114 protein-coding genes, 4 tRNA genes, 1 pseudogene and 1 riboswitch (2 of these 120 cut by a window edge) are annotated in these 112,277 nt (G+C 67.8%); of the genes and pseudogenes, 60 read left to right on the forward strand and 59 right to left on the reverse strand.

Going from position 1 to position 112,277, the window contains the following annotated elements:
* Window positions 1-909, forward strand: partial view of a phosphotransferase family protein gene (locus NTM_RS11160; RefSeq protein WP_179963919.1) — the 3' portion only. It extends 159 nt beyond the left edge of the window; 909 of the gene's 1,068 nt are visible here — the last part of the coding sequence; the start codon falls outside the window, past its left edge; its stop codon occupies window positions 907-909.
* Between the two features lies 1 nt (window position 910).
* A complete protein-coding gene (locus tag NTM_RS11165) occupies window positions 911-1,315 on the forward strand; it encodes a hypothetical protein (RefSeq protein WP_104862391.1) in 405 nt (134 codons plus the stop codon).
* 26 nt (window positions 1,316-1,341) lie between these two features.
* Here the strand turns inward: NTM_RS11165 and NTM_RS11170 are convergent, their stop codons facing one another.
* The gene (locus tag NTM_RS11170; RefSeq protein WP_435405085.1) at window positions 1,342-2,538 is read right to left on the reverse strand and encodes a TetR/AcrR family transcriptional regulator; all 1,197 of its coding nucleotides are present in this window, start codon (window positions 2,536-2,538) and stop codon (window positions 1,342-1,344) included.
* Window positions 2,539-2,870: 332 nt separating this feature from the next.
* Here NTM_RS11170 and NTM_RS11175 point away from each other — a divergent pair, with 332 nt between their 5' ends.
* Window positions 2,871-4,718 (forward strand): acyl-CoA dehydrogenase, encoded by a 1,848-nt coding sequence (locus tag NTM_RS11175; protein ID WP_104862389.1) that lies wholly within the window; start codon window positions 2,871-2,873, stop codon window positions 4,716-4,718.
* A 79-nt stretch (window positions 4,719-4,797) separates the two neighbouring features.
* On the opposite strand, the gene NTM_RS11180 is transcribed toward NTM_RS11175, so the two are convergent.
* Window positions 4,798-6,882, reverse strand: coding sequence for an acetate--CoA ligase family protein (locus tag NTM_RS11180; RefSeq protein ID WP_163766321.1), 2,085 nt, complete (start codon window positions 6,880-6,882; stop codon window positions 4,798-4,800).
* A 162-nt stretch (window positions 6,883-7,044) separates the two neighbouring features.
* Here NTM_RS11180 and NTM_RS11185 point away from each other — a divergent pair, with 162 nt between their 5' ends.
* Together NTM_RS11185 and NTM_RS11190 are read left to right on the forward strand one after the other, a co-directional pair.
* Window positions 7,045-7,941 carry an alpha/beta hydrolase gene (locus NTM_RS11185; protein WP_163766322.1) on the forward strand — a complete coding sequence of 299 codons (897 nt, stop codon included), beginning with the start codon at window positions 7,045-7,047 and terminating at the stop codon, window positions 7,939-7,941.
* Between the two features lie 215 nt (window positions 7,942-8,156).
* Window positions 8,157-9,458: a histidine phosphatase family protein gene (locus tag NTM_RS11190; RefSeq protein WP_163766323.1), complete on the forward strand. Its 1,302-nt coding sequence runs from the start codon at window positions 8,157-8,159 to the stop codon at window positions 9,456-9,458.
* A gap of 77 nt (window positions 9,459-9,535) precedes the next feature.
* Here the strand turns inward: NTM_RS11190 and NTM_RS11195 are convergent, their stop codons facing one another.
* Window positions 9,536-10,735, reverse strand: coding sequence for an acyl-CoA dehydrogenase family protein (locus tag NTM_RS11195; RefSeq protein WP_163766324.1), 1,200 nt, complete (start codon window positions 10,733-10,735; stop codon window positions 9,536-9,538).
* A gap of 157 nt (window positions 10,736-10,892) precedes the next feature.
* Here NTM_RS11195 and NTM_RS11200 point away from each other — a divergent pair, with 157 nt between their 5' ends.
* Window positions 10,893-12,440, forward strand: coding sequence for an acyl-CoA synthetase (locus tag NTM_RS11200; RefSeq protein ID WP_163766325.1), 1,548 nt, complete (start codon window positions 10,893-10,895; stop codon window positions 12,438-12,440).
* Between the two features lie 58 nt (window positions 12,441-12,498).
* Here NTM_RS11200 and NTM_RS11205 read toward each other — a convergent pair whose 3' ends face one another.
* The 6 genes from NTM_RS11205 to NTM_RS11230 all read right to left on the reverse strand — a co-directional run bounded on the left by NTM_RS11205 (window position 12,499) and on the right by NTM_RS11230 (window position 20,531).
* Complete coding sequence (locus tag NTM_RS11205; protein WP_163766326.1) at window positions 12,499-14,664, reverse strand: 3-hydroxyacyl-CoA dehydrogenase NAD-binding domain-containing protein; 2,166 nt, start codon at window positions 14,662-14,664, stop codon at window positions 12,499-12,501.
* Window positions 14,665-14,689: 25 nt separating this feature from the next.
* The gene (locus NTM_RS11210; protein WP_104862382.1) at window positions 14,690-15,901 is read right to left on the reverse strand and encodes an acetyl-CoA C-acetyltransferase; all 1,212 of its coding nucleotides are present in this window, start codon (window positions 15,899-15,901) and stop codon (window positions 14,690-14,692) included.
* On the reverse strand, window positions 15,894-17,822 hold the full coding sequence (locus NTM_RS11215; RefSeq protein ID WP_163766327.1) for a flavin-containing monooxygenase: 1,929 nt from the start codon (window positions 17,820-17,822) through the stop codon (window positions 15,894-15,896). Before NTM_RS11215 ends, NTM_RS11210 begins: the two co-directional genes overlap by 8 nt.
* A complete protein-coding gene (locus NTM_RS11220; protein WP_232079686.1) occupies window positions 17,819-18,052 on the reverse strand; it encodes a hypothetical protein in 234 nt (77 codons plus the stop codon). The genes NTM_RS11215 and NTM_RS11220 overlap by 4 nt, the downstream gene beginning before the upstream one ends.
* A 228-nt stretch (window positions 18,053-18,280) precedes the next feature.
* Entirely contained in the window at window positions 18,281-19,285 is a 1,005-nt protein-coding gene (locus tag NTM_RS11225; protein WP_104862816.1) for a PDR/VanB family oxidoreductase, read from the reverse strand.
* 28 nt (window positions 19,286-19,313) lie between these two features.
* Entirely contained in the window at window positions 19,314-20,531 is a 1,218-nt protein-coding gene (locus tag NTM_RS11230) for a cytochrome P450 (protein WP_104862380.1), read from the reverse strand.
* A gap of 821 nt (window positions 20,532-21,352) precedes the next feature.
* Here NTM_RS11230 and NTM_RS11235 point away from each other — a divergent pair.
* From NTM_RS11235 to NTM_RS11290, 12 genes are read left to right on the forward strand one after another with little or no spacing between them, the layout of a single operon-like run.
* Entirely contained in the window at window positions 21,353-22,138 is a 786-nt protein-coding gene (locus NTM_RS11235) for an MlaE family ABC transporter permease (RefSeq protein WP_163766328.1), read from the forward strand.
* Between the two features lie 41 nt (window positions 22,139-22,179).
* Window positions 22,180-22,989: an ABC transporter permease gene (locus tag NTM_RS11240; protein WP_232079687.1), complete on the forward strand. Its 810-nt coding sequence runs from the start codon at window positions 22,180-22,182 to the stop codon at window positions 22,987-22,989.
* A gap of 4 nt (window positions 22,990-22,993) precedes the next feature.
* Complete coding sequence (locus NTM_RS11245) at window positions 22,994-24,418, forward strand: MCE family protein (RefSeq protein ID WP_104862377.1); 1,425 nt, start codon at window positions 22,994-22,996, stop codon at window positions 24,416-24,418.
* A 19-nt stretch (window positions 24,419-24,437) separates the two neighbouring features.
* A complete protein-coding gene (locus tag NTM_RS11250) occupies window positions 24,438-25,466 on the forward strand; it encodes an MCE family protein (protein WP_104862376.1) in 1,029 nt (342 codons plus the stop codon).
* The gene (locus tag NTM_RS11255; RefSeq protein ID WP_104862375.1) at window positions 25,463-26,758 is read left to right on the forward strand and encodes an MCE family protein; all 1,296 of its coding nucleotides are present in this window, start codon (window positions 25,463-25,465) and stop codon (window positions 26,756-26,758) included. The genes NTM_RS11250 and NTM_RS11255 overlap by 4 nt, the downstream gene beginning before the upstream one ends.
* A complete protein-coding gene (locus tag NTM_RS11260) occupies window positions 26,758-28,023 on the forward strand; it encodes an MCE family protein (RefSeq protein ID WP_163766329.1) in 1,266 nt (421 codons plus the stop codon). The genes NTM_RS11255 and NTM_RS11260 overlap by 1 nt, the downstream gene beginning before the upstream one ends.
* Window positions 28,024-28,082: 59 nt before the next feature.
* Window positions 28,083-29,168, forward strand: coding sequence for an MCE family protein (locus NTM_RS11265; protein WP_179963920.1), 1,086 nt, complete (start codon window positions 28,083-28,085; stop codon window positions 29,166-29,168).
* Window position 29,169: 1 nt separating this feature from the next.
* A complete protein-coding gene (locus tag NTM_RS11270; RefSeq protein WP_163766330.1) occupies window positions 29,170-30,603 on the forward strand; it encodes an MCE family protein in 1,434 nt (477 codons plus the stop codon).
* Entirely contained in the window at window positions 30,567-31,109 is a 543-nt protein-coding gene (locus NTM_RS11275) for an Rv1363c family protein (RefSeq protein ID WP_232079688.1), read from the forward strand. Before NTM_RS11270 ends, NTM_RS11275 begins: the two co-directional genes overlap by 37 nt.
* A 32-nt stretch (window positions 31,110-31,141) precedes the next feature.
* Window positions 31,142-31,696 carry an Rv1363c family protein gene (locus tag NTM_RS11280; protein WP_232079689.1) on the forward strand — a complete coding sequence of 185 codons (555 nt, stop codon included), beginning with the start codon at window positions 31,142-31,144 and terminating at the stop codon, window positions 31,694-31,696.
* Between the two features lie 38 nt (window positions 31,697-31,734).
* A complete protein-coding gene (locus tag NTM_RS11285; protein WP_232079690.1) occupies window positions 31,735-32,061 on the forward strand; it encodes a DUF732 domain-containing protein in 327 nt (108 codons plus the stop codon).
* Window positions 32,062-32,077: 16 nt separating this feature from the next.
* Window positions 32,078-32,563, forward strand: coding sequence for a CAP domain-containing protein (locus NTM_RS11290; protein ID WP_435405086.1), 486 nt, complete (start codon window positions 32,078-32,080; stop codon window positions 32,561-32,563).
* Window positions 32,564-32,586: 23 nt separating this feature from the next.
* On the opposite strand, the gene NTM_RS11295 is transcribed toward NTM_RS11290, so the two are convergent.
* Window positions 32,587-33,414 (reverse strand): SDR family NAD(P)-dependent oxidoreductase, encoded by an 828-nt coding sequence (locus NTM_RS11295; RefSeq protein WP_104862368.1) that lies wholly within the window; start codon window positions 33,412-33,414, stop codon window positions 32,587-32,589.
* Window positions 33,415-33,634: 220 nt separating this feature from the next.
* Between NTM_RS11295 and NTM_RS11300 the strand changes: the two genes are divergently transcribed.
* Together NTM_RS11300 and NTM_RS11305 are read left to right on the forward strand one after the other, a co-directional pair.
* Entirely contained in the window at window positions 33,635-34,570 is a 936-nt protein-coding gene (locus tag NTM_RS11300; protein WP_104862367.1) for an alpha/beta hydrolase, read from the forward strand.
* Window positions 34,571-34,688: 118 nt separating this feature from the next.
* Window positions 34,689-35,180, forward strand: coding sequence for a flavin reductase family protein (locus NTM_RS11305; RefSeq protein WP_104862366.1), 492 nt, complete (start codon window positions 34,689-34,691; stop codon window positions 35,178-35,180).
* 43 nt (window positions 35,181-35,223) lie between these two features.
* On the opposite strand, the gene NTM_RS11310 is transcribed toward NTM_RS11305, so the two are convergent.
* The 14 genes from NTM_RS11310 to lmeA form a co-directional block, all read right to left on the reverse strand.
* A complete protein-coding gene (locus NTM_RS11310) occupies window positions 35,224-36,405 on the reverse strand; it encodes a TetR/AcrR family transcriptional regulator (RefSeq protein ID WP_104862365.1) in 1,182 nt (393 codons plus the stop codon).
* Window positions 36,406-36,518: 113 nt separating this feature from the next.
* Complete coding sequence (locus NTM_RS11315; RefSeq protein ID WP_163766331.1) at window positions 36,519-36,935, reverse strand: MaoC/PaaZ C-terminal domain-containing protein; 417 nt, start codon at window positions 36,933-36,935, stop codon at window positions 36,519-36,521.
* Entirely contained in the window at window positions 36,932-37,381 is a 450-nt protein-coding gene (locus NTM_RS11320; RefSeq protein WP_163766332.1) for a MaoC family dehydratase N-terminal domain-containing protein, read from the reverse strand. Before NTM_RS11320 ends, NTM_RS11315 begins: the two co-directional genes overlap by 4 nt.
* The gene (locus NTM_RS11325; RefSeq protein ID WP_163766333.1) at window positions 37,378-38,568 is read right to left on the reverse strand and encodes a lipid-transfer protein; all 1,191 of its coding nucleotides are present in this window, start codon (window positions 38,566-38,568) and stop codon (window positions 37,378-37,380) included. The genes NTM_RS11320 and NTM_RS11325 overlap by 4 nt, the downstream gene beginning before the upstream one ends.
* Window positions 38,569-38,754: 186 nt before the next feature.
* Window positions 38,755-39,540, reverse strand: coding sequence for an SDR family NAD(P)-dependent oxidoreductase (locus NTM_RS11330; RefSeq protein WP_163766334.1), 786 nt, complete (start codon window positions 39,538-39,540; stop codon window positions 38,755-38,757).
* 139 nt (window positions 39,541-39,679) lie between these two features.
* A complete protein-coding gene (locus NTM_RS11335; RefSeq protein ID WP_163766335.1) occupies window positions 39,680-39,946 on the reverse strand; it encodes a hypothetical protein in 267 nt (88 codons plus the stop codon).
* Complete coding sequence (locus NTM_RS11340) at window positions 39,946-40,575, reverse strand: heme-binding beta-barrel domain-containing protein (protein WP_104862360.1); 630 nt, start codon at window positions 40,573-40,575, stop codon at window positions 39,946-39,948. The genes NTM_RS11335 and NTM_RS11340 overlap by 1 nt, the downstream gene beginning before the upstream one ends.
* 190 nt (window positions 40,576-40,765) lie before the next feature.
* A complete protein-coding gene (locus tag NTM_RS11345; protein ID WP_163766336.1) occupies window positions 40,766-41,086 on the reverse strand; it encodes a DUF732 domain-containing protein in 321 nt (106 codons plus the stop codon).
* Between the two features lie 296 nt (window positions 41,087-41,382).
* Window positions 41,383-41,685 carry a DUF1416 domain-containing protein gene (locus NTM_RS11350; protein WP_104862358.1) on the reverse strand — a complete coding sequence of 101 codons (303 nt, stop codon included), beginning with the start codon at window positions 41,683-41,685 and terminating at the stop codon, window positions 41,383-41,385.
* A 1-nt stretch (window position 41,686) separates the two neighbouring features.
* The gene (locus NTM_RS11355) at window positions 41,687-42,520 is read right to left on the reverse strand and encodes a sulfurtransferase (RefSeq protein ID WP_104862357.1); all 834 of its coding nucleotides are present in this window, start codon (window positions 42,518-42,520) and stop codon (window positions 41,687-41,689) included.
* Between the two features lie 20 nt (window positions 42,521-42,540).
* Window positions 42,541-43,002 carry a DUF4395 domain-containing protein gene (locus NTM_RS11360; protein WP_163766337.1) on the reverse strand — a complete coding sequence of 154 codons (462 nt, stop codon included), beginning with the start codon at window positions 43,000-43,002 and terminating at the stop codon, window positions 42,541-42,543.
* 86 nt (window positions 43,003-43,088) lie between these two features.
* Window positions 43,089-43,181, reverse strand: coding sequence for an Ms5788A family Cys-rich leader peptide (locus NTM_RS29080; RefSeq protein ID WP_353961526.1), 93 nt, complete (start codon window positions 43,179-43,181; stop codon window positions 43,089-43,091).
* A 29-nt stretch (window positions 43,182-43,210) separates the two neighbouring features.
* The gene (locus tag NTM_RS11365; protein ID WP_163766338.1) at window positions 43,211-43,642 is read right to left on the reverse strand and encodes a TlpA family protein disulfide reductase; all 432 of its coding nucleotides are present in this window, start codon (window positions 43,640-43,642) and stop codon (window positions 43,211-43,213) included.
* On the reverse strand, window positions 43,639-44,436 hold the full coding sequence (lmeA, locus tag NTM_RS11370) for a mannan chain length control protein LmeA (RefSeq protein WP_163769450.1): 798 nt from the start codon (window positions 44,434-44,436) through the stop codon (window positions 43,639-43,641). The genes NTM_RS11365 and lmeA overlap by 4 nt, the downstream gene beginning before the upstream one ends.
* A gap of 173 nt (window positions 44,437-44,609) precedes the next feature.
* On the opposite strand from lmeA, the gene NTM_RS11375 reads away from it, so the two are divergent.
* The 6 genes from NTM_RS11375 to pstB all read left to right on the forward strand — a co-directional run bounded on the left by NTM_RS11375 (window position 44,610) and on the right by pstB (window position 50,366).
* Entirely contained in the window at window positions 44,610-45,392 is a 783-nt protein-coding gene (locus NTM_RS11375; protein WP_104862353.1) for a winged helix-turn-helix transcriptional regulator, read from the forward strand.
* The gene (gene mshD, locus NTM_RS11380; protein WP_163766339.1) at window positions 45,389-46,318 is read left to right on the forward strand and encodes a mycothiol synthase; all 930 of its coding nucleotides are present in this window, start codon (window positions 45,389-45,391) and stop codon (window positions 46,316-46,318) included. Before NTM_RS11375 ends, mshD begins: the two co-directional genes overlap by 4 nt.
* Window positions 46,319-46,423: 105 nt before the next feature.
* Complete coding sequence (gene pstS / locus NTM_RS11385) at window positions 46,424-47,557, forward strand: phosphate ABC transporter substrate-binding protein PstS (protein ID WP_163766340.1); 1,134 nt, start codon at window positions 46,424-46,426, stop codon at window positions 47,555-47,557.
* Between the two features lie 48 nt (window positions 47,558-47,605).
* Window positions 47,606-48,664: a phosphate ABC transporter permease subunit PstC gene (gene pstC, locus NTM_RS11390; RefSeq protein WP_163766341.1), complete on the forward strand. Its 1,059-nt coding sequence runs from the start codon at window positions 47,606-47,608 to the stop codon at window positions 48,662-48,664.
* The gene (gene pstA, locus NTM_RS11395; protein WP_104862349.1) at window positions 48,661-49,578 is read left to right on the forward strand and encodes a phosphate ABC transporter permease PstA; all 918 of its coding nucleotides are present in this window, start codon (window positions 48,661-48,663) and stop codon (window positions 49,576-49,578) included. The genes pstC and pstA overlap by 4 nt, the downstream gene beginning before the upstream one ends.
* An 11-nt stretch (window positions 49,579-49,589) precedes the next feature.
* Window positions 49,590-50,366, forward strand: coding sequence for a phosphate ABC transporter ATP-binding protein PstB (pstB, locus tag NTM_RS11400; protein WP_104862348.1), 777 nt, complete (start codon window positions 49,590-49,592; stop codon window positions 50,364-50,366).
* Between the two features lie 83 nt (window positions 50,367-50,449).
* On the opposite strand, the gene phoU is transcribed toward pstB, so the two are convergent.
* The 5 genes from phoU to NTM_RS11425 form a co-directional block, all read right to left on the reverse strand.
* Complete coding sequence (gene phoU, locus NTM_RS11405; protein ID WP_104862347.1) at window positions 50,450-51,118, reverse strand: phosphate signaling complex protein PhoU; 669 nt, start codon at window positions 51,116-51,118, stop codon at window positions 50,450-50,452.
* An 84-nt stretch (window positions 51,119-51,202) separates the two neighbouring features.
* Window positions 51,203-53,251, reverse strand: coding sequence for an LCP family protein (locus NTM_RS11410; RefSeq protein WP_163766342.1), 2,049 nt, complete (start codon window positions 53,249-53,251; stop codon window positions 51,203-51,205).
* A 264-nt stretch (window positions 53,252-53,515) separates the two neighbouring features.
* Window positions 53,516-54,649: a tRNA dihydrouridine synthase DusB gene (dusB, locus tag NTM_RS11415; RefSeq protein ID WP_163769451.1), complete on the reverse strand. Its 1,134-nt coding sequence runs from the start codon at window positions 54,647-54,649 to the stop codon at window positions 53,516-53,518.
* 26 nt (window positions 54,650-54,675) lie between these two features.
* Window positions 54,676-55,683, reverse strand: a complete 1,008-nt coding sequence (locus NTM_RS11420; protein WP_104862344.1) for an acyl-ACP desaturase — start codon at window positions 55,681-55,683, stop codon at window positions 54,676-54,678.
* 107 nt (window positions 55,684-55,790) lie between these two features.
* Complete coding sequence (locus NTM_RS11425) at window positions 55,791-56,372, reverse strand: TetR/AcrR family transcriptional regulator (RefSeq protein WP_083141745.1); 582 nt, start codon at window positions 56,370-56,372, stop codon at window positions 55,791-55,793.
* Window positions 56,373-56,444: 72 nt separating this feature from the next.
* Here NTM_RS11425 and NTM_RS11430 point away from each other — a divergent pair, with 72 nt between their 5' ends.
* Entirely contained in the window at window positions 56,445-57,464 is a 1,020-nt protein-coding gene (locus NTM_RS11430; protein WP_163766343.1) for an oxygenase MpaB family protein, read from the forward strand.
* A 1-nt stretch (window position 57,465) separates the two neighbouring features.
* On the opposite strand, the gene NTM_RS11435 is transcribed toward NTM_RS11430, so the two are convergent.
* A complete protein-coding gene (locus tag NTM_RS11435) occupies window positions 57,466-57,822 on the reverse strand; it encodes a DUF2510 domain-containing protein (protein WP_104862342.1) in 357 nt (118 codons plus the stop codon).
* 102 nt (window positions 57,823-57,924) lie between these two features.
* Here NTM_RS11435 and NTM_RS11440 point away from each other — a divergent pair, with 102 nt between their 5' ends.
* A complete protein-coding gene (locus NTM_RS11440) occupies window positions 57,925-58,821 on the forward strand; it encodes a serine/threonine-protein kinase (protein ID WP_163766344.1) in 897 nt (298 codons plus the stop codon).
* Between the two features lie 133 nt (window positions 58,822-58,954).
* Entirely contained in the window at window positions 58,955-59,641 is a 687-nt protein-coding gene (locus NTM_RS11445; protein ID WP_232079691.1) for a VldE C-terminal domain-containing protein, read from the forward strand.
* A 138-nt stretch (window positions 59,642-59,779) separates the two neighbouring features.
* Here NTM_RS11445 and NTM_RS11450 read toward each other — a convergent pair.
* Window positions 59,780-59,855 (reverse strand) — tRNA-Lys (locus NTM_RS11450).
* A 130-nt stretch (window positions 59,856-59,985) separates the two neighbouring features.
* Between NTM_RS11450 and NTM_RS11455 the strand changes: the two genes are divergently transcribed.
* The 5 genes from NTM_RS11455 (at window position 59,986) to NTM_RS11475 (ending at window position 61,461) form a co-directional block, all read left to right on the forward strand.
* A tRNA-Glu gene (locus tag NTM_RS11455) sits at window positions 59,986-60,058 on the forward strand.
* Between the two features lie 39 nt (window positions 60,059-60,097).
* Window positions 60,098-60,174: transfer RNA gene (locus NTM_RS11460), tRNA-Asp, on the forward strand.
* A gap of 41 nt (window positions 60,175-60,215) precedes the next feature.
* Window positions 60,216-60,292: transfer RNA gene (locus NTM_RS11465), tRNA-Phe, on the forward strand.
* 13 nt (window positions 60,293-60,305) lie between these two features.
* On the forward strand, window positions 60,306-60,875 hold the full coding sequence (locus NTM_RS11470; RefSeq protein ID WP_104862340.1) for a chorismate mutase: 570 nt from the start codon (window positions 60,306-60,308) through the stop codon (window positions 60,873-60,875).
* A gap of 7 nt (window positions 60,876-60,882) precedes the next feature.
* A complete protein-coding gene (locus NTM_RS11475; RefSeq protein ID WP_104862339.1) occupies window positions 60,883-61,461 on the forward strand; it encodes a TetR/AcrR family transcriptional regulator in 579 nt (192 codons plus the stop codon).
* A 25-nt stretch (window positions 61,462-61,486) separates the two neighbouring features.
* On the opposite strand, the gene NTM_RS11480 is transcribed toward NTM_RS11475, so the two are convergent.
* Entirely contained in the window at window positions 61,487-62,278 is a 792-nt protein-coding gene (locus tag NTM_RS11480) for an MBL fold metallo-hydrolase (protein WP_163766345.1), read from the reverse strand.
* A 91-nt stretch (window positions 62,279-62,369) separates the two neighbouring features.
* Between NTM_RS11480 and NTM_RS11485 the strand changes: the two genes are divergently transcribed.
* Both NTM_RS11485 and NTM_RS11490 read left to right on the forward strand, forming a co-directional pair.
* Window positions 62,370-62,975, forward strand: a complete 606-nt coding sequence (locus tag NTM_RS11485) for a TetR/AcrR family transcriptional regulator (protein ID WP_104862337.1) — start codon at window positions 62,370-62,372, stop codon at window positions 62,973-62,975.
* Between the two features lie 117 nt (window positions 62,976-63,092).
* Entirely contained in the window at window positions 63,093-64,655 is a 1,563-nt protein-coding gene (locus NTM_RS11490) for a phytoene desaturase family protein (RefSeq protein WP_163766346.1), read from the forward strand.
* A 7-nt stretch (window positions 64,656-64,662) separates the two neighbouring features.
* On the opposite strand, the gene NTM_RS28540 is transcribed toward NTM_RS11490, so the two are convergent.
* Window positions 64,663-64,815: a hypothetical protein gene (locus NTM_RS28540; protein WP_170311975.1), complete on the reverse strand. Its 153-nt coding sequence runs from the start codon at window positions 64,813-64,815 to the stop codon at window positions 64,663-64,665.
* Window positions 64,816-64,844: 29 nt separating this feature from the next.
* Window positions 64,845-65,210: a UBP-type zinc finger domain-containing protein gene (locus NTM_RS11495; protein ID WP_163766347.1), complete on the reverse strand. Its 366-nt coding sequence runs from the start codon at window positions 65,208-65,210 to the stop codon at window positions 64,845-64,847.
* A 73-nt stretch (window positions 65,211-65,283) separates the two neighbouring features.
* On the opposite strand from NTM_RS11495, the gene NTM_RS11500 reads away from it, so the two are divergent.
* The 3 genes from NTM_RS11500 (at window position 65,284) to NTM_RS11510 (ending at window position 67,220) form a co-directional block, all read left to right on the forward strand.
* Window positions 65,284-65,724: an SRPBCC family protein gene (locus NTM_RS11500; RefSeq protein WP_163766348.1), complete on the forward strand. Its 441-nt coding sequence runs from the start codon at window positions 65,284-65,286 to the stop codon at window positions 65,722-65,724.
* Between the two features lie 72 nt (window positions 65,725-65,796).
* On the forward strand, window positions 65,797-66,237 hold the full coding sequence (locus NTM_RS11505; RefSeq protein WP_104862334.1) for an SRPBCC family protein: 441 nt from the start codon (window positions 65,797-65,799) through the stop codon (window positions 66,235-66,237).
* Between the two features lie 71 nt (window positions 66,238-66,308).
* Complete coding sequence (locus NTM_RS11510) at window positions 66,309-67,220, forward strand: LLM class F420-dependent oxidoreductase (RefSeq protein WP_163766349.1); 912 nt, start codon at window positions 66,309-66,311, stop codon at window positions 67,218-67,220.
* Here the strand turns inward: NTM_RS11510 and NTM_RS11515 are convergent.
* Genes NTM_RS11515 through urtA form a run of 8 tightly spaced genes read right to left on the reverse strand, consistent with a single transcriptional unit; the run spans window position 67,203 to window position 74,751 of the window.
* Window positions 67,203-68,378: a pyridoxal phosphate-dependent aminotransferase gene (locus NTM_RS11515; RefSeq protein ID WP_163766350.1), complete on the reverse strand. Its 1,176-nt coding sequence runs from the start codon at window positions 68,376-68,378 to the stop codon at window positions 67,203-67,205. The two genes, NTM_RS11510 and NTM_RS11515, sit on opposite strands and share 18 nt — an antisense overlap.
* A 48-nt stretch (window positions 68,379-68,426) precedes the next feature.
* Window positions 68,427-69,152: an urease accessory protein UreF gene (locus NTM_RS11520; RefSeq protein WP_163766351.1), complete on the reverse strand. Its 726-nt coding sequence runs from the start codon at window positions 69,150-69,152 to the stop codon at window positions 68,427-68,429.
* Window positions 69,133-69,624, reverse strand: coding sequence for an urease accessory protein UreE (locus NTM_RS11525; protein WP_104862330.1), 492 nt, complete (start codon window positions 69,622-69,624; stop codon window positions 69,133-69,135). The genes NTM_RS11520 and NTM_RS11525 overlap by 20 nt, the downstream gene beginning before the upstream one ends.
* Window positions 69,621-70,439, reverse strand: a complete 819-nt coding sequence (locus NTM_RS11530) for an urease accessory protein UreD (RefSeq protein WP_163766352.1) — start codon at window positions 70,437-70,439, stop codon at window positions 69,621-69,623. Before NTM_RS11530 ends, NTM_RS11525 begins: the two co-directional genes overlap by 4 nt.
* A complete protein-coding gene (gene ureG / locus NTM_RS11535; protein ID WP_104862328.1) occupies window positions 70,436-71,056 on the reverse strand; it encodes an urease accessory protein UreG in 621 nt (206 codons plus the stop codon). Before ureG ends, NTM_RS11530 begins: the two co-directional genes overlap by 4 nt.
* A 12-nt stretch (window positions 71,057-71,068) precedes the next feature.
* Window positions 71,069-72,784, reverse strand: coding sequence for an urease subunit alpha (ureC, locus tag NTM_RS11540; protein WP_163766353.1), 1,716 nt, complete (start codon window positions 72,782-72,784; stop codon window positions 71,069-71,071).
* 1 nt (window position 72,785) lies between these two features.
* On the reverse strand, window positions 72,786-73,505 hold the full coding sequence (locus NTM_RS11545; RefSeq protein WP_163766354.1) for an urease subunit beta: 720 nt from the start codon (window positions 73,503-73,505) through the stop codon (window positions 72,786-72,788).
* A gap of 4 nt (window positions 73,506-73,509) precedes the next feature.
* Window positions 73,510-74,751 carry an urea ABC transporter substrate-binding protein gene (gene urtA, locus NTM_RS11550; protein ID WP_163766355.1) on the reverse strand — a complete coding sequence of 414 codons (1,242 nt, stop codon included), beginning with the start codon at window positions 74,749-74,751 and terminating at the stop codon, window positions 73,510-73,512.
* Between the two features lie 229 nt (window positions 74,752-74,980).
* Between urtA and NTM_RS11555 the strand changes: the two genes are divergently transcribed.
* Entirely contained in the window at window positions 74,981-75,994 is a 1,014-nt protein-coding gene (locus tag NTM_RS11555) for a helix-turn-helix transcriptional regulator (protein ID WP_163766356.1), read from the forward strand.
* A gap of 9 nt (window positions 75,995-76,003) precedes the next feature.
* On the opposite strand, the gene NTM_RS11560 is transcribed toward NTM_RS11555, so the two are convergent.
* Complete coding sequence (locus tag NTM_RS11560) at window positions 76,004-76,471, reverse strand: MarR family winged helix-turn-helix transcriptional regulator (RefSeq protein ID WP_104862324.1); 468 nt, start codon at window positions 76,469-76,471, stop codon at window positions 76,004-76,006.
* A gap of 62 nt (window positions 76,472-76,533) precedes the next feature.
* Between NTM_RS11560 and NTM_RS11565 the strand changes: the two genes are divergently transcribed.
* The 5 genes from NTM_RS11565 to NTM_RS11585 all read left to right on the forward strand — a co-directional run bounded on the left by NTM_RS11565 (window position 76,534) and on the right by NTM_RS11585 (window position 81,908).
* Window positions 76,534-76,968: a RidA family protein gene (locus NTM_RS11565; protein ID WP_104862323.1), complete on the forward strand. Its 435-nt coding sequence runs from the start codon at window positions 76,534-76,536 to the stop codon at window positions 76,966-76,968.
* A gap of 37 nt (window positions 76,969-77,005) precedes the next feature.
* Window positions 77,006-78,112 (forward strand): alkene reductase, encoded by a 1,107-nt coding sequence (locus NTM_RS11570; RefSeq protein WP_104862322.1) that lies wholly within the window; start codon window positions 77,006-77,008, stop codon window positions 78,110-78,112.
* Window positions 78,113-78,148: 36 nt separating this feature from the next.
* Window positions 78,149-78,337: a hypothetical protein gene (locus tag NTM_RS11575; RefSeq protein ID WP_104862321.1), complete on the forward strand. Its 189-nt coding sequence runs from the start codon at window positions 78,149-78,151 to the stop codon at window positions 78,335-78,337.
* A gap of 196 nt (window positions 78,338-78,533) precedes the next feature.
* Entirely contained in the window at window positions 78,534-79,745 is a 1,212-nt protein-coding gene (locus NTM_RS11580; protein WP_104862320.1) for an acetyl-CoA C-acetyltransferase, read from the forward strand.
* A 15-nt stretch (window positions 79,746-79,760) separates the two neighbouring features.
* Window positions 79,761-81,908 (forward strand): 3-hydroxyacyl-CoA dehydrogenase NAD-binding domain-containing protein, encoded by a 2,148-nt coding sequence (locus NTM_RS11585; RefSeq protein WP_163766357.1) that lies wholly within the window; start codon window positions 79,761-79,763, stop codon window positions 81,906-81,908.
* A 100-nt stretch (window positions 81,909-82,008) separates the two neighbouring features.
* On the opposite strand, the gene NTM_RS11590 is transcribed toward NTM_RS11585, so the two are convergent.
* Window positions 82,009-82,179: a hypothetical protein gene (locus NTM_RS11590; RefSeq protein WP_161499457.1), complete on the reverse strand. Its 171-nt coding sequence runs from the start codon at window positions 82,177-82,179 to the stop codon at window positions 82,009-82,011.
* A gap of 71 nt (window positions 82,180-82,250) precedes the next feature.
* On the opposite strand from NTM_RS11590, the gene NTM_RS11595 reads away from it, so the two are divergent.
* Both NTM_RS11595 and NTM_RS11600 read left to right on the forward strand, forming a co-directional pair.
* Entirely contained in the window at window positions 82,251-83,216 is a 966-nt protein-coding gene (locus NTM_RS11595; RefSeq protein WP_163766358.1) for a helix-turn-helix domain-containing protein, read from the forward strand.
* Window positions 83,217-83,249: 33 nt separating this feature from the next.
* Complete coding sequence (locus NTM_RS11600) at window positions 83,250-84,731, forward strand: class I adenylate-forming enzyme family protein (RefSeq protein WP_232079692.1); 1,482 nt, start codon at window positions 83,250-83,252, stop codon at window positions 84,729-84,731.
* Between the two features lie 4 nt (window positions 84,732-84,735).
* Here the strand turns inward: NTM_RS11600 and NTM_RS11605 are convergent, their stop codons facing one another.
* Window positions 84,736-85,161 carry a pyridoxamine 5'-phosphate oxidase family protein gene (locus NTM_RS11605; RefSeq protein ID WP_104862316.1) on the reverse strand — a complete coding sequence of 142 codons (426 nt, stop codon included), beginning with the start codon at window positions 85,159-85,161 and terminating at the stop codon, window positions 84,736-84,738.
* Window positions 85,162-85,238: 77 nt separating this feature from the next.
* On the opposite strand from NTM_RS11605, the gene NTM_RS11610 reads away from it, so the two are divergent.
* Window positions 85,239-86,231 carry an LLM class F420-dependent oxidoreductase gene (locus NTM_RS11610; RefSeq protein ID WP_163766359.1) on the forward strand — a complete coding sequence of 331 codons (993 nt, stop codon included), beginning with the start codon at window positions 85,239-85,241 and terminating at the stop codon, window positions 86,229-86,231.
* A gap of 562 nt (window positions 86,232-86,793) precedes the next feature.
* Here the strand turns inward: NTM_RS11610 and NTM_RS11615 are convergent.
* Window positions 86,794-88,443, reverse strand: a complete 1,650-nt coding sequence (locus tag NTM_RS11615; RefSeq protein WP_104862812.1) for a DNA repair helicase XPB — start codon at window positions 88,441-88,443, stop codon at window positions 86,794-86,796.
* 353 nt (window positions 88,444-88,796) lie between these two features.
* Between NTM_RS11615 and NTM_RS11620 the strand changes: the two genes are divergently transcribed.
* Window positions 88,797-91,880, forward strand: a complete 3,084-nt coding sequence (locus tag NTM_RS11620) for a hypothetical protein (protein ID WP_163766360.1) — start codon at window positions 88,797-88,799, stop codon at window positions 91,878-91,880.
* 6 nt (window positions 91,881-91,886) lie between these two features.
* Here the strand turns inward: NTM_RS11620 and NTM_RS11625 are convergent, their stop codons facing one another.
* Window positions 91,887-94,154 (reverse strand): helicase-associated domain-containing protein, encoded by a 2,268-nt coding sequence (locus NTM_RS11625; protein ID WP_104862313.1) that lies wholly within the window; start codon window positions 94,152-94,154, stop codon window positions 91,887-91,889.
* Window positions 94,155-94,219: 65 nt separating this feature from the next.
* On the opposite strand from NTM_RS11625, the gene NTM_RS11630 reads away from it, so the two are divergent.
* Genes NTM_RS11630 through NTM_RS11645 form a run of 4 tightly spaced genes read left to right on the forward strand, consistent with a single transcriptional unit; the run spans window position 94,220 to window position 95,791 of the window.
* Window positions 94,220-94,405: a hypothetical protein gene (locus NTM_RS11630; RefSeq protein ID WP_083141705.1), complete on the forward strand. Its 186-nt coding sequence runs from the start codon at window positions 94,220-94,222 to the stop codon at window positions 94,403-94,405.
* Between the two features lie 47 nt (window positions 94,406-94,452).
* Window positions 94,453-94,890, forward strand: a complete 438-nt coding sequence (gene moaC, locus NTM_RS11635; protein ID WP_232079919.1) for a cyclic pyranopterin monophosphate synthase MoaC — start codon at window positions 94,453-94,455, stop codon at window positions 94,888-94,890.
* Window positions 94,878-95,369, forward strand: a complete 492-nt coding sequence (locus tag NTM_RS11640; protein WP_179963922.1) for a MogA/MoaB family molybdenum cofactor biosynthesis protein — start codon at window positions 94,878-94,880, stop codon at window positions 95,367-95,369. Before moaC ends, NTM_RS11640 begins: the two co-directional genes overlap by 13 nt.
* Window positions 95,366-95,791 carry a molybdenum cofactor biosynthesis protein MoaE gene (locus NTM_RS11645; protein WP_163766362.1) on the forward strand — a complete coding sequence of 142 codons (426 nt, stop codon included), beginning with the start codon at window positions 95,366-95,368 and terminating at the stop codon, window positions 95,789-95,791. The genes NTM_RS11640 and NTM_RS11645 overlap by 4 nt, the downstream gene beginning before the upstream one ends.
* Window positions 95,792-95,890: 99 nt before the next feature.
* On the opposite strand, the gene NTM_RS11650 is transcribed toward NTM_RS11645, so the two are convergent.
* The 4 genes from NTM_RS11650 to NTM_RS11665 form a co-directional block, all read right to left on the reverse strand.
* Window positions 95,891-97,408, reverse strand: coding sequence for a transglycosylase family protein (locus NTM_RS11650; protein WP_163766363.1), 1,518 nt, complete (start codon window positions 97,406-97,408; stop codon window positions 95,891-95,893).
* A gap of 8 nt (window positions 97,409-97,416) precedes the next feature.
* A riboswitch (cyclic di-AMP (ydaO/yuaA leader) is annotated at window positions 97,417-97,580 on the reverse strand.
* Between the two features lie 289 nt (window positions 97,581-97,869).
* Window positions 97,870-98,136, reverse strand: coding sequence for a MoaD/ThiS family protein (locus NTM_RS11655; RefSeq protein WP_104862309.1), 267 nt, complete (start codon window positions 98,134-98,136; stop codon window positions 97,870-97,872).
* 1 nt (window position 98,137) lies between these two features.
* A complete protein-coding gene (gene moaA / locus NTM_RS11660) occupies window positions 98,138-99,199 on the reverse strand; it encodes a GTP 3',8-cyclase MoaA (protein WP_163766364.1) in 1,062 nt (353 codons plus the stop codon).
* A complete protein-coding gene (locus tag NTM_RS11665) occupies window positions 99,196-99,603 on the reverse strand; it encodes a YccF domain-containing protein (protein WP_104862307.1) in 408 nt (135 codons plus the stop codon). Before NTM_RS11665 ends, moaA begins: the two co-directional genes overlap by 4 nt.
* A gap of 169 nt (window positions 99,604-99,772) precedes the next feature.
* On the opposite strand from NTM_RS11665, the gene NTM_RS11670 reads away from it, so the two are divergent.
* On the forward strand, window positions 99,773-100,183 hold the full coding sequence (locus tag NTM_RS11670; RefSeq protein WP_083144542.1) for a cold-shock protein: 411 nt from the start codon (window positions 99,773-99,775) through the stop codon (window positions 100,181-100,183).
* A 51-nt stretch (window positions 100,184-100,234) separates the two neighbouring features.
* Here NTM_RS11670 and NTM_RS11675 read toward each other — a convergent pair whose 3' ends face one another.
* Window positions 100,235-101,110: an endonuclease domain-containing protein gene (locus tag NTM_RS11675; protein WP_104862306.1), complete on the reverse strand. Its 876-nt coding sequence runs from the start codon at window positions 101,108-101,110 to the stop codon at window positions 100,235-100,237.
* Between the two features lie 127 nt (window positions 101,111-101,237).
* On the opposite strand from NTM_RS11675, the gene NTM_RS11680 reads away from it, so the two are divergent.
* Window positions 101,238-102,254, forward strand: coding sequence for a glutathione S-transferase family protein (locus tag NTM_RS11680; RefSeq protein ID WP_163766365.1), 1,017 nt, complete (start codon window positions 101,238-101,240; stop codon window positions 102,252-102,254).
* 119 nt (window positions 102,255-102,373) lie between these two features.
* On the opposite strand, the gene NTM_RS11685 is transcribed toward NTM_RS11680, so the two are convergent.
* Both NTM_RS11685 and NTM_RS11690 read right to left on the reverse strand, forming a co-directional pair.
* On the reverse strand, window positions 102,374-102,889 hold the full coding sequence (locus tag NTM_RS11685; RefSeq protein ID WP_163766366.1) for a DUF2771 domain-containing protein: 516 nt from the start codon (window positions 102,887-102,889) through the stop codon (window positions 102,374-102,376).
* Window positions 102,886-104,574 (reverse strand): MFS transporter, encoded by a 1,689-nt coding sequence (locus NTM_RS11690; protein ID WP_435405087.1) that lies wholly within the window; start codon window positions 104,572-104,574, stop codon window positions 102,886-102,888. Before NTM_RS11690 ends, NTM_RS11685 begins: the two co-directional genes overlap by 4 nt.
* Before the next feature lie 88 nt (window positions 104,575-104,662).
* Between NTM_RS11690 and NTM_RS11695 the strand changes: the two genes are divergently transcribed.
* Entirely contained in the window at window positions 104,663-105,556 is an 894-nt protein-coding gene (locus tag NTM_RS11695; RefSeq protein ID WP_179963923.1) for a DUF3027 domain-containing protein, read from the forward strand.
* Here NTM_RS11695 and NTM_RS11700 read toward each other — a convergent pair.
* The 3 genes and pseudogenes from NTM_RS11700 to NTM_RS11710 form a co-directional block, all read right to left on the reverse strand.
* Window positions 105,553-106,637 (reverse strand): annotated as a pseudogene (locus NTM_RS11700) (IS630 family transposase). The gene NTM_RS11695 and the pseudogene NTM_RS11700 overlap by 4 nt on opposite strands.
* Window positions 106,638-106,679: 42 nt before the next feature.
* Entirely contained in the window at window positions 106,680-107,132 is a 453-nt protein-coding gene (locus NTM_RS11705) for an SRPBCC family protein (RefSeq protein WP_163766367.1), read from the reverse strand.
* A gap of 19 nt (window positions 107,133-107,151) precedes the next feature.
* Entirely contained in the window at window positions 107,152-107,397 is a 246-nt protein-coding gene (locus NTM_RS11710; RefSeq protein ID WP_104862302.1) for a DUF2530 domain-containing protein, read from the reverse strand.
* An 83-nt stretch (window positions 107,398-107,480) separates the two neighbouring features.
* Here NTM_RS11710 and NTM_RS11715 point away from each other — a divergent pair, with 83 nt between their 5' ends.
* Both NTM_RS11715 and NTM_RS11720 read left to right on the forward strand, forming a co-directional pair.
* Window positions 107,481-108,293 carry a TrmH family RNA methyltransferase gene (locus tag NTM_RS11715; RefSeq protein ID WP_179963924.1) on the forward strand — a complete coding sequence of 271 codons (813 nt, stop codon included), beginning with the start codon at window positions 107,481-107,483 and terminating at the stop codon, window positions 108,291-108,293.
* Window positions 108,290-108,565, forward strand: a complete 276-nt coding sequence (locus NTM_RS11720; protein WP_163766368.1) for a DUF2537 domain-containing protein — start codon at window positions 108,290-108,292, stop codon at window positions 108,563-108,565. Before NTM_RS11715 ends, NTM_RS11720 begins: the two co-directional genes overlap by 4 nt.
* Before the next feature lies 1 nt (window position 108,566).
* On the opposite strand, the gene sepH is transcribed toward NTM_RS11720, so the two are convergent.
* Window positions 108,567-109,382, reverse strand: coding sequence for a septation protein SepH (gene sepH, locus NTM_RS11725; protein ID WP_163766369.1), 816 nt, complete (start codon window positions 109,380-109,382; stop codon window positions 108,567-108,569).
* Between the two features lie 103 nt (window positions 109,383-109,485).
* A complete protein-coding gene (serC, locus tag NTM_RS11730; protein ID WP_163766370.1) occupies window positions 109,486-110,601 on the reverse strand; it encodes a phosphoserine transaminase in 1,116 nt (371 codons plus the stop codon).
* A 204-nt stretch (window positions 110,602-110,805) separates the two neighbouring features.
* On the opposite strand from serC, the gene NTM_RS11735 reads away from it, so the two are divergent.
* A complete protein-coding gene (locus tag NTM_RS11735; protein ID WP_163766371.1) occupies window positions 110,806-111,858 on the forward strand; it encodes an AurF N-oxygenase family protein in 1,053 nt (350 codons plus the stop codon).
* Window positions 111,859-111,867: 9 nt separating this feature from the next.
* A protein-coding gene (locus NTM_RS11740) for an FAD-dependent oxidoreductase (protein WP_163766372.1) crosses the window boundary here: on the forward strand, window positions 111,868-112,277 show its 5' portion. It continues 1,276 nt past the right edge of the window; the window shows 410 of its 1,686 coding nt (coding positions 1-410); it begins with the start codon at window positions 111,868-111,870; its stop codon lies off the right edge, out of view.

Here is a 112,277-nt window from a genome sequence, read left to right on the forward strand (position 1 = left end):
CTGGTCACCGCGGCGTGGGGCGACCAGACCGCATCCCTGGCCGTCAAACGTGAACCGCTGAGCGGGATCGTGGGCAGTTACGACGTGGCGCGCGAAGTTGCGCTGCTGCGCGCGGCGCACGGACTCGGACTGCCGGTTCCCGGCGTCGTCGCGTACCGGGTCGGTGAGCCGGGCAACCGCGGGTTCTTCGTGATGGAGCGCCTTCTCGGCGTCGTTCCGATGCCGCACAGCGTGACCCGGATGATTCCCGATCCCGGCCACCGGGCTGCACTGGGACGGCGGGTGGCCCGCGAGATGGCAACCCTGCATGCCGCGGCTCCGGACGCCCTGACGTTGCCCGAGCTGGGTCCGCCGCCGGCGGCGGCTGACACCGGGCGCGTCGAGAACGGGCTGTGGCGGCGGACCTACGAAGAGGTCGCCACGGTACGCATTCCGATCCTGGATCTGGCGCTGGCCTGGCTGGACCACAGAGCCGATCACGTCTCGGGTCGGGTGTCGCTGGTGCACAACGACTTCCGGGTGGGAAACCTCGTGGTGGCACCGGACGACGGCAGTCTGGTCGGGATCCTCGACTGGGAGACAGCACATTTCAGCGATCCCGTCGCGGATCTCGCTTGGTTCTTCCAGCGCACCTCCAGGGGCCGCTCGCCGCTGGCGTGCAAGGTTCTGGCGGTCGACGACTTCCTCGACGAGTACGCCGAGGCGGCGGGCTGGCGCCCGGCGCCGCAGGCCGTGACGTGGTGGGCGGTACAGTCGCTGGCCAAGAGCGCCATCGGATGCCTGCAGGCAGTGGCGATCTACGAGCGGGGCGACCGTCCCGAACTGCGTTACGCGAATATGGCCCACAGCGTGTACTACAGCCTGGGATGGCTCGACCAGATGCTGCGCGACGGAGAATGGGGAGCGTGAAATGACGGTGTACACACTGGATCTGGACAAGGTGCACCAGACGATCAGGGCGGCCCTGGTCGAGCAGGTGCTGCCGGCGGTCGCCACCGAATCCGCGCGTGGTGAGCTGCACGCGGTGATCGAGATGCTCGACAACCTCAGCCCGCGACTGTCCTGGGACGGCGCCGGTGTGTCGGAATCGGTGTCGCGCACCCGGGATCTCGCCGCAGCCGTCGGCGCGGAGTCGACGGCGGCCGGCGACGGCATCGACGCGCTTGCTGCTGATCGTCGCGCCATCGCCGAGAAGCTCGCGGGGGCCTACGCCGAGGGCGCCGACCCGTCCCTCGTCAGCGCGGTCGCGCAGTTCAGCGCAGCCGACATCCGTGTCGAGATCTCCCGGGGTCTGCTACCCGGACTGCCGGGCTGACCGCCGCGTTCAGACGGCCTGCGCGGTCAAGCGGGCTTGAGGCCGGGTGGCAGGACCATGGCGCGCACCAAAGCGGTGAGTTCCTCGGCAAGTTGGGGACGCTGACGCAGCTGCGGGTCCTGGGTGACGTCAGTGACGACGCCGATGGCGGCCTGGGTGAGTGCGCGGGCGTCGGCCTTGGAGAATCCGCCGGACAGTTCCTCGATCGCCTCCACCCATTCGGCCATGTACTCGCGTTGCGCACCGCGTAGCGCCTGCTGCTCCTCCTCGGGCAGGTACAGCAGGTCGGCGGCAAGGATCTGCATGATGCGGCCGTAGGGTCCTACCGCCTGCCGGATGTAGGTCTCGATCAGGGCGTCGAGGGTCTGTTGCGGAGTGGTCGCGTAGGCCAGCGCATCCGCGGTGACATAGAGCAGCCCTTCGGCGCCCCGTTCGAGGACGGCGCGCAGCACCTCGGTCTTGCCCGTCACATGCTGGTACAGCGTGGCCGTCGACATCCCTGACTCGCGGGCGATGTCGTCGATGTGCACGTTGTAGAAGCCCTGCTCGTTGAACAGGCGCGCCGCGGCGTCGATGATGCGCTCCCGCCGTCCCGCGGGTTGACGATGCACCGAAGTCGCCGGTGCGGTGGCCTCGGGATCGGTCTCGGGCAGCTCGCACTCGATGAGGGCCCACGCCACCGCGGTCTGGATCTCCTGCAGCCTGTCGGCGGCCAGGGTGCCCCGGATGTCGGGGGTGTTGGAAAACATCGCCAGCACGGCGAAGCCGAGGAGGTCAGCCCGCCGGCGGCCGAGTTCGGGCTTGACGGCCAGGATCCGCACCGCGATGCGTTCGTAGGTGTTGGCGAAATGGCCGCGGAACACGTCGCGTTCCGAGGGCTCCAGGTGCCGCTGCTCGCGTCGCCACAGGGTCGCTTCGTTGCCGTTGACCGTGAGTTCCCCGAACCCGGCGAGCAGCAGTTGCAGGTGCTCTTCGGGCGTGGTTCCCTCGTCGGCGACGACGGTGCTCAGCTCTTCGACGAGGCGGACCTGACTCATCAACGCATGCACCAAGATCTCGTGCTTGCCCTTGAAGTGCCGGTACACCGCCGGGCCTGTCAGTCCGACGGCTGCACCGATGCGATCGATGCTGACGTTCTGATATCCGAACTCCTGGAACAGGTCTGCTGCGGCGCGGGCGACCTGCTCGGTGCGATGGTTGCCGCGCGCCGACTTGCGAAGCACAGCCCGCACTGTCTCCACACGCGCTGCTGTCGGTTGCGGCATCTCGTTTCTTCCCACCGGTCGGGCCATGCATTCAGTCTCGCATCCGCGCGGCGGGCGGATCGCCGCTCCGACACAACGGCGGACGGCCGCGCTCCCCCGTGCGCGATGTGCATATTACCTATTCACTATCACCATCATCGATGCAGCTTATAGTGTGTTGACCGGTAACACATGCTGGAGTTATGGTTCACTGATCCCGCTGTTCAGCGTCCCCCGGCCCGAGTCGGGGGATCGTTCAGCGATCGTTTCCGGCCGCAACCGGGTCGACCACACGCGTGAGGGACGTCGCCATGAGCCATTACAAGAGCAATCTTCGTGACATCGAGTTCAACCTGTTCGAGCTCCTCGGACGCGACCGCGTTCTCGGGGAAGCGCCGTACACCGAACTGGATCTCGACACCGCGAAGTTCATTCTGCGCGAGGTGGAGCGGTTGTCCCGCGAGGACCTTGCGGAGTCCTTCGAGGAGGCGGATCGCAACCCTCCGGTGTACGACGCGTCGGCGAAGACCGTCACGGTGACGCCTGCGTTCGCCGCGGCGTACAAGACCTGGATGGACGCCGAGTGGTGGCTGCTGCGGGTTCTTCCGGAACTGGGGGGAAGCAGCACGCCGAGTTCCCTGAACTGGGCACTGGCGGAGTTCGTCCAGGGCGCCAACCCCGCGTTGTGGACCTATGTCGGCATCCCGACGGCGGCCCGGGTGATCTACCGGCACGGCACCGAGCGTGACAAGCGGATCGCCCAGATCGCCGTCGACAACCGCTGGGGTGCCACGATGCTCCTGACGGAACCGGATGCGGGTTCGGATGTCGGTGCGGGACGGACGCGCGCTGTGGCCAATCCCGACGGCACCTGGAACATCCACGGCGTCAAGCGGTTCATCACCGCGGGCGAACACGACCTGGCCGACAACATCCTGCATCTCGTGCTGGCCCGCCCGGTGGGCGTGGACGGCGTCGGGGGACCCGGGACCAAGGGATTGAGTCTCTTCCTGGTGCCGAAGAACCACTTCGACCTCGAGACCGGTGCGCTCACCGGCGAGCGAAACGGCGTGTATGCCACCAACATCGAGAAGAAGATGGGCATGAACGTCTCGACCACGTGCGAGATGGCCCTCGGCGAGGAGACCCCCGCGCGCGGCTGGCTGCTGGGCGAGGTGCACGATGGTATCGCCCAGATGTTCGATGTCATCGAGGATGCCCGGATGATGGTGGGCTCCAAGGCCATCGCGACACTGTCGAGCGGTTACCTCAACGCGCTGGAGTACGCCAAGCAGCGCGTACAGGGTGCGGACCTGGCACGTTCGGCGGACAAGTCGGCGCCGCGCGTGACGATCACCCATCACCCGGACGTCCGCCGGTCGCTGCTCACGCAGAAGGCGTACGCCGAGGGGATGCGTTCACTGATCCTCTACACCGCGGCATGGCAGGACGAGATCGCGATCGCGATGACGGCCGGACAGGACGCGAGCCTGGCCGAATCGGTGAACGATCTACTCCTCCCGATCGTGAAGGGCTACGGGTCGGAACGGTCCTGGGTGATCCTGGGGACCGAATCGCTGCAGACCCTGGGTGGCTCGGGCTATCTGCGTGACTATCCCATCGAGCAGTACGTCCGCGACGCCAAGATCGACACCGTCTACGAGGGCACCACCGCCATCCAGGCGCAGGACCTGTTCTTCCGCAAGGTGGTTCGGGACAAGGGCCGCGCACTCACCCACGTGCTCGGCGAGATCGCCGCTTTCGCCGGCTCGCCGGATCCGGCCGGGGACGTCGCCGCCGAACGTGCGCTGCTCGCCGGCGCCGTCTCGGATGTCGAACAGATCGTCGCGAAGATGACCGGCGATCTCGCCGCCACCAAGGACGACGCCACCGCGGTGTACCGGGTGGGTCTGAACGCCACACGGTTGCTATACGTCCTCGGGGACGTGGTGGTGGCTTGGCTGCTGTTGCGCAGCGCTCGTATCGCCGAAACCGCGTTGGCGCAGAATCCGAGCGCTGCCGATGTCGCGTTCTATCGCGGAAAGATCACCGCGGCAAGGTTCTTCGCCCGTGAGGTGCTGCCGGGTGTCGCTGCCCAGCGTGCGGCGGCGCTGACGGTGGACAACTTCGTCATGGACCTCGACGAAGGCGCGTTCTGAGCTGTCACGAGCCACACGACGAGAACGCCGCAGCCGGTGATACCGGCTGCGGCGTTCTCGTTTCGATGATGTTCGGGGACTAGGCGCCGTCCCTGACGATGCAGAGGGCGTCGACGGCCACCAGTCCGTCGGCGGTCACCAGAAGCGGGTTCACGTCCAGCGACTCGATCCAGTCATGGCCGGCCGCAGCGAGATTGCCGAAGCCGACCAGCGTCTCGGCGAGTTGCTCGAGATGCCACGGCTCCGACCCGCGGAATCCGTGCAACAGGTGCAGGTCGCGGAACTCCTCGATGAGGGACTCGGCGTCGGCCTTGCTCAGCGGTGCGGGCCGGCCGCCGATGCGCTGCAGGACTTCGACGAAGATTCCGCCGAGCCCGAGCATCACCATCGGGCCGAGTTCGCTGCGACCGTCGATGCCGATCAGCAGCTCGCCGCGGGATGCGGTCATCGGTTGCACCGCCACGGTGGGGGAGACGCCGTGCTCGGAGGCGATGGCGCGCATCCGGGCCACCGCATCGGTCAGCTCGGAGGTGCTGACGTTCAGTGCCACCGCGCCCAATTCGGTTCGGTGCGCGACATCGGCGAGCTTGACCGCATACGGCGCGGCGAAGGACGGAGCGTCGACGGCGTCGTCCCCGCCGATGATGGCATAGGAAGCGATGGGAATACCGAAGTCCTGCAGCAGCGCCATGATGTCGCGGAACGGCAGGAACCTGCTGCCGTTGCCCGTGTCGGTGATCGGAGTCGCCGGGCACGCCACCGGGGCCGGTGCTTCGACCGCGTCACGAGCTGCCTGACGGGCCCGGACGAACGTTCCCAGCGTGTGCAGGCCACGCAGGGTACCGCGGATCCCATAGCCGAGGGCGGCGACCCCGTCGTCTCCGATCACCTCGGTGGCGAAGTCTCCCACCGCGCCTGCGCCGGCGGCGATCGCGACCGGTTTCCGGTACCGCCGTGCCGCGGCCGCGACATCGTCGATCAGCCGCCGGTACAGCGCAGAGTCGCTCCACATGTTCACGAACATCACAGCGTCGAGCTCGTCGGATCCGACATACCGGTCGACGATCCCGGTCCAGAATGTTGCCCCGAAACCGGTGGTGTCCAACGGATTCGGTACCGTGATGCCAGGAATGGTCGCGGTGACCCAATCGGTGAGGCTGTCCAGCGGGGGCAACGTCAGACCCTCGGCTTCTGCGACGTCGAACGCCAGGGACGCGAAGCCGCCGGTGCCTGCCACAACACCGATGCGCTGCAGCGGATTCCACAGCTCGGGGTCGAGCTGGCTCACCAATGCGAGCCGGTCGACCAGTTCCTCCAGGTCGTAGGCAAGCTGAATGCCGGCGTGCTCGAAGGAGACGTCGTAGGCCCACGCGCTTCCGGCCAGGGCGCCGGTGTGTGAAGCCGCCATCTGCTGGGTGCGGGCATTCCGGGCCAGTTTCACCGCGACGATCGGCTTGCCCGCGTCGAGGCAGCGGCGGGCGGCCTCGAAGAATTCCTTCGGACGCCGGATGCCCTCGACGACGAGTCCGATGGCGGAGGTATCCGGATCCGTGGCAAGGAAATCCAGAAAATCGGCAATGTCGGTGGTGGCCTCGTTGCCTGCCGAGATGAGCCGCGAGATCCCGACCCCGGTGCGCTGGCGGGCGGCGATCGCGATGCCGCCGATCATTGCGCCGCTGTGGGACACGATGGAAATGCCACCGGGTGCGGGGTGGTAGTCGGCCGACGCGGTCAGGTGCAGACTGCGGGGCATGCTGATGTAACCCAGGCTGTTGGGGCCGATGACCGCCATGCCGCCGCGCGCCGCGGCGTCGACCAGGCGCCGCTGGTACTCGGCACCCTCGGCGCCGAGTTCGGAGAAGCCCGCCGCGTAGACGACCAGCCCGCCGCAATCGAGGTCCGCGCACTCCTCGGCCAGTGCCACCGTCCGCTCCGCCGACATCACCGAGAGCACCGCGTCGATCGGGCCCGCGATGTCGCCGATCGACCGGTGGGGCTTGACCCCCAGGACCGTCTCGGCGGTGGGATGGACGAAGTGCACTTCGGCGTCACTGTGCAGCGTCGGAGCGATGAACTCGGCCACCGGTGACTTGTCGCTCAACCCCACGACAGCGATCGTCTTGGGATTCAGGAGCCGGTCGAGAGCGCTGGCGGCGAGGGTCATGGGTCTGTCCTTCAATTACGATCTGTGAACACTGATTATGTTAGTTCATCCGTGAAACTAGCGGAATAACCAGCAAAAGCTATTTAAAGTTAGCAGCGACTATGTAGCATCCTTTGAACCGGCGAGATCGGGTGCCGGACGGCGAGCAACTTCGGAGGATCAATGGCGAGAACCGAGGCGTTGGCGAAGGTCGAGGACATGTACGTCAACGGGTTCCCCGACCCGGCGACGGCGACCGTGGAGCAACTGCGGGCGGCCTACGACGACCTGCTGCTCCAGTTCGCGCTTCCCGCCGACGTCGAACCCGTCGAGGGAGTCGCCGGTGGGGTTCCCGTTCTGTTCGTGACGGCTGCCGGGGCGACCCGGGACAAGGTGCTCGTCTGGTTCCACGGCGGGGGATACGTGCTCGGCAGTGCCCGGGGGTTCCAGGAACTCGGTCACGCACTCTCCCGCACGTCCGGTGTGACGGTCGTCCTGCCGGATTACCGGCGCGCACCGGAGAACATGTTTCCCGCCGCCGTCGACGACGGTGTCGCGGCACTCGAGGACCTGGTGTCGACCTACGGTGCCGCCGACGTCGCGGTCGGCGGTGACTCCGCGGGCGGCGGCCTGACCCTGGCGGCGCTGACGGTCCTGCGCGATAAAGGTGTGCCGCTTCCGACATCGGCGGTCCTCATCTCACCTCTGCTGGATTTCACCGCCAGCGGCGGAAGCGTCGACCTCTACGACGGCAAGGACGTGGCGGTGTCCCGCGGTTCGATCGCCAATCTCAAAGAGGCGTACCTGCAGGGCCATGACCCGCGTGACCCCCTCGCGTCACCGGTCTTCGCCGATCTCGGCGGTCTTCCGCCGTCATTGTTCCTCGTCGGATCCGCCGAGGTACTGCTCGACGACTCCCGCCGTGCGGCACAGTCGATGTCGGCCGCCGGCGGCGCCGCGGCGGTCTCTCTGTACGACGACATGGTCCACGTGTGGCCGCTGTTCTCGTCGATCCTGCCCGAGGGGCTTCAGGCCGCGGACGAGATCGGCCTGTTCGTCCGTAAGCCTCTCGGCCTGTAAGCCACCACCGTCCGGGCAGCGCTGTCACGGGTCAGCGCCGGCCTGACCTTGCCCTGGTTGCCTGCGGGCAGCCACCGGGTCGATTCGTGCTGCCCGAATACGGATGCCCCCGAACCTCCTCCTGTTCAACGACGAAAGGAAAAGATGGAATGAGAGCAACACTGTCGGATCGGAGACCGGGACACAGATCCCGGCTGTGGCGCTATCTGGCTTCGATGCTGACGGCCTGTGCGCTGCTGGCAGGAACTGCGGTTCCTGCGGCGGCGGCCGAGCTGATGCGGGTGACGTTCGTGCGTCATGGTCAGTCGCTCGGAAACGCCTCGGGCAGTATCGATTCGTCGACACCGGGACCGGTGCTCAGCGAGCTCGGCTATCAGCAGGCCGAAGCCGTCGCCGGCCGGCTCGGTGACAAGAATTTCGACGGCGTCTATGCGTCGTCGATGGTCCGGACCCAGCTGACGGCGGCGCCGATGTCGCGGTATCTGGGGCTGCCCATCGTCGTGCTGCCGGGTCTGCAGGAGATCGAGGCCGGCATCTACGAGGGGACGCCCGAGAGCGAGGCGTCCAGCGGATACATGCTGGCGCCGCTCGCGTGGGGGCTGCAGGGCAACCTCGACGCGCGCATCCCGGGCTCGATCGACGGCCACGAGTTCGACGCCAGGATGAAGGGGGCGTTGAAGGAGATCTACGACAGCGGAGACCGCAATGCCGTCGTGTTCTCCCATGGCGCCGCCATGATGTTCTGGACGTTCATGAACGTCGAGAACCTGACCGCGGCCCAGAAGATGGAACTGCTGAGGGCTTCGCTGCGTAACACCGCGGACGTCGTGATCGAGGGGAATGCCGAGGACGGCTGGACGCTGATCAGTTGGGACGGGCGCGAGTTCAGTCAGCAGCGCACCTTCGGCGCGGAGATCAAACTGCACCAGCGGACGTTGCGGCAGCAGCTCAAAGCGGTGTCGCAGTCGATCCGTGCCGCGTTCGCCTCGAAAGATCCGGCGACCATTGCCACCGCGCTGAACCAGGGCATCAGCGAGGCGAAGTTCTCGATGATCAAGTACCAGCGCGCCGTGCGTGCGGAGCTCATCGAGCGCATCGGCAAGGCCCGCCCGACGGCCACGTCCCAGACTGCGGTCACCGCAACGACATCGACGGCCGGAGTTCAGCCCGCCGGTGCGACAGCGGCGGCCCCGGTCACCGACAACGAGGAACCCGTCGCCGACAAGGCGTCGCGCAAGCGCGATTCGTCGGCCAGAGACGACCAGCGCCGGCCGACGGTCTCAGACGATTCGTCGTCCGAGATCGAGGACGTCGTGGACAGCGCTGCTGCCGACGACCGCGATGAGTCGTCGCGCGAAGCCGACGAGGCCGCCGAAACCGAAGCCGAGAGCGACATCTCAGCCGAAGAGTCCGGTACCGAGTCGAACGAGAAGTACGGTACCGAGTCGGACGAGAAGTCGGACACCGCAGAGTCAGCTGCGGACTCCGCCCGGGACACGGTCTCCAGCGACAGCTGAGCCGTAACCGCGGCTGAATGACGAAGGCGCCCAATCACCTCGGTGATTGGGCGCCTTTCAGTCTTCAGGAACCGGGATCAGGCTCCGGCTGCAGCGTAGATCGGGAGCAGGTCGGTCGCGGCGTCGGCCAGGAACTTCGGATCCACCAGGAGATGCTGGGTGGCCACCTGCATGTCGCGCACGTAGCGACCCAAGGTGCTTGTGCGGCTGATGCTCTGGCTACCGCTCCACCGGTGAGCGAAGCCGACGATGCTGTCCATGGCCTCGTGGCTCCAGGCCAGCTGCTGACGCATCCGGGCCATCTGTTCGGCGGTGCGGGTGTGACCTTCCTCGACGGTGGCTTCCGCGGATTCGACCAGGTCGTAGAACGCGAGCCGGACGGCGTGCAGCAGCGCCTCCATCCGGGCGAACTCGATCTTGAAGATGTCCGCCTCGCCGATCGGGCCTCCGTAGTTGGGCCGGAACTTCTTGACGGCCACTGCGGCAAGCAGTTCCAGGGCGCGGGTGGCGATTCCGAGGACCACGGGCACGTGGGGCAGCGGGCCGACGAACTCGTTGGACAGCTTGTAGATCGTCTCCGAGCGGTACGGCGTGCCGCCGAAGGTGACGATGGTGTGCTCGTCGGGCGCGAACTTCTTGTCGACCCGGTAGTCGTGGCTGCCGGTGGCGCCGAGACCCCAGACATCCCAGTTCTGCTTCAGATCGACCTCGGACTTGGGGAACATGGCCACCCGGGGCTGCGGCTGGCCGTCCTCGCCGAGGATCGCGTTGCCGTCCTCGTCGGCGACGAACACCCCGGCACCGATCCAGGTGGCGTGGTCGGATCCGCTGGCGAAGTTGAAGTTGCCCTCGACGATCAGCCCGCCCTCGACCTGTGTGGCCGGGTAGCGGGGGAGCAGCTGCCCGGCGACGCGGAAGTCCTCGTCCCGGCTCATGAGGTCCTTGGCCACCTCAGGCTTGATGTACCCGAGCACCTCGGCGGTCGACCAGGAGGTCGCCATGAACGCCCATGCGGTCGACGCGTCGGCCTTGGCCATCTCCTCGTAGACCCGCAGGCCCTCGCTGGGCAACAGGCCGCCGCCACCCAGTTCGGTCGGCACCAGCATGCGGTGCAGATCCTGCTCGGTGAGCGCATCGCGGACGGCGTCGCTCAGCGTCTGTGCCCGCTCCATGCCCTCGGCCTCGGCCCGGATCAACGGGGTGATGGCGCGAACCCGTTGCAGGTAGTCGCTCAACCGGGTGCCGGTATCGGGCTCGCGGGTCAGCATTTCCGTCATGTCCAGGCCTTTCTACAGGGGTTCGACCACTACTCACGTCCATCCTCAAACCTGAGGCTATGTGACTAAGGTAACGAAATTAATGCTAATGTCAAGTCTAAAGCTAGCAGGCCAGAACCGTATTAGCAGGTCACCAAGACTGAAATGAGAACTAACGATGTATCTGACGCAGGCACTGCACCGGGCGGTGCAGCAGACACCCGACCTGCCCGCCACCGTGTTCGGTGAACGTGTCCGCACATGGGCGCAGAGTGCCGACCGCGCCGCCCGTCTGGCTGCCGCGTTCCACGGCCTCGGCGTGCGGGGCGGCGACCGGGTCGCGATCCTCGCCCAGAACTGCGACGACTACCACGATTTCCTGTTCGCGGCGCCGTGGGCGGATGCGGTCGCGGTACCGGTCAACACCCGCTGGAGCGCACAGGAGATCGCGTTCTCCCTGCAGGACTGCGGAGCCGTCGTGCTGGTCATCGACGACGCCTTCCTGCACATGGTCGACGATCTCAAGGAGTTGGCCCCCGGCGTACGGGCCTACATCCATTCGGGACAGCGACAGCGGCCCGCCGATGTCCACGGTTTCGAGGACCTCATCGCGACGCACGCGCCTGTCGAGGACGCGCGCCGCGGCGGGGATTCGCTGGCCGCCATCTACTACACCGGCGGGACGACCGGCACCCCGAAGGGCGTGATGCTCAGTCACGCCAACCTCATGGCGGCGGCGCTGGGCGCACTGGCGACGGGGCAGTTCCTGGCGCCGCGTGGACGGCTGCTGCACAGTGCGCCGATGTTCCACCTGGCCGACGGTTCCGGCTGGCTGGCCCGCAATGTGGTCGGCGGCAGCCACGTCATCCTGCCGGGCTTCACTCCGGAATCCGTCGCGGACGCCGTGGAGCGCTACCAGATCACCGATATGTTTTTGGCCCCGACCATGATTCAGATGCTGGTCGATTCTCCGGCGGCGGCCCAGCGGGACCTGTCCAGCCTCAAGCACCTGATTTACGGGGCCTCACCGATCTCGCAGGCGGTGCTGGAGCGGGCGATGCGACTGCTGCCGCAGGCGAAACTGTTGCAGGCCTACGGCATGACGGAGTTGTCGCCGACCACAACGGTATTGACCGCCGAGGACCATCTCGATCCGGAGTTGCTGAGATCGGCGGGCCGGGCCGTGCCGATCGCGGAGGTCAAGGTGGTCGACGAGGACGACAACGAGGTGCCGCCGGGCACTGTCGGTGAGGTCGCGGCGCGCGGACCACACGTGATGCTCGGCTACTGGAACCGGCCCGAGGAGACCACCCAGGCACTGCGTGGCGGCTGGATGCACACCGGAGACGGCGGCTACCTCGACGAGCACGGCTATCTGTTCATCGTCGACCGGCTCAAGGACATGATCGTCTCCGGTGGCGAGAATGTGTACTCGGCCGAGGTCGAGAACGCGCTGGCGCAGCACCCCGGCGTGGCGACCTGCGCGGTGATCGGGGTGCCGGACGCGGACTGGGGCGAGCGGGTGCACGCCGTCGTCGTGCTGCAGGACGGCGCATCCGCCACCGCCGAGGAACTGAGGGAGCACTGCGGCGCGCTGATTGCGCGCTACAAGGCTCCGCGCAGCGTGGAATTCGTCGACGCCCTGCCGTTGACCCCGGCCGTCAAGATCGACAAGCGTGCGCTGCGTGCGCGCTACTGGGACAGCGAGTCGCGCTCGGTGAACTGATCAGCGTGCGCAACGCAAAAGCCCCCGCCGTGTGGCGGGGGCTTTTGTCGTTGTGCAGCTAGCTCTCCAGCGAGGCCGGCGGCGTGAAGCGCTCGCCGTAGCGGGCGGCAAGTTCCTTGGCACGGGCCACGAACGCGGCCTTACCGACGCCCAGCGGGCCCTCGTAGCCGACGATGTACTGCGCCGAGCCGCCGGTCCAGGCCGGGTACCCGATGCCCAGGATCGACCCGACGTTGGCGTCGGCGCTGGTCTTCAGCACGCCCTCGTCGAAGCACTTCTGGGTTTCCAGGGCTTCGGAGAACAGCAGGCGGTCGATCATGTCCTGCAGCGGGATCTCGGTCGATCCCGAGTTGAACGTCTCCTTCAGACCCGGCCACAGACCGGCCCGCTTGCCGTCGACGTACTCGTAGAACCCGGCGCCCTTGAGGCGCGACGGGCGACCGAGCTCGATCATCTTCTCGACGACGAGTTCACCCGGATGCTGGACGTAGGTCGTGCCCTCGGCTGCCGCTGCGGCCGCCGATGCGATCGAGATCTTCTGCAGCAACTCCAGATTCAGCTCGTCGAGCAACTGCAGCGGAGGTGCCGGGTAGCCGGCCTGACCGCCTGCCTGTTCGATGCTGGTGGGAGCGATGCCCTCGCCCAGCAGCGCCATGGCCTCGTTGACGAACGTCCGGATCACCCGGGAGGTGAAGAAGCCGCGGCTGTCGTTGACCACAATCGGGGTCTTCTTGATCGCCAACGTGTAGTCGAACACCCGGGCCAGCGCCTCGTCAGAGGTCTTCTCGCCCTTGATGATCTCCACCAGCGGCATCTTGTCGACGGGGCTGAAGAAGTGGATCCCGATGAAGTCCGCCTGACGCTTCACGCCGGTCGCCAGACCGGTGATCGGCAGAGTGGAGGTGTTGGAACCCAGCAGCGCGTTCGGCTCGACGATGTCCTCGATCTCGCCGAACACCTTGTGCTTGAGGGCTTCGTCCTCAAAGACGGCCTCGATCACGAAGTCGACACCCTTGAGGTCGGCGGCGTCCGCGGTCGGGGTGATCTTGGCGAGCAACGCGGCGGACTTCTCTTCGGTCGTCTGTCCGCGGCCGACCGCCTTGGCCTCGATCTTCTCCGAGTAGGCCTTGCCCTTCTCGGCGGCCTCGATGGTGACGTCCTTGAGCACGACGTCGTAGCCGGCCTTGGCCGACACGTAGGCGATACCGGCGCCCATCATGCCCGCGCCCAGCACGCCGATCTTGGTGATCGGGGTCGTGCCGATGCCGTCGGGGCGCGAGGCACCACCGCTGATGGACTGCTGATCGAGGAAGAACGCCTGAATCATGTTCTTCGCGGTCTGACCGGTCACCAGCTGCACGAAGTAGCGGCTCTCGATGCGCGACGCGGTGTCGAAGTCAACCTGCGCACCCTCGACCGCGGCATTTAGGATGGCCCGCGGCGCGGGCACCGGGGCACCCTTGAGCTGCTTCTTCAACGTCGCCGGGAAGGACGGCAGGATGGCCGCCAGGCCGGGGCTGCTCGGCGTGCCGCCGGGCATCTTGTAGCCCTTGGCGTCCCACGGCTGCACCGCAGCGGTCTCCGGATTGCCCTTGAGCTCTTCTCTTATCCATGCCTTGGCGGCGGGCACCAAATCCTCCACGCTGCCGACCAATTCGTCGACCAGACCGATGGCCTTGGCCTTGGCCGGGCTGAACCGGGCGCCGGTCGACAGGATCTCGGTGAAGGCCTTCTGCACACCGAACATGCGCACGGTGCGGGCCACGCCGCCGCCGCCGGGCAGCAGGCCCAGGGTCACCTCGGGCAGGCCGATCACCACGCCGCGCACGTCGGCGGCGATGCGGTGGTGGGTGGCCAGCGCGATCTCCAGGCCGCCACCGAGGGCGGCGCCGTTGATGGCCGCCACCACCGGCACGCCGAGGGTTTCCAGCCGGCGCAGATCACGCTTGGTGGACTCGGCCAGCTCGAACGCCGCGGCGGCATCCCCGGGGCCGAGCTTGATCAGACCCTTGAGGTCACCACCGGCGAAGAAGGTCTTCTTCGCGCTGGTGAGTACCACGCCGGTGACCGATTCCTTTTCGGCCTCCAGGCGATTCACCGCGTTGTGCATCGACTCGCGGTAGTGGTCGTTCATCACGTTGGCCGACCCGGTCGGGTCATCAAGCGTCAGGGTGACGATGCCGTCGGCATCCTTGTCCCACTTGATGGTGTTCTCTACTGTCATTTTCTTTTCGACCTTCTGCTCTTATCTAGACGCGCTCGATGATGGTGGCCACGCCCATGCCGCCGCCGATGCACAGCGTGATCAGGGCACGCTTGGCGCCGCGGCGCTCGAGCTCGTCGACCATGGTTCCGGTGATCATGGCGCCGGTGGCGCCCAGCGGGTGGCCCATCGCGATGGCACCACCGTTGACGTTCAATTTCTCGTCGGGGATGTTCAGGTCCTTCTGGAACTTCAGCACCACCGACGCGAACGCCTCGTTCAGTTCGAACAGGTCGATGTCATCGACGGTCAGCCCGGCGCGGTCGAGCACCTTGCGGGTCGCCGGGGTGGGGCCGGTCAGCATGATGGTGCCGTCAGCGCCGCTGGTGGCGGTGGCCACGATGCGGGCCCGCGGGGTGAGGTTTTGAGCCTTTCCTGCGTTTTCTGAACCGATCAGCAGCAGTGCGGCGCCGTCGACGATGCCCGAGCTGTTGCCGCCGTGGTGGACGTGGTTGATCTTTTCGACCGTGTGGTACTTCTGCAGCGCAACCTCGTTGAAGCCACCCATCGCGCCGATATCGGTGAAGGCGGGCTTGATCTTGGCCAGGCTCTCCAGGGTCGTGTTCGGACGCATGTGCTCGTCGCGATCGAGGATGACCAGACCGTTCTGATCCTTGACCGGCACAATCGATTTGGCGAAGTAGCCGCCCGACCAGGCTGCGGCCGCACGCTGCTGGCTGCGCACCGCGTAGGCGTCGACGTCCTCGCGGGAGAAGCCCTCCATGGTGGCGATCAGATCCGCGCCGATGCCCTGCGGCACAAAGGAAACCGCGTAATTGGTCTCCGGGTCGTTGGCCCAGGCGCCGCCGTCGGAGCCCATCGGGACCCGACTCATCGACTCCACGCCACCGGCGAGCACCAGGTCGTCCCAGCCCGACCGCACCTTCTGCGCGGCGGTGTTGACGGCTTCCAGGCCGGATCCGCAGAACCGGTTCATCTGCACACCGCCGGTGGTGTCGGGCAGCTTGGCGGCCAGCACGGCGGTGCGGGCCAGCACGGCACCCTGATCGCCCAGCGGGGACACCACGCCCAGGATCAGATCGGAGATCATCGTCTCGTCCAGATCAGGGAACCGGATTCGCATTTCATTGACCAGACCGACGACCAAGCTGATCGGCTTGACCTCGTTGAGGGCGCCGCCGCGTTGCTTACCGCGCGGGGTACGGATCGCCTCGTAGATGAACGCTTCTTCAGACATGTGTGCTTCCTCGGGTGATGGTGTAGTCCGCCAGGTTCGGCTGGGACGTGCGGACAAAGTAATCGGGAACCGCCCACGGCGAATTGGTGACGACGCGGCCCTTGCTGTTGCGGTAGTAGTTCTGTACACCGTCCATGGCGTAGACCATGGCGTCGTTGAGGTTGTCGAGGTCGCGGTTGTAGTCCTCGAACGGTTCGGGCCGGCATTCGACGGCCGCGACGCCGTCGCGCACCATCTGGGTCAGCATCTCCACGACGTAGCGCACCTGGGCCTCGGCGATCGTCAGCCAGCTCCCACCCGGGGGATTGGTGTTCGGACCGTAGAGGAAGAACAGGTTCGGGTATCCCGGCGCGGTGATGCCGAGGTATGCCCGGGCGTTGTCGTCGCTCCAGGACTCCCGGAGTTCGACGCCGTCGCGCCCGCGCAGTTCCATCGGGTACAGGTAGCGCTGCTGCTGGAACCCGGTGCACAGGATCAGCATGTCGACCTCGTGCTCCTCACCGGACGCGGTCACCAGGGTGCGTTCGGTCAGGTGATCGATGCCCTCGGCGACCAGGGTCACGTTGGGGCGGCGCAGGGTGGCGAACCAGCCGTTGTCCATCAGCAGGCGCTTGCCGAACGGGGGGTACGCCGGGGTGCACTTCTCGATGAGATCCTCGCGGCCCTCGAGCTGCTCGCTCAGGTACGCGATGAAGCTCCGCCGGTAGGCGTCGTTGAGCGAGCTGACCAGCTTGCCCTTCTCCGCCGCCTTCGGGTCCACCCGCAGCGCGGGGTAGTTGCGCTCGGTGTAGATCCAGTAGAGCCGAAACCGTGACCACGCCCGGTAGTACGGCACGTGGCGGTACAGCCAGTGGCGGCTGGCCGGTTGTTTGCGGAAGTACTGCTCGTTGGGGGTGATCCAGTGCGGTTCGGGTTGGACGACGACCATGTGCTCGACGTCCTCGGCGATCTTGCACACCACCTGCATGGCGCTGGCGCCCGCACCGACCACCGCGACCTTCTTCCCGCGGTACTCGGCCTCCGGAGTCCAGCGTGCCGAATGCACCACCTCGCCGGCGAAGTCCGAAAGTCCCTGGAACTGCGGGATGTTGGGGGTGTTGTGCAGCCCGGCAGCGGTGATCAGTGCCTTGGCGCGGATGGTCTCGGCACCCCCGGCGTGGCTGGTCTGGACCACCCATTCCTGGGTGTCCGCATCCCACTGGGCCCCCTCGACGGTGACACCCGTCTCGATATGGGTTGCGAGGCCGAAATGCGCGACGACGTCGTCGATGTACTGCCGGATCTCGTCGGGTTGGGCGAAGTTCTGGCTCCATTCCCGGTGGAAGAACGAGTAGGAGTAGAGGTCGTTCGGGACGTCGACGCGGGCGCCGGGATAGTTCGCCTCATACCAGGTACCGCCGACGTGGTCGTTGCGCTCGAGCACCCGGAACGGGATGCCGGCCTGCTTGAGGTGAACCGCCGCCGCCAGACCGGAGAAACCGGCGCCGACGACGATCACGGAGAAGGCGGCCTGCGCACAGGCTTCGGTGACATCCGGCGCGACGAACGGGGTGAACCCGAGCTGTTCGGCCGCCAGCGGGGCGTGCTTCTCGGTGATCGGCTCACCCATGACCGCGGTCATCAGTGTCGCCAGCTCGGAGCCTGTGGGCGCCGGATGGGCGATCGGTGTTCCCGACGACCAGTTCATGATCGCCGTGTAGGCCGCGTCGCGAACCTCGGCCGCTCGCTCCGGATCCAGACCCCCGTCGTCGAGATCCTCGAAGCCGCCGGTGGGAGCGATCGTATAGGGATGGGACAGCCACCGGTCGTCTCCGGTCAGCTGATAAAGCACGCCGATCAGGCAGGGAACGTTGGCTTCGGCCAACGCATTCCGTAGCGCCTCCGCGTCCAGGGTGGCCTCGGGGTCGAGGAGTTGGGTCATGAGATCTCCTTAGATAGGGCGACGTCTGCTCGCACAGCGTCGAGACGGTCGGCAGCGGCTGTTGCCATGGGAGTGACGTTCACCAACGTCACGCCGGCATCGCAAAGCACGGTGAGACGTTGACGTACGGATTCGGCGTCGCCGATCAGCGACGTGGCGTGCACGAGCTCGTCGGGCACCGCGGCGGCGGCCATCGGCCTGCCGAAGTCCAGGACGGTTCCAATGCGCATTGGGGGTGCCTTTCCAGGTCGCACGCGCTACCAAAGCAGCTGTCGTGACCGGCCAACGGTGAATGACTACTTCAGCAGAGACCTCTACTGAATATTGAATATACAGGTATATACGCGTCTTTTGTTAGTTCCAATTCTTATTCGCGTCGCTACGCCACGCGACAAGCAAAACGCCGGCAGGCCCGGTGGGGCCCGCCGGCGTCGAAACCGCGCGCTGTCGAAGGTGCGTCAGAGGTCCAGGACGAGTCTGTCTCCACGACTGCGTGATACGCAGATCATCATGCAGTCGTTGCGGTCCTGCTCCTCGTGGGTGAGGACGTCGTCGCGGTGTTCGGGAACCCCGCTCAAGACCGGGGTCTCGCACGTGCCGCACATGCCGGCACGGCACGACGACATCACGGGCACGTCATGCTCTTCGATCGCTTCCAGGATCGTCTGGTCGGCCGAGACCGTCAGCGTTACGCCCTGTCGAGCCAACTCGACCTCGATCGGCAGGTTGACCACGGTGTCCGCATCGGCGGTGCTTGCGCTGAACCGTTCGACGCGAAGGCTTCCCGCCGGCCACGTCGAGCACTGCTGTTCGACAGCGAGCAGCAGTGCCTGCGGCCCGCAGCAGTAGACGAGGACGTTGTCCCGGGGGGCGCCGACGGCACTCGCAAGGTCGATGAGGCCGCGCTCATCCTGAGCCCAGATGTCGACCCGGTCCCCGTGTACGGCGAGTTCATCGAGGAATGCCATCGACCGGATGCTGCGGCCACCGTAGATCAGTCGCCAGTCGGCTCCTGCGGCCTCGGCCTCGCGGACCATCGCCAGGATGGGCGTGATGCCGATGCCTCCGGCGATGAACACGTACTCAGGCGCGGGCGCAAGCCGGAAATGGTTGCGGGGCCCACGGATACGAAGGGTGCTGCCCTCCTCGACCGACTCGTGCACGTACACCGACCCACCCCTGGACCGGTCGTCGGGTTCGCGGAGCACCGCCACCCGCCACCCGCTCAGATCGCCGGGATCTCCGCACAGGGAGTACTGGCGGACCAGACCCGACGGCATGACGAGATCGATGTGCGCGCCGGGCTCCCATTCAGGGAGAGGATGTCCACCGACCTCCTCCAGCCGTAACGCAACGACACCGTCCGCGACAGCGGTCTTCTCAGCCACCACGACATCGGCCTCGTACTCCCGCATCACCAGACGCACGGTGCTGGGCTGAGGCGGGCACTCGACGTCGGTCACGTTCCCCTCCCGCGCATGGTCGCGAACGTCACCAGCTCACGGGCAGGGACTTCAGCCCGAAGATCCTGGCATCGGTCTTGAGCGGAACCTGATCCGCGGGGACTGCCACCGCCAGGCTCGGAATGCGTTCGAGCAGAGCGCGAATGACGACCTGCAGTTCGACGCGCGCCAACGGCGCCCCCAGACAGGTGTGGATGCCGTACCCGAAAGCGAGGTGGCCCCGGGCGTCCCGGCGGATGTCCAACGTATCCGGGTTCTCGAAGGTGTTCGGATCGCGATTGGCGGCGTCGAGTCCCATCACGACGATGTCGCCCTCTGCGAAAGTCGTGCCGCCGATCTCCATCTCTGCGGTCATTGAACGAGGCAGGTTGCCGATGATGTCGAGGTATCGGAGCAGTTCCTCCACGGCGGCAGGGATGAGCGAGGGATCCTGGCGCAGTTGCTCAAGCTGTTCGGGATGTTCCAGCAGCGCAAAGACGCTGAGGCCGATCATGTTGCCGGTGGTCTCGTGTCCGGCCATCAGAAGGAACGCCGCGAGGCCGGACACTTCGGTGATGGTCAGGTCGCCGCTGCGCACGTGGTTGAGCAGCAGGCTGATCAGGTCGTCGCCGGGATCGTCCATTTTCGCGACGGTGAGTTCGCCGAGGTACTGCATGACCGCTGCGACCGCAGCACCGATCTCCTCGAGCGTCGCGTCGGAGTCGAGCACCTTGCGGGTCTCCTGCTGGAACCAGTCGTGCTTGTCGTACGGAACCCCGAGGAGTTCGCAGATCACCAGCGACGGCAGGGGCAACGCGATCGCTTCCACGAGATCGGCCGACGACGAGCCGGCCAGCATGTCGTCGATGAGAGTGTTGGCGATGCGCTCCACGGTGGGGCGCATGGCCTCCATGCGCCGCGGGGTGAACTCGCGGGACAGCATCTTGCGCAGCCGTGTCTGATCCGGAGGGTCCATCGCGACGAAGAACCCGGGTATGGGCTCGTCGCCGGCGTCACCACGCGACGGGTCGGGGATGTTGCGGACGCTTGATCGTCTATCGGCAAGGACTGCGCGCACGTCGTGATAATTGGTGACGAGCCAGGCCGGGACGTCCTTGAACGACACCTTGCGGACGCTCCCGGTCTCGGCGTACTCCGCCGCGGGCGCGAACGGACATGTCCGTACGAACGGAAATGCCGGCGCCTCTTGTGAATTCGCATCCGCGGCTTCGGAACCGGCGGTCGAAACCTGCTCGCTGGTCGTCACGTTAAGGCCTTCCTCGAATGGTCGAATCACACGGTCCGGTCTACATGACATCAGTCACATGTGTGATTGGCGATAGCATCACATAGCAGATCTACCACCGTCAAGGCGTGCGCACTCCGCCCGATGTACATACTTTGCTATCGTCTATATATGTGCAGCATAAAGCGATATATGGAATAGCGATACCGGTCAGACGGCTTCATCGGATTCCTCGCGTCGCGAGTTCAGAGTTAATCGCTGTTATGTGCCAAAGGTTTGGAATGTCGGACTGGGCATCGGAAGGCGCCGGCGCGGGGTCCGGAACCCGGCGCTGCACGGCGCTGAAACGAAGAGTGGAGGCAGAACTAACCTCCTGGCCCATGGCCGCCGGTGTGAGCGGGGACTCCGCATTCCTGGCCGGGCTTCCTCGCGATGTGTAAATCATAGAACCAATATTTACAAGCGGCACACTCACCGTGGGCCGGGCTCCACGGAGGTCTGGTGCCCAGGCACTCGCCGCAGGTTCTAAAAGAGGACTCTGAACTGGGGAAAATATGTATCCGGTGAGGCTGGGAGGGCCGCACGCTCCTGCGCCCAACGTCATGCTGCTTGACGGTCAAAATTCCGGTGTGCGATGCTATCGACGATTACTGATGTGATTGAAGCCACTCCAACCTCGCGGTGTGATGGCTCTTCTGTGAAAGGGGTCGAGGTGCCGGCAAGTACGCAGAATTGCTCTTCACAATCCGCCCGCATTGAGCTCAGCGCCCCGCGCGCCGCCCGATCAGGTCAGGAGCGACGTGGTCATCGCTGAGAAAGCCGATTCGCCTCCACGGTCGCGCATGCACGACGGATTCACCGCGGTCTCCTCTGCAAAGGCAGCCAAACCCGTTCGCGCACTGGGCGATTTCTTTGCCATGGCGCTCGACACGCTGGTGTGCATACCACGCAAGCCTTTCGCGTGGCGCGAGTTCCTGGAGCAGTCCTGGTTCGTCGCCCGGGTGTCGCTGGTGCCGACGCTGATGCTGGCAATCCCATTCACCGTGCTGCTCATCTTCACGTTCAACATCCTGTTGCTCGAGTTCGGCGCAGCGGATTTCGCAGGTACCGGTGCGGCATACGGCACCGTGACGCAGATCGGTCCCGTGGTGACGGTGCTCGTGGTCGCGGGCGCGGGCGCAACGGCGATGTGCGCCGACCTGGGCGCCCGCACGATCCGCGACGAACTCGACGCCCTGCGTGTCATCGGTGTCGATCCCATCCAGACACTGGTTGTTCCCCGCGTGCTGGCCGCGACCTTCGTGGCAACGCTGCTGTCCTCAGTGGTGATCCTCGTCGGCTTGGTCGGCGGGTTCATCTTCTCGGTCTTCATCCAGCACGTGACCCCCGGCGCGTTCGTCAGCGGACTCACCGTGATCACCGGCGTCGACGACGTGATCATCTCGTTGGTCAAGGCGGCGTTGTTCGGACTATCGGCGGGTCTGATCGCCTGCTACAAGGGGATTTCCGTCGGTGGCGGCCCTGCCGGTGTCGGCAACGCGGTCAACGAGACCGTCGTGTTCACCTTCGTCGCCCTGTTCGCGATCAACATCATCGCGTCGGCCGTCGGAATCAAGGCGACGCTGTGACCGCAGGCTCTCCCAGTAGGCTGAACCCGCGGCTCCGTCGCATGGCGTCGGGGTGGGTGGACGCGCTGAGCCGGATGGGGACACAGGCGCAGTTCTATTTCCAGACCCTGGGGGCTATCAAAGACGTCCTGCTGCACTACAAGAAGGAACTGCTGCGCCTGATCGCCCAGATGAGTCTGGGCGTCGGGGCATTGGCTGTCGTCGGCGGCACCGTGGTGATCGTCGGCTTCCTGACGCTGTCGACCGGCGCGCTGGTGGCGGTCCAGGGTTACAACCAGTTCGCCGAGGTCGGGGTCGAAGCCCTCACCGGATTCGCCTCGGCCTACTTCAACGTGCGACTGATCGGTCCGGTGATCGCGGGAATCGGCCTCGCAGCAACGATCGGCGCCGGTGCGACAGCGCAATTGGGTGCGATGCGGATCAACGAGGAGATCGACGCGCTGGAGGTGATGGGTGTCCGCTCGGTCGCCTATCTGGCATCCAGCCGGGTACTGGCGGGCGTCATCGTGGTGATCCCGCTCTACTGCGTTGCCGTGTTGTCGGCGTTCTGGGCTGCGCGCTTCGGCACGATCGTGATCTACGGCCAGTCCTCAGGCGTGTACGACCACTACTTCACGACCTTCCTCAGCGGCACCGACATCATCTGGTCCTTCTTCCAGGCGATCGCGATGGCCGTCGTCATCATGCTGGTGCACACCTACTACGGTTTCACCGCATCCGGAGGCCCGGCCGGGGTCGGCGAAGCGGTCGGTCGTGCGGTGCGTACCTCGCTGATCGCGGCGGTGCTGGTCGTCCTGTTCCTCTCACTGGCCATCTACGGCCAGTCCGGCAATTTCCACCTGGCCGGGTAGATCGATGGCGCACAACAACAATCGGCGCGGCGTGCATCCTTTGTGGTGGACGGCGGCGTTGTTCGCCACCGTCATCGGTCTGGTGCTCACCTGCTCGCTGATCTTCGCGGGGACGTTCCGCCGCTACGTGCCGGTCACCCTGACCTCGGAACGATCCGGTCTGGTGATGGAGTCGGGCGCCAAGGTGAAGATGCGCGGCGTCGAGGTGGGCCGTGTCGCAGGAATGTCGGGCGGCACGCAGGCCGTCGCGCTGGCGCTGGAGATCGACCCCGACAAGGCCGGTTACATTCCCGCCAACGTCGAGGCCGAGATCGCCACCACCACCGCCTTCGGCGCCAAGTACGTCGACCTCATCTACCCCGAACAGCCCAGTGCGCAGCGGATCTCGGCGGGCGCGGTACTCCAGTCCCGCAACGTGGCGACCGAGGTCAACACGGTGTTCGACAATCTGGTCGGACTGCTCAACGAAATCGACGTCGCGAAGCTCAGCGCGGTACTGACCGCTGTGGCCGACGGTGTGCGTGGTCAGGGAGAACGCATCGGCCAGGCCACCTCCGACGCCAACGAGGTACTGCTGGCCGTCAATCCGAGGATGGACCGGGTCGGCGAGAACTGGACCTCGCTCCGGGATTTCAGCGATGCCTACAGCGCAGCGGCGGGCGACATCCTCGACACTCTCGACGCAGCGTCCGTGACCAGCGAGACGATCACCGGACGCGAGCAGGATCTGGACGCGCTGCTGCTGAACTCGATCGGATTCTCCAACAGCGGCGTCGAACTGATCGCGCCGAACCTCGACAACCTGATCAACGGCATCAACATCCTCGAACCGACGACCAGCCTCCTGCTCAAGTACGACCCGATCTACACCTGCCTGCTGCAGGGCGCGAAGTTCGCGCTCGACAACGGGGCGTACGCGAATATCGGTGGCAACGGTCGTTCTGTGGTTCAGGATGTCGGCCTGTTGATGGGCGACGATCCGTACCGTTATCCGCAGCACCTGCCGAAGGTTGCCGCCACGGGTGGACCTGGCGGCAAGCCGGGCTGCGGTTCTCTGCCCGATGTCAGCAAGAACTTCCCGGTGCGGTACCTGGTGACGGACACCGGATTCGGCACCGGACTGGACATCCGCCCGAATCCCGGTATCGGGTTCCCGGGCTGGGCGAACTACTACCCGGTCACCAAGGCGATCCCGGAACCGCCGCGGGTGCGTCATCCCGGTGGCCCGGCACCCGGCCCGGCGCCGGCGGTCCCCGGCGGAGCCCCCTACGGAGCGGCGCTCTATGGGCCCGACGGAACACCGCTGTGGCCCGGGGTTCCGGCACCGCCGCAGCCGGCACCCGTGCCGCCGGCTCCTGCGACGCCGCTGCCCGCCGAAGCGCCTGTCGCCCAAACCGTTCCAGGAACGCTGCCCGGAACGGCGCCCTGATGAGTATCGAGGACCAGCAGTGAAAAGCAGCTTGCGACGAGTCGTGATCAACCTGACCGTGTTCGTCGTCGTCTGTGTGGTGTCCGCGTTCGGGCTGATGGCGGTCTTCGCCAACCTCCGTTTCAACGACGAACAGCTCTACCGTGCCGAGTTCACCGACGTGAGCGGTCTCGAAGTCAACGACTTCGTCCGCATCGCCGGTGTCGAGGTCGGGCAGGTCAAGAGGATCTCGATCAACCCCGATGCGCGCGCGGTCGTGGAGTTCTCAGCCGATCCCTCGATCGACCTGACGGATGCCTCCAAGGCCCAGATCCGTTGGGAGAACCCAATCGGGGACCGGTACATGGCCCTGCTGGAAGGCGCGGGCGCCGCCACTCGACTGGCGCCGGGCACCACCATCCCGATCGACCGAACCGAGCCTGCGCTGGATCTCGACACACTACTCGGCGGATTCCGCCCGCTGTTCCGCGCGTTGGATCCCGACCAGGTGAACACCTTGTCGACCGCGCTGATCCAGGCGTTCCAGGGCGAGGGCGCGACCATCGGCTCCTTCCTGAACCAAGCCGCCGTTCTGACCAACACCCTGGCCGATCGCGACGTCCTCATCGGCGAGGTGATCGGAAACCTCAACACGGTGCTGGGCTCCTTCGGCGGACAGACCGAACAGCTCGCCAAAGCAGTCGACTCGCTCTCGTCGCTGGTGAAGGGACTCGAGGAACGCAAGGGCGACGTGGCAAACGCGGTGGCGTACACCAACGCCGCGTCCGCGACCGTCGCCGACCTGCTGATACAGGCGCGCGAGCCGGCCAATGAAGTCCTCGTCCAGAGCGACCGCGCGACCTCTCTGGTGCTCGCCGACCACGAGTACTTCGACAACCTGCTGAACATGCTCCCCGACGCCTACAAGAAGCTGTCCCGGCTCGGCAGTCGCGGCGACTTCATCCCGGAGTACCTGTGCTCTCTGTCGTTGAAGGTCAACGGTAAAGGCGGGCAACCGGTTTACGTCAAACTCGCCGAGCAGACGACAGGGCGGTGCGCTCCGAAATGAAACCCTTCGCCGAACGGAACCCGTTCGTCATCGGAATGGCTGGGATGGCTCTCACCGCGAGCGTCGCCGTGATCGCGCTGCAGTACGACAAACTGCCGTTGGGCAGTTCTTCGGAGGACTACTCGGCATTCTTCGCCGAGGCCGGCGGTCTGCGTGCAGGCGCGCCGGTACAGGTGGCGGGTTTCCGCGTCGGGCAGGTGTCCTCTATCGAGCTCGACGGCGCCCGGGTGCGGGTGGACTTCGACGTCGACGACCACGTCCACCTCGGCGACCTCACCGAAGCCCACATCCGGACCAAGAGCCTGCTCGGCTCCAAGGTGCTGGAGGTGACGCCCCGGGGGGAGGGCCAGCTGAGCTCGACCATCCCGATCGAACGGACGAGGTCGCCCTACCAGCTGCCGGACGCGCTCGGCGATCTGTCCGCGACAATCAGCGGGTTGAACACCGACACCGTGTCCGAGGCACTGTCCACCTTGGCGGTGACCTTCCAGGACACCCCGCCGGAGCTGAAGGCAGCGGTCGAAGGCGTCGGACGGTTCTCCCAGACCCTCGGCGAGCGCGATACCGAGCTGCGGAAACTGCTGAGCAATGCCAGCAAGGCCACAGAGGTCCTGTCCGACCGTGCCGACGAGGTCGCCGAACTGATCGCCAACAGCAACGCACTACTCGGTGAGCTCCGCAACCAGAGCGCCGCGCTGGAACAGATCTCGGGGAACCTGTCGACCTTCGCCCGGCAGCTGTCGGCGTTCATCGACACCAACCGTGACCAGATGCGGCCTGCACTGGACAAACTCAACGGTGTGTTGACGATCGTCGACAACCGCAAGGAGCGCGTCATGCTGGCGATCAAATACCTGAATCAGTACACGATGGGGCTGGGCGAGACCGTCGGTTCCGGGCCGTTCTTCAAGGCCTACCTGGCGAACCTGCCCGGGCAGTTGGTGCAACCTTTCATAGACTCCGCGTTCTCCGACCTGGGGCTGGATCCGAACGTGTTACCGCCGTCGCAGCTTTCGGACCCACAGACCGGTCAGGCCGCAACGCCTGCGCTGCCCGTGCCGTTCCCGAGGACCGGGCAGGGTGGGGAACCGCACGTGACACTGCCCGACGCGATCACCGGGAACCCCGGGGATCCGCGCTATCCGTACCGGGAGCCCGAACCTGCTCCCGCGCCGGGTGGACCGGCGCCAGGTCCGCCGGCGCTGTGGCCGCAGGGACAGCAGCCGTCGAACCTGCCCTCTCCGCCACCGGTCTCTGATCCGGTCACAGCACCTGCCGGGGGAGGACAGTGATGCGCAGGGGAGTTCTTCGCGCCGCTCTGGTGGTCGCGGTTGTCGCCGCGGTCGTGGTCGGCGGTGTGCTGGTCATGCGCGCGGTCACGCACGCCGGACGGACGCAGCTCACCGCGTACTTCGACAACAGCAACGGTCTGTTCGTCGGCGACGAGGTACGGATCCTCGGAGTTCCCGTGGGTGCCATCGACACGATCGAACCGGAGCCGGAACGGGTCAAGGTGACGTTCTGGGTCGACGGCACGTACCGGGTGCCTGCGGAGGCGAAGGCCGTGATCGTGTCACCGCAGCTCGTCACTGCCCGGGCGATCCAGCTCACGCCCGCCTACGAGTCCGGCCCGGCGATGGACAACGGCGGGGTCATCCCTCAGGCGCGGACCGCTGTCCCGCTGGAATGGGATGACTTGCGAACGCAATTGGAGAAACTCACCGATGCTCTGCAACCCACCCGACCGGGTGGCGTGAGCACCCTCGGTGAGTTCGTCAACACCGCCGCCGACAACCTGCGCGGGCAGGGTGCCGACATCCGCGAAACCGTCACGACCATGGGGCGTGCCCTCTCGGCGCTGGGTGACCACAGCGACGACGCGTTCGCCACCCTCAAGAACCTCGCTGTCGTGGTCTCGGCCCTCGAAGACAGTTCGGACCTGCTTGCCCAACTCAACCGCAACATGGCCGCTGTCACCGGGCTTCTGGCCGACGACCCGGGAGCTGTCGGGGAGGCCATCAACGACCTCAACTCGGTGGTCAGCGAGGCGACCCAGTTTGTCCGGGACAACAAGGAAGCGGCGGGTATAGCGACCGACAAGCTGGCTGCGATCTCCACTGCGGTCAACGGAAGCCTCGACGACATCAAGCAGGCGCTGCACGCGTTCCCGAACGCCGCGCAGAACTTCGCCAACGTCTACCAGCCATCGCAGTCCGCCCTGACGGGCATCCTCGCGGTCAACAATCTCGCCGACCCGATCAGCTTCCTCTGCGGCTCGGTCGAGGCGGCGGCACGGGTCAACGGCGTCTATTCGTCGAAGCTGTGTGCGCAGTATCTGGCGCCGATCGTCAAGAACCGCCAGATCAACTTCCCGCCGCTGGGTGAGAACCTATTCGTCGGCCAGTCGGCGCGACCCAACGAGATCACCTACAGCGAGGACAGATTGAGGCCCGACTTCATTCCTCCACAGCCGGCGCCGGCGGCACCGGCACCGGTGGCCACAGGTGATCCGGCGGCCGGGCTGCCCGGCCTGCTGCTGCCCGGGGCGGGAGGGTGACAATGGCTGCGCGAAAAGCACTCCAGGCCAAACGAATCGGCGCAGTCGCGATTACCGCGATGACGGTACTGACCGGGTGTCAGTGGCGTGGCCTGAACTCGTTGCCGATGCCGGGCACCGAGGGCGGTGGTGCCGGATCCTATGTTGTGCAAGCTCAATTGCCCGACATCGGGACCATCGAGCCCAACTCTCGTGTCCGGGTGGGTGACGTCAACGTCGGAACCATCACCAGAATCGAGCGCCAGGGCTGGCATGCCCTGGTGACCATCAGGCTCAACGGTGACGTCGACCTGCCTGCGAATGCGACCGCCATCGTCGGGCAGACGAGCCTGCTCGGGTCGCTGCACGTCGAACTGGCTCCGCCGGCAGACGCCGCACCGCGCGGCAAGCTGGTCGACGGGTCGCTGATACCCCTGGACTCCGGGTCGTCCTATCCCAGCACCGACCAGACCCTGGCGGCATTGTCGTTGTTGCTCAACGGCGGTGGTGTGGGGCAGATGCAGGACATCACGGCGGCGCTGGCCACCGCGTTCGCCGAGCGGGAGAGCGATCTGCGCAGCCTGATCGAGCAGACCGACCAGTTCGTCGGGCGGCTGAACACCCAGACTGGGGACATCATCGCCGCTTCGGAGAGCTTCAACAATCTGGTCGGGCAGCTCGCCGACCAGAAGTCGGTGCTCGACAACGCATTACGTACGATTCCTGATGCCGTGAAAGTCTTGAGCGACCACCGCGAGAACCTGACCGACGCGGTGGACGGTTTCGGTAAGTTCAGCGCGTTGACCGCAGAGGCGGTGAACCAGACCAAGCAGAACCTGATCTCCGAGATGAAGGCAGTCGGTCCGGTTCTCGGATCGCTGGCGGATGCGGGACCGGACATGACGCGCTCGTTGAGCCTGCTCGCTACATTCCCGTGGCCGATCGAGAGTATCGACAAGATCGTGCGCGGCGACTACCTCAACACCGACGTCATCTTCGATCTGACCCTGAGCCGGCTGGGAGACGGGCTGCTCAACGGTACGCGCTTCGAAGGTGATCTCACCGAACTGGAAATGCAGTGGGGACGAACCATAGGCCAGCTGCCCAGCCCGTACACCGCCGGCAATCCGCTCGTGGCGCCCTACCGATTCGACCAGGGGCGCTGACATGCTGACCAGGCGAATCAAACTGCAGTTGGTGGTCTTTGGTGTGGTGGCGCTGGCCGCCGGCAGCATCATGGCGTTCGGCTATATCAAGGTGCCGGCGATGCTGGGGATCGGCCAGTACACGGTGGTCGTGGAGCTTCCACAGGCGGCCGGGCTGTACGCGACCGCCAACGTCAGCTACCGCGGCACCACGGTCGGCAAGGTCACCGACGTTCGGTTGACCGAGGACGGCCGGGTGGAAGCGGTGATGGCACTGCAGTCGGGAACCGACATCCCGTCAGACCTGACGGCCGAGGTGCACAGCACGTCAGCGATCGGAGAGCAGTACGTCGCGCTGGTGCCTCGCACCGCTGATGCGCCACCTCTGAAGAACGGGGACGTCATCCCGGTGGCCCGGGCGACGACACCACCCCCGATCAACGCGCTGCTCGACGCGGCGAACCGGGGCATCCAGGCGATCCCGGGGGACAACGTCAAGACCGTCATCGACGAAAGCTACGTCGCGGTCGGCGGTCTGGGTCCGCAGTTGTCGCGCATCGTCCGGGGCTCGACGCAGTTGGCCTCCGATGCACGCGCGAACCTCGACTCCGTCCTGACGCTGATCGACGATGCCAAACCGTTGATGGATTCGCAGGCGCAGACGGCCGATTCGATCAACGCCTGGGCTTCTCACCTTGCTGATCTGACCGGTCAGGTCCGCGCCGCCGATCCGGCCGTGGCGGGTCTGCTCGAGCGTGGTCCAGAGGCCACCGACGAGGTGCGGCAGCTCTTCGACCGTCTCAAGCCGACTTTGCCGGTGCTGCTGGCGAATCTGGTGAGCGTCGGCGAGGTGGCCGTCGTCTACCAACCCGCCATCGAGCAGGTGCTGGTGCTCGAGCCCCAGTTGGTGGCCGGTCTGCAGGGTGCGTTGCTGGCCAACAAGGACTCCAAACGCGCGTCGCCCGGGTTGTACGTGAGCTTCAACCTGAACCTGAACCTGCCGCCGCCGTGCACGACGGGCTTCCTGCCGGTGGATCAGCAACTCACCCCCAACGTCGAGACGTCGGCAGATCTCCCGCCGGGTGACCTCTACTGCCGCATCCCGCAGGACTCGTGGAATGTGGTGCGCGGCAACCGGAACTACCCGTGTCTGACACGGCCGGGCAAGCGGGCGCCGACGGTCAAGATGTGTGAGAGCGACGAAGAGTACGTGCCTCTCAACGAAGGGTTCAACTGGAAGGGCGATCCGAACGCGACCCTGTCGGGCCAGGACATCCCGCAGATGGCGCCGGTGGCTGCGCCCCCGCCGCCGGCACCGGTTGCCGTGGCCGAATACGACCCGGCAACAGGGGAGTACGTCGCACCGGACGGCCAGATCTATACCCAGGCGGACCTCGGTCCGCAGACGGAAGGCAGGACATGGCAGAGCATGCTGGTTCCACCGGCAGCGCGCTGACCGACGAGGTTGTGCCGCACCGCATCGCGCCGACACGGACGGCAATTGTCCTGTGCGCGGCGGCATTGGTGGTGCTCACCGCGCTCGGTGGATGGATGGGTTACCGGCTCGTCGAGGACCGGCAGGCGGCGGACGATCAGAGCCGGTTCGTCGAGGCGGCACGGCAAGGCGCCATCAACCTGACGACCATCGGCCACACGACCGTGGAAGAGGACATCAGACGCATCCTGGACTCGTCGACCGGAGCATTCCACGACGACTTCGCCCAGCGGTCAGAGTCGTTCGCCGGCGTCGTGCGCCAGGCGCAGTCCACCTCCGAGGGATCGGTGACGTCCGTCGCCCTGGAGTCCTGCCACGGAGACACCGCGCAGGTGTTGGTCGTGATGTCGGTGAAGATGTTCAACGCCGGTGCACCCGAGCAGCAGGACACCCGGGTCTGGCGGATGCGTGTGGGGCTGCAGCGCAGTGGCGACACCGCGCGGATCTCCGACGTCGAGTTCGTGTGATGACGGTTCACGAGGAGATCCAGGCAGACATCGTGAGTGACGTGGCAGCTGAGGAACGGCCGGAAACCCAACCGGGCCAGGATGCGGTGTCGGCCTCCCGGCGCGGCCGCAGCGCGATCATCGCGTACGTGATCCTTCCGGTACTCGTGCTCGCTGCTGCGCTCGGCGTGAGTTTCCTCAAATGGCAGTCCGATTCGGTGTCGGTACCCACCGGAGGCGCCGCCGGAGAACCGGTGGTGGCCGCCACCGAGGGCGTGGTCGCGATGCTCTCCTACCGCGCCGACCACGTCGAGCAGGATCTGACAGCGGCGAGCCGGCGGATGACCGGCGACTTCCTCGGCGAGTACACGACATTGATCAACGACGTGGTCATCCCCGGTGCGCAAGAGCAGCGCATCTCGGCATCCACCACGGTCCCCGCGGCGGCAGTGATCTCCGCGGACGGTGACCGAGCTCGCGTTCTGGTGTACATCAACCAGACGACGACGGTGGGTACCGAAGCGCCCACGGATACGCAGTCCAGTGCCCACGTCGATATGCAGAAGGTCGGAGACAGATGGCTCATCGCGGGCTTCGAACCCATCTGATCCGGCCGGCGGCCGCCCTCCTGGCGGTACCGTCGGCGATGTTCGCGACCGCGGCCCCGCCGCAGGCCCACGCCGACACCGTCGCCTACCTGGTGAACGTGACTGTGCGGCCGGGCTACGGCTTCGCCGGGCCCGATGACGCGCTCGCGTACGGAAACGGTATCTGCCACAAACTCGCCCAGGGCCGCACCTACGGCGAGGTGATGGCCGACGTGAAGTCCGACTTCCGGACGTCCGACGAGTTCCACGCCTCGTATCTGATCGGGCAGGCGGCCGACAACCTCTGCCCGGGATCCATCAACGCGCTGCGTACCTCGGCCGGCGGTTACCGCCCGCCGGCCCCTGCCCCTGCGAACGGCGAATGAGGAAACAGTGATTCGAGTGAACCGCCGGCGCGCGGCTGCCCTGGCCGCCTCGGCCTGCCTGCCCCTGGCCGCGGGCGCCGTCGCGCCCACCGCACACGCGGACAACCGACGATTCAACAGCAGCGTGGTCGAGAACGTCTATGCCATTCAGCGGCAAGCCGACTGCGAGAACGAGCTCAACGTCAGCCCGCAGCTGCTGCAGGCCGCCGAGTGGCATGCCCGCGATCTGATGGGCAACCGAGGTCTGTTCGGTGACAACGGATCTGACGGGTCCACCCCGCAGCAACGTGCCGAAGCCGCGGGCTTCCGCGGCACTGTGGCCCAAACGGCGGCGATCCACCCGGCCCTGGCGATCAGCGGAATCGAGCTGATCAACCTCTGGTACTACAACCCCGCATACCACGCGATCATGGCCGACTGCACGCACACCAAGATCGGGGTCTGGTCGGAGAACAGCCTGGATCGAACGGTAGTCGTCGCCGTGTACGGCCGACCCGACTGACAGTCGGCCGTACCCGGCCTACATCACTGCGAGGTGGCGGTCGCCGCGCCCAGCGCGTTCATGTCGGGCACGAACGGCTGATGCGCCAGCAGGCCGCCGTCGACCCGGATCGATTCGCCGTTGATGCCACGTGAATCGTCGGAGGCGAGGAACGCATACACCTTGGCCAGGTCGTCCGGACCGTTGAGGTCCGGTGCGAGGGTATGGCTGCGGTAGATGTCCTTGATCGTCTCCGGAAGTTGCTGAGCCGGCGGAGTGGTCGTGGTCCCCGGGCAGACAGCGTTGCATCGCACGCCTTCGCGGCCGTACTGGGTCGCCGTGTACTTGGTCAGCGCCAACAGCGCCGCCTTGGTGGCGCCGTAACCGGTGAGGCTGGTGTCACCGGCGAACGCGTGCGTCGAGGCGGTGTTCACGATCGAACCGCCAGCGGAGCGCAGATGCGGCAGCGAGTGTTTGGTGGTGAGCATGGCGCTGCGCACGTTGACAGCCATCACGTCGTCCCACACCTCGATCGGCATGGTGGCGACGTCGCCGTCACCGGCAGGGAACACCCCGGCGATGTTGAACAGCACGTTGAGTCCGCCGAAAGTGGACACTGCCGTTGCCACCAGTTCCGCGATAGCGGCCTCGTCACGCAGGTCGGTGCGGACGGCGATCGCCACGTCGGGGCCGTATTTGTCGTTGAGCCGGCGGGCCAGCGCGGACGCACCGTCGATGTTGATGTCGGCGAGCACCACGCGGGCGCCCTCGGCGACCAGTTCCGTGGCCGCCGCACCGCCGATGTTCAGCCCACCGGGTTCCACCGTCGTGGCGCCGGTCACCAGGGCGATCTTGTCGGACAGTCGTGGCATGTGTTCCTCTTCCGTCGGTCCTGGCGCGCTGAGCACGCCCGTGTGAAGGTTAACTTCATCAAAAGGCCTCGTCAATGAGGCGTTGACAAGTTACTATGCAGCGATAGTTATTGACGATTCTTTTGAGAAAACTCTCGGTTATCACTCTGGGTGGTCCCGGGGTTTCCCCTGGAAGCTTCTCTCGAAGGGTCCTCACAGAACACGATTGGTGGGTATAGACGTGGCCTTGTCCTTGGCCGACGAGCAGTGGTCCGACGCGGATGCCGACGCCTTGGAGCATGCGGAGCGCGAGCTCGAGCGCGTCTTCGGAGACGGTCGACGTCCGCTGGCGGCGATGCGGCAGTCCCTCGACGACATGATGATCGCTCAGGGCCCGCCCGACGACATCGCGGTCGCGGAACTGACCGCCGGGGGAATTCCGGCGCTGCGGGTCAGCGCCGGCGCGGTCGACGACACCGCCACGGTCATCTGGTTCCACGGTGGCGGATACGTGATGGGGTCGGCCCACGGATATCGCGGAGTGGCCGCCGCGGTGTCGGCGGCGGCCGGGCACCCCGTCGTGGTGCCGGGCTACCGGCGCGCTCCCGAGAATCCGTTCCCGGCGGCGCTGCTCGATGCGCGCACAGTGATGAGCTGGGCTGCAGAGACTTTCGGGGACCGCTGGGTGCTGGCAGGCGACTCTGCGGGCGGCGGCCTGACGATGGCCGCCATGATCAGTGCCCGCGACGAGGGTGCGCAACTACCCGCGGGGGCGGTCCTGGTGTCTCCGCTGGCCGATTTCACCGCATCGGGGGACAGCTTCGACGTGCACGCCGAGACGGACGTGGCGATATCGCGGCGGTCGGTCAGATCGCTGGCCGCGGCCTATCTCGGCGGCCATGATCCGCGGGATCCGCTGGCGTCCCCGGTGTTCGGGACGCTGGACCGATTGCCACCGACGTTCATCCTGGCCAGCGATCGCGAAGTTCTTCTCGACGACGCGAAGGCGCTGCACCACAGGATGCAGCGGGACGGTTCCCCCTCCTCGCTGGCCGTGTACGCCGGCGTGTGTCACGCGTGGACGATGTTCGCCTCCACGATGCCGCGTGCCAGGCGCGCGGTCGCCGAGATCGGTGACTTCGTGGGCCGAGTGCTGGCCGACCGCAGCCCGGTGTGACCGTCGAATGTGGATTGCGGGCGCCGCACACAGCGACCGCATGCTGACAGATGTTCAAAAGTTAATTTCCATTATGTGGTCCTGACTGCCTGGTGAGGACGAGCGAGGAGGTCGGTTGATGGCGGTGGCAGAAGTGGAGTCGCTCGGAGAAGCATTCCGGGACGCGATGGCGTCGGTGTGCACGCCGGTCGCGGTGATCACGGCGATGGACGGCGAACGTCCGCACGGCACCACGGTGAGTGCGTTTGCGTCCCTGTCCATGTCACCGCCGTCGCTGCTCGTCAGCCTCGATCGGGGTTCTGATCTGCTGGCGCTGATCCAAGCCGCAGGGGAGTTCGGGGTCAACGTCCTCGGCCACGATCAGTCCGATCTGGCATCCTGTTTCGCCCGCAAGGGGCGCGACAAATTCGCCGACGTCGACTGGGTCCTGGCCGAGGGTGTACCACGCCTGGCGGGCGCGCCGGGATGGTTCGCGTGCGAAGTGATGCAGGCGGTGGAGGCCGCCGACCACATCGTGGTCATCGGCCGGGTGCGCGCGGTGGACAGCACCGCGGCAGCACCGTTGACCTACCACGCCAGGACTTTCGGCACCCACCACATCACGAGCTGAGGGACGGGCCCACGGTATGGGCCACGGCGCACGAATCGGGTACTCAGGCGGCGATCACGGCCGCCACGAGCTGGTGCAGCTCTGCGGCGATCCCCGGCCGGCTTCGCATGCTCGTGGTCTGGGTGATGTCGGTGACCAGACCGATCGAGGCCTGTGCGAGCAGCCGGGCGTGCGCCGGGGTCAACTCGGGACGTACCCCGAGGATCGCGGCGACCCACTCGTCGACGTACTCGCGCTCGCTCGTCCGGATGAGTTCCTGAGCCTTCTCGGGAAGGTAGATCAGGTCGGCGGCCAGGATCGCCAGGATCGGCTGGTGCGGACCCAGGGCCAGCTCGATGAACGTGCACACGATGACGTCGAGCGCTTCCTGCGGCGTCGTGGCCGAGGGGAGGCGGTGGTTGGTGACGTAGTGCAACCCCTCGGCACCCCGGTTCAACACCGCCTGCAGGAGTTCGGCTTTGCCGTTGAAGTACTGGTAGAACGTCGCGATGGCGGTGTCCGACTCGGCGGCGATCTCCTCGATGCCGACGGCGTGGTAACTCTGTGCGTGGAACAGCCGGGTGGCGGTGCTCAGGATACGTTCGCGTCTGCCGGGTGGGCGGCGCTGTTTCGGCACCGGGGCCGCCGAATGCGGCGCACCATCGAGTTCGCATTTGAGGACGTTCTGCGCCATCGACTGCAGGAGCCGCTTGGCTGCGGCGTTCTCCAGCCGTTTCCGCGCAGGGGCGATGCTCGAGTAGATGCCCAGCACGCTCCAGGCCCGCAACTCGGCGACACCGGAGGGCTTTCCCCCGTCGCCGAGACCGAGTGCCTGCACCGTCAGTCGCAGGACGGCGTTGAGCCGCAACCGGAATTCGTTCTGCTCGTCCTCGGAGAGCTGTCGGCGTTCACGCTTCCAGAGCAGCACCTCTTCGCGTTCGAGCACCAGATCGGCGAGCTCGGACAGAAACATCTCGGCACGCTCGTCGGGCTCCAGCCCGGACTCGACCGCGTGGACCGCAACCGTTTCCACCGCGGCGAGCTGTTCGGAGATCGCTTGTGCCAGAATGTCGTGCTTCTTGCGAAAGTGGCGGTAGAGCGCCGGCCCGGTCAACCCGACGGCCGAGGCGACATCGTCCATGCTGACGTTGTGGTAGCCGCGGTCTGTGAACAGACGCGCGGCTGCCTGGGACAGTTGGAGCTTGCGTACCGAGCTCCGCGCATGCTGGCGGACCGATTGCGGCACGTCGGCGTTCCTCCCTCTGATGCTCTCCGGCGAGGCCTCAGGGCCCCAGAAGAGTGAACCATGATTATAGTTCACCCTTCCGGGGCTGCCTGGATTAAGAGGACGCCTAGTGATCAGGCGAGCGCGACGACCGCTTCGCCGCTGAGCGTGACGGTGCCGTCGGCGAGGGTGATCTTCACCTCGACGGTGGCGCGCTTCTCGCCGTCCACGTCGTTGATACCGGTCACCGTTCCAGTGCACGTCGGCTGCGCCAGGACCGGGGTGATCGAGGTGAACCGGGTGCTCAGCGCCCGCAACTGCGATTGCGGAACCCACGACGTGACGAGCCGCCCCAGGTACGCCATCGACAGCATGCCGTGGGCGAACACGTCGTCGAAACCGGCCGCCCGGGCCGCGTCGATGTCGACGTGGATCGGATTGTGATCCCCGGAGGCGCCGGCGAACAGCGCCAGTGTCGTCCGTGAAATCGATGCCACCACCAGGGGTGGCAGTTGGGTTCCGACCTGGATGTCGGCGGCAGCGGTGCTCACGAGAGTGCTCCATTCCGGATGACGGACACGCTTTCCATCTCCGCGACGAGTTCGCCGCCTGCGGTCAGCTGGGATCGGCGTACCAGAAACTCCAGCGCGCCGTTCTTCTTCGAGAAGTAGTCGGTGAACTCGGCCCGCAGGGAAAGGGTGTCCCCGGCGTGCACGGGACGGTGGTAGGTGAAGTGTTGCTCTCCATGCAGGACCGACGACACGTCGACGCCGTTGGCTTCGAGCACCCCGAGGGTGTCGGAGTGTTCAAGGTCGAGTCCGAAGACGAACGTCGGCGGCGCCAGCAGGTCCGGGTGGCCCGCAGCGCGGGCGGCCTCGACGTCGAAGTAGACCGGGTCGGTTTCGCCGATCGCCTTGGCGAACATCGCGACACGACCGCGTTCGACGTCGACACTGCTCTCCGGCCACTGGTAGCCCTTCAGGGTTTCAGCGCTCATTGGGATTTCCTTTCGTACAGGGTGACCACGCAGGCCCCACCGAGACCGAGGTTGTGCTGCAGAGCCAGGCGCGCGCCGTCGACCTGCCGTTCCCCGGCGGTACCACGCAGCTGCCACACGAGTTCGGCGCACTGAGCCAGACCGGTCGCACCGAGCGGGTGACCCTTGGAGAGCAGGCCGCCCGACGGGTTGGTGACAACGCGTCCGCCATAGGTGTTGTCGCCGTCGAGAATGAACTTCTCGGCGGTGCCCTCGGGGGTCAGCCCGAGTGCCTCGTAGGTGATCAGTTCGTTGGTGGTGAAGCAGTCGTGCAGTTCGACGACCGGAATATCCTCGGGGCCAACGCCTGCGGACTCGTAGACGTCGGCGGCCGCTTTCGCCGACATGTCGTAGCCGACGACGCGGCGCATGTCATCGCCGTTGTAGGCGCCGGGCAGGTCGGTGACGAGAGACTGTGCGCGGATCACGATGGCGCCGTCGATCCCGTGCTTGGCGGCGAACTCCTCGCTGCACACCACCGCTGCGGCGGCGCCGCACGTCGGAGGGCAGCACTGCAGCCGGGTCAGCGGACCCCAGATCGTGGGCGAGGCCATCACCTCGTCGAGGGTTACCGGATCGCGGAAGACAGCGAAGGGATTGCGCGCGGCGTGCTGGCGGGCCTTGACCGAAATGCGGCCGAAGGTCTCAGGTTTGGTGCCGAAGCGCTCCATGTGTGCCACGCCGGCGCCGCCGAAGAGTTGTGCGGCCATCGGTGCCTGCGGATCGGCTCCGGGCCGACCCATCGCCACCTCTTCGAACTTCCCGGTCGAGCTGGGCCGATCGTCCCACACCGCGGCCAGGGCACCGGGCCGCATCTGCTCGAAGCCAAGGGCCAGAACGCATTCGGCGGCTCCGGAGGCCACTGCCTGGCGGGCCAGCCAGAGCGCCGACGAGCCGGTCGAGCAGTTGTTGTTCACGTTCAGCACCGGAATGCCAGAGAGGCCCAGATGATAGAGCGTGGCCTGCCCTGACGTCGAGTCCCCGTAGACGTAGCCCACGTAGGCCTGTTCCACGGTGGCGTAGTCCACATCCGCATCGGTGAGTGCGGCGCGCGCGGCATCTGCACCCATCTCCTGGTAGTTCCGGCTCTTGCTCGGTTTGGCGAATGGGGTCATGCCGACCCCCGCCACGCATACGGTGCGCTGCATCTCCACCCTCAGTTGTCGATTTAACTAGAATCAAAACTAACTATATGAAGGGAAGTGCAATACATGCAACTAAATGATGGCGATCTACGCTGGTACAGCGAATAACACCGAGTGTGCTGGCGCCGTGACGAGGCCACGGCGGCACCGCCGGCAGCGGGTTCGAGAATTGTGACGGACTCCGTACCGTCAGGTGGGAGAGCCCGTCTGCACGGACCGCTCGAAATGGGCGTGCACATTCGGGTAGCGCATCATGTGCGCGCCACCGTTGATGTCGAGCACCTCGCCGGTGATCCATTGTGCGCGTGCAAGATAGAGCACGGCATCGGCGATCTCGCCAGGTGTGCCCGGCCGGCCCAGCGGGACGTTCTCCACATATTCACTCTCCACCCCGGGAACGCCGAGGGCGCCGGAGGTGAGCGGAGTGCGCACCAGGCCGGGGGCGATCGCATTGACGCGGACACCGCGGGCGCCCAACTCCAGCGCGGCGACCTGCGTCAGCATCGACAACCCGGCCTTCGCGGAGCAGTACGCGCTCATGCCGACTGCCGGCTGCCGCGCGTTCAGGGAACTCAGTGAGATGATCGCGCCGCCGTCGGCGATGTGCCGGGCCGCGTGCTGGATGACCAGGAATGCTCCGGTGAGACAGACGTCGACCACGCGCCGGAACTTGGCCACCGGCAACTCGGTGACGAGTCCCAGTGCCGTGATGCCGGCGCAGTTGACCGCGACGTCGAACCTGCCCGCCCGCTGGGAGAGTGACTCGAAGAACGTTGCGACACTGGCTTCGTCGGCGACGTCGACCTGTGCGGCAGCATGCCCGGCACCGGCGAGTTCGCCGAGCAGTGCCTGCGCCGCGTCGATGTTGCGGTCGCCCACGACCACGGAGTAACCGTTATCGGCCATTTCGCGACAGATTTCCGCGCCGATACCCGACGCGCCCCCGATGACCACGGCGTACGAATTCTCAGTCAACGGTACTCCCTCTGTATGGCCGCAATTCGCGCCCGAAGCCTGCGTAGATGTGCAAGGCGAAATCGGTGGGCTCACCGGTGGCAACCGGTTGTGAATTACAGTTCTACCACACGAGGTGGAGCGGCCGGTCCTGGAACTGTTACTCCGCCGGCCCGGGTGCCAGTGTGGAGCACTCCTCCATCGCGGCGTTCCAGGTTTCGGGGTCGATGCCCGGCGGCGGCTCGGTGGCCGGCCCCGGCGGTGCGGGGACGCCGTGCTCGCCCAGGCAGTAGGCGAACGACCCGTGTCCGACGCTCGGTACCGCCGACGGCGCCGTGGTGGTCTCCTCGACGGGCTGAGCGGGCGCCGAACAGGCGGCGATCGCTCCGGCCGCGGCGATCGCCGCGGCGACTGTTATCCCGCGCATCAGCCGATGAACCTCGACAGCCGGGCGGACAGGTGGGGGACCAGACCCCCGTCGGCGTCGACGCGCTCCTCGACGTAGGCCAGGTCGCCGCCCTCGATGATGCCGTAGAGGCGCTTCGCGCCGCCGACGAGCACACCGGACTTGCTGCGTGCCAGCGCATCGGTGACGAGTTCCCAGGACGCCTGGTTCAGCGGGTGCCCGTAGAACAGCTCGATGTATCCGGCCGAATGCGACAGCAGCAGCTCGATGGCCTGCGATTCGCCCGGGTCGGTCGGATCGTTCACGAAACGCCAGAAGCCCGTCTCACGCAGACCGGGACGGTCGTACTCGCCGTCGTCATCCAGCCGCCAGGAGCGGGCTTCCCAGTTCAGATAGTCGCCACCGTCGTGCGACACCACGATCTGCTGACCGAAGCGGTAGTCGCCGTGCGCGTCGCGCCCTTCGCCCTCACCGCGCCACACGCCGACCAGCGGCAGCAGCGCCAGCAGCGCGTCGTCGAGGTCGGCGCCCTGGCGTAGATTCGCGGTGTCCGACGGCAACGGCAGATCGTCGAACGCCGGGATGTTGCGCGCGGCGGTCTCCCGGGCTCGCGCCGCGGCTGCGGCGACCGCCTCGTCGCCGGACGTCACCTCGTGCCTCGTGTCCGCTGGGTCACGACTCGTCAGTGACGAGGCGGTACAGCGCGTACAGCGCAAACCACGTGATCACCACGACCGCGGCGACGAGCAGAAGTTCGAAAAACAGCACCACGGGAGAAAAGTTTAGCCGCCGGGAGAACAAGTCTCCCGGCGGCTCTCGTGTTCGGTGAAAGCGCTGGTCTCAGCTGACTTTCCACTCGTATTCGGGGCAGAACGCGCCGGTGGCGGCGCCGATGAAGTAGCCGGCCTGGTAGTCCGACCAGGAGGTGACGCTGGTCAGGTCGGCGACCTCCTGCTCGAAGGTGGCGCCGTTGTCCCAGTCCTGGCAGACGGCATGGCCGGTCGCGATGACCTCAGGCGTCTTCTCCGACGGCCAGGTGATGCCGCCGTCGCTGATCACAGTGAGGAATTCGTCCTCGGGCGCCGCGAACGCCGCGGGAGCACTGAATACGGCAACTGCGGCGAAGGCCGCCGAGGCGGCGCACGCGATCGTGATCTTCATAGTCGGTCCTCAAGGGTCACCGCGGCGAGCCGCGAGTCCGGTCCCGCGAGGGGCGCGAGGTCCATCTCCGTGACACCCGCGAATTGTCGGGGTCGAACCCACCCCCAGCAGCGTGGGTTCCCCGACAGTTTCACCGACGTCAGCCAATTTTGCAGCGTTTTCGCAGCAAGAGCGGTGCTACGCCCCAGCGAAGGGGCGCAGCACCCGCGTCACGCTCTGGCCGGATTGCGTGACTCCGTCACGCTTCGGTCCAATTGCGTGACTTCGTCACGCTTCGGTCCAATTGCGTGACTTCGTCAGGCGACCTTGACGTCGACCTCGTGGATCCCGGCGCCCGACGGCGCGACGCTGGCATCGCCATTGCCCGCCGGCGACAGCGCGCGCAGCGTCCAGCTGCCCGGCGCCGCGAAGAACCGGAAGTCACCGGTGGCCGACGCGACGACCTCGGCGGTGAACTCGTCCGAGCTGTCCAGCAGACGCACGAAGGCGCCGCCCACAGCCTGTCCCGAACCGTCGACGACACGGCCGGTGATGACCGTCTCCTTCTCCAGGTCGACGCTGGCCGGCAACGTCAGTCCTTGCTTCGGTGCACTGCACATATCAACTTCCCAACTCGATCGGGGCTCCCACCAGGGAACCGTATTCGCACCAACTGCCGTCATAGTTCTTGACGTTCTTGTGGCCCAGCAGCTCCCGCAGCACGAACCAGGTGTGCGACGAGCGCTCACCGATCCGGCAGTACGCGATGACCTCCTTCTCGCCGTCCAGGCCGGCGTCGGCGTACAGCTTGGCCAGTTCCTCGTCGGACTTGAAGGTGCCGTCCTCGTTCGCCGCCTTGCTCCACGGAACGTTGATGGCCGTGGGGACGTGGCCGGGACGCTGGCTCTGCTCCTGCGGGAGGTGGGCCGGGGCCAGGATCTTGCCCGAGAACTCGTCGGGGGACCGCACGTCGACCAGGTTCTTGGTACCGATCGCGGCGATCACCTCATCGCGGAACGCGCGGATGCTCAGGTCGGGCTCCTTGGCCGAGTAGCTCGTCTGCGGGCGGCTCACCGGATCCTTGGACAGCGGGCGGGCGTCGAGCTCCCACTTCTTGCGGCCGCCGTCGATCAGCTTGACGTTCTCGTGGCCGTACAGCTTGAAGTACCAGTACGCGTACGCGGCGAACCAGTTGTTGTTGCCGCCGTAAAGGATCACGGTGTCGTCGTTGGAGATGCCGCGCTCGGAGAGCAGCTTCGAGAACTGCGCGGCGTCGACGAAGTCGCGCCTCACCGGATCCTGCAGATCCTTCTTCCAGTCGAGCCGGATGGCGCCCGGGATGTGACCGGTGTCGTAGGCGCTGGTGTCCTCGTCGACCTCGACGAAGACCGTGTTCGGTGCGTCGAGATTGCTCTCGGCCCAGTCGGTGGTGACCAGGACGTCGGAGCGTGCCATGTGGGGGATCCTTTCGATTGCTACTGCGTGGGGGTGAAGCGTGCGATGAGCGGATAGAGCTGACAGCCCAGACAGATTCCGAAGGCTGCGTTGAGCAGTGCCGCGATGAGCGCGAGGCCGGTCGCGGCCAGACCGAGCGGCACCAGGCCGCTCGCAAAACCGAGGGCGCCGACGACGGCGAAGACGAGCCCGACCAGCTGTGCGAACTTCAGCGGTGGCACCGGCTCACGCTCGGTGACCGGCCCCAAACGCGGCGCGACGACCGCGGCGAACACCAGGCCGTACGGGTGGCGGCGGGGTCCGAGCGCCGCGCCGACGGCGAAGACGAGCGCCTGGACGCCGAGGATCACCGCGGCCGCGGTCGGGTTCTGCGCCGACACCAGTAGCGCGACGACCAGGACGGCGGTGGTCACCCACGCGACGAACCGGGGGCCGCGCACATCCACGAGCGCCGGGGCGCCGGTGGCTGTGAGGTTCGACATAGAAGTGCTCCTGTTGCTCGATACGGCTGATGCGGCGGCCGGTCACGGCCAGAACGCAGAGTGCGCGCGAAGAAGAGCGCGGCTACTCAGCAGCTACGACAACAACAGCAACAACCCGCAACGCGGCACAGGTCCACTGCGCGGCGCTTGGTGAGCGTGAGCTCAAGGCGGGCTGACACGGCAGACAGCTTACCCAACAACAGGGTGATCAGGCCAACAGCGGTTCCACCGCCGCACGCAGGTCAGCGGCGGTCGGCACTCCCGACGCCCGATAGCGCTGCCTGCCCTCGGCGTCGAAGATGAACGTCGTCGGCAACGAGAGCACCGAAAGCTTGCGCGCCGCCTCGGGATTGGCGTCCATGTCGATCTCCACGTGCGTCACCCCGGGCAGCTCGGCACACACCTGATCGACGATCCGGCGCAGCCCCACACACGGGCCGCACCAGGTGGCGCTGAAGTGAAGCACCGTCGGGCCGGTTCGGGACAGGCCCAGATCCTCGACGTCGCCGTCATCGAGTGCCGGCCACTCGGCAGCCCCCTTGAGCAACCCGGACCGCAGCGTCATCATCCTGCCGATCACGAACGCGACGCCGAACACCCCGATCAGCACCGCGATGACCGCGATCCACGACGAACTCATGACAACCGGAACTCGTCGAGGTCGATGGTTACTCCCTCGGCGATGCCCTCGATGATGAGATCCGAGCCGCGGGCGCCCTCGCTGGTCGGGGCGATGCCGAACGGCAGCTTCTGGCCGGGCAGCTCGGTGGAGAACGCCGCCAGCACCGCGTCCAGCTTGTCGTCGGGCACCGCCTGGTCCGCGGTGCCCGGCTCGGTCAGCACCCCGGTCGCGGTGAGCACCAGCGTCGTCGCATCCGGACCGGCGATCGACACGTCCACCGCGATGCTGACCCGCTCGTCGAAGCCCGCCTTGTCCGGGGTGCCGGTGAACACCAGCCCCCGGTTGCTGGAAATGCCGGATTCGGTGGTGCCGCCCGTCGAGTCCTCGGTCTCGGCCGTCGGCGCCTCGATCAGCAGGTCCGGGATGCCCATGAACCGTCCCACGTGGGTCGAGTCGATGATGATCCGGCTCTCCAGCTTTTCGACAGTCAGTGTCGCGTCCGGCGCGACCAGCCAGGAATCGCCCAAACCGACCGAATGCATCGTCGCCTCCAGCGACGCCCTGCCGACGACGGGGTGATCCACGCCACTGGCCTTGATCTCGACCTCGTCGTAGTGATGGCGCCGGGCCTGCGTGATGAACGGGAATCCGAGGATCGCCACCGACGGGTCCCAGTTCAGGTTCGCGGACGCGCGAACGCTTCTGGCCAGGCGATATTCGGCGTAGATCGCGGCACCGAAGTCGGTGCCGACACCGCCGAGGACCACCGCGAGCAGGGTCGAGACCGCACCGATTACGAGCTTGCGCACCACGACATTGTGGCCGACGCCGCCCAGAACATCGGTTCCGCGCGGCTTAAGAGCAGGTGGCACGCTATCGTTGGTTGACCATCGCGCCGGTAACGGCCGTATGTCAGGCATGAATCTGGGAAATCAAACGAGACAGAGTCGTCCGGGCGAAAACTCCACGGCTGCTGGAGGGTCAGTTGGATCTGCTGCTACTGACGGTTGACCCGCACCCTGAATCGGTCCTGCCGTCCCTGTCACTTCTCGCCCACAACGTGCGCACCGCCCCGACCGAGGTGTCCTCGTTGCTGGAAGCCGGGACCGCCGACGTCGCGATCGTCGACGCCCGTACCGACCTGGCTGCCGCGCGCGGTCTGTGCCGGCTGCTGGGCACCACCGGAACCTCGGTGCCGGTGGTCGCCGTCGTCAACGAGGGCGGGCTGGTCGCGGTCAACGTCGAATGGGGTCTCGACGAGATCCTGCTGCCCAGCACCGGCCCTGCCGAGATCGACGCGCGGCTTCGGCTGCTGGTCGGTCGCCGGGGCGGGATGGCGAACCAGGAGAACCTCGGCAAGATCAGCCTCGGTGAGCTGGTCATCGACGAGGGCACCTACACCGCCCGGCTGCGGGGGCGTCCGCTCGACCTGACGTACAAGGAATTCGAGCTGCTGAAATACCTGGCTCAGCACGCCGGCCGGGTGTTCACCCGCGCCCAGCTGCTGCAGGAGGTGTGGGGTTACGACTTCTTCGGCGGCACCCGCACCGTCGACGTGCACGTGCGACGGCTGCGCGCCAAGCTCGGCCCGGAATACGAGTCGCTGATCGGTACGGTCCGCAACGTCGGGTACAAGGCGGTCCGGCCCGCCCGGGGGCGCCCGCCTGCCGCGGACGTCGAGGAGGACCTCGACGACGACCCGTACGCCGACGACGGGCTCGGCGACGACGTCCCCGAGGCGCTGGGCGACGCGCTGCGCAGTCAGTGACCGCGGCTCCGTCCATCAGCTGGCAGCAGCACCTGTCGGAGACCGATCAGCAGCGCATCCGCGAGCTCGTCGCGGCCGCGACCACCGAGGACGGGGTCGCCCCGGTCGGTGACCAGGTCCTGCGCGCGCTGGCCCACGACCGCACCCGGCACCTGATCGCGGTCGATGGCGACGCCGTCGTCGGCTACCTGAACCTGGCCCCCGGCGACGACGACGCTGCGCCGATGGCCGAAGCCGTGGTCGCCCCAGGGGCTCGTCGCCGCGGCACCGGATCGGCCCTTATCCGCACCGCGCTGGCCGAGGCCGGCCCGAGTGCCAGGGTCTGGGCGCACGGCAATCTGCCCGCCGCGCAGGCCACCGCCGCGGCGCTGAACCTCGTGGCGGTCCGCGAACTCCTGCAGATGCAGCGCCCGCTGGCCGATCTGCCGCCACAGACCCACCCCGCCGGGGTCCGGTTCGCCACCTACGCGGGCCCGGCCGACGACGCCGAAGTGCTGCGGGTCAACAACGCGGCGTTCTCCTGGCATCCCGAGCAAGGCGGCTGGACCGACGCCGACATCGCCGAACGCCGCGGCGAACCGTGGTTCGACCCGCACGGCTTCTTCCTGGCCTTCGACGAGGACACCGGCGCGCTGCTCGGATTCCATTGGACGAAGGTGCATTCCGTGTCCCTGGGCGAGGTGTACGTGGTCGGCGTCGACCCGGCCGCGCAGGGACGGGGGCTCGGCGGGGCATTGACTTTGCTAGGGCTGCACCACCTGGCCGACCGGCTCGCCGGCGCGGACCGCGGTGTTGCCGGCGGTGCCGACGTGATGCTCTACGTCGAAGCCGACAACACCGCCGCGGTGAAGACCTACCGGCGGCTGGGCTTCGACGTCGTGAACGCCGATGTGGCCTACGCGGCCGCCGCGTCCGTGCACCTGTGAACTCGCTGAACCTGTTCACTCGCCGTTCACCCACCATCCCCGAACCGGCCATTGCGGGCGCATACGTTGCCGTGGAGTCCGCACCACCGACGGAAAAGGGGATCAGTGAAGCTCAACATCATCGGCAGGTCGTTCGGCACGACTGTCTCGGTCGCCGCGATCGCCGCGCTGGCGCTCGCCGGGTGCGGCAGCGACAACAACGTGCCCGCGGGCTCGTCGCAGTCCGGGACGGCGTCGGCGTCGGCCGAGGAGTGCGGCGGTAAGGCCTCCGTGACCGCCGAGGGATCCACCGCCCAGCAGAATGCGGTCGCGCTGTTCAACCAGGTGTGGGGCCAGAAGTGCCAGGGCAAGAACCTGTCCTACAACCCGACCGGATCGGGTGCGGGCCGCGAGCAGTTCGTCGCGGGCAACGTCGACTTCGCCGGATCGGACTCCGCGATCAAGGACGAGCAGGCCCAGCAGGCCGCGCAGCGCTGCGGCGGCAACCCGGTGTGGAACCTGCCGCTGGTCTTCGGCCCGATCGCGATCGCCTACAACGTCGACGGGGTCGACGGGCTGGTGCTCGACGCGGCCACCCTCGCAGGGATCTTCCAGGGCCAGATCACCACGTGGAACGATCCGGCGATCGCCGCGCTGAACGAAGGCAAGACCCTGCCGGACGCGGCCATCACCCCGATCCACCGTTCCGACTCGTCGGGCACCACCGACAACTTCCAGAAGTACCTGGAGGCGGCCTCGGGCGGGGCGTGGACCAAGGGCGACGGCAGCGAGTTCCAGGGCGGCGCCGGGGAAGGCGCACAGAAGTCGGCCGGCGTGGCGCAGGCCGTGCAGGCCACCCCGGGCGCCGTCGGCTACGTCGAGAAGGGCTTCGCCGATCAGGCCGGCATCCCGTACGCGCAGATCGACAACGGCAGCGGCGCCGTCGAGCTGACCGACGAGTCCGCGGGTAAGGCCATCGACGCGGCGAAGTTCGCCGCCGACGGCAACGACCTCACCCTGGATCTGGCGTCGCTGTACGGCACACAGGAGGCCGGTGCGTACCCGCTGGTGCTGGCCACCTACGAGATCGTGTGCTCGAACGGATACGACGCCGACACCGCTGCCGCGGTGAAGTCGTTCCTGACGGTGGCGGCCAACGATGGGCAGGGCGGGTTGTCCTCCGCCGGATACGTCCCGCTGCCGGAGAAGTTCAAGGAGCGTCTCTTGACGTCCATCGACGCCATCGGCTCGGCCTCCTAGCTCACTGGCGCGACAGCCGCACCGCGGCAAGGATGGGTGCTTGACCGAATGTCCGACAAGCTCGATGGAACCGCATTGACCACACCGAATCCGTCGGGATCGGGGTCGGGGGAAGCGCTCGCTGCCCCCTTCCCCGAGCCCGCGCCGATCTCGACCGACCCGTCGAAGTACGCCAAAGTGCGGGCAGGCGACCGCATCTTCGGCGGGCTGGCGCAGGGCTCGGGCATTCTCATCGTCGCGATCATCGTGGCCATCGGTTTCTTCCTGATCTGGCGGGCCGTCCCGGCGCTGACCCGCAACGAGGAGAACTTCTTCCTCTACGGCGGAAACTGGGTCACCACCGACACCTCGGCGATGCACTTCGGCATCCTCGATCTGCTCCAGGTGACGGTGTTCGTATCGGTGTTCGCGTTGATCCTCGCGATGCCGGTGGCGCTGGGTATCGCGATCTACCTGACCAACTACGCCAGGCGCCGGGTCGCGGGCCCGCTGGCCTACATGGTCGACCTGCTGGCCGCGGTGCCGTCGATCATCTACGGCGTGTGGGGGCTGTACGTGCTGGCCCCGGCGATCAAACCGGCCGCGATCTGGCTCAACGAACACCTGAACTGGTTCTTCCTGTTCAGTACCGGCAACGCGTCGGTCGCGGGCGGCGGCACGATCTTCACGGCCGGCATCGTGCTCGCGGTGATGATCCTGCCGATCATCACCGCCGTCACCCGCGAGGTGTTCGTGCAGACCCCGCGCGGCCAGATCGAGGCCGCGCTGGCGTTGGGCGCGACGCGCTGGGAGGTGGTGCGCACCACGGTGCTGCCGTTCGGCATGTCGGGCTACATCAGCGGCGCGATGCTCGGCCTCGGCCGCGCGCTCGGCGAGACGATCGCGCTGCTGATCATCCTGCGCGGCACCCAGACCGCGTTCGGCTGGTCGCTGTTCGACGGCGGTTTCACGTTCGCGAGCAAGATCGCCTCGGCGGCCTCGGAATTCAACGACCAATACAAGGCAGGTGCGTACATCGCGGCCGGCCTGGTGTTGTTCATCCTGACGTTCGTGGTGAACTCGCTGGCCCGCGCCGCGGTGTCCGGAAAGGACCGGTCCGCCTCATGAACCCCACCGCGCTGGACCAGCCGGTCAAAGTGCCCACCTTCCAGGGTGTGAGCACCCGGCGCAGGCTCACCGACGTCACCGCGACGGTGCTCGTCACCTCCTGTGTGGTGGTCGCGATCGTGCCTCTGGTGTGGGTGCTCTACACCGTGGTCGCCAAGGGCATCGGCATCGTCACGTCGAGCACCTGGTGGTCGCATTCGCAGGCCGGCATGACAGCGTTCGCGGCGGGCGGTGGCGCCTACCACGCGATCGTCGGGTCGCTGCTGCAGGCCGCGATCTGCGCGGCGATCTCGATCCCGATCGGTGTGTTCGTCGGCATCTATCTGGTCGAGTACGGCGGTGGCACCCGGTTGGGCAAGCTGACCACCTTCATGGTCGACATCCTCACCGGGGTGCCGTCGATCGTCGCCGCATTGTTCATCTACGCGCTGTGGGTGGCCACCCTCGGTTTCCAGCGGTCCGGGCTGGCGGTGTCACTGTCGTTGGTGCTGTTGATGATTCCGGTCATCGTGCGCTCCACCGAGGAGATGCTGCGGATCGTGCCGATGGATCTGCGCGAGGCCAGCTACGCGCTCGGGGTGCCCAAGTGGAAGACGATCTCGGCGATCGTGGTGCCGACCGCGCTGTCGGGCATCGTCACCGGGATCCTGCTCGCGCTGGCCCGGGTGATGGGCGAGACCGCCCCGTTGCTGATCCTCGTCGGCTACTCGCAGGCCATGAACTTCGACATGCTCAGCGGTTTCATGGGATCGCTGCCCGGCATGATGTACGACCAGACCTCCGCGGGCGCCGGCGCCAACCCGGTCCCGACGGATCGCCTCTGGGGTGCCGCGCTCACCCTGGTCATCCTCATCGCGGCGCTGAACGTCGGCGCCCGTTTCATCGCCAAATTCTTTGCGCCCAAGAAGATCTAGGAGTCCTCGACATGGCCAAGCGCCTGGACCTCAAAGACGTCAACATCTACTACGGCAGCTTCCACGCGGTCGCGGGGGTTTCGCTGTCGGTGGAACCCCGCAGCGTCACCGCGTTCATCGGGCCGTCGGGCTGCGGTAAGTCCACCGTGCTGCGCACGCTCAACCGGATGCACGAGGTCATCCCCGGAGCCCGCGTCGAGGGGTCGGTGCTGCTCGACGGCGAGGACATCTACGGCCCCGGCGTGGATCCGGTGGGGGTGCGCAAGACCATCGGCATGGTGTTCCAGCGCCCGAATCCGTTTCCCACCATGTCGATTCGCGACAACGTGGTGGCCGGGCTGAAGCTGCAGGGGATGCGCAACAAGAAGACGCTCGACGAGGTCGCCGAGCGCTCGTTGCGGGGTGCCAATCTGTGGAACGAGGTCAAGGACCGGTTGGACAAGCCCGGCGGCGGGCTGTCCGGCGGCCAGCAGCAGCGGTTGTGCATCGCCCGGGCCATCGCGGTGCAGCCCGACGTGCTGCTGATGGACGAGCCGTGCTCGGCGCTGGACCCGATCTCGACGCTGGCGATCGAGGACCTGATCTCACAGCTCAAGAAGGACTTCACGATCGTGATCGTCACGCACAACATGCAGCAGGCGGCCCGGGTCAGCGATCAGACGGCGTTCTTCAATCTGGAGGCGACGGGCAAGCCGGGCAAGCTCATCGAGATCGACGACACCGGCAAGATCTTCTCGAACCCGTCGCAGAAGGCCACCGAGGACTACATCTCGGGCCGTTTCGGCTGACGGACCCTCCCCGCGAGCAGACACAAAATCGCACCATTTCCCGGGAAATGGTGCGATTTTGTGTCTGCTCGCGGAGGACCTGATCAGCGAGAGGCGGGGAGCTCGTCGCCCTCGGAAGTGCGGCCGGTGACCTGGAAGATGACCCGCCGGGCCACCTCGACGGCGTGGTCGGCGAAGCGTTCGTAGAACCGGCCCAGCAGCGTCACGTCGACCGCTGCGGCGACGCCGTGCTTCCATTCCTTGTCCATCAGCACGGTGAACAGGTGACGGTGCAGATCGTCCATCGCATCGTCTTCCTCGCGGATCCGCGCGGCCTTCTCCGGGTCGCGGGTCAGCAGCACCTCCTGCGCGCTGTGGCCGAGTTCGACGGCGACCCGCCCCATCTCGGCGAAATAGCCGTTGACCTCTTCGGGCAGCGCGTGCTGAGGATGGCGGCGGCGGGCGATCTTGGCGACGTGCAGCGCCAGCGCGCCCATCCGGTCGACGTCGGCGACGATCTGGATCGCGCTGACGATGGCGCGCAGATCCCCGGCGACCGGCGCCTGCAGGGCGAGGATCACGAAGGCTTCCTCTTCGGCGCGCACGCTGAGCGCGGAGATCTGGTTGTGGTCGGTGATCACCTGCTCGGCGAGCGGGAGGTCGGCCTGCAGCAGGGCTTGCGTGGCTCGCTCCATGGCAACGCCGGCCAGCCCGCACATCTCGCCGAGCAGGTTGTTCAGGGCATCGAGTTGCTCGTGGTACGCGGTACGCATGGGTCAACCCTACGGCGTGACACGCCGACCGTCACGGACCCGCCAGTGAACGAAAGGTGAATCCCACCTGCCCAAACGCTCGGACTACTCGCAGCTGGTGTCCGCGGCGTTGGTGACGGTCAGGTCCTCGGGCAGCTCGGTGGTCGGCGTCCTGGTGCCGCGGATGATGTGCACCTGCACCGCGGACCCGCTCGGGGACGGTGCGGCGACGGCGTCGAAGTCGCTGCCGAGGACCACCTGCACGACGTCGCCGAGGCCGGTGGTGCGCTCCAGGGTCGCGTCGGCGAACGACGACGCGACCGTGGCCGCGGCCTCCTCGTTGCCGGGGGAGAAGAACACGGTCGTGCGCGGCAGCGGGCCGGGGTAGTCGTCGGGTGTCGTGACGTTGAAGCCGTGCGCCTGGAGTGCGGCCGCGGCGGTGGCGCCGAGTCCGGTCGTCGCCGTCGAGTTCGACACCTGCACGGTGACGTTCTCCGGGTCGGTGGTCACGGCGTCGACGATCTCGTCGGACGGTCCGCTCTCGCCGGTGGTCGCGTTGGCCAGCGACTCCGGGGTGCCCGGCACCGGGGTGTTGTCGGCGTTGCGCTCCTCGGGCAGCGGATCGTCGTTGATGATCGCCGAGAACAGCGCCCGCATGTCGTCGAGGCGGGGGATCTCGTTGCCCCATTCGTCGGCGTACCCGACCGTCGGCACGGTCACGAACGTGATGCGGCCCGCGTTGACGCCCTGCACGGACTGGCCCAGGTCGACGAGGTCTTTGGTGTTGACGTTGTCGACGTAGCTGTCGTTGATGAACAGGTTCACCACGTTGTTGAGCTTGGACAGCGAGAAGAACGTCTCCTTGGAGATCAGCGAGCGCAGCAGCGACGACAGGAACAGCTGCTGGCGCTTGATCCGGCCGTAGTCGCCGTTGGTCTCGGTGGTCACCTGTCGGGCCCGCACGTAGTTCAGCGCGGTGGCGCCGTTGACGACCTGCCGCCCGGCCGTCGCCAGCACGGTGCCGAGTTCGTAGTCTTCGATCGGCTCGGTGGTGCACACCTCGACGCCGCCGAGGGCGTCGACCATCTTCGAGAACCCGACGAAATCGACTGCCATGAACCGGTTCACGTGCAGACCGGACAGCTTCTGGATGACCTTCACCAGGCACTTGGGACCGCCGACGGCAAAGGCCGAGTTCAGTTTGTACTCGGTGTAGACCTGTTCTTTGCCGTACATCGGCGACTCGGGGTCCTGAATCGGGCCGTACTCGCGGGTCTCGGGGTCCCACGGCTCGCATTTCATCGGCTCGATCTCGAGATCACGCGGAAACGACACGGCGACAACCCGTTTGCGGTTGGCCGGGATGTTCACCAGCATCACGGTGTCCGACCGGGCGCCCGCGGCGTCCTCGGTGGTGCCCGCGCCGATCTCGGCGTTGTCGCCGAGCCGGCTGTCGGTGCCGACGATCAGGAAGTTCTCGTCCCCGAACTGCGCGTTCGGGTCGACGATGTCCCGGGAGTCCGGATCCAGCGCCGACACCCGGTTGAGCAGGTTGTTCTTCGCGGACTGCCATTGCCACGCGCCGCCGGTCAGGACCAGCGCGAGAACCGCGGCCAGGGCCGCGGCGACCCGGCCGACGACGACGGCGCGGTGGTGGGTCAGCAGTCGCGGTGCGGGGGTGCGCCGGGCCGGGCGCAGCGCCGTGAGGTCGGGGATCTCGGAGGTCGGCGGGTCGATCACCGGAAGGATCGTGGTGTCGAAGTCGCCGGTGTCCGGATACGGCTCGGGCTCTGGTTCGGATACGGGCTCCGGGGCGCGCCCGGCGGTGCCGGTGTCGGTGTCGGTGTCGTCGGAGTCGGTGTCGTCGGCCGCGCGGTGGCGCTTCGGCTCGGTGGGCGGCGCCTCGCCGTTGATCTTCGCGATCAGGTCGGCGACGGTGACCGGCCCTGTCTGCTCGTAGTCGCGCGAGTCGCGCTTGGAGGTGTCGATCTCGCGTTCCCACGGCGCGGCGAGTGGCTTCGCCCTGTGGGATCGGGTAGGCCCGTCATTGTCGGTGCTCGCCGTGGCGTCAGGGGTGTCAGCGCCGCCGGGGAGGGCCGAGCCGCCGTCTCCGGAGTGCGGGCGGCCAGGAGTGGCGCCGTCGCCGTCACTCATGTTCCTACCGGCCTTCCAGCCCGGGCGGCGTATCGCGGTGCACGCGCGTCGTTGCGCTGTGGCACGCAGATTGCCGGGTGCCTGCTATCTGTCGTGGATCGCTGGTCCGCGCTCCTTGAGCCGAGCGGGACGGTTTGATCCCTCATCGTACTGAGACATCCTGAGATACCTCCAGCCGAACCCAGGTGTCAGATATCTCTCAGATCGGTGTCGATACCCTCTCGGGGCCGCCTCGAATCCATCGCGGGATGGTTTTGTCGCAGCTCAGCCGCCGGAATGCATGACGTCGGCCCCGGCGGGCACGGTGCAGTCGTCGGGGTCGTCGAGCCAGCCTTCGGGGAGCGTCACCGATGCCGGGGAGCCTTGGCGGCCGCGCGGGCCGTTGGCCGCGTCGGGGAACGGGACGTCGGGGTCGAGCTGGCCGAGCAGGTCGTCGAGCTCGGAAATGGTCTTGACCAGTGCGAGGGACCGGCGGAGATCGGCTCCTGCCGGGAAACCGTGCATGTACCACGCGACGTGCTTGCGGATGTCCCGCATGCCTTTGTCCTCCCCGAAATGCGCGGCGAGCAGCTCGCCGTGTCTGCGGATGATCCGCGCGACCTCGCCGAGGGTGGGCGGGACGGGCGGCGTCGCGCCGGTGAACGCCGCGGACAACTCGGCGAACAGCCAGGGCCGGCCCAGGCAGCCGCGGCCGATCACGACCCCGTCGCAGCCCGTCGCGGCCATCATGGCCAGCGCGTCACGAGCGTCGAAGATATCACCGTTTCCGAGCACCGGAACATTCGTGACGTGGGCCTTCAGCGCGGCGATCTGCTCCCAGTCCGCACTGCCCGAATAGCGCTGCGCCGCGGTGCGCGCGTGCAGCGCGACCGCCGCGGCACCCTCCTCGGCCGCGATGCGCCCGGCATCGAGATGGGTGTGATGCGCGTCGTCGATCCCGATCCGGAACTTCACGGTGACCGGGATATCGGTGCCTTCGGTGGCCTTGACCGCGGCCGCCACGATCTGGCCGAACAGCCGCCGCTTGTACGGCAGTGCCGCGCCGCCCCCGCGCCGGGTCACCTTCGGCACGGGACAGCCGAAGTTCATGTCGATGTGGTCGGCCAGGTTCTCGTCGACGATCATCTTCGCGGCCGCGTAGGTGTTGACCGGGTCGACGGTGTAGAGCTGCAGCGAGCGCGGCGACTCCTCCGGCGCGAACGTCGTCATGTGCATCGTCACCGGATGCCGTTCGACGAGGGCGCGCGCGGTGACCATCTCGCACACGTACAGGCCGCTGACCGTGCCGGCGCGGGCCAGCTCGAGTTCGCGGCACAGAGTGCGGAACGCGACGTTGGTCACCCCGGCCATCGGCGCGAGGACGACCGGGCTGCGAAGGTCGAACGGCCCGATCCGCAGGGATCGGGCCGGTCGAGGGGTATCGGTCAGGACGCTGATGATCCCACCAGCAGATTCTTGGCGGCCTTCTTCTCCGCCATCTGACGCAGCCGCTCCTCGCGGCGGTGCTTGGCGACCTCGAACTTGTCGACGGCGTCCTGCAGCTCCTCGACGAGCAGGCCGAGGTCGTCGCGCATCCGCGCGCTCTCGCCGTTGAAGTCCTCACGCTCGAAGATGCGCCACTTCTTCAGCACCGGCATCACGATGTCCTCGAGATGGATCCTCGGGTCGTAGACCCCGCCGGAGGCGATGGTCACGGCGCGCCGGCGGAAGTCCGGGATCGTGTATCCGGGCATCTTGAAGTTGCGCAGCACCTTGTGCAGCGACTTCATCGCCTGGTCGGGGGCGATCTCGAAACCGGCCTCCGACACGTCGCGGTAGAAGATCATGTGCAGGTTCTCGTCGGCCGAGACGCGCTGCAGCAGCTGGTCGGCGATCGGCTCTTCACAGGCCTTGCCGGTGTTGCGGTGCGAGACGCGGGTGGCCAGCTCCTGGAACGTCACGTAGATGACCGAGTCGAACAGGCTCTCGGCGAACAGGTCGGCCTCGACCTGCTGGTTCTGGCCGGGGGAGAAGCCGCGGGTCATCTGCTCGACGCGCAGCATCTCCAGCTCGACCGGGTCGACGTTGCGGGTGACGATCAGGTAGTCACGCAGCGCGATACCGTGCCGGTTCTCCTCGGCGGTCCACCGGTTGACCCAGAAGCCCCACGGGCCGTCCATGGTGAAGTTCATCGCGATCTCGCGGTGATAGGACGGGAGGTTGTCCTCGGTGAGCAGGTTCACCAGCATCGCGACCCGGGCGGTCTCGGACAGCTGCGACTGCTCCGGATCCCAGTCCTGGCCGCCGAGGGCGTAGTAGTTCTTGCCGTCGGACCACGGGATGTAGTCGTGCGGATTCCAGTCCTTCTTCATCCGCATGTGCCGGTTGACCAAAGGCTCGACGACGGGCTCGAGTTCCCTCAGCAGTTGCAGGTCGGTCAGGTCTTTCGACACGACACCTCCCAGTTATCTGTACCTGATGGTTGCACTCAATATATCTGTGTACGTCGGTGACATTCAAGCCGCCGCGCCGTGCCGCACACCAAGGTCGGAGGCCTCTTTTAGGTCACAGCCCTGCTGAGCAATAGCTCAGCACAGTGGTCGATGAACTGCTCTCGGGTGGCGGCCAGCCGGTTGTCGAGATATGCCGTGAACAATGCAGTGAGTGCCCCGATCAGGCCCGTGGCAACCATCGCCTGGGTGGTCGGATCGGTGATCCGGGTGAGGTTCTGCTGGAGCAACTCGATGAAGTTGGGCATCCAGCGCGCTCCGGAGCGGGCCAGCACCGGTTCGACCTCCGGGGCCAGCAGCAGCACCCGCCCGCGCGCCGGATCGTCGACCATCAGCGCGACGAACCGCTCGACGGCGTCGCGCATGCTCTCCGATTCGGCCAGCGTCGACATCGCCGCCGCGCACACCTCGTCGTAGACCGCGGCGACGTATTCGTCACGGTCGGAGAAGCTCTCGTAGAAGTAGCGTTCCGTCAGGCCTGCGGCCTTGCACACCGCGCGCACCGTGAGGTTCGGGCCGCCGGGGCTGCCGAGAAGCGCGATGCCCGCGGCGATCAGCTCGTCGCGGCGAAGCGCCTGGCGATCGGGCAGCGGAACACCCGACCATCTCCCGCGTCGTTGACCGGACGGCACGGCCCTCCTAAGCTCCATTAGTGACAACGTCTGTAGTCAAAATTGCGTGATGCGTCGAACGGAAAGAGCACAGTGACTCAAGATACGTCCGCGGCGGGGCCGGTGACCAGCGACTCCACGCCGGAGCCGGAGTCAGTGGCGGCGGGTTGCCCGGTCAGTCACGGCGGCTACGACGCACCTCCGCAGCCGCTCGGCCCGGACTCGCTTACCTGGAAGTACTTCGGACAGTGGACCGGTCTGTTCCAGGGCCCGTGGGCCGGGTCGATGCAGAACATGCACCCGCAGCTGGGCGCCGCGGTCAAGGACCACTCGATCTTCTTCATGGAGCGCATGCCCCGGCTGCTGCGGTCGATCTACCCGATCGGCGGGGTGGTGTTCGACGGCGACCGCGCCCCGAGGACCGGCGCCCAGGTGCGCGACTACCACATCGGTCTCAACGGCGTGGACGAGCAAGGGCGCCGCTACAGCGCGCTGAACCCCGACGTCTTCTACTGGGCACACGCGACGTTCTTCAAATCCACACTGCTGGCCGCCGAGCGTTTCCACGGCGGGCTCACCGACGACCAGCGCAGGCAACTGTTCGAGGAGCACGTCACCTGGTACCGGATGTACGGCATGAGCATGCGCCCGGTCCCCAAGACCTGGGAGGAATTCCAGGAGTACTGGGATCACATGTGCCGCAACGTGTTGGAGAACACCTGGGCCGCGCGTGAGGTGCTGGACCTGTCGACGATGCCCAAACACCCGTCGCTGGAATGGGTTCCGGACTGGCTGTGGACGCAGAACCTGAAGGTGATGCAGGGCTTTCTGGTGTTCATGACCGTCGGCCTGTACGACCCGCCGGTCCGCGAGCTGATGGGGTTCACCTGGTCCCCGCGTCAGGAATTCGTGCACCGGCGGATCGGGAACATGCTGCACCTGGCCACCAAGGTGCTGCCGGACCGGTGGTTGATGCATCCGCGGAAGCGCTCGGCGTTGGAACGCGAGTTCGGCCGTCTTCCCGCCGATTCACCGCTGGTCGAAACCCCGGCGCGCAACCTGCCCCCGGTCGAGTACCGGGACAACCCGCACTACTACAGCCCGAAGGTGTGAGTCAGCGGCAGCGTATGTGCGGCGTCCACGCGGCACCATCGAAATAGCGCAGCCGGCAAGGGTTTTGCGGGTCCGGGTACCAGTTCGGCCCCGCCGGCGTATAGCGGCCGTACAGCCCCCGTGGATCACCGGCGGCGCTGAGGCGGTTCTCGTAGTCGGCACGTGCCCGCAGGCCGGCGTCGCGGATCGCGGCGGCGCGGCGGCGTCTGCGCACGACGACGAACAGGCCGACCGCGACGACGAGAGCCACCGCTTCGTACCAGCCCTGCCACAGCCACCACGTCAGCGTCGTCGCCGCGACGGCGGTCACCACCGGGTGACGACGCAGAAATGGTCGTTGAACGTGCTGGTCGAGCATCGAAACCGATCATACGAGTGGAACGTGCTGCGGCATTCCGGGTCGATGACCGCAGCGGCGCGTCATGTTTGCGTTTTCCGGACAGCGGCTAGCTTGGAAGGCATGCAGGCGCCGGAGATCCTTGGCGGTCGCTACGAGCTGGGGCGCGTTCTCGGCCGCGGCGGGATGGCCGAGGTGCGCGAGGCGTGGGACAAGCGGTTAGGGCGCCCCGTCGCGGTGAAGCTTCTGTATCCGTCGGTGTGCACCCAGCCCGACACCCGGCGCCGGTTCACCACCGAGGCGCGTGCCGCGGCAGCGCTGAACCACCCGCACGTCGTCGCGGTCCACGACTCGGGTGTGCACGAGGGGCGTCACTACATCGTGCTGGAGCGACTGCCCGGTCAGAATCTGGCCGATGTGCTGGCTCACCACGGGCCGCTGCCTGCCGAGCAGGTGCGCGCGATCATGCGCGATGTGCTCTCGGCGCTGGGCGCCGCACACCGCAGTGGTGTGCTGCACCGCGACATCAAACCCGCCAACATCCTGTTCACCGAATTCGGCGGGGTGAAGATCGCCGACTTCGGCGTCGCGAAGAGCCCCGACACACCGCAGACGCTGACGAACCGGGTCTTCGGCACGATGGCCTACCTGCCGTTCGACCGGATCGCCGGCCGGCCGGCCACCCCCAGTGACGATCTGTACGCGCTCGGCGTGGTGGCCTACGAGGCGCTCACGGCCCGTCGTGCGTACCCGCAGGAGAATCTGACCGCACTCGCCGACGCGATCGCCGCGGGCCGGCTCGCTCCGCTGTCGACGCTTCGGCCGGACCTGGACCCGGCGTTGGCGATGACGATCGAACGCGCGATGGCCCGCGATCCACGGTTCCGGTTCGCCACCGCCGAGCAGATGCTCGCCAGTCTGGACGCACCGACCCGGCGGCCGGGACGCGCCGGGGGAGTGCTCGCCGCGACCGCGGTCCTGATTCTTTTCGCACTCGCGGCATTAGTAGTCGTCGCGTAGCGAAATCGTCGTTCTGACCTGCGCATATACGGTTGCTAACCGGTGGGTCGCGGTCAGGTAACGATCAGCGCGCCGTATTCAGATTTGATCATGAATGGTGTATTTTGCTGATTTTTTCGTTATCTTGCTGAACGTGGGTCGGCACTCATTACCGAAGCAGCGGCGAAATCCGTCGGTCTATCTGGTATCGGCACTCGCGCCCGCGGCGGTGTTCCTGGCCGTCAGAGGCGACGCCGGCCCGGTCGCGACCGTCGCGGATGAAGAACCCGTCGCCGCCCCGGCACCCGCTCCCGTCGTGGAGGAGGCCGTGCCGTGCTGTGTCGAGGTCGTCGCGGCGCCGGCCACCGGCCCGCAGCCCGCGCTGCTGACCGATCCTGGCAGCGCGGAGATCGCATCGGCATCGCTGGTCTCCGCGTCACGCTGGCGTGTGGTGGACCCGACGCTGCCCGCCGGAGTCGCCCCTGAGCGCGGCCTGCAGGTGCGCACGATCCTGACCGCTCGCAGCATCAGCGCGGAGTTCCCGGAGATCAACAACATCGGCGGGGTGCGTTCGGACTACCTGCGCTGGCACCCCAACGGTCTCGCGCTGGACGTGATGATCCCGAACCCGTCGTCGCAGGCCGGCATCGCGCTCGGCAATCAGATCGTGGCCTACGTGCTTGGCAACGCGAAGCGCTTCGGCATCCAGGACGCGATCTGGCGGGGTGTGTACTACACGCCAGGCGGAGCCCGCGCCGGCGGCTACGGCCACTACGACCACGTGCACGTCACGACCACCGGCGGGGGCTACCCGACCGGTGACGAGGTCTACTACCGCTAGTCGCTCCGGCACCTTGCACCGCGAGCGCGCGGGTCTGCACACCGACGCGCCGCTCTTTCCGGACTTTCCCGCGCGCTCGTCGCCGCCGAGCGCGCGGTTTGTGCCTGTCTTCGCGCTGATATCGCCGTCTGACGATCGTGGTGCCCCCACCAGGGCTCGAACCTGGGACCTGCGGATTAAAAGTCCGTAGCTCTACCGACTGAGCTATAGGGGCGTGGTGTCTCTCTGAGACGCCAAAAGGATACGGTACACAGCCAGTTTGAGGATTTGGGTGTCCGTACCCTAAGCTATCGAAGCTCCCAACGGACAGAGCGTTGTGAGTGCCCCGGAGGAATTCGGAATAGGCCCCCATCGTCTAGTGGCCTAGGACGCCGCCCTTTCACGGCGGTAGCACGGGTTCGAATCCCGTTGGGGGTACTCGCTACGACCACTTCGGTGGGAGGAGCAACACAGTAAGGCCCTGTGGCGCAGTTGGTTAGCGCGCCGCCCTGTCACGGCGGAGGTCGCGGGTTCGAGTCCCGTCAGGGTCGCCATTACGGCGAGGCACTTGCCAGGCAAGTGAACGGTGCCGTCCGGCCAGGTAGCTCAGTTGGTACGAGCGTCCGCCTGAAAAGCGGAAGGTCGCCGGTTCGATCCCGGCCCTGGCCACCACCACGTCGGTGACATGATGTACCCGATGATTCGTCTCCTCGCCTCCGCAGCCGCACTGTCCGCCCTTGCGACATTGCTCGCGCCCGCGGCCGCCGCACAACCCGACACCACCCTGGTGGATCTCGTCGACGCCGCAGCGCGCCGCCTGCAGGTGGCCGACCCGATCGCGGCGAACAAGTTCCACACCGGCGGCCCGATCCAGGACCCGGTCCGCGAGCAGCAGGTCCTCGATGCGGTCTCGGCCGAGGCCACCGCGCTGAACCTGGACCCGAACTACGTCACGACGGTGTTCCGGGACCAGATCGACGCGACCGTCGCGATCGAGTACAGCCGGCTCGCGCAGTGGACGTTCGACCCGGCGGTCGCCCCGGCGGAGGCGCCGGACCTGGCGTCCTCCCGCGGGGTCATCGACGCGCTGAACCGCGAGATGGTCACCCGAATGGCCGACGAGTGGGCCAAGCTGCATTCGCCGGCCTGCCCGGCCGAACTCGACCGGGCGAAGGCGACCGTGGTGCGGGAGCGCCGTCTGGACCCCCTCTACGTGCAGGGCATCGACTTCGCGACCCGCAACTACTGCCGCTGAGCCGACCATGTCCCGTGAGCCCACCGATTTCCGCGGGCGGTTGCTCGACGCACTGGAGGCGTCCATCGCCGAGCACGGTTACGCCAAGAGCACCGTCGCCGACATCGTCCGGCGGGCGCGAACCTCCCGGCGCACCTTCTATGAGCATTTCGACAGCAGGGAGTCGTGCTTCGTCGCGCTGCTGACCGACGCGAACACCGACCAGGTCCGGCAGATCTCCGAAGCCGTCGATCCGAGCGCACCGTGGCAGAAGCAGGTGCGCCAGGCCATCGAGACGTGGATCTCATCGGCAGAAGCCCGTCCGGCCCTGATGCTCAGCTGGATTCGGGACGTCCCGTCGCTCGGCGCGGTCGCACGAGGACTGCAGCGCGAGTCGCTGGAGAGCTTCATCGACATGGTCGGCACGCTGGGCGCCACCGACGAGTTCCGTGCCGCCGGCGTGGGTCCGGTGTCGCGGCAGCGCATCATCATGCTGCTCGGTGGCCTGCGTGAACTGACCGCGATCACCGTCGAGGAAGGCGGCACGATGAGCGACGTCACCGAAGAGGCCGTCGATGCCTCCATCGCGCTGCTGAGTCCGCACTGAGCCGAACACGTCGACGCGCCGGCGGTCAGCCGGTGGCTTTCGCGCGCTGATAGAGCGCCGGGTCGTGGCTGCACAGGATCATCAGGTCCGGTTCCCGGCGCCGGTACAGCTCGGTGAGCCGGGCGTGATTGTCCCGCACCTTCTTTCGGTCCGCCGCGACCGCCATCTCGAAGGCCGCCAACGACTTCGGCATCGGCGGTCCGTCACCGACCTCGCTGAGGTGGAAGAACGCATCGCCGGCGTGCAACAGCCACCGGTCCCCGGCGTCGACGGCCACGCAGGCGTGACCGTCGGTGTGGCCGGGCAGCGGCACCAGTGCGAAGCCGGGGCCGATCTCCGAAAGTTGTTTCGCCGCGGCGAATCCGCGCCACGACTCACCCTCGGCCTCGTGCTCGACGAGTTTCGGGCCGTGCGCCCACTGTGACGGCTGGAACCGGATTCGGCTCTGGATGGAACGAGACCGCATGGCGGAGAACGCTTCCCGCGCCGTGACGTGGACGGTGGCGTCGGGGAAGTCCGCGAGCCCGCCGATGTGGTCGGCATCGAAGTGCGTGACGATGATGTGGCGCACATCGGAGCTGCGAAACCCCAGCAGCGGCAGCTGCGCCGCCAGCGTCTCGGCGTGATCGAAGGCAGGTCTGATGAGCCGGCGCCGGATGCGGCCCAGCCCGTCGGGCCGGGCGCAGTCGTTGGTGCCGAATCCGCTGTCGACGAGCACCAGCCCGCCGTTCGTTTCGATCACAAGCACATGGCAGACCAGCGGGTCGGGCACCCCGAGCGGCCTCATGGTGCCGCAGTTGAGGTGGTGCACCTTCATCAGAGTTCCCCCGGCGTCGTGTGCTGCCCTGTAGTCAACAGACTCGGCGGCGGCGGCGCAACGCAAAAGTGCGGTCGGGTAATTTACGCTCATGGTCCGGCCTGCTCAGACGGCGCGCAGTGAGCGCACGCGGGAAGCGCTGCGCCAGGCCGCCGTCGTGCGGTTCCTCGCCCAGGGGGTCGAGGACACCACCGCCGAGCAGATCGCCTCCGACGCCGGGGTGTCGCTGCGGACGTTCTACCGGCATTTCGCGTCCAAGCACGACCTGCTGTTCGCCGATTACGACGCGGGCCTGCACTGGTTCAGGGCGGCCCTGGCGGCGTGCTCACCCGAGGATCCGATCATCGAGTCGGTCCAGGCCGCGATCATGGCCGCACCCTATGACGACTGGGCCGTCACCAACATCGCGGCGATGCGCTCCCAGGAACTCGACGACGGCCGCATCGTGCGCCACATCCGCCAGGTGGAGGCCGAATTCGCCGAGGCGATCGAAGAGCACATGACCAAGAGCAACAACGCGTCGCGCGGCACCGACGAACGCATGCGCGTCACCGTCACGGCGCGCTGCATCGCCGCGGCGGTGTTCGGCGCGATGGAGGTCTGGATGCTCGGCGAGGACCGCTCCCTGTCCGAACTGGACCGGTTGTGCCGGCACGCGCTGGAGCTGCTGCGCACCGGGATCGAGGACCCCCGCTAGTCCGCCGAGACTGCAGGTACGCAGCCCTCCACTCGAACATCTCCTGCTGGAATGCAATTTCGGCTGTGATGTTTTGTCATTATTGACAAAACATCGCTGTCGTGTCAGCCTCAGCCGATGACGGACTTCGATGCGATCGTCGTCGGGGCGGGCCACAACGGGCTGACGGCGGCGGCGCTGCTGCAGCAGGCGGGGCTGCGCACTCTGTGCCTGGATTTCAAGCTCTACGCCGGCGGGATGGCCTCGACGGTCGAGCTGTTCGACGGCTTCCGGTTCGAGATCGCCGGTTCCGTGCAGGTGCCGACGTCGGCCGTGGTCAGCGACGCGCTGGGGCTCGGGGATCTGCCGACCGTCGATCTCGACGTGATGTCGGTGCAGCTGCGCGGTGTCGGCGACGACCCGCTGATCTACTACACCGACCCGATGAAGCTGCTGACGCACCTCAACGAGGTGCACGGCGCCGAGGCGGTCAACGGTATGGCGGGTCTGATGGCGTGGTGTCAGGCGCCGACCCGCGCGCTGGGCCGCTTCGACGCGGACCAGCCACCGAAGACGCTCGACGAGATGTTCGCCTGCGCCACCAACGAATTCGAGCGCCAGGCGATCAGCGACATCCTGTTCGGTTCGGTGTCCGACGTGCTCGATCGCTACCTGCCCGACCGTGAGAAGCACGGAGCGCTGCGCGGGATGCTGGCGTTCCTGGCGGTCAACACGACCTACCGCGGACCGCAGACCCCCGGCAGCGCCGCCGCACTGGCGTTCGGGCTCGCGGTGCCCGACGAGAACGCGACGCTGATCAAGAAATTCCGCGGCGGTATGGGCGCGGTCACCGAGCGCCTGCTGGGACTGTTCAGCGGCGCGGGCGGCGAACTCCGGTTGCGCAGCAAGGTCACCGAGATCCTGGTCGAGGACGGCAGGGTGACCGGGGTGCGGCTGGAGGACGGGTCGATGCTGACCGCCCCGGTCGTCGTGTCGAATCTGGCCCCCGACCTGACGGTCAATTCCCTCGTCGACGGCGGCGCGATCCCGGCGGAACTGCGGGAACGGTTCTCCCGCATCGACCATCGCGGCAGCTATCTGCAGATGCATTTCGCACTCGACGGTCCGCCGACGTTCGCCGCGCCATACGAGGTGCTCAACGACCCCGAATATCAGTCCGCGATCGGAATCTTCACCACGCCCGAGGAACTGCAACGGCAGTGGGAGGAATCGGCCAGGGGAGTGGTGCCCGCCGATCCGGCCATCGCCCTGCAGATCCCGTCGGCTAACGACCCGAGCCTGGCCCCGCCGGGCAAGCATGCGGTCTCGGCGTTCTCGCTGTGGTTCCCGCTGTCAGAGGAGCAGGCGGGATACGGGGAGATGAAGACCGAGATGGGGCAGCGGGTGATCGACAAGATCACCCGGCTGGCACCGGATTTCGAGAAGCTGATCCTGCGGCACACCACGTTCACGCCGAAGCACATGGGCACGATGTTCAACGCACCCGGCGGGGACTACTGTCACGGCCTGATCCACCCCGAGCAGATGGGCCGCAACCGTCCCGGGCCGAAAGGCTATGTCGACCAACCGATCCCGATCGACGGCCTGTATCTGGCCAGCGCAGGCTGCCACGGCGGGCCGGGCATCACGTTCATCCCCGGCTACAACGCGGCGCAGCAGGTGCTGGCCGACCGGGGCTGACGCGAGGTCACTTCGTCGCAGGGCCGCTCGGGGTCGCGCCGCCCTCGTCGGACCAGTCGTTGCCGTCGTCGTCACCCTTCGACGGGTCGGTGACCACGTCGTCGTCGGTGCTCGCCGGGGCGGTGTCGGTCGTGGTCGTCTCTGGCTTGTCTTTGGTCACGGCGCACGATTACCCGGGTGAGCGCGGGTTCATTCACCACGACGGCGCAGTTGCGCCATCCAGTCCTTGGGCACCCGCCCCCTGGGCCCCGGCACCGTCTCGCCGTTGGGGCGACTCTGCGGTGGGGCGAGTTCGGGACCCTCGTAGTACTGGCCGGTGGCGTAGTTCCAGAACCAGTCCTCGCCCGGCTCGAAGGACCGGATGATCGGGTGCCCGCTGGCGCGCCAGTGCGCCGACGCGTGCTTCTCCAGTGAGTCGTCACAGCAACCGATGTGGCCACAGGCCGCGCACCGTCTCAGGTGCACCCACCAGCCATGCGCGGCTTCGCACTCGGCGCAGCCCGTCCCGCTCGGCGGGACCTCCGGATCGATGAAGCCGTCCGCGGCGTCACTCATCTGAGCAACCCTACGACCTCAGTCCGCTGATCTCGATCCGAACGGCGATCGCCGTGGTCTAGGGTCTCCTGCCATGGCAACCAAGGATTCCCGCGAGGTCGTGATCGACGCAACACCCGAGCAGATCCTCGACGTCATCGCCGACGTCGAAGCGACCCCGACCTGGTCGCCGCAGTATCAGAAGGCCGAGGTGCTCGAGCGCTTCGACAACGGCAGGCCCAAGCAGGTGAAGATGACGGTCAAGGCCGCCGGCCTGACCGACGAGCAGGTCATCGAATACACCTGGGGCGACAACGAAGTCACCTGGACGCTGGTGTCGGCGTCGCAGCTGAAGGCACAGGACGCCGGCTACACGCTGACCCCCGAGGGCGACAAGACGCGGGTGCGGTTCGACATCGCGATCGACCTGTCGGTGCCGCTGCCCGGGTTCATCCTCAAGCGCACCATGAAGGGCGGCGTCGAGACGGCGACCGAAGGCCTCAAGAAGCAGGTCCACAAAGTCCTCCAGGGCTGACCGGTGCGCCGGGGCAAAGTTTGCTGCCGAATACGCTGCGCGGGACCGCGGGGCTGACTACGATTTGCCGGTATGGCGGTTCGGGCGTCCAGTGAGATCGTGATCGAAGCCCCGCCGGAGGCGATCATGGACGCCTTGGCGGACGTGGAGTCGGTGGCCGCGTGGTCGTCGCTGCACAAGGGCGCAGAGGTGATCGACCGCCATCCCGACGGCAGGCCCCACCACGTCAGGACGACGGTGAAGATCATGGGCATCGCCGACAAGGAGATGCTGGAGTACCACTGGGGCGAGGACTGGGTGGTGTGGGATGCCGAGCAGACCTCGCGACAGCGCGGACAGCACGGCGAGTACAACCTGACACCCGTCGGCGAACAGCGGACCAAGGTGCGGTTCGACCTGATCCTCGACCTGGCGGCACCGTATCCGACCTTCCTGGTGCGCCGGGCCAGGCAGATGGTCCTCGACGTCGCGCTGCAGAATCTGCGCGAGCGCGTCCTTGCGGCGTGGGTGTGAGGGTTTCGCGCACGCCGAGTTGATGTGCCGGAGCGGGAATACCCCGCCGCGACGGCCAAGTTGCTGCGCATATGACCGCTGGAATCATGCTGTTCGCCAATGCCGATGCGGACAACGCCGTCGACGATTACGTCTCCCAGGCGCGCCGCGCCCGTGACCTGGGAGTGCCACACGTATGGGTGGCCCAGCAGTTCGACTACGACGCGATCACGCTGTCCGGGTTGATCGGCGCCGCGGTGCCCGGCCTCGGTGTCGGTACGGCGGCGGTGCCCTTCAATCCGCGCCACCCGCTGACCGTGGCCTCGCAGGCGCAGACCGTCCAAGCCGCCACGCACGGAAACTTCAGCCTCGGAATGGGTTTGGGCGCCCACGAACCTGAACGGGTGTCCTACGGCCAGGCCTGGCCGGGCACGATCGACCGGTTGCGCGAGTACCTGGCCGTCCTGCGGTCGGTGTTCGACACCGGCGCGGTCGATTTCCACGGCGAGCGCTTCACCGCCGCGCCGACCTGGCCGGTACGACTGGCCGGTGGCACGCCGGTACCCGTGTACGTCGCAGCGATGGGCCCCAAGGCGCTGCGGGTGACCGGTGAACTCGCCGACGGCACACTCCCGTACCTCGCGGGGCCCCGAACCCTCGACGAGTTCATCGTGCCGACGATCACCGAAGCGGCCGCCGACGCCGGCCGGCCCGCGCCGCGGATCATCGCGTTCGTGCCCGCGCAGGTCACCGACGACGTCGAGGCGGCGCGCGCCGCGGCCGCCGAGCAGCTCGCGTTCTACGCGACCATCCCGTCGTATCAGAAGGTGATCGCGCGCGAGGGCATCACCGACCTGACCGACCTGACGGCCATCGGCGACCCGGACGCGGTGCGCCGCGCACTGCAGCGCTACCGCGACGCGGGCGCCACCGACATCGTGCTCAGCCCGATCGACCGGACCCGGCCGGACGAGCGGCTGTGGGAGTTAGCCGGCGGGCTGTAACCGGCGCAGCCGGCGGATCGCCTCGTCGAGAGTCTCCTCGCGCTTGCAGAACGCGAAGCGCACCAGATGGTTCCACTCGCCGGCGTGCGCTGCGGCCGGATCGCAGAACGCCGACATCGGGATGGCGGCCACCCCGACCTTCTCGGGGAGCTCGGCACAGAACGTCGTGCTGTCGTGGTAACCCAGCGGGCGCGGGTCGACGGTGAGGAAGTAGGTGCCGAAGCTGTCGAAGACGTCGAAACCGATGTCGGTCAACGCCGACGCGAGCCGGTCACGGCGGGCCTGGAACGACTCGCACAGCGCGTCGACCCAAGCGTCCTCGGTGTTGAGCGCGTGGGCGACCGCGGGCTGGAACGGCGCACCGCCGACATAGCTCAGGTACTGCTTGGCCGCGCGCACACCGGCAATGAGATCGCGTGGCCCACAGGCCCACCCGATCTTCCAGCCGGTGACGTTGAACATCTTGCCCGCGCTGCTGATCGTGACCGTGCGTTCGGCCATACCGGGATAGTCGGCCAGCGGGCGGTGGCGCCTGCCGTCAAAGACCAGATGTTCGTACACCTCGTCGGTGATGACCAGCAGATCGGCGGCCACCGCGAGCTCGGCGATCCCGCGCAACTCCTCGTCGGAGGCGATCATGCCGGTCGGGTTGTGCGGGGTGTTGACGATCAGCGCCCGGGTTCGCGGTGTCACCGCCGCGCGTAGCGCTTCGATGTCGATTGCGAAGTGCCTGCCGTCCTGGTGCAGCGGCACCGCCCGGCGGTGGCATCCGGCCATCGCGATGACGGGGGAGTACGAGTCGTAGAACGGCTCGATCAACAACACCTCGGAGCCGGGCTCGACGAGCCCGAGGATCGATGCGGCGATCGCCTCGGTGGCGCCGACGGTGACCAGCACCTCGGTGTCTGGGTCGTACTCGCTGCCGTAGCGGCGCCTGCGCTGGGCGGCGATGGCCTCGCGCAGCGATGCGACCCCGAGCCCGGGCGGGTACTGGTTGACGCCGTCGGCGATCGCGTTCTCGGCGGCCTTCAGCATCGCCGGGGGACCGTCCTCGTCGGGAAACCCCTGCCCCAGGTTGACCGCGCCGACGCGGGTGGCCAGCGCCGACATCTCGGCGAAGATCGTCACCGCGTAGGGCTGCAGGCGTTGCACCGTCACGGTTTCGAGCCTACGTGGGACGGCGCGGCACCCGGCGGGCGACGGTGGTCAGGTGGTGAACAGCCTGGCGGTGCGTGTCTCGTGCCGCATACCGCCGATCTCCAGCGCCGGGGCGGCGCTGCACAGGTCCTCGAGCGGGCGCGCGACCGCCGCCCTCGCGAGCGCCACCAGTGCCGGTGCGGTGCCGGTCTGGATTCGCTGGCTGTGCAGCGGACCGAGCCGCCCGAGCCGGATCGCGGCGCTGAGCATCGACGCCATCACCGAGCGCATCGAGCCCAGCACCGCGATGTGCACGGGCACCCCGAGGTGCGCCTGCAACGCCCCTTCGACCACCGCGCAGTGACCCGGCGCATTCCCGTCGACGACCCGGTCCAGGTACTCGCAGTCCCGGACCAGGCCGGCCCGACGTGCCGCGGTGGCCAGCTGGCGGCCCGCCGATTCCGACGCGACGCGGGCGTTGCCGAACAGTTTGTAGGACGCCAGCAGCGCGTCGAGGCCGGCCAGCGCGCCGGTCACCGCACCGCGGTCGGCGCACGCCCGCCACGCCGCCGCGCACACGGTGGCGTCCAACGGGGCGTAACTGTTGGTGACGTAGGCGAGCACCGCGGCGCCGATGTCGTCGGCCACCGCGCCGGGGCGGTCGGCGAGCCACTGTTCGAGGCCCTGACTGTGCACCATGCGCCCCGACGGGAAAGCGCTGTCGTGCAACTGCATCCAGAGCGCGAGCGCGACGTCGGGGTCGGCGGCGGTGGGGTCAGTGATGGTGGCCGACATGAGAATCCGAGGAGGTCCGGGACCAGCCGTTGCGCGCCAGCGGCTGCCGTGTCACGTCACCGAGGACGCCGAGTTCGTCGAGGAGTTCCTTCGCCGCGTGGGCGCTGGTGAACAACGGCGCGGCCACAGAGCCGGATTCGACGTCGATCGGGGCGTGCTGGTTGCCGAGCAGATAGCCGAGCAGCAGCATCCTGCGCGCCCCCGCGACACCGTCGTTGTCGGCGAAACGGACCGTGATCGCCTCCTCGGCGGGGCGGCGGACGACCACCACCGAGGTGTCGTCGGCGGCGATCACCGCGCCGTCGCGCAGGAACGTGCCGCGCGGCAGGGTGATGTGAACGACCAGACCGGTGTCGGCGGTCACGACCTGCCGGTGCTTGGTGGCGTCACCCCAGCCGATGTCGACATGGTGTCGGGCGAGTCCGGTGAATCTGGGCTCGGAGATCTCGCCGAGTACGCTGTGCGCGTTCACTGTTCACCCACCTCCAGCAGTTCGGCCCGTGCCGCGTCGAACAGCCGCTGCCGGGCGCGGTGCAGATCCGGGGCGCGGCCTGCGACCAGTCGCGCGAACACCCCTGCCGTGGCCGGCAGTTCGCCTGCGCCGCCGTCGCATCCGTCGGCGGTGTCGAGCACGTGTCGCACCCGCGCCAGTACCGCCTCGGCGTCGCGGCCCGGCGCCACCGCCACGAACGTGGCCAGATAGTCGCCGTCGAGCAGGCACAGATCGTCGGAGCCGGGCCGGATCACCTGCCGGTCCCGCGCGACGGCGCGACCGTCCACCCGGGCCACGAACGCGCTGTCGTAGCTGCGGTATCCGAACCGTTCGCCGTGCGCGACGCGTCCCGCGGCGACGGCCTCCCAGCCGAGGTAGACGCCGCCGGGCTCGACGTCGATGTCGATCGTCTGGGTGTACGCCGAATCGGCGTGCGGGATCACGGTTCCCGGGAAGTACTCCAGCACCGCGCCGGCGTGCACGACGAAATCGGCCCGGTGCCGGGCGCCCACACCGTCACCGGCGAACACCTGTGTCGCGGCCTGCGTTGTCAGGCGCAGGTGGCTGCCCGGGTGGCAGCGCACGACGGTGTGCAGCTCGTCATCGGAGAACGCGCCGCCGCTGGGGCTCTGCACGCACAGCGTCGCAGCGCCGGGGTAGCGCGGATCGCAGTGCAGCGGCATCGTGACGCGCTGCGGATAGCGCTGGCGTAACGACGTCGCCCTGGTGCGCCCGGCGGCGTCGGCGACCACCTCGACGCCGAGCTCACCGGGGGCGATCGCCGGTGCGGTCACGGCACGCCCGCACCGAGCATCGCGCCGTCGACGATGCGCTCGGTCAACTCGTCGAGCCCGTGCCCGGACCGCAGATCGGTGAACACGGTCGGCTTCGCCGGCCGCGCGACCGCACAGTCGCCGCGCATCCTGTCCAGGTCAGCCCCGACCAGCGGAGCGAGGTCGATCTTGTTGACCACCAACAGGTCTGCCTGCAGCAGGCCGATGCCCTTCTTGCGCGGGATGTCATCGCCGGCGGCGGTGTCGATCACGAAGACCCAGAAGTCCACCAGATCCGAGGTGAACGTCGCGGCCAGGTTGTCCCCGCCGGACTCGATGAGGATGACGTCGAGATCGGGGAACTGACGGCTCAACCGGTCGGCGGCGGCCAGGTTGGCCGACGGATCCTCCCGGATCGCGGTGTGTGGGCACGCACCGGTCTCCACCGCCAGCACCCGCGCCGGGTCGATGACCCCGCTGCGGCGGACCCGCTGGGCGTCCTCGTCGGTCACCAGATCGTTGGTGATGACGCCGACGCTGAACCCGGCGGCGGACAGGCGCGGCACCAGCGTCTCGACCAGTCGCGTCTTACCGGAGCCGACGGGCCCGCCGATGCCGATGCGCACGGGTTCTGCCATGTGTCCTCCTCGCTATTTGAGCGTGTACCTGCGGCCGAGCGGGACCTGCGTCATCGGCGTGCTCACGCACGGCTGACCGTCGACGGTGACCCGGTAGGTGTCCGGCTCGATGGTGATGTCGGGCAGGTAGTCGTTGTGCAGCAGATCGGCTTTCGTCAGGGTCCTGGCGCCCCGGCAGGCCACCAGCCGGGTGTCCAGCCCCAGCGTCCGGCCCAGGCCGGCGTCGATCGCGGCGCCGGCGACGAAGTTGACCGACACGTCGGCCGGGGTGCGGCCGAACGCCGCCCACTGCGGCCGGTACCGCAATGGCTCGCACGTCATCAGCGACGCGTTGGCCTCGCCCATCACCGACCAGGCCGGGAACCCGCCCTTGAACACGACCTCGGGCCGGATACCGAAGAACTTCGGCTCCCACAGCACGATGTCGGCCAGCTTGCCCGGTTCCAGCGACCCGACCTCGTGGTCGATGCCGAACAGCCGCGCCGGGTTGATGGTCAGCTTCGCGACATAGCGCAGGATGCGGGCGTTGTCGGCGCCGGTACCCTCGTCGCCGGGCAGGGGACCGCGGGTGGCGCGCATGTGCGAGGCGAGTTGCCATGTCCGCGCGATGGTCTCACCGATGCGGCCCATGCCTTGAGAGTCCGAGCCCATCGCCGAGATCGCGCCGAGGTCGTGCAGCACATCCTCGGCCGCGATGGTCTCGCGCCGGATCCTCGACTCGGCGAACGCGACGTCCTCGGGGATGCGTGGGTTGAGGTGGTGGCACACCATCACCATGTCGAGATGTTCGTCGAAGGTGTTCAGCGTGTACGGGTTGGTCGGATTGGTCGAGGACGGAAGGCAATAGGGCTCGCCGACGACGCGCATGATGTCGGGGGCGTGCCCGCCGCCCGCGCCCTCCGCGTGGTAGGTGTGGATGGGCCGCCCGCCGATCGCGGCCATCGTGTCCTCGAAGAAGCCGGATTCGTTGAGGGTGTCGGTGTGGATCTGCACCTGCAGGCCGAGTTCGTCGCCGGCGTCGAGCGACGCCCGGATCGCCGCCGGGGTGGCGCCCCAGTCCTCGTGGATCTTGTAGCCGATCGCTCCGGCCAGTCCCTGCTCGATCAGTGGTGCGGTGCTCGACGCGCTGCCGTTGGCGATGAACCCGAAGTTCATCGGGAAACCCTCGGCGGCGCGCAGCATCCGGGCCAGATTGGTGGGGCCGGATGAGGTGATGCCGACGGTGACGGGTCCGAGTCCGCCGCCGATCATCGTGGTGATCCCGCTGGAGATGGCCTCCTCGACAAGCCCGGCGCTGTCGAAGTGCACGTGCACGTCGATCGCGCCGGCGGTCGCGATCATGCCCTCGCCGGACCGGATGTCGGTGCCCGCGCCGATCACCAGCTCCGGATCGACGCCGGCCATGGTGCGTGGGTTGCCCGACTTGCCGATGCCCGCGATGTGCCCGTTGCGAATCCCGATGTCGGCCTTGCGGATTCCCAGTACGGCGTCGACGATCAGCACGTTGGTGATCACGAAGTCCAGAGCGCCCGCGCCGTTGGTGATGTCGCCGTGCACCCCCATGCCTTCGCGCATGGTCTTGCCGCCGCCGAACACCGATTCGTCACCGTAGACCGTGGCGTCGTGCTCGACCTTGGCCAGCAGCTCGGTGTCGGCGAGCCGGACCCGGTCGCCGGTGGTGGGTCCGTACAGCTCGGCGTAGTGCCGTCGCGAGATCCGGTGCGCCATCTCAGGCCCGCCCGGATGTGTCGAGGAAACCGAGGCCGCGCATGCGGGCCATCAGCTCATCTCCCGGCGCCGAGGCCGTCGCCGCGTTCGTCACGTCGTTCTGCCCGACGACGGTGCGCTCGCCGCCGTAGCTGGTCAACGAAACCTCCTGTTGTTCACCGGGTTCGAAACGCACTGCGGTGCCGGACGGGATGTCCAGACGCATGCCGAAGGCCGCGGCCCGGTCGAACCGCAGCGCACGGTTCACCTCGAAGAAATGGAAGTGCGACCCGACCTGGATGGGCCGGTCCCCGGTGTTGTCGACGGTGACCGTCGTCGTGGCCCGGCCCGCGTTGAGCTCCAGTTCGCCGTCGGCGGGCAGGATCTCGCCGGGCACGACGGCGGGCTCGGCGGGTGGTTCGGTGGCCGGGTTCGTGCCGGGCCCGACCGCGTCGTGCACCGTGACCAGCTTCTGTCCGTCGGCGAAGAACGCCTCCACCTGCACCGACCCCAGCAGTGTCGGCACCCCGGCCATCACGTCGTCGTCGGTCAGCACCGTGGCGCCGTGCGCGGCGGCCTCGGCGACGGTGGCGCCCGCCCTGGCCGCTTCGACGACCTCGTCGGCGATCAGCGCCCTGGCCTCGGCGTAGCTGAGTCGCAGCCCGGCGGCGCGGTGCTTGCGGGCCAGCTCGGCGGCCAGGAACAGCAGCAGCCGGTCCTCGTCCTTGGGTGTCAGATGCATTGCGTCAGCCCGTGATCCCGGCGGCCCAGGGGTAGCCCTTGAGGTACGGGTCGGGCTCGATCGGCGCGGGGGAGGCCCATACCTGATAAATCAGGCCGTCCTCGGCGACTTTGCCGATCCGTGCGGTCTTGGTGACGTGGTGGTTCTCACCGTCGACGGTGATGGTGCCTTCCGGAACGTCGACGGTGACGCCGTCGGCCGCGGCCTGGATGTCGGGCACCGCGAACGAATCGGCTTTCTCCACCATGGCTTTCCACAACATCACCGCGGCGTAGGCCGATTCCATCGGATCCGAGGTCACCCGGTCGGCGCCGAAGCGGGCCTTGAAGTCCGCGACGAACGTGTTGTTCGCCGGCGTGTCGAGCGTCTGGTAGTAGTTCCACGACGACAGCTGGTCGATCAGCGTCGGCGCCCCGATGCTGCGCACCTCCTCCTCGCCGACGCACATCGACATCACCGGCATCTTCTCCGCGGTCAGGCCGGCACTGCGGTACTCCCGGAAGAACGCGTTGAGCGAATCGCCGACCACGACGTTGAACACCGCGTCGGCGTCGGCGGTGCGGATCTTGTTGACGATCGTGGAGAAGTCGGTGCTGCCCAGCGGGGTGTAGTCCTCGCCGCGGATCTCGATGCCGTTGGCCTGTGCGTAGGCCTTCACGATCGCGTTGGAGGTGCGCGGGAAGACGTAGTCGCTGCCGACCAGATACAGCGACGTGACGCCTTGCTCCTTGAGGTAGTCGAGCGCCGGGATGATCTGCTGGTTGGTGGTGGCGCCGGTGTAGAAGATGTTCGGCGAGCTCTCCAGCCCCTCGTACTGCTGGCCGTAGTACAGCAGCGCGTTGGCGTCCTCGAACACGGGCAGCATGGCCTTGCGGCTGGCCGAGGTGTAGCCACCGAAAACCGCGGCGACACAGTCGGAATGGACCAGCTTCTGCGCCTTCTCGGCGAAGATCGTCGGTTCCGAGGCGCCGTCCTCGCCGATCAGCTGCAACTGCTTGCCGAGGACCCCGCCGGAGGCGTTGACCTGCTCGACGGCCAGCGTGATCGCATCGCGGATCACCGATTCGCTGACCGCCAGCCCGCCCGAGAGCGAGTTGATGGAGCCGACCTTGACGGTGTCGCCCGAGGTGTCGACGCAGCTTTCCTGGGCGGCGGGAGCACTCTCGTCGCCGGCGCGGCTGCCGCACGCCGAGGCGAGTACCGCCGTCGCCGCCAGCAGCGCAAGGATGGGACGCAATCGTTTCATGTCAGCCGCCTCCGTGAATATCCGTCTGATGTCGCGTGAGGGCCGCACCGCATCGTGCGACGTATCCGTGGTGGCGCTCAGCGTATGAACCGGCCGCCCCGACGGCTATGGGAGGAATCTCCCATTTCGCCGGACCGTTTTCCGCGAGGCCTCACTGAAGAAACATCCTCGAAACATGTTGTGCCGATGATGACCCCACGACCGAGGGGTGATGGCGGAGGAACGGGCGATGGCCGGGAACTATGGTGATGTGCTGGGCAGTTCGGCCAGCATCGAGACCCGCGCCCACGATCTGCTGGACATGCTGGCGGCGCGGGCCGATTCGTCGGCGTCGGCGATCTGCCTGTGGGACCCGATCCAGCGCTGCCACGTCGGCGTCGCCAACCGGGCGTATCCCGACCAGGTGATGGAGCACTTCAACTCCTGGTTCGTCGACAACGACCCGCTGTTCGACGCGATGCGGGTGCACGGTCTCGGGCCCCTGCGCTGGCGCGATTTTCCCGACTACCGCAACGGTTACTCGGTCAACAACGTGTTCCGGCCCGCCGGGTTCGACGAAGGCCTGTCGGCGCGCCTGGTCACCACCGACGGCACCTATGTCGGCACGATCCACGTCAACTGCGACGACCCGCGCTATCCCCGTGACGCCGACGTCGCCGAGATCAACGTGCTGCGCGTACAGATGGCCGAGCATCTGGACTTCTCGGTGCGGCCTCGGATGGTCTCCGAGCTGGTGGCCCCGGATGCACAGTCCTGGGCGGTCGACGATTTCGGCCGCGCCCACCTGCTACGCCTCGGCGACACGTTCTGCGAACCGCTGGATCCGTTGGCGGTCAACGAGATAGCGGCCGCGTTCCGTGCGGCCGGACCCGTCGTGCGGCCGGAGGTGCTGCGCTACCACGACGGTGTGTCCTGGCTGCACGTGCGGCGGATCGCGACGTCGTCGCGGTACCGCGGTGACAGCCTGCGGGCCGTGCTGCTGGCGAGCCGGACGCCGTTGCCGATGGGGATCACCCCGCGCGAACTCGACGCGTTGACGCTTGCGGTGTGCGGTCTGACCAACGCGCAGATCGCGGCGCAGTTGTTCATCAGCGTGCGTACCGCCGGGCACCACCTGGAGAGTGCGTCGGCGAAACTCGGGGCACCCAACCGCGCCGCGTGCGCGTCGCAGGCGGTCTCGCTCGGGCTGCTGTCGGCTGACGTGCTGTCGACCCTGTGCGGCCGGGAGCCGGTGGCCGTCTGACGGGGCTGGTCAGGTGACGTCCTGGGGGCGCACCCGCAGCTTGGCCGCGATGCGGGCCAGGGCCTGCTTATCGGTGGTGGTCAGCGGGTCGAGGACGAACTCGCGCACCGACCGCATGTGGATCGGTGCGGCCTCGACGACCAGCGCGTAACCGCGGTCGGTGAGCATGGCCAGCGTGTAGCGGCCGTCGGTCGGGTCGGGGGAGCGGACGACCCAGCCCCGCTGCTCGAACCGCTTGACGACATTGGAGAGCCGCGACAGTGAACCGTTGGCCAGAAAGGCCAACTCGCTCATCCGGATTCGACGCTCCGGCGCCTCGGAGATGTGACTGAGCACCAGATACTCGAACAGCGTCAGATCGACCTGGCGCAGCGGCGATTCCAGTCTGCCCGGTAGCAGCATCATCAGCGAGACCAGCCCTGTCCACGCCTCTTTCTCGTCAGGCGTGAGCCATCGGGTTTCCTGCGAACGCGCCATCTCTGCACTTTATCGGAGCACCATCACTTCACATGTGAAGTCATCGGTGGTACGTTCACTTCATGCATGAAGTCAAAAGCGAATCCGACGTCTCGTTCTTCGTCACCCCCGGCTTCGGGGAGAAGCTGAATGAGCTACTGCACTACAGCCAGGCCGTGAGGATCGGGAATCGGGTGGAGATCTCGGGTCAGGGCGGCTGGGACGACGACATCAACTTCCCCGAGTCGCTGGACGACGAGATCGAGCAGGCATTCGCGAACGTCGAGCGCACGCTGGCCACCGCGGGCGCGAGCTGGCGCGACGTCGTCCACATGAACTCCTACCACGTGCCGAGCGCCGAGGACTGGATCGGCGACGAGCACAACGAGGCCATGCTGCGGCAGATGCGCAAGTGGATGCCCGATCGTGCGCCGATCTGGACGCAGACCGGCGTGGCCGCGCTCGGCGCCCCGAAGATGCGCGTCGAGATCCGGGTGACCGCGATCGTCGGCGAGTGACGGGAATGATTGAGGCGCGGTGTGCGCTTAGTGCAGCATGACCTTCTCCCTCGGTGAACAGTCCGCGTTGCTCAGGCCCGTCACCGTCGGCGGCGTCGAACTCGACAACCGAATCTTCATGGCGCCGTTGACCCGATCGCGCGCCGATGCCGACGGCACGCCGTCGTCGCTGGCCGCCGAGTACTACTCGCAGCGCGCCGGCGCGGGTCTGATCATCAGCGAGGCCACCGCGGTGTGCGAACAGGCCAACGGCGCGTACCCCAACACCCCCGGCCTCTACACCGACCGTCAGCAGGACAAGTGGGCCGAGATCGCGTCGGCCGTGCACCGGGCCGGCGGCAAGATGTTCGTCCAGCTCTGGCACGTGGGGCGGATGGCGCACCCGGAGATCAGCGGTTTCGAGAACGTCGCCCCGTCCCCGATCGCCGCGGACGTGCAGGCGCACACCCCCACCGGCAAGAAGCCGCTACCGGTGCCGCGTGCGTTGACGACCGGTGAGATCGCCGAGATCGTCGGCCAGTTCCGCACCGCGGCGCGCCGGGCCGTCGACGCGGGGATGGACGGCGTCGAGATCCACTCGGCCAACGGCTATCTGTTGCACGAGTTCCTGTCCGACGTGATCAATCAGCGCACCGACGGCTATGGCGGGTCACCGCGTAATCGGGCCCGGCTGACCGCCGAGGTCGTCGAGGCGGTCGCCGCCGAGATCGGCCCCGACCGCGTCGGCCTGCGTATCTCCCCGGCCAACCCGGCAGGCGACATGCACGAGGACGATCCGGTCAGTACCTACGAGGCACTGCTGTGCCGCATCGCCCCGCTCGGTATCGCCTACCTGCACATGGTGCTCGAGCCGTCGCATCCGGCGTTCGCACCGCTGCGCACGCAGTGGCAGGGTTCGCTGGTGCTCAACACCCGGCGGCCCTCCGGCGCCGACTTCGCGCTGCTGGAAAGCCTCGCCGACTGGGGCGTCATCAGCGCGGCGGCCGTCGGCAGGGCGTTTCTGGCCAACCCGGATCTGATCGAGCGGCTGAAGTCCGGTGCCGCGCTCAACGAACCCGATCCGACGACGTTCTACGCGCCGGGGCCGGTCGGCTACATCGACTACCCGACGCTTGACGATTTGGTGACGCCCCGCTCGGCGTAGGTGTGAACCCGCCGCAGCGCGGGAAGAACGTCGGGCATGGCTACATACCGTGTTCTGAATCCCAAGGGCGAGGTCGTCGACACGAAGGACATCGAGAGCGCGGAGGACGCGCACGCCTGGTTCGTCGACCAGAAGGCCGACAACTCCGAGCTCGGCTGGCGCATGGAAGTCGAACATGACGGCGAGTGGTCGTTCTTCGACGACACCGAGGGCACATCGGACTGACCCCCGCTTTCGCGGCCAGACACAAACTCGCACGGTTCCCGCCGGAACCGTGCGAGTTTGCGTCTGCTGAGCGAAAATGGTCCCCTTCAGGTGGCCCAACCAAGCGGTTGGGCGAGGCTGCTAGCATCGCGCACAGAGGAGCAGCCTCCCCGCGGATGAGTGTCCGCGAAACCCCTGAACAGGACCTGGAGAACACATGTCCGAAGAAGCCTTCATCTATGAAGCCATTCGCACCCCACGTGGCAAGCAGCGCGGCGGCGCCCTGAACGAGATCAAGCCGGTCAACCTGGTCGTCGGCCTGATCGACGAGATCCGCACCCGCTTCCCCGACCTGGACGAGAACCTGATCAGCGACATCATCCTGGGCGTCGTCTCGCCCGTCGGCGACCAGGGCGGCGATATCGCCCGTACCGCGGGCCTGGTCGCGAAGCTGCCGGAGACCACCGGCGGTGTGCAGCTCAACCGCTTCTGCGCGTCCGGCCTGGAGGCCGTCAACATGGCCGCCCAGAAGGTGCGGTCCGGCTGGGACGACCTGGTGCTGGCCGGCGGCGTCGAGTCGATGAGCCGCGTCCCGATGGGTTCCGACGGCGGCGCCTGGGCGGCCGACCCGGAGACCAACTACCGCATCGGCTTCGTCCCGCAGGGCATCGGCGCCGACCTGATCGCCACCATCGAGGGCTTCTCCCGCGAGGACGTCGACGCCTACGCCGCTCGCTCGCAGGAGCGCGCCGCCGCGGCATGGTCGGGCGGCTACTTCGCCAAGTCCGTCGTTCCGGTCAAGGATCAGAACGGCCTGGTCGTCCTCGACCATGACGAGCACATCCGCCCCGGCACCACCGTGGAGAGCCTGGGCAAGCTGAAGCCCGCGTTCGAGGGCGTCGGCGCGATGGGCGGCTTCGACGACGTGGCGCTGCAGAAGTACCACTACGTCGAGAAGATCAACCACGTCCACACCGGCGGCAACAGCTCGGGAATCGTCGACGGCGCCGCGCTGGTGCTGATCGGGTCCGAGGCTGCGGGTAAGTCGCAGGGGCTGACCCCGCGGGCGCGCATCGTCGCGACCGCCACGTCCGGCGCCGACCCGGTCATCATGCTCACCGGCCCGACCCCGGCCACCAAGAAGGTGCTCGACCGTGCCGGCCTGACCGTCGACGACATCGACCTGTTCGAGCTCAACGAGGCGTTCGCGTCGGTGGTGCTGAAGTTCCAGAAGGACCTGGGCATCCCGGACGAGAAGCTCAACGTCAACGGTGGCGCCATCGCGATGGGCCACCCGCTGGGCGCCACCGGCGCCATGATCACCGGAACCATGGTCGACGAGCTCGAGCGCCGCGGTGCTCGGCGTGCGCTGATCACGCTGTGCGTGGGCGGCGGCATGGGCGTGGCCACCATCATCGAACGAGTTTGAGAGGCCTGAAAAATCATGGCAGAGAACACCATCAAGTGGGACAAGGATGCCGACGGCATCGTCACCCTGACGCTGGACGACCCGACGGGTTCGGCCAACGTGATGAACGAGCACTACCGCGAGTCGATGCACAACGCGGTGGAAAAGCTTGCCGAGGAAAAGGATTCGATCACCGGTGTGGTGATCGCCAGCGCGAAGAAGACCTTCTTCGCCGGCGGTGACCTCAAGGGCATGATCAAGGTGGGTCCCGAGGACGCCGCCGAGATGTTCGCCGAGGTCGAGGCCATCAAGGCCGACCTGCGCAAGCTGGAAACCCTTGGTGTGCCGGTCGTTTCGGCCATCAACGGTGCCGCCCTCGGTGGCGGCCTGGAGATCGCGCTGGCCACCCACCACCGCATCGTCGCCGACGTGCGCGGCGTGGTGATCGGGCTGCCCGAGGTGACCCTGGGCCTGCTGCCCGGCGGCGGCGGTGTCGCGCGCACCGTACGCATGTTCGGCATCCAGAAGGCGTTCATGGAGATCCTGTCGCAGGGAACGCGTTTCAAGCCGGGTAAGGCCAAGGAGATCGGTCTGGTCGACGAGCTCGTCGGCAGCGTCGAGGAACTCATTCCGGCCGCCAAGGCGTGGATCAAGGCCAATCCTGAAGCACACACCCAGCCGTGGGATGCCAAGGGTTACAAGATGCCCGGCGGTACCCCGACCAGCCCGGCGCTGGCCGCGATCCTGCCGTCGTTCCCCGCACTGCTGAAGAAGCAGCTCAAGGGTGCGCCGATGCCGGCGCCGCGGGCCATCCTCGACGCCGCGGTCGAAGGCGCGCTGGTGGACTTCGACACCGCAACCCGCATCGAGAGCCGCTACTTCGTCAGCCTGGTCACCGGCCAGGTCGCCAAGAACATGATCCAGGCGTTCTTCCTGGACCTGCAGGCCATCAACGGCGGCGCATCGCGGCCCGACGGTATCGCCAAGCAGGAGATCAAGAAGATCGGCGTGCTCGGCGCGGGCATGATGGGCGCCGGTATCGCCTACGTGTCGGCCAAGGCCGGTTTCGACGTCGTGCTCAAGGACGTCTCGCTCGAAGCGGCCGAGCGCGGCAAGAACTACTCCGAGAAGATCGAGGCCAAGGCGCTCGAGCGGGGTAAGACCACCAAGGAGCGCAGCGACGCGCTGCTCGCCAAGATCACCCCGACCGCGGACGCCGCCGACCTCAAGGGCGTCGACTTCGTCATCGAGGCCGTCTTCGAGAACCAGGAACTCAAGCACAAGGTGTTCCAGGAGATCGAGGACATCGTCGAGCCGAACGCGCTGCTGGGCTCGAACACCTCCACGTTGCCGATCACCGGTCTGGCGACCGGCGTGAAGCGCCAGGAGGATTTCATCGGCATCCACTTCTTCTCGCCGGTCGACAAGATGCCGCTGGTGGAGATCATCAAGGGTGAGAAGACCTCTGACGAGGCGCTGGCCCGGGTGTTCGACTACACGCTGGCCATCGGCAAGACCCCGATCGTGGTCAACGACAGCCGCGGCTTCTTCACGAGCCGCGTCATCGGCACCTTCGTCAACGAGGCGCTCGCGATGCTGGGTGAGGGTGTGGCCGCGGCCAGCATCGAGCAGGCGGGTGCGCAGGCCGGCTACCCGGCGGCCCCGCTGCAGCTTTCCGACGAGCTCAACCTGGAGCTGATGCAGAAGATCGCGACCGAGACCCGCAAGGCCGCCGAGGCCAGCGGTGCGACCTACGAGCCGCATCCGGCCGAGGCCGTCGTGAACAAGATGATCGAGATCGGTCGTCCGTCGCGGCTCAAGGGCGCCGGCTTCTACTCCTACGCCGACGGCAAGCGCGTCGGCCTGTGGCCCGGCCTGAAGGAGACCTTCAACTCCGGCTCGGCGGACATCCCGCTGCAGGACATGATCGACCGCATGCTGTTCGCCGAGGCGCTGGAGACCCAGAAGTGCCTCGACGAGGGCGTGCTGACCTCGACCGCCGATGCGAACATCGGCTCGATCATGGGCATCGGCTACCCGCCCTACACCGGCGGTTCGGCGCAGTTCATCCAGGGCTACGAGGGTGAACTCGGTGTCGGCAAGGATGCGTTCGTCGCGCGGGCCAAGCAGTTGGCCGAGCGCTACGGCGACCGCTTCAACCCCCCGGCGTCGCTGACGTCGTAGTTTCTCCACACGAAAGCCCCCGCGACCCCGAGCCGGTGTCGCGGGGGCTTTTGTGTTGCGCCGGGTGCACGGAATCTGTCCGAAAACCGGCCGGATTCCGTCAGAAAGCGTGCGTTCGGCGCGATGCGGAGTCTGGTGATGCGGGCACCCCGTGGGCGAGACCGTTTCCGGTGTGGATGCCGGCGGCGATCCGCACGATAGGGCGGAACACGCTGCGGTTGAACAGTTTCGCCCGGAGGCGGGCCTGCGGCGAGAGCTTCTTGTAGAACATGCAACCCAGCGTGCGCGGGGGACGCCCGCATCGACAGTGGCCCTAGTGCCGATGTTCATTAAGATAGTGACATGCACACCGTGGCGATTCTCGCCTACGACGGGATGTCCGGATTCGAGTCCGGCCTGGCGGCCGAGATCTTCGGGATGACCGAGTTGTCCGCGAGGTTCTCGGCGGGCCTGAAACGGCCGTGGTATTCGGTGAAACTGTGTGCCGAGGCCGACGAACTGCGGCTACTCGGCGGCGCGACGGTGCGCACCGCGTACGGCCTGTCCGACCTCGCCGGCGCGGACACCCTGGTGATCCCGAGCGTGCGTGACGTCGACGCCCCGGTGTCGGCCGAACTCGTCGACGCGATCAAGACCGCCGACGCCCGCGGGGCGAGGCTGGTGTCGATCTGCTCGGGCGCGTTCGCGCTGGCGGCCGCCGGCGTGCTCGACGGCCGCAGGGCGACCACGCATTGGATCTACGCCGAACAGCTGCGACAGACCTACCCCGGCATCGACATCGATCCAGCCCCGCTCTACGTCGACAACGGCCGCGTGCTCACCAGCGCCGGCTGCGCGGCAGGGCTGGATCTGTGCCTGCACATCGTGCGCTGCGACCACGGTGTGCGGGTCGCCAACGACGTCGCCCGCCGGCTGGTGATCTCCCCGCACCGGGCCGGGGGACAGGCCCAGTACATCGAGACGCCGGTGCCCGAGCCGGCGACCGACGGGCGTATCGCGGCCGCAATGGCCTGGGCTCTGGAACATCTCGACCAGCCGATCACGCTCGATGAGCTCGCCGAGCGGTCCGCGCTGTCGCGGCGCAGTTATCTGCGTCAGTTCGCCAAGGCCACCGGCACGACCCCGATCAAATGGCTGATCGGGCAGCGGGTGCAGGCCAGCCTGGAACTGCTGGAGTCCTCAGACCTGTCGATCGAGCAGATCGCCGCCCGGGTCGGGTTCGAGTCCGCGGTGACCTACCGGCACCACTTCGTCCGTCAGATCCACACCACCCCGAGCGACTATCGCAGCGCGTTCGCCGGTTCGTGACGTCGCACGGACGCGATACCGCAGAATGAACGGGTGACCGAAGGGCTTACCGAAAGCATCGCGGCAGCGCTGGAAGGCTACGGGGACCGGCCGTGCATCGAGTTCGACGGACGCTGGTATTCCGGCCACGAGGTGGCGGCCTACGGCTCCGCGATCACCGCGGGCCTGCGTGCGGCAGGTGTTCCCGACGACGCCCCCGTCGGCCTGATCGTGCGCAACCGGCTCCCGCACGCGGCGGCCATCGCCGGTTTCCTGGCTGCCGGCCGGACCGTCGCGATGATCTACTCGTTTCAGTCCGCCGAGGCGGTCGCCGGTGACGTCGAGAAGCTCAACCTGGCCGCGGTGGTGGCCGACGCCGAGGACTGGACCGAACCGGTGGTGGACGCCGCACAGCGCATCGGCAGTGCGGGCCTGGTGATCTCGCTGCACACCCCGATCGTGTCGCCCGTCGGGCGCCTGGAACGCCGCGACACCTCCCGGCATCACGCACCCGCCGAACCCGGCATCGCGCTGAAGATCCTGACCAGCGGCACCACCGGGTCGCCGAAGCGGCAGTCGATCCCGACCCATGTGCTCAGCCGCACGGTCTTCAGCGTGACGGCCGGGGAGAGGGCCGCCGAGGACGCACCGCCGGAGTTCGCGTACTGGCAGTTCGGCGGTATCGGTGTGTGCCAGCTGATCGCCGGTATCTACAACGGTCGCCGTGTCGCGATGCTGGAGCGCTTCTCCGTCGACGGTTGGGTAGCCGCGGTCAGGCGGCACCGGGTGGCGCGCGCCGGGGTACAGCCAGCCGTGATCCGGATGCTGCTCGACGCCGATGTGCCGAAGGAGGACCTCGCATCGCTGGAGTTCCTGATCAGCGCATCGGGCCCGCTCGACCCCGAGACCCGCGACGAGTTCGAGGCGAAATACGGGGTCCCGATCCGGTTGGCTTACGGCGCAACCGAGTTCGCCGGATCGCTGTGCGCGTGGACCGACGACCTGATCGCCGAGTTCGGCCAGAGCAAGCGCAACAGCGTCGGACGCGCCCTTCCCGACACCGCGCTGCGGATCGTCGACGCGGACACCGGCACCGAACTGCGCGCCGGGCGGCCGGGGCTGTTGGAGGCCCGGGTCGCGCCGATCGGCCCGGACTGGATCCGGACCACCGACATCGCGAGCATCGACAGCGACGGGTTCGTCACCTTGCACGGACGTGCCGACGGTGCGATCAACCGGGGTGGGTTCAAGGTGCAACCCGAGGACGTCCGGCGTGTGCTGATATCGCACCCCGCGGTCCGCGATGCATGCGTGGTCGGTGTGCCCGACGCCCGCCTGGGGCAGGTGCCGTTCGCCGCGATCGAGGTCGAGCCGGGACACGCCACGCCCCCTGACGAGGAGCTCAAAGACCTTGTGCGGCAGCAGCTGCCCGTCTACACCGTCCCGGTGGCGTTCGCCGCCGTCGACGAACTGCCGCGCAACCCGGCGCTGAAGGTCAGCCTGCCCGCCGTCGCGGCGCTCTACCCGGGGGGATGAAGCCCTACAGCGATCCTAGGTCCGAAGACAACCAATGCTTGGGCTCGACGAACACGGACACGCTCTCCCCGTGCTCGCGGCGGGCGAACTCCAGGTAGCCGTCGACCTTCTCGGGCGGCAGGTAGCGTTTGGTCATCTCGACGAGCTGGTCGTCGGTGCCGGGCTCGATACGCAGTACCGGCCCGTCCACCGCGACGTAGCGCACGGAGGGCTCGAGCCGTTCGACCATCAGCGAGACGAAACCGGCGGCCTCGATCAGCTGATGCTTGCGTGAGCCGGCGCCGGTGGTGAACCACAGTTCACCGCCCGGCGTGTACTGGTACCAGATCGGGACGGTCAACGGCCCACGATCGGGACCGTTGGTGACCGACAGCGCTCCGATGTGCGGTTCGGCGAGAAACTGTTGGCGTTCTTCTTTGGAAAGTGGCATATGTCGCACGCTACTCACGGCGAGCGACACGTTCGGCGACGTTTCGCAGATGCGTACGGCGACATAGAGTCGGGGGCATGCGCTTCGGACTGTTCATCCCGCAAGGCTGGCGTCTCGACCTCGTCGGAATCGAACCGCTTGACCAATGGCCGGTGATGAGCGAACTCGCAAACTACGTCGACTCTGGCGACGCGTGGGATTCCCTGTGGGTCTACGACCACTTCCACACCGTGCCGGTGCCGACCGCCGAGGCCACCCACGAAGCCTGGTCACTGATGTCCGCCTACGCCGCGACGACCTCGCGGATCAAGCTCGGGCAGATGTGTACCGCGATGAGCTATCGCAATCCGGCCTACCTCGCGAAGGTGGCCGCGACCGCCGACATCATCTCGGGCGGGCGGATCCAGATGGGTATCGGCGGTGGCTGGTACGAACACGAGTGGCTGGCCTACGGCTACGGGTTCCCGTCGGCGGGGGTTCGGTTGGGCCGCCTCGACGAAGGCGTGCAGATCATGCGGGACGCCTGGCGCGACGGAACGGTGTCCTTCGACGGTAAGCACTACCAGGTCAACGGGGCGATCGTGGAGCCGCGGCCGCTGCAGGACAACGGGATCCCGCTCTGGATCGCCGGTGGCGGTGAGAAGGTCACCCTGAAGATCGCCGCCAAATACGCGCAGTACACCAACTTCACCTCCGATCCCGAAGGTTTCAAGCACAAGTCGCAGGTGCTGGCCGGGCACTGCAAGGAGGCCGGGACCGATTTCGACGCGATCGTGCGCTCGGCCAACATCAATGCCGTGGTCGGAAGCTCCGAGTCCGAGGTCAAGGACCGGCTGGCCCGCGTGCGCTCGCGGATCAGTTCGCTCACCGGCGACGCGGCCGCGGACGCGATGCTCGACTCGATGAGCACCCCGCAGGCCGGCAGCGGAACCCCGGAGCAACTGGTCGAAACTCTGCAGAGATTGCAGGGGCTGGGGTGCGAGTACGTGATTTGCTATTTCCCCGAGGCCGCCTACGACAGATCCGGCATCGAACTGTTCGAGCGCGAGGTCATCCCGGCCCTGTCGTGATGCCGGGGTGCCGCAGAAAGCAAATACTGACTCTGACGTCAGGCTGACGGCGGCCCAGCTATCGCCCGACGGCAGGTGCGGTGCGCCGGGTGCGGCATGCTTAGCCGGACGCCGGCGAGCCGTGGCAACTCCTGGATGTCGACAGGCGCACGACGCCACCGCGGGTTTCCGACGCCCTCCCCGGTGTCGGAAGGAGCCGTGGACGCTCAGGATTCCGGTGTCCAGGACGGCCGGCAGCGTCCAGCGCAACCGAATTTAAATAGCCGAAAATTTGCTGAAAAACCGCGCTGATATCGCTCTGAGCAGCAGAGAAGCCGTGCCCTCGTCGGCTGTGAAGTTAGCCTTACTTTTTGGCGGGAAGGATCTTCGTCACATTTCGCTATCGCGGTCACGATATTGGTTTAAGCTTCTGCCTGCTGGACGCGCGCTTGAAGCGTGGCGTGCGTCCAGCAAACCAAACTTCTCGCCGCGGGTGTCGAGGTCTCCGCCTCCGCCCCGACGCCCCGCCAGGACTGCCCCGGCGGTCGGGATTGGGCAAGCTGGTGAAGAACCAGCAACCAGATCAGATCGCCGGCCCGAGCAGGTCGTCGGCGTCCTTGATGACATACCCGTAGCCCTGCTCGGCCAGGAAGCGCTGCCGGTGTGCCGCGTACTCGGCGTCGAGGCTGTCGCGCGACACCACCGAGTAGAACACCGCGCCACCGCCGTCGGCCTTCGGCCGCAGCAGCCGGCCCAGGCGCTGGGCCTCCTCCTGGCGTGATCCGAAGGTCCCCGAAACCTGCACCGCGACACTGGCTTCCGGGAGGTCGATGGAGAAGTTCGCCACCTTGGAGACCACCAGGGTGCGTATCTCGCCGCGCCGGAAACCGTCGAACAGCTCCTCGCGTTCGGCGGTCTTGGTCGAACCCTGGATCACCGGCGCACCGAGTTCGGCCCCGAGCTCGTCGAGCTGGTCGAGGTAGGCGCCGATCACCAGCGTCGGCTCGTTCGGGTGCCGCTCCAGGATCGACTTCACCACCGCGATCTTGGTGTGCGCTGTCGCGCACAGCTTGTACCGCTCCTCCGGCTCGGCCGTCGCGTAGAGCATCCGTTCGTTGTCGGTCATCGTGACCCGCACCTCGATGCACTCCGCCGGCGCGATCCAGCCCTGGGCCTCGATGTCCTTCCACGGGGCGTCATACCGCTTCGGCCCGATCAGCGAGAACACATCGCCTTCACGCCCGTCCTCGCGGATCAGCGTCGCGGTCAGGCCGAGACGCCGTCGCGACTGCAGGTCGGCGGTCATCCGGAACACCGGTGCGGGAAGCAGGTGCACCTCGTCGTAGATGATCAGACCCCAGTCGCGGCTGTCGAAAAGCTCAAGGTGCTTGTACTCACCCTTGGTGCGCCGGGTGATCACCTGATACGTCGCGATCGTGACGGGACGAATCTCCTTGCGCTCACCGGAATACTCGCCGATCTCTTCTTCGGTCAACGACGTGCGCGCGATCAGCTCACGCTTCCACTGCCGCCCCGCGACGGTGTTCGTGACGAGAATCAGCGTCGTGGCACCGGCCTTGGCCATCGCCGCCGCGCCGACGAGCGTCTTGCCCGCACCGCACGGCAGCACCACGACGCCCGAGCCGCCGTCCCAGAACGAGTCGGCGGCCATCTGCTGGTAGTCGCGCAGCTCCCAGCCGTCTTGCTGCAGGTCGATCGGGTGCGCTTCGCCGTCCACATAGCCCGCGAGATCCTCGGCGGGCCAACCGATCTTGAGCAGCATCTGCTTGACCCGGCCGCGTTCGCTGTTGTGCACGATCACCGTGTCGTCGTCTATGCGCGCACCCAGCATCGGGGCGATCTTCTTGTTCCGCAGCACCTCTTCGAGCACCGCACGGTCGAAGCTGACCAGGGTCAGGCCGTGCGCGGGATGCTTGACCAGCTGCAGGCGGCCGTAGCGGGCCATCGTGTCGACGATGTCGACGAGCAGCGGCTGCGGTACGGCGTACCGGGAGAACGACACCAGCGCGTCGACGACCTGCTCGGCATCGTGTCCGGCCGCGCGCGCATTCCACAGCGCGAGCGGGGTGATGCGGTAGGTGTGGACGTGCTCGGGCGCGCGTTCCAACTCGGCGAACGGGGCGATCGCGGCACGCGCCGCCCCGGCCTGCTCGTGGTCGACCTCGAGCAGCACGGTCTTGTCGGATTGCACGATGAGCGGGCCGTCAGTCACGCGCACTCCCGCAGTGATGCCTGGATGAAGTCACGTTTGTCCATTATTCCGGTTCGGCCGACATGGTCGCCGCTGATGCGATCCGCGTAGAGGACGTCGCGGTTGCGGAAACGTCGTCCGCGGTTCGATCGCGGCCAGTCCGGCCCGCCATATTGTCGGAAGCTCTAATTCGCTGGTTCGTCGTCGCCGCACTTCAGCCGTGCTCGTGGGATTGCAACACAGAAGCGTTCACTTTCGCCCTTGCGCACCTGTGATGCGTGTCACTATTTTGCTCTTAGTGTCCTTCGCCGAGGGAGAACCCACCGGCCCGACGGGCCGACCGCGGACACTGTGCAGAGAGCGGAGGTCGATCGATGCTTGCGTCCCGTCCCGTCCCGCAGCCGGCTCAGACCCGGTACGCCCGCTACGTCGGCCGCGTCGGCGCGCTGGCGGTGGCGCTCGGAATCGGGATCGCCGTCGCGAACTCGGCGACCGCGTACGCCGACTCGGACGGCGACTCCTCGTCATCGGGGGCGACGTCATCCGGGGCGACCTCATCGACGTCGACCGCCGACGCCGGCCCCGTCAAGCCCGCGTCCAACAGGTCCTCGGCGCCGACCGCCGGTTCCGCCACCGACGCCCCCCGGGACACCGACGACTCCGGCGAAGCAGCCGATTCCGCGGACGACGACGAGGCGTCCGACAGGTCGGCCCGCTTCTCGGCCGCGGAGGACGACAATGCCGAGTCCGTGGCGGATGACGACGACGAGGTGCTCGCCGACGTCGAACCCGCCGTCGAACCCGAGGTGGCGCTCGACGACGAGGAAACCCCGTCCGCCCCGGTCCCCGGTGCACCCCAGAAGCCCGCCGCACCGGCGCGCAGCGGGCCGGCCGCGGTGCCGGAGCCGGCAACGGTCACCGCCGAGGACGCCGCGGCGGAGCAGGGCACCGCGACCGTGCCGGTGTTCAACGCTGTGGTGTCGAATGTCGTTGCACCGTTGGTGGATCCCGCGCTTCCCGCGCCGTCCCCGGTTGGTGACGCGGTGCTGGCGTGGGTGCGGCGCCTGATCACGCACACGTTCTTCAACAAGACCCCGGTGCTGCTGAAGCCGGTGGAAACCGAGCAGATCATCACCGGCCAGGTGCTGATCACCCTCGACGTCGAAGACCCCAACGGCGACCCGCTGACCTTCGACATCGTGCAACCGGCCAACGGGCTGGTGGTCCGCGTACCCGCCACCAACACGTTCCTGTTCACCCCGACGCTGCCGGTCCTCGGCGACCCCATGCCCGTGAAGTTCGACATCGTCGTGCGCGACGACTCCGAACACCTGACCGGAGTGCTGGGCAGCATCCAGAAGCTGCTGCACTCGGTCGCGCGGTTCTTCCGCCTCGCGCAACCCGACAACCGCACCGTCACCGTCGAATTCGACGCAGAACCGATCGTGCAGGCACCGCCGACACTGGCCGTCGTCGGGCGGCTGCTGCCCTACGTGCTCGGTGGAGACCCCGTGGACGTGCTGACCCTGGCGACCATCGTCGACCTCGACTCACCGCGGATGAACGAGGCGACCGTCACCATCGGCCTCGGCAGGCAAGCCGGCGACAAGCTGGGTTACGTCGCACCCGATGGGGTCCAGATCGACGTCGAGCAGGTCAACGACTACACGTTGAGGTTCAGTGGCCTTGCCAGCCAGGCGGATTACCAGGCCGCGCTGCAAGCGGTCACGTTCAGCACCACCGATCTGGGGTTGGTCGCGCGCACCGTCGAGTTCACCATCACCGACGAACACGGGGTACCGAACCTGGTGCCCGCGCTGGCCCTGGTGACCGTGCTCGGGCTGCCGCTGGCGGCCCCGCCGACGCTGCTGGCCGCCGGCGGGCTGCCGTACTTCCTGGGCGGCGCCCCGGTCAGACTGCTGTCCGTCGCCGAGATCACCGATCTGGACTCGGCATCGCTGCAGCGGGTTCTGGTGAAGATGACCCCGCTGACCGCCGTCGCCGGCGACAAGCTCGGGTATGTGGCGCCTGCGGGGATCAGCGTGGGGGTGAACCAGATCGACGACCGCACCATCGAACTGACCGGTGTGCACTCCCTGGCAGACTATGAAACCGCCTTGAAGGCAATCACTTTCAGCGCCACCTCGCTGGATTTGGTGGCCCGCACGGTCGAGATCACCTTGACCGACGCCGACGGCGTCGACAGCCTGCTTCCCACGCCGGTCGCGATGACGGTGCTGCCCGGCCTCGGAGTCGAGTTGCCGCTTCTCGTCACTCCGGTCGGGCTGCCCGTCCACACCCTGGGTAAGCCGCCGGTGAAGCTGCTGACCTCGGTGGCGATCGCGAACGCCGACGACGGCAAGCTGACCGGCGCGGTGGTCACCATCGGGCTGAACCGGGTGGCCGGCGACAAGCTCGGCTACACCGCGGTGCCGGGTAACCCGGTCGGCGTGGTGCAGACCAACGACTGGACCCTGACGTTGTCGGGGGAGGCGACCGTCGAGCAGTACCAGCAGGCTCTGCAGAACATCACGTTCAGCGCCACCCAGATGGGGCTGCCCCGCACCGTGACCATCGACGTCACCGAAGCCGACGGCGACACCAGCCCCGCCCCGGGCATCGTGTTCGCGAGTTCGCTTGTGCCGCTGCCGCCGACGATCGTGGTCACCGCCGTGCCGCCCACCCACACCATCGGCAAGCCCGGGGTGGTGCTCGCCCCGGTGGTGACCATCGAGGACCTGGACTCGCCGGTACTGGCCGGCGCCACCGTCGCGCTCGGCGTAGGTCGCCAGACCGGGGACACGCTGAGCTACACCACCCCGCCCGGCGGAACCATCACCGCGATCTGGAACGGCACCGACACCCTCACGCTGTCGGGTGCGGCGACCGTCGCCCAGTACGAGGCCGCGCTGGAAGCGGTGCGGTTCGCCGCCACCGGCGGTGCGGGTGTGCCGCGGACGGTGACCATCAACGTGATCGACGACTCCGGGCTGAGCGCGCTGGTGCCCGGTGCCGCGGCGACCCTGGTCAAGAACCCGGACCGGCCGACGGTCATCACCGTCGGACTGCCCGACCTGTCGTTCCCGAAGGTCGGGGCCACCGTCAAACCGATCACACTGGCCACCATCGCCGACACCGACTCGACCACGCTGACCGGCGCGTCGATCAGGATCGCCGAGCGCTTCACCACCGGCGACACCCTCGGCTACACACCGATCTCCGGCGTGCCGATCACCGCGTCCTACAACACCGCGACGGGCGAGTTGATCCTCACCGGGACCGCGACCATCGCGCAGTACAAGCAGGCGCTGGAGTCCGTCACCTTCCGGGCCACCCAGTACGGCGGCGGGCTGCTCGACGCGCTCGGTGTCACCCGCGTGCTGTCGGTGTTCGTCACCGACGACTCCGGTGTCAGCAACACCCTGCCCGGGGTGGTGCCGGTGACCGTGTTCAGGTAGCCGGACTCAGCCGGCGTTCGCCGACACCACCGACGTGACGCGGTGGATCGCGAACTCCCGCACCCGGCCCGAGGCGGGGTCGTAGGCGGTCAGTTGCCCGCCGCGCACGTTGATCGGCGACACCACCCGCTGGGTCGCCACCCCGGCGGGGTCGACGTATCCGATCACGACGGACTCCTGCAGGTGCGCGGCCTGTTGCAGCTCCGAGATCGCGACCGCGGGATCCAGCCGTAGACCGGTCGGCGGCGCCGAGGCCACCTTGCGGAGCACGGCGACGATCGCGGCGAGGGTCTGGTCGGTCGGCGCCGTGGTGTGCCGGTATCCGCGGCGGCGGCCAGGTGCGGGCACCCGAGCGCCGCGGCTGCGCAGATCGACGATCGCGCCGGTGGTGTCCTCGGCGGCCGGGGCGAAACCCGCGTCCCGTAACGCGTTGAGCACCTCCGAGATCGGTGCCTGCGACACCGCGACCGTCGGGGCCAGCAGCCGCAGCTCGACCTGCTCGGTGGCGGGCGCGGCGACAGCCTGGGCCAGCAGCGCGGCGTCCTCGCAGCGCACGAACGACGACGCCATACCCACCCGCAACTGCCCGTGCCGGCGTGCGACATCGTCGATCAGATACGTCAGGGCCTGCGGGACAGGGGTTTTGGAATGCCGTTCGAACAGTGCGTGCAGCCCGCCCGCGGTCTTTCCGGTGTCCAGCGCGCGCCGCACCGACGACTCGTCGATGCGGTAGACCATCGCCGCACCTGCGGACTCCACGGTCGCGACGGCGGCCAACTGTTCGGCCAGGTCGCGCTGCAGCGGCCCCGGAACGATGACCGTCAGATCGGCCTGCAGCAGGAAGTGGTCGATCGGGGCGGGCAGCACCTTGTCCATCGCCGCGATCACGACGTCGTCGTCGCCGCCGGTGAGCAGGCGCCGCAGCGGGGTGCAGAGCGCGCCGCGCCCGACCGCGCCGACGGCGTGCGCCTCGGTGAGCAGATCGGCGACGGGCTCGCGCTGCAGCCTGGCCGCCCACCGGGGACGCTTCCAGATCATCGCCCGCGACGCGGAGTCGGCGTCCACCCCGGCGCCGGAGGCAAGCTCGGCCAGCGTTTCCAGTAACAGCCGGCGGTCTAGCGGTGCGGCGGTCGAGAACAGTGAATCCGACAGTGCGGCAAAAGGTTTTCCGTCAGCGCCACGGCTGCCGATCAGGCTCGGTCTGCCCGGCAGCTCCAGCCATGCCGTGACCATCAGGTGCCATTTGGCGGCAGGCGTCGACTCGATGAACCGGTCGGCGGCCACCGTCGGCGCCCACGCCGACGCGGCGGTGTCGTTCGGATCCGGCTCCGGGATGCCGGGCGCGATCAGCCCCGCACCGGCCGCGACCTCGAGGATCAGGCCCAGTCGGCGTTCGTCGATACCGGTGACCTTGGTCAGCCGTTTGACCTCGCGGATACCCAGGCCGCCGCTGCGCAGCTCGGGAACCGGTGCCTCACTGAGGGTTTCGAGGATCACCTCGGTCTCGCGGAGAAAGTCCAGTGCCGCTCCGGCGGCGACGGCGTCGACGTCGGCGGCCTTGGTCGTCGTCACCGTCGGGTCCGGACGGGACAAGCTGACCGGGCCCGGGGTCTCGCCGCGCAGCACCTGGCCGACCACCCGCGGCAGGATCACGGTGTCGTCGTCGAGGCGGCGCAGCAGACCGGCGGCCAGCAGCCGCGGCACCGGCCGGTCGGGCGGTGTCCCGGGCATCGCGTCGCGGGTGCGGCCGACCGGCGAGCCGTCCAACAACTTGTCCAGCAGGTCGCGCGCGGGGGCGTCGAGCGCCTCGAGTGCTTCGGCGATCTCGGCCGCCGACGGGGACGTGCTCTCGACGGTGACCTGGCCCGGGTACCACGGCAGGCTCGACGCCACCTCGGCGGCGACCCGCAGCGCGCCGCCGCCGGTCAGGTCGCCCCACACCAGCGCCCGCGTGCACAGGTCCTCGACCGCGGCCCGCACGTCGGCGCCGTCGGCCCGCTCGCCCAGCAGCGCGGTCAGGTCGGTGAAGGTCACGGTGCCGGTATCGGCATGCAGTGTGAGCAGCGCGTCGAGTACGGCCAGGTGCAGGAAGTCCAGGTCGTCGGTGGCCGCCTTGACCGACTGACGGGCGGCCGCGCGGGCCGCCAGCGCCGCGATGCTGCCCGGCGGAGGTTGGGTGAGGTCGGGCCGCAGACGCAACAGCGCGATCAGCTGTTCGTCGTCGGATTCGGCCAACCAGGCGGCCAGCGGCACACCCGGACTCTTAACACTCATCGCTGACCAGCGTAAAGGAGCCGCCCGACGTCGCCAGTCGGCGATCGGCCTGCCACAATGTCAGCGTGGCTGATGACAAGAAGAACCGTTACGTCGACCCGGGCTGGCCGACGACCGATCCCGATGACCACGCGGTCAGCGAGCTTGCCACCGACCGCACCGGCGCTCTGTCGCCGTTCGGCGAGGTGACGTTCCCGCTGCCGGCGGAAGAGCTCCCCTTCATCCAAGCTGTCACCGTCGTCAACAAGTAGCGGTGTCCGACCGCCTCTCGCATCTCGACGAGACCGGCGCCGCCCACATGGTCGACGTCTCGGCCAAGGCCGTCACCAAGCGTGTCGCCGTCGCCGAGGGCACGGTGCACACCACCCCCGACGTCGTCGCGATGATCTCCGCCAACGGGTTGCCCAAGGGTGACGCGCTGGCGACCGCGCGGGTGGCGGGCATCCTGGCGGCCAAACGCACCAGCGATCTCGTGCCGCTGTGCCATCCGCTGGCGATCACGGGCGTCGACATCGATTTCACCGTCGGCGGCGACGACACCCCCGGAGCCGTCGGGATCACCGCCACGGTGCGCACCACCGACCGCACGGGCGTCGAGATGGAGGCCTTGACCGCGGTCAGCGTCGCGGCGCTGACGGTCTACGACATGATCAAGGCGGTGGACCGGGCGGCCCGCATCGACGGGATCCAGGTGGTGCACAAGGAGGGCGGCAAGACCGGGACGTGGACCCGGTGACAACGCGCTCCGGCGTCGTCGTCATCGCCTCCACCCGGGCCTCCGGGGGTGTCTACGAGGACCGCTGCGGCCCGATCCTGGTCGACTGGCTCAACGCCCGCGGCATCGCCACGCCGGCGGCGGTCGTGGTCGCCGACGGCGAACCTGTCGCGCAGGCGCTGCGTGCCGCCCTCGCCGAGCGCCCCGACGTCATCCTGACCTCCGGCGGCACCGGCATCTCACCGACCGACGCCACCCCGCAGCACACTGCGGAGCTTCTCGACTATCAGATCCCGGGCCTGGCCGACGCGATCCGGCGGTCCGGGCTGCCCCACGTGCCGACCTCGGTGTTGTCCCGCGGCGTCTGCGGCGTCGCCGGGCGCACGCTGATCGTCAACCTGCCGGGCTCGGTCGGCGGCGTCAAAGACGGCCTGGGAGTGCTGGCCGACGTGCTCGACCACGCCCTGGACCAACTGCAAGGCAAGGATCACCCGCGATGACCGCCGTCCTGCGCGCCGCGCTGACCGAAACTCTCATCGACACCGCTGAGCACGAGCACCTGGTCGCGCACGAGTCCGCGGGCGCGGTGGTCACGTTCGCGGGTGTGGTGCGAGACCACGACGGCGGTCGCGGAGTGACGCGACTGGAGTACTCGGCCCATCCGAGCGCCGAGCAGACCCTGGCCGACGTCGCCGCCGAGATCGCGGCCGAGAGCCATGGGGTGCGCGCCATCGCGGTCAGCCACCGCGTCGGAGTCCTGCACATCGGTGACGCCGCGCTGGTCGCCGCTGTCGCGGCCGATCACCGCGGGGCGGCGTTCGAGACCTGCGCGCGTCTGGTCGACCGCGTCAAGGAGCGGCTACCGGTGTGGAAGCACCAGTTCTTCGCCGACGGCACGGACGAATGGGTGAACAGCGCGTAGCGGAGCGGAGCAGTCCTGCACCGCGTAGCGGAGCGGAGCAGTCGGGCACCGCGTAGCGGAGCGGAGCAGTCCTGCAGCGCGTAGCGGTCAGCGACCGGCTCAGGCCGGTGGCAGCACCGGGGCGGGCACCGGAGCGCCCGGAGCCGGCAGCGGCGCGGGAGCGACGTCCGCCGGAGCGGGCGGCGCGGCCAGCGGGGCAGGAGCACCGGGGACAGCCGCGTCAGGTGCCGGAGTTCCGGCCGGAGGCATCGCGCCGACCGGGATCGGCGTCCGGGTGTCGGTAGCCGTCAGCGGACGCTGGGTCAGCGCCAGCAGCGCATCCGAACCCGAGATCTCCTGCGTCTGGATCGCGTGCCAGATCTCCTTCAGGTACGTGACGTTCGGGCCCTGCTTGGGTCCCTGCGGCAGCGGTGCGGTGCCCGGAGGCAGGTTGTCCGGGCTGGCGAGGTGAGGCACCTCGGCCGGGGCCGGGGCCGCCAGCGGAACTGCCGCGGGAGCGGGGGCGGCGACCGGGGCCGGGGCCGGGGCGGGGACCGGGGCAGGTACCGGTTCCGGGGCGACCGGGGGCAGCGGCGGTGCGACCGGTGCCGGCTGCAGCGGAGCCGCATCCAATCCCAGCGACCACATCTGCGGTTCACCCGGGGCGGGCGCAGGGGCGGCGTCCCAGTTGGCCGCGGCGATCACCGCGCTCTGGCGGCCGTCGACCGGCAGCGGCACGGACACCGGCTCCACCGGAGCAGGCGCGGACAGTGCGTCGAACGGTGCCGCCTCGGGTGCGGGGGCGGGCAGCGGGGCGTTCAGCGGAGCCGCCGGCAGCGCCTCAGGTGCGGGGGCTGGGACCGGGGCCTCGGGGGCCGGCGGCACCGGAGCCGGGGCGGCGAGCGCGTCGAACGGCACGGCTTCGGGAGCCGGAGCGGGCATCTCGGGTGCGGGGGCGGGCAGCGGGGCGTTCAGCGGAGCCGCCGGCAGCGCCTCAGGGACCGGGGCCGGGGCCGGGGCCTCGGGGGCCGGCGGCAGCGGGGCCGGGGCGGCGAGAAGATCGATCGGGGCGGGAGGCGGCGCGATCGGGTCCATCGGAGCCGGGGCTGGGGGAAGCGTCTCGGGGGCCGGGAGCGGCGCGGCGAGCGCGTCGAACGGCGCGGGCGGTGGCGGCGGTGCGAACGGATCGGCAGGCGGCGGCACGGGTGCGGCCGCGGCCAGCGGATCGAACGGCGCGGGCACGGGCGGCTCGTCCTTGACGACATTGCGCGGGGTCGGCGACGACAGTCCCCGGCCGCACGTCGGCCAGGCACCCTTGCCCTGGGATGCCAGCACGCGCTCGGCGACCGCGATCTGCTCCTCCCGGGTGGCCAGGTACGCCGCGGGGGCGAACTCGGCGCCGCCGTGACCGGACCAGGTGCTCGGTGAGAACTGCAGTCCACCGTGGTAGCCGTTGCCGGTGTTGATGGCCCAATTGCCGCCGGATTCACAGCTGGCGACCCGGTCCCATTCGCCGTCGGTCGCCGCACCGGCCTGGCCGGCCAGCGCGAGGCTGCCGCCTCCGATGACAGCGCCGGTGAATGCGATCTTCGCGACGCTCTTGGCTGATGACGCGGGCTTGCGATGCCGTCCACTCATATGTGCGGGGGTCCTCTCGTAAGCGCGTGCGAGGTCAGCTGTCGGGTTCGGGCTGGAGAGGTTGCCCGGCCGCCGTCGACATCGACGTCGGCTTCACCCCAAGGAACCGAAATCGGTTCCAGGTCCTCGGCGGGACCAGTGGGTCCCCCGCCTCCATCCGGGTTGTATCTCGTTGTCCCCGCACACCAACGGATGGAGCTCGGCGCAATTGGTGTGCAGCGGGCCGTTCGGAATGTGGGGGTCGATCGGCCTGGTTCAGAACGTTAACGGCTGTCAGGAGGGTCGTCATCTTTTGCTCACAGCAGCGTTTCTCCCTGCGGCAAATACTAAAAAATCTCTAAATACGCAGGACTGACCGTCGTTCCTGCAGGTGCCCGGTGGCTCAACCTGTCTGTAGCCATCCCGTGACCATTCCGTGATGTGACGCAAATCACGGAATAGGTTCGGCGGGATCGGTCTGACTATCCACCGGCGAATGGCGGCAACACGTCGATCGTCTGCGCATCGCCCAGCTCGACTGTCATGTCTCGCACCGCCATCCCGTCGCGGAGATACGAACACCGCGCCAGAACGGCGGCCAGGCGCTCGTCGCGCGCCTTCAAGATTTGGACCAGGGCGTCGAGCGTCGTCCCGGACGGTATGTCCAGTGTCTCGGCCTCGGTTCCGGCCGCCGCACGCGCTGCGGCGAAATAGCGCACGGTCACCCGCACGTCGACGTCGGCAGGCATCTCAACCCCCGATCGCGCTCATCGGGCGGTCGGGCTGCACGAAGTCGGGGTCGTTGATGCCGTGGCCGGCGGCCTTCGCCCACATCGCCGACCGCCAGGCTGCCTCCAGCGTGGCGTCGTCGGCGCCGGTGCGCAGCAGCACGCGCAGATCGGTCTCGTCGCGGGCGAACAGACAGTTGCGGACCTGACCGTCGGCGGTGAGGCGGGTGCGGTCGCAGGTCGAGCAGAACGCATGCGACACCGACGCGATGATCCCGACACGGCCGAGGATCCCGGCCGTGCCATGGACCTGCCACAGCTGCGCCGGCGCCGAACCGCGCGGCACCGGGTCGGGGGACAGCGTGAAGTGGCCCTTCAGCGCGGCGAGGATCGCGTCGGCGCTCAGCGCGCGATCGCGCTGCCAGGAGTGTTCGGCGTCGAGTGGCATCTGTTCGATGATGCGCAGCTGGTAGCCGTTGTCCAGGCAGAACGACAGCAGCTCGACCGCGTCCTGCAGCCCCGAGACCGGATCGAGGACGGCGTTGACCTTCACCGGGCTCAGACCCGCGTCTTTGGCCGCGCGCAGACCGGCGACCACGTCGGCGAACCGGTCGCGGCGGGTGATCGCGGCGAACCGGGCGGGGTCGACGGTGTCCAGCGAGACGTTGATCCGGTTCAGCCCGGCCGCTCGGAGACCGGCCGCGCGCTGCGCCAGCCCGATCCCGTTGGTGGTCAGCGTGACCTCGGGGCGCGGTGACAGCGACGCGGTCGCGGCGATGACGTCCTCGAGGTGCGGGACCACCAGCGGCTCGCCCCCGGTGAACCGGATGCTGGTGATGCCGAGCCGGGTGACCGCGATGCGCAGCAGCCGGATCAGCTCGTCGGAGGACAGTTTCTGATCGCGCGGCAGCCAGTCCAGGCCCTCGGCCGGCATGCAATAGGTACAGCGCAGATTGCACAGATCGGTCAGCGACACCCGCAGATCGCGCGCGACCCGGCCGAACGTGTCGACCATCGGGCCGTCGGTGGGTGCGGGCGTGGCGGGGTGGCGTACCGACGGCACGCCCAGCGGGATCACCGTCACGGCACGGCTCCGACGATGCGGCCGCGTGCCTCATCCACCGGCACGATCTCCTTGCCCAGCGGCATCAGCGACACCGGGATCATCTTCAGGTTGGCCACCGCGAGCGGGATGCCGACGATCGTGATCGCCATCGCGATCGCCGTGGTGATGTGTCCGATGGCCAGCCACACCCCGGCGACGATCACCCAGATGACGTTGCCGACCAGCGCTCCCGGCCGCGGACCGGGCTTCTCGACGATCGTCCGGCCGAACGGCCACAGCGCGTAGGCCGCGATCCGCAGCGACGCGAACCCGAACGGGATCGTGATGATCAGGATGAAGCAGATCAGCGCTGCGAGGAGATAGCCGAGCGCCAGCCAGAGCCCACCGAAGATCAGCCAGATGAGGTTCAGGATCAGTCGCATCTTCTTCCTCCAGCCGTGACCTGCAGCCTACCGACATAAGGGGATGCTCTGCCTGTCGGAGGCCGAGTAGGATTCCCCCCGGACGCGTCCCGACGCAGGCGGGGCGCTTACTTTATGTACCTGACAGGTACCGACGTTATCGACATCAGACAGACAGCAGGTGAGACCAGTGCCGACCGGCCGGGTGAAGTGGTACGACGCGGAGAAGGGTTTCGGGTTCCTCTCACAAGAAGAGGGCGAAGACGTCTACGTGCGGTCCTCGGCGTTGCCCGCCGGTGTCGAAAGCCTGAAGGCGGGACAGCGCGTCGAGTTCGGTGTCGCCGCGGGCCGGCGCGGGCCGCAGGCCCTTCAGGTCAAGCTGATCGATCCGCCGCCGAGCCTGAGCCGCACCCGTCGCGAAGCCGCCGCCGCCGAGCACAAGCACACCCCCGACGAGCTGCACGGCATGGTCGAGGACATGATCACGCTGCTCGAGAGCGCCGTTCAGCCGGAGCTGCGCAAGGGCCGCTATCCCGACCGGAAGGTGGCCCGCCGGGTCTCCGAGGTGGTCAAGGCCGTCGCGCGCGAACTCGACGCGTAGACGCTGTGCGCCGAGTCTGAACTTGTCGGCGAGATTGCGACGAAACGACGGTCATAGGTTCAGATTCGGCGGGGCCATCGAAGCGCCGGCCGCCCTCAGGGCGGCGTAGGCGCGCGACGCTATGGTGGCCGGGCGGTCGCGAAGGATGTCGGCGCTGACACGCACGATGCGCCAGCCCATCGCTTCCATTCCGGCCTGGCGGTCGATGTCGCGGGCGCGTTGCCGCGGATCCGACCAGTGCTGCTCGCCGTCGTACTCGACGCCGACCTTCCAGGTCTCCCAACCCATGTCGACGCGTCCGAGGTGGTAGCCGTACCGGTCGTAGACGTCGATCTGGGTGCGCTCGGGCGGTAGTCCCGCCCGCACCAGGACGAGTCGAGTCCGGGTCTCCTGCGGTGATTCCGCGGCGGGGTCGGCGAGGTCGAGCGCCGCCCGCAACTGCACGACCCCGCGGGCACCGCGATGCGCATCGGCGACGCGACGCACGTCGTCCGCGCCGATGCCGGTCGCGCGCATCAGTGCGTCGAGCCGCATCACGGCGCGCACCAGTCCCTGGCGGCGGCCCAGATCGAAGGCCGTGCGTGCGGGCGTCGTCGCCGCGATGCCCTGGACACACGTGATCTCGTGGGCGGGGAGAGTGTTGCAGTGCAGCACAATCCCCGCGGTCTTGTGCTGGCTCGCCTGGTTCAACTCGGCGGGCAAGTGCGGGTCGATCCACCGCGCACCGTGCAGCGCGGCCGCCGACATGCCGGCTGCCGTCGCGCGCCGCTGCGACCACAGATAGGCGGCCTTCGCCCTGTGCACCGCGTCGAGTCGCTGATCCTTGGGCACGTACACATTGCGGTGCACCGCCCGGTAGCGCGTCGACAGCTGGTAGCGGTTCACCGCCCCCGCGGCGAGCGCCTCGGTTCCGAGGAAAGGGTCCACGGCTATTGGACGGCGAGCACCCGCGGCCGGTTCCACCCGGGCCGACTCTGAAGTTGTTTGTGAATTCTTGGCCATCATTCGCGAACAACTTCAGATTGGGCCCACGGATACGGGTACTAAGGCAGCTATGAGCTACGTAGCCGACCCGTCCGCCTCCGACGGTGAGTTCAACCGGGACACCGACTACATCACCACCCGGATCACCGCCGACGGCCGCGACGGCTATGCCGTCGAGCCGGGCCGTTACCGGCTGGTGGTGGCCAGGGCGTGTCCGTGGGCGAACCGGACGATCATCGTGCGACGCCTGCTCGGGCTGGAGGACGCGATCTCGATCGGGTTCTGCGGGCCGACGCACGACGAGCGCAGCTGGACGTTCGACCTCGACCCCGACGGCCGAGACCCGGTGCTGGGCATCCACTTCCTGCGCGATGCGTACAACAAGCGAATCCCGGACTACCCCAAGGGCGTGACGGTGCCCGCCATCGTCGACATCCCGACCGGTGAAGTGGTCACCAACGACTTCGCCCAGATCACGCTCGACTTCTCGACGGAGTGGACCGCATACCACCGCGACGGCGCCCCGCAGCTGTATCCCGAGCCGCTGCGCGGCGAGATCGATGAGGTCGCCCAGCGGATCTACACCGAGGTCAACAACGGTGTGTACCGGTGCGGGTTCGCCGGATCGCAGCAGGCCTACGAGAAGGCCTACGACCGGCTGTTCACCGCGCTGGACTGGCTCTCGGACCGGTTGGAGAATCAGCGATACCTGGTCGGGGACACCATCACCGAGGCCGACGTGCGGCTGTTCACCACGCTGGCGCGGTTCGACCCCGTCTACCACGGACACTTCAAGACCAACCGCAGCAAGCTCTCCGAGATGCCGGTGCTATGGGCTTACGCGAGGGACCTGTTCCAGACACCGGGCTTCGGCGACACCACCGACTTCGTCCAGATCAAGCAGCACTATTACCTTGTGCACACCGACATCAATCCGACCGGCGTGGTGCCGAAAGGGCCCGACCTGTCGAATTGGCTCAGCCCGCACGGCCGGGAAGCGTTGGGGGGCAGGCCTTTCGGCGACGGCACCCCGCCCGGGCCGACGCGCGAGGGGGAGCGGGTGCCCGAGGCTCACTCAGCGGGCTGAGGCCGCACGTCCCTCGCCGCTTGATCGTCGTCCGGCCAGGTCCGATTGCCGGACTCCTCAGCGCGGCTCGTCCCTCGCCGCTTGATCGTCATCCGGCCACCGTAGGATTGCCGGACTCCTCAGCGCGGCTCGTCCCTCGCCGCTTGATCGTCGTCCGGCCACACCGTCTGCACCGACCACTCCGCGTGCGGCACCGGGAATTCGTTGCCCACTTCGTCACGCACCCACGTCGGCAGCTGCACGGCGATGCCGGTGAGCCGCCCGCGATGCGGGTCCTGGGTCGGGATCGTCACCGCGAGCCGGGTGTGGGGCGGGACGATCTCGACGACGTCGTCGTCCTCGTAGGCCCGCAGCAGCACCCACGGCGCGCGGTAGATCTCCTGCGGGACCGACAACTGCACCGGATGGCGGGCGTCGACGGGCAACTCACCCTGCACGCCGGGCACGACGCAGTCGGTCGGGTTGAACACCTGACAGAACCGGTAGGGACCCACCCGGGTCAGCTCACCGTGCGAGAAGGCCGAGATCTCCGGCAGCTCGGGGGAGTGGTCCCGCGAGAGCTGCCAGACGAGCACGCCCGTACCTATCGACGCGAGCAGCGCCACCGTCGCCAATATCGCGACACCACGTTTCACTCCTGGGTCACCGCCGCACCTGCCCGCACACCCTCCTGTTCGGCCAGTACCGGACGGTTACCTCCGAGGCCCGGCACCAGCGACTCGCCACGATAGCTCAGCACCGTCTGGGCCAGACCGAGGATCAGGATCGCGGTGATCGCGGTGAAGCCCGCATAGAGCTCGGTGTAGATCAACACGCCCGTCGCGCCGCCGGCCACCCAGGCCAGCTGCAGCAGCGACTCGGACCGCCCGAACGCCGACGCCCGCGACTCCTCGGGCAGATCGTCCTGCAGGGACGCATCCAGGGACGCCTTGGCGATCGCGCTGGCCGCCGACGTCACGAACGTCGCGGCAGCGGCCACCAGCAGGTTTCCCGTCAACGCGGTCACCAGGGCCATCACGGTGACCGCGACCGCGCACCGCACCACCAGCCGGGCCGGATGCCCGAGCTTGAGCCGCGCCGCGGTGAAGTTTCCGCCGAAGTTCCCGACGGCCGCCGCGGCGCCGATCATGCCGAGGATGCGCAGCTGCTCCCAGCCGGTGGCGTCGTGGGCCTTCGCGACGAACGCCGGATACAGGAACAGGAAACCGACCATCACCTTCACCGTGCAGTTGCCCCACAGCGACGTGATGATGTTGCGTCCCAGCGGCTGGCGGGCCTTGCCGGTGCTGGCCGCGGGTTCGCGCGGCAGCACCTCCGTCGCCCCGTGGTAGCTCAGCGTCGCGGGCACCTCACCCTCGGTGACCTCGACCCACTTCGGGATTCGCATCGCCAGCACCGCGCCGATGATCGTCACCGCGACGACCACGTACAGCGCGCCCGGCATCTGGAACAGCTGGAAGCCGTACTCGGCGGCCGCGGCGATACCGCCGCCGATCATCGTGCCGCCCAACAGGCCGAACGTGGTCAGCCGGGAGTTCACCCGGACCAGGTCGATACTCGGTGGCAGCACTCTGGGGGTCACGGCGCTGCGCAGCACGGAGAACGATTTGGACAGCACCATCATCCCGAGCGCGCACGGATAGAGCACCCAGGACGGGAAGCTGCCCGTCGCGCTGTCGAAGTTCGCGATCAGCACCACCGCCAGCACGGTGCGCAGTACGAACGACGCGGCGAGTGCGACGCGGCGGCCGTGCTGCAGGCGGTCGAGGGCCGGACCGATCAGCGGGGCGATGACGGCGAACGGCGCGATCGTGATCAACAGGTACAGCGCCACCCGGCTCTTGGACTCCCCGGAGGCCGCGGCGAAGAACAAGGTGTTGGCCAGCGCGACCGCCATCGCCGCGTCGACCGCGAAGTTCGCGACCACCGGCCACGTCAGCGCCGTCAGCCCGGATTTGTCGGCGCCGTCGGCGGTCGCGGCGCGATGCACCATGCCGTAGACCTTCGAGCCCATCTCCCGGCTGCGCTGCGCGGCGGCGCGGGTGACCGTGACCTTCTCCCCGCCGGCGAATCCGCCCGGCGCGTCGTCGTCATAGCTGCGGCCGCGATAGCGTACGTCGTCGTCGAGCGGCGGCAGCCATCGGTTGCCGCCTTGATTCGGCGAATAGGGGCGGCCGGACCTGCGTTGACCCGGGCGCAGGCCGGGGTCGCTGGGGTAATTGGCCATCCCCGGATGCTCGCCTGCGGGCGGGCGCGGCGGGTAGTAGCGCCCACCCTGCTGACCGTCAGGGTCCCGGGGGTCACGCCGCGGTCCGGTCACGAGTCGATTGTTCCCTATCGGGGCGACAGCGGCCGCGCAGGTGACCGGTGTGGCTCGGCCCGGTCTGGATCAGGCAATAATGGGGTCGATGGACAGCATGACCGAACCCGACCCGCAGGCCGCCGAGCCGGGATCGGCGACCGAGCCGGTAGAGCCGGGATCGGCGACCGAGCCGGTAGAGCCGGGATCGGCGACCGAGCCGGTAGAGCCGGGATCGGCGACCGAGCCGGTAGTGCCGTCGCCCGATCTGGAGCCGCTGCTGCGTGGCGCCGTCGAGGAGGCCCGCGCCGCCGTCGTCGAGTACAGCGGTGAGGACAGCATCGGCGAATACCTCGGCGCCGAGTTCGAGGACCCGAGCGCCGCGACGCACCGTTTCCTGGCCGAACTGCCCGGTTACCGCGGCTGGCAGTGGGCCGTCGTCGTCGCCGCCGCCCCGGGAGCCACCCACGCGACCATCAGCGAGGTCGTGCTGGTGCCCGGTCCGACGGCGCTGCTGGCCCCGAAGTGGATTCCGTGGGAGGAGAGGGTCCGCCCCGGCGACCTCGGCCCCGGCGATCTGCTCGCCCCGCCTGCCCAGGATCCGCGTCTGGTGCCGGGCTACATGGGCACCGGCGACCCGGCGATCGACGACGTCGCCGTCGAGGTCGGGCTCGGCCGGCGGCAGGTGCTCAGCATGTGGGGCCGCGCGGAGGCCGCCCAGCGCTGGCACGACGGGGAGTACGGCCCGGGGTCGGCGATGGCGCGGGCGACTCGTCGCGTGTGCCGGGACTGCGGTTTCTACGTGCCGCTCGGCGGTGCGCTGAGCGTGATGTTCGGGGTGTGCGCCAACGAGTACGCCGCCGACGGACACGTCGTCGACGCCGAGTACGGCTGCGGTGCCCACTCGGACACTCCGGCGGCGTCGGGATCGGGGTCACCACTGTTCGACCCGTACGACGACGGCGTGCTCGACCTCGTCGAGCGCTCGGACGCCGGCAGCTAGTGTCCTGAGTCATTAATTATGGTGCAGTAGTTGGCGATGCTGGCCAGGATTTGGTCGGCGGTCTTGGTCCAGACGTAGGGCCGGGGGTTGTCGTTCCAGGTAGCGATCCAGGCGCGGATGTCGGCGTTGAGTTGGCGCACCGAAGTGTGGGTGCCGCGTCGCAGTTTCTTGGTGGTCAGCTCGGCGAACCATCGTTCGACGAGGTTGAGCCATGAGGAGCTGGTCGGGGTGAAGTGCAGGACGAAACGGGGATGGTTTGTCAGCCAACGCTTTACCGCTGGCGTCTTGTGGGTGGAGGCGTTGTCGAGCACGACATGACAGTCCAGATCGGCGGGGACTACGGTGTCGATCTTCTTCAGGAACGCCAGGAACTCCTGGGAGCGGTGGCGGGCATGCAGTGAGCCGATGACCTGGCCTGTGGCCAGATCCAATGCCGCGTACAGGCTGGAGGTGCCGTGACGCACGTAGTCGTGGTTGCCCGCGCCGGGGTGCCCGGCAGCATCGGGAACACCGGTTGGGTGCGGTTGAGCGCCTGGATCTGGGTTTTCTCGTCCACGCACAGCACCACCGCGCGCTCCGGGGGATCCAGGTAGAGACCGACGACGTCGCGGACCTTCTCGACAAACAGCGGATCTTTGGACAGCTTCCACGAATCCTGTTTGTGCGGCGCCAGTCCGAACGCCCGCCAGACACGGGAGACCATCGACTGGCTCAACCCGAGGTGATCGGCCATCGAGCGGGTCGACCAGTGCGTGGCATCCGGTGGCGTGCTCTCCAACGTCGCGGTGATCAGGTCCTTGATCTTCTCGTCACCGACCACCCGGGGCCGGCCCGGCCGTGGTTCGTCGAGCAGGCCGTCGCACCGGTCGACGACGAACCGGTTGCGCCACCGACGCACCGTGGTGATCGACAACTCCAGCCGTTCGGCGATCTCGGTGTTAGACCCACCGTCTGCTGCCGCCAACACAATTCGCGATCGCATCGCCAGCCCTGCAGCGCTGGTCCGGCGCCGCGCCCATCCCTCCAACTCGGCCCGCTCCTCAGCGGTCAACACAATCTCAGCAGCATGAGGCGTCGGCACAACCCAGTTTAACAACTAGATTGCAATTAATGACTCAGGACACTAGCGCTCCGCGGCGTCCTTGATGCGCTGCAGGGACGCGTTCATGCCCTCGACGAGTTCGTTCTCGAAGCTCGGCACCCCGCCCATGAACTTGGAGACCAGGAAGTTCGACACCGCCGACGTGCCGTTCTCGGCGTTGCGGGTCTCGATCAGCCGGGTGCCCGCCTCGGTCGGTTCGAGTTCGTAGCTCCACACCGTGTTGTTCTCGTTGACCTTGAAGGCCAGCTTCTTCTCCGGGATGAACTCGGTGATGCGGCACGTGGTGGGCCAGAACATCGGCCCGCGGCGGTTCAGGTTCACCGTGCGGGTGCCTGCGCGCAGCTGACCGAGCGGCTTCATCGCCCGGCACTGCGGGCTCCACTGCGGCATCCGGCGCAGGTCCGAGACCAGTTCCCAGACGCGGTTCACCGGTGCGTTGATGTCGATCTGGGCCTGCAGAATCGGCGCTGCCATGCGTCTCCTCGTCTTCGGGTCAGTTCAAGCCGCGTTGCGCGCCGCGACGGCCTTGGCGCGCGGAGTGACGTTGCCACAGAAAGATCGATGTGCCAAGGACACCGACGCCGAGCCCGGCCAGGGTGACCGGACGCCAGGACTCCAACGCCCCGACGGTGAACGCCAGCACCGTCGCGACCACCCAGGCCGCCGTGATCACCGCGATCACGGGGCGCGGATCGAGCAGCACCGCGGGTAGCGGGGGCGGTTCGGTGTCGGGTTGCATCACCGAACAACCTAATCGACCGTGAACCGGCGGTGAGTAGTCTCTACCGCTGTGCCAGCGCCCGGTCGTCCCCGAATCATCTGATGGACGTCATCGACATCACCGACCCCGCAGACCCGCGGCTGGACGATTTCCGTGACCTCAACAGTGTCGATCGCCGACCGGACCTGCCGACGGGCAAGGGACTGGTGATCGCCGAGGGCGTGCTCGTGGTGCAGCGGATGCTGGCGTCGCGGTTCGTGCCGCGCGCGATGCTGGGCACCGACCGGCGGCTCACCGAACTCGGCAGCGACCTCGACGGGCTGGACGCGCCGTTCTACCGGGCCAGTGCCGAAGTGATGGCCGACGCAGTCGGATTCCACCTCAACCGTGGTGTGCTCGCCTCGGCGTCGCGGGCCCCCGAGCTCACGGTGGCTCAGGTGATCGACGGCGCGCGGACCGTCGCGGTGCTCGAGGGCGTCAACGACCACGAAAACCTCGGGTCGGTGTTCCGCAACGCGGCCGGGCTCGGCGTCGACGCGGTGGTTTTCGGCGCCGGATGCGCCGATCCGCTGTATCGCCGCGCCGTGCGGGTGTCGATGGGGCATGCGCTGCTGGTCCCGTTCGCCCGCGCGGAGTCGTGGCCAGATGATCTGAACATCCTGCGGGACAGTGGTTTCCGGCTGCTGGCGATGACGCCCAATCCGGCCGCGCAGACGATCGCCGAGGTGATGCCCGGGCTGGCCGAAGACCCGGTGGCGATCCTGGTCGGCGCGGAGGGGCCCGGGCTGAAGGAGCACACCATGCGCTCCAGCGATGTGCGCGTACGCATTCCGATGGCGCGCGGCACCGACTCGCTCAACGTCGCGACAGCGGCGGCGCTGGCCTTCTACGAACGGGATAGGCTCACCCCGTGAACGACGAAACGCCGTGGGCCACAGGGCTGACCGTGTCGGCCTTCACCGCGGCGGTGATCGGCGCCGCGATCGTCGTGCTCAGCATCGGATTGGTGCGGGTGCACCCGTTGCTCGCCGCCGGGCTGAACCTGATCGCCGTCGGCGGCCTCGCGCCGACCGTGTGGGGGTGGCGGCACCGGTTGGTGTGGCGCTGGTTCGTCTACGGCGCGGCGGCCGGGGTCGCCGGGGGGTGGATCGCGCTGTTGGTGATGGGTGCCGCGGGAAGGTTGTGAGTCAGCGCTGACCGCTGGAGCGCACCCCGAGTAGCACGTCCTCCCACGCCGGCACGGCGGGGCGGGCCTTGCGCGGACGCGCGGTCTTCGCCGCGGGAGCTTCCTCCGGTGCCTCGACGCTCTCGGGTTCGGGCTGCGGCTCCGGGGTGGGCGCCGGCGCCGGCAGCGGTTCCGGCTCGGGGTCTCCGAGGGCCAGCTGCGCGACTGCGGCCAGCGGCCGCAGCGGGCGCGCGAAATTCGGGTCGATCAGCTCCGAGGCCGCGTCGTCGAACGCGGTGACGGTGCCGCCGTGCGCGCCGGGGGAGTAGCGGAAGTGTGCGACGTTGTCGGACAGGCCGGCCTTCCACGCCAGCTGCACGGTCCAGCGGCCGTCCTCGTTGCGCCACGCATCCCACTTCACGCCCTCGGGATCGAGACCCCGCGAGATCAGCGCCGACGTCACGGTCTCCAGGAGCGTCAACACCGACGGACCGTCGGCCAGCACGGGATGCGCTGCGGTCGCCAGCTCGGCGGCGCGGGAGCGTTCCAGCAGCACCGGATGGGCGAAGCGCTCGACGCGCGCGATGTCGACACCCGCGGCGTTGGCGACCTGCTCGACCGACGCGCCGGCACGGATCTTCGACTGGATCTCACGGGGGCGCAGCACGTTCGGCACCTCGACATCGATGGTGGTCTGGTTGGAGGCAACTCGGTCGCCGCGCACAGCGGCCCTGAGGCGGTCGTCGTTGCGGAGGACGAACTTGTCCCCGGAGTCGTCGGTTTCGCAGATGATTCGTCTGCCGTCGACGTCGAGTCCGACGACTCTGAGTTCCCTCATTGCGACCTCCTCCGGGCTGGCGCCATGCCCGATATTCGGGTCACCTTACTGCGTTATCGATCCGTAACCCGGCAGACACGCGGGGAGGTTCAGGGCCTCTGGGCTAGAGCCTCTCCACGACGTAGTCGATGCACGCCGTCAGCGCGCTGACATCCTCGGGCTCCACTGCCGGGAACATCCCGACCCGCAGCTGGTTGCGGCCCAGCTTGCGGTAGGGCTCGGTGTCGACGATCCCGTTGGCCCGCAGGGTCTTGGCCACGGCTGCGGCGTCGACGTCGTCGTTGAAGTCCACGGTGCCGACCACCTGCGAGCGCAGCGCCGGGTCGGCCACGAACGGTGTCGCGAACGACGCGGCCTCGGCCCAGCTGTAGAGCCGCTGCGACGAGTCGGCGGTGCGCTTGACCGCCCACTCCAGCCCGCCGTTGCCGTTGAGCCAGTCGATCTGCTCGGCCAGCAGCACCAGGGTCCCGATGGCCGGGGTGTTGTACGTCTGGTTCTTGACGCTGTTCTCGATCGCGATCGGCAGCGACAGAAACTCCGGCACCCACCGGCCGCTCGCGGCGACCGCCTCGACCCGGGCCAGCGCCGCAGGGGACATCAGCGAGATCCACAGACCGCCATCGCCGGCGAAGTTCTTCTGCGGCGCGAAGTAGTAGACGTCGGCGTCGGTGATGTCGACCGGCAGGCCACCCGCCGCCGACGTCGCGTCGATCGTGATCAGCGCGTCGCCGGAGCCGGCCGGGCGCTGCACCGGAACCGCGACACCGGTCGAGGTCTCGTTGTGCGCCCAGGCGATCAGGTCGGCCGACGGGTCCGCCTGCGGTGCGGGTGCGCTACCCGGGTCGGCCTTGACGACGATCGGGTCGCCGACGAACGGGTTCTTCGCGACCGCCGAGGCGAACTTGGAGCTGAACTCGCCGTAGGTCAGGTGCAGCGAGCGCTTGTCGACGAGCCCGAACGCGGCGGCGTCCCAGAATGCGGTCGACCCGCCGTTGCCGAGTACGACCTCGTAGCCGTCGGGCAGCGAGAACAGCTGGCGCAGCCCGTCGCGGACCCGTCCCACCAGGTTCTTCACCGGCGCCTGCCGGTGCGACGTGCCGAACAGGTGTCCCGCCGCGGCGAGGGCCTGCAGTTGTTCCGGCCTGACCTTCGACGGCCCGCAGCCGAACCGTCCGTCGGCGGGTTTCAGATCAGCGGGGATGGTCAGCGTCTCGGCCATGCCCACCAGCGTAGTTCCGGCGCCTGCCGCCGAAACTGTGGGTCCCGCGGTAGGCGGATTCGGCCATGAAGTGATCCGGGTCACATGTGATGCGGATTACCCGCCTGACCCACACCCGCGGCAAGGCCCTGTTCAAATCATGGGACCGCGGGTACCGTGTTTCGACATCGGGCCAATGAATGTAAACCTCACGGGAGGCTTCAAATGGCAGTCAAGGAACCTCGCACACGTCTGATCCGGCGCTGGCGCAAGAACATGGACGTGCTCGACGACAGCGAGTACGTCGACATGCTGACCACACTCTCCGAGGGTTCGGTGCGCCGCAATTTCAACCCGTACATCGACATCGACTGGGACTCCCCGGAGTTCGCCGTGACGCCGGGCGACGAGCGCTGGATCCTGCCGGGCACCGATCCGCTGGGGCGGCACCCCTGGTACCGGTCCCAGCCTCGGGAGCGCCAGATCGAGATCGGCATGTGGCGGCAGGCCAACGTCGCGAAGGTCGGCCTGCACTTCGAGTCGATCCTGATCCGCGGGCTGATGAACTACGCGTTCTGGGTGCCCAACGGCTCACCCGAGTACCGGTACTGCCTGCACGAGTCCGTCGAGGAGTGCAACCACACCCTGATGTTCCAGGAGATGGTCAACCGCATCGGCGCCGATGTGCCCGGTATGCCGCGGTTGCTCAAATGGCTGTCGCAGTTCATCCCGCTCGCCGCGGGCCCGCTGCCGGTGCCGTTCTTCTTCGGGGTGCTCGCCGGTGAGGAACCGATCGATCACACCCAGAAGAACGTGCTGCGCGAAGGCAAGGCGCTGCACCCGATCATGGAGCGGGTGATGGCGATCCACGTCGCCGAGGAAGCCCGCCACATCTCGTTCGCCCATGAGTATCTGCGCAAGCGGGTGCCCCGGCTCAATCGCAGGCAGAAGTTCCTGCTGTCGTTGAACGTGCCGATCATGATGCGGGTGCTGTGCCAGGCGATCATCGTTCCGCCGAAGTCGTTCTGGAAGGAATTCGACATCCCGCGCTCGGTGAAGAAGGAGATCTTCTTCGGGACCCCGGAGGCCCGCCAGTTCCTGCGCGACATGTTCGGCGATGTCCGGATGCTCTGCCACGACACCGGGCTGATGAATCCCGCCGCGAAACTGATGTGGCGGCTGTGCAAGATCGACGGTCCGCCCAGCCGCTACCGCAGCGAACCGGCCCGCAAGCACGTGGTCTCGGCCGTCGACCCGATCGTGACCCCGGTCGCGTAGGAGACGCCCGTGCCCCACGTGATCACCCAGTCGTGCTGCAGCGACGGGTCCTGCGTCTACGCCTGCCCGGTGAACTGCATCCACCCGACCCCAGACGAGCCCGGCTTCGCGACCGCCGAGATGCTGTACATCGACCCGGTCGCATGCGTCGACTGCGGCGCATGTGTGTCGGCGTGCCCGGTCGGGGCGATCTCACCGGATTCCAAGCTCGAACCCGCGCAGTTGCCGTTCGTCGAACTCAACGCGTCCTTCTATCCCGCGCGCGACGGCAAGCTGCCGCCGACCTCGAAGCTCGCCCCGGTGCCGGAGGCGCCGATCGTGCGCCACCGCCCGGGCGGTCCGCTGCGGGTCGCGATCGTCGGCTCCGGCCCCGCGGCGATGTACGCCGCCGACGAGCTGCTGACCCAGGACGGCGTGCG

This window comes from Mycolicibacterium parafortuitum, assembly GCF_010725485.1.
Classification (GTDB): Bacteria; Actinomycetota; Actinomycetes; order Mycobacteriales; family Mycobacteriaceae; genus Mycobacterium.

Bases quoted from the DNA above. Each gene is read 5' to 3' on its own strand.
- NTM_RS11180 (WP_163766321.1), bottom strand. From the start codon at position 6,882: ATGACCCTCGCCGCCAGCGCTCTCGACCGGCTCCTGAATCCCAAGACG.
- NTM_RS11520 (WP_163766351.1), bottom strand. From the start codon at position 69,152: ATGTCGGCCACCATCACTGACCCCACCGCCGCCGACCCCGACGTCGCG.
- NTM_RS11510 (WP_163766349.1), top strand. From the start codon at position 66,309: ATGACCGCTGGAATCATGCTGTTCGCCAATGCCGATGCGGACAACGCC.
- serC (WP_163766370.1), bottom strand. From the start codon at position 110,601: ATGGCCGAGACGCTGACCATCCCCGCTGATCTGAAACCCGCCGACGGA.
- NTM_RS11505 (WP_104862334.1), top strand. From the start codon at position 65,797: ATGGCGGTTCGGGCGTCCAGTGAGATCGTGATCGAAGCCCCGCCGGAG.
- NTM_RS11490 (WP_163766346.1), top strand. From the start codon at position 63,093: ATGACGGACTTCGATGCGATCGTCGTCGGGGCGGGCCACAACGGGCTG.
- NTM_RS11275 (WP_232079688.1), top strand. From the start codon at position 30,567: ATGGCAGAGCATGCTGGTTCCACCGGCAGCGCGCTGACCGACGAGGTT.
- NTM_RS11665 (WP_104862307.1), bottom strand. From the start codon at position 99,603: ATGCGACTGATCCTGAACCTCATCTGGCTGATCTTCGGTGGGCTCTGG.
- NTM_RS11495 (WP_163766347.1), bottom strand. From the start codon at position 65,210: ATGAGTGACGCCGCGGACGGCTTCATCGATCCGGAGGTCCCGCCGAGC.
- NTM_RS11335 (WP_163766335.1), bottom strand. From the start codon at position 39,946: ATGCGCGGGATAACAGTCGCCGCGGCGATCGCCGCGGCCGGAGCGATC.
- NTM_RS11565 (WP_104862323.1), top strand. From the start codon at position 76,534: ATGCATGAAGTCAAAAGCGAATCCGACGTCTCGTTCTTCGTCACCCCC.
- moaC (WP_232079919.1), top strand. From the start codon at position 94,453: ATGGTCGACGTCTCGGCCAAGGCCGTCACCAAGCGTGTCGCCGTCGCC.
- NTM_RS11360 (WP_163766337.1), bottom strand. From the start codon at position 43,002: ATGTCGAACCTCACAGCCACCGGCGCCCCGGCGCTCGTGGATGTGCGC.
- NTM_RS11485 (WP_104862337.1), top strand. From the start codon at position 62,370: ATGGTCCGGCCTGCTCAGACGGCGCGCAGTGAGCGCACGCGGGAAGCG.
- NTM_RS11285 (WP_232079690.1), top strand. From the start codon at position 31,735: ATGTTCGCGACCGCGGCCCCGCCGCAGGCCCACGCCGACACCGTCGCC.
- NTM_RS11365 (WP_163766338.1), bottom strand. From the start codon at position 43,642: ATGAGTTCGTCGTGGATCGCGGTCATCGCGGTGCTGATCGGGGTGTTC.
- NTM_RS11175 (WP_104862389.1), top strand. From the start codon at position 2,871: ATGAGCCATTACAAGAGCAATCTTCGTGACATCGAGTTCAACCTGTTC.
- NTM_RS11255 (WP_104862375.1), top strand. From the start codon at position 25,463: ATGAAACCCTTCGCCGAACGGAACCCGTTCGTCATCGGAATGGCTGGG.
- NTM_RS11545 (WP_163766354.1), bottom strand. From the start codon at position 73,505: ATGCATCTGACACCCAAGGACGAGGACCGGCTGCTGCTGTTCCTGGCC.
- phoU (WP_104862347.1), bottom strand. From the start codon at position 51,118: ATGCGTACCGCGTACCACGAGCAACTCGATGCCCTGAACAACCTGCTC.
- NTM_RS11215 (WP_163766327.1), bottom strand. From the start codon at position 17,822: ATGACCCAACTCCTCGACCCCGAGGCCACCCTGGACGCGGAGGCGCTA.
- NTM_RS11305 (WP_104862366.1), top strand. From the start codon at position 34,689: ATGGCGGTGGCAGAAGTGGAGTCGCTCGGAGAAGCATTCCGGGACGCG.
- NTM_RS11345 (WP_163766336.1), bottom strand. From the start codon at position 41,086: ATGAAGATCACGATCGCGTGCGCCGCCTCGGCGGCCTTCGCCGCAGTT.
- NTM_RS11695 (WP_179963923.1), top strand. From the start codon at position 104,663: ATGGACAGCATGACCGAACCCGACCCGCAGGCCGCCGAGCCGGGATCG.
- NTM_RS11350 (WP_104862358.1), bottom strand. From the start codon at position 41,685: ATGTGCAGTGCACCGAAGCAAGGACTGACGTTGCCGGCCAGCGTCGAC.
- NTM_RS11265 (WP_179963920.1), top strand. From the start codon at position 28,083: ATGACGGTACTGACCGGGTGTCAGTGGCGTGGCCTGAACTCGTTGCCG.
- NTM_RS11205 (WP_163766326.1), bottom strand. From the start codon at position 14,664: ATGACAGTAGAGAACACCATCAAGTGGGACAAGGATGCCGACGGCATC.
- pstA (WP_104862349.1), top strand. From the start codon at position 48,661: ATGAACCCCACCGCGCTGGACCAGCCGGTCAAAGTGCCCACCTTCCAG.
- NTM_RS11320 (WP_163766332.1), bottom strand. From the start codon at position 37,381: ATGAGCGCTGAAACCCTGAAGGGCTACCAGTGGCCGGAGAGCAGTGTC.
- NTM_RS11475 (WP_104862339.1), top strand. From the start codon at position 60,883: ATGTCCCGTGAGCCCACCGATTTCCGCGGGCGGTTGCTCGACGCACTG.
- NTM_RS11585 (WP_163766357.1), top strand. From the start codon at position 79,761: ATGGCAGAGAACACCATCAAGTGGGACAAGGATGCCGACGGCATCGTC.
- NTM_RS11410 (WP_163766342.1), bottom strand. From the start codon at position 53,251: ATGAGTGACGGCGACGGCGCCACTCCTGGCCGCCCGCACTCCGGAGAC.
- NTM_RS11620 (WP_163766360.1), top strand. From the start codon at position 88,797: ATGCTTGCGTCCCGTCCCGTCCCGCAGCCGGCTCAGACCCGGTACGCC.
- NTM_RS11560 (WP_104862324.1), bottom strand. From the start codon at position 76,471: ATGGCGCGTTCGCAGGAAACCCGATGGCTCACGCCTGACGAGAAAGAG.
- NTM_RS11200 (WP_163766325.1), top strand. From the start codon at position 10,893: ATGTATCTGACGCAGGCACTGCACCGGGCGGTGCAGCAGACACCCGAC.
- NTM_RS11240 (WP_232079687.1), top strand. From the start codon at position 22,180: ATGGCGTCGGGGTGGGTGGACGCGCTGAGCCGGATGGGGACACAGGCG.
- NTM_RS11260 (WP_163766329.1), top strand. From the start codon at position 26,758: ATGCGCAGGGGAGTTCTTCGCGCCGCTCTGGTGGTCGCGGTTGTCGCC.
- NTM_RS11185 (WP_163766322.1), top strand. From the start codon at position 7,045: ATGGCGAGAACCGAGGCGTTGGCGAAGGTCGAGGACATGTACGTCAAC.
- NTM_RS11705 (WP_163766367.1), bottom strand. From the start codon at position 107,132: ATGGCAGCGCCGATTCTGCAGGCCCAGATCGACATCAACGCACCGGTG.
- NTM_RS11580 (WP_104862320.1), top strand. From the start codon at position 78,534: ATGTCCGAAGAAGCCTTCATCTATGAAGCCATTCGCACCCCACGTGGC.
- NTM_RS11165 (WP_104862391.1), top strand. From the start codon at position 911: ATGACGGTGTACACACTGGATCTGGACAAGGTGCACCAGACGATCAGG.
- NTM_RS11435 (WP_104862342.1), bottom strand. From the start codon at position 57,822: ATGCTCGACCAGCACGTTCAACGACCATTTCTGCGTCGTCACCCGGTG.
- NTM_RS11735 (WP_163766371.1), top strand. From the start codon at position 110,806: ATGGCAGTCAAGGAACCTCGCACACGTCTGATCCGGCGCTGGCGCAAG.
- NTM_RS11220 (WP_232079686.1), bottom strand. From the start codon at position 18,052: ATGCGCATTGGAACCGTCCTGGACTTCGGCAGGCCGATGGCCGCCGCC.
- NTM_RS11440 (WP_163766344.1), top strand. From the start codon at position 57,925: ATGCAGGCGCCGGAGATCCTTGGCGGTCGCTACGAGCTGGGGCGCGTT.
- NTM_RS11605 (WP_104862316.1), bottom strand. From the start codon at position 85,161: ATGCCACTTTCCAAAGAAGAACGCCAACAGTTTCTCGCCGAACCGCAC.
- NTM_RS11195 (WP_163766324.1), bottom strand. From the start codon at position 10,735: ATGACGGAAATGCTGACCCGCGAGCCCGATACCGGCACCCGGTTGAGC.
- NTM_RS11570 (WP_104862322.1), top strand. From the start codon at position 77,006: ATGACCTTCTCCCTCGGTGAACAGTCCGCGTTGCTCAGGCCCGTCACC.
- NTM_RS11645 (WP_163766362.1), top strand. From the start codon at position 95,366: ATGACCGCCGTCCTGCGCGCCGCGCTGACCGAAACTCTCATCGACACC.
- pstB (WP_104862348.1), top strand. From the start codon at position 49,590: ATGGCCAAGCGCCTGGACCTCAAAGACGTCAACATCTACTACGGCAGC.
- NTM_RS11595 (WP_163766358.1), top strand. From the start codon at position 82,251: ATGCACACCGTGGCGATTCTCGCCTACGACGGGATGTCCGGATTCGAG.
- NTM_RS11590 (WP_161499457.1), bottom strand. From the start codon at position 82,179: ATGTTCTACAAGAAGCTCTCGCCGCAGGCCCGCCTCCGGGCGAAACTG.
- NTM_RS11210 (WP_104862382.1), bottom strand. From the start codon at position 15,901: ATGTCTGAAGAAGCGTTCATCTACGAGGCGATCCGTACCCCGCGCGGT.
- NTM_RS11650 (WP_163766363.1), bottom strand. From the start codon at position 97,408: ATGAGTGGACGGCATCGCAAGCCCGCGTCATCAGCCAAGAGCGTCGCG.
- ureC (WP_163766353.1), bottom strand. From the start codon at position 72,784: ATGGCGCACCGGATCTCGCGACGGCACTACGCCGAGCTGTACGGACCC.
- pstC (WP_163766341.1), top strand. From the start codon at position 47,606: ATGTCCGACAAGCTCGATGGAACCGCATTGACCACACCGAATCCGTCG.
- NTM_RS11355 (WP_104862357.1), bottom strand. From the start codon at position 42,520: ATGGCACGCTCCGACGTCCTGGTCACCACCGACTGGGCCGAGAGCAAT.
- NTM_RS11245 (WP_104862377.1), top strand. From the start codon at position 22,994: ATGGCGCACAACAACAATCGGCGCGGCGTGCATCCTTTGTGGTGGACG.
- NTM_RS11500 (WP_163766348.1), top strand. From the start codon at position 65,284: ATGGCAACCAAGGATTCCCGCGAGGTCGTGATCGACGCAACACCCGAG.
- NTM_RS11710 (WP_104862302.1), bottom strand. From the start codon at position 107,397: ATGCAACCCGACACCGAACCGCCCCCGCTACCCGCGGTGCTGCTCGAT.
- ureG (WP_104862328.1), bottom strand. From the start codon at position 71,056: ATGGCAGAACCCGTGCGCATCGGCATCGGCGGGCCCGTCGGCTCCGGT.
- NTM_RS11235 (WP_163766328.1), top strand. From the start codon at position 21,353: ATGCACGACGGATTCACCGCGGTCTCCTCTGCAAAGGCAGCCAAACCC.
- NTM_RS11575 (WP_104862321.1), top strand. From the start codon at position 78,149: ATGGCTACATACCGTGTTCTGAATCCCAAGGGCGAGGTCGTCGACACG.
- NTM_RS11325 (WP_163766333.1), bottom strand. From the start codon at position 38,568: ATGCAGCGCACCGTATGCGTGGCGGGGGTCGGCATGACCCCATTCGCC.
- NTM_RS11625 (WP_104862313.1), bottom strand. From the start codon at position 94,154: ATGAGTGTTAAGAGTCCGGGTGTGCCGCTGGCCGCCTGGTTGGCCGAA.
- NTM_RS11715 (WP_179963924.1), top strand. From the start codon at position 107,481: ATGGACGTCATCGACATCACCGACCCCGCAGACCCGCGGCTGGACGAT.
- NTM_RS11610 (WP_163766359.1), top strand. From the start codon at position 85,239: ATGCGCTTCGGACTGTTCATCCCGCAAGGCTGGCGTCTCGACCTCGTC.
- NTM_RS11190 (WP_163766323.1), top strand. From the start codon at position 8,157: ATGCTGACGGCCTGTGCGCTGCTGGCAGGAACTGCGGTTCCTGCGGCG.
- sepH (WP_163766369.1), bottom strand. From the start codon at position 109,382: ATGAGGGAACTCAGAGTCGTCGGACTCGACGTCGACGGCAGACGAATC.
- NTM_RS11655 (WP_104862309.1), bottom strand. From the start codon at position 98,136: ATGCCTGCCGACGTCGACGTGCGGGTGACCGTGCGCTATTTCGCCGCA.
- NTM_RS11480 (WP_163766345.1), bottom strand. From the start codon at position 62,278: ATGAAGGTGCACCACCTCAACTGCGGCACCATGAGGCCGCTCGGGGTG.
- NTM_RS11295 (WP_104862368.1), bottom strand. From the start codon at position 33,414: ATGCCACGACTGTCCGACAAGATCGCCCTGGTGACCGGCGCCACGACG.
- NTM_RS11470 (WP_104862340.1), top strand. From the start codon at position 60,306: ATGATGTACCCGATGATTCGTCTCCTCGCCTCCGCAGCCGCACTGTCC.
- urtA (WP_163766355.1), bottom strand. From the start codon at position 74,751: ATGAAACGATTGCGTCCCATCCTTGCGCTGCTGGCGGCGACGGCGGTA.
- NTM_RS11680 (WP_163766365.1), top strand. From the start codon at position 101,238: ATGAGCTACGTAGCCGACCCGTCCGCCTCCGACGGTGAGTTCAACCGG.
- NTM_RS11270 (WP_163766330.1), top strand. From the start codon at position 29,170: ATGCTGACCAGGCGAATCAAACTGCAGTTGGTGGTCTTTGGTGTGGTG.
- NTM_RS11555 (WP_163766356.1), top strand. From the start codon at position 74,981: ATGGCCGGGAACTATGGTGATGTGCTGGGCAGTTCGGCCAGCATCGAG.